At 51.1% G+C, this 115,343-nt stretch carries 109 protein-coding genes, 1 other RNA gene and 1 pseudogene (1 of these 111 running past the window's edge); 58 read left to right on the top strand and 53 right to left on the bottom strand.

What is annotated here, in order from left to right:
- The 5 genes in view from P2G88_RS09650 to P2G88_RS09630 are tightly spaced (at most 15 nt apart) and all read right to left on the bottom strand, a layout consistent with a single transcriptional unit that may run on beyond the window.
- A protein-coding gene (locus tag P2G88_RS09650; RefSeq protein ID WP_275795659.1) for an FAD-binding oxidoreductase crosses the window boundary here: on the bottom strand, positions 1-190 show its beginning. Its footprint begins 1,142 nt before the window's first position; 190 of the gene's 1,332 nt are visible here — the first part of the coding sequence; it begins with the start codon at positions 188-190; the stop codon falls past the left edge of the window.
- Entirely contained in the window at positions 190-762 is a 573-nt protein-coding gene (locus P2G88_RS09645) for a GNAT family N-acetyltransferase (RefSeq protein ID WP_275795658.1), read from the bottom strand. The genes P2G88_RS09650 and P2G88_RS09645 overlap by 1 nt, the downstream gene beginning before the upstream one ends.
- Entirely contained in the window at positions 755-1,150 is a 396-nt protein-coding gene (locus P2G88_RS09640) for a DUF2721 domain-containing protein (protein WP_275795657.1), read from the bottom strand. The genes P2G88_RS09645 and P2G88_RS09640 overlap by 8 nt, the downstream gene beginning before the upstream one ends.
- Positions 1,151-1,165: 15 nt before the next feature.
- Positions 1,166-1,591, bottom strand: a complete 426-nt coding sequence (locus P2G88_RS09635; protein WP_275795656.1) for a hypothetical protein — start codon at positions 1,589-1,591, stop codon at positions 1,166-1,168.
- A gap of 3 nt (positions 1,592-1,594) precedes the next feature.
- On the bottom strand, positions 1,595-1,975 hold the full coding sequence (locus P2G88_RS09630; protein ID WP_275795655.1) for a rhodanese-like domain-containing protein: 381 nt from the start codon (positions 1,973-1,975) through the stop codon (positions 1,595-1,597).
- Between the two features lie 183 nt (positions 1,976-2,158).
- Between P2G88_RS09630 and P2G88_RS09625 the strand changes: the two genes are divergently transcribed.
- Positions 2,159-2,710 (top strand): YkvA family protein, encoded by a 552-nt coding sequence (locus P2G88_RS09625; RefSeq protein WP_275795654.1) that lies wholly within the window; start codon positions 2,159-2,161, stop codon positions 2,708-2,710.
- 47 nt (positions 2,711-2,757) lie between these two features.
- On the opposite strand, the gene P2G88_RS09620 is transcribed toward P2G88_RS09625, so the two are convergent.
- Entirely contained in the window at positions 2,758-3,885 is a 1,128-nt protein-coding gene (locus tag P2G88_RS09620) for a hypothetical protein (protein ID WP_275795653.1), read from the bottom strand.
- A 534-nt stretch (positions 3,886-4,419) separates the two neighbouring features.
- Here P2G88_RS09620 and P2G88_RS09615 point away from each other — a divergent pair.
- Positions 4,420-7,239, top strand: a complete 2,820-nt coding sequence (locus P2G88_RS09615) for a hypothetical protein (RefSeq protein WP_275795652.1) — start codon at positions 4,420-4,422, stop codon at positions 7,237-7,239.
- Between the two features lie 57 nt (positions 7,240-7,296).
- Here P2G88_RS09615 and ahcY read toward each other — a convergent pair whose 3' ends face one another.
- From ahcY to P2G88_RS09585, 6 genes are all read right to left on the bottom strand, one after another.
- On the bottom strand, positions 7,297-8,688 hold the full coding sequence (ahcY, locus tag P2G88_RS09610) for an adenosylhomocysteinase (protein ID WP_275795651.1): 1,392 nt from the start codon (positions 8,686-8,688) through the stop codon (positions 7,297-7,299).
- A gap of 71 nt (positions 8,689-8,759) precedes the next feature.
- A complete protein-coding gene (locus P2G88_RS09605) occupies positions 8,760-9,584 on the bottom strand; it encodes a cobalamin-binding protein (protein ID WP_275795650.1) in 825 nt (274 codons plus the stop codon).
- The gene (locus P2G88_RS09600; protein WP_275795649.1) at positions 9,581-10,549 is read right to left on the bottom strand and encodes a cobalamin biosynthesis protein; all 969 of its coding nucleotides are present in this window, start codon (positions 10,547-10,549) and stop codon (positions 9,581-9,583) included. Before P2G88_RS09600 ends, P2G88_RS09605 begins: the two co-directional genes overlap by 4 nt.
- Entirely contained in the window at positions 10,546-11,244 is a 699-nt protein-coding gene (locus P2G88_RS09595; protein ID WP_275795648.1) for a 5'-methylthioadenosine/adenosylhomocysteine nucleosidase, read from the bottom strand. Before P2G88_RS09595 ends, P2G88_RS09600 begins: the two co-directional genes overlap by 4 nt.
- 86 nt (positions 11,245-11,330) lie before the next feature.
- Positions 11,331-11,903 carry a DUF2726 domain-containing protein gene (locus tag P2G88_RS09590; RefSeq protein ID WP_275795647.1) on the bottom strand — a complete coding sequence of 191 codons (573 nt, stop codon included), beginning with the start codon at positions 11,901-11,903 and terminating at the stop codon, positions 11,331-11,333.
- A gap of 99 nt (positions 11,904-12,002) precedes the next feature.
- Positions 12,003-12,344, bottom strand: coding sequence for a hypothetical protein (locus tag P2G88_RS09585; RefSeq protein WP_275795646.1), 342 nt, complete (start codon positions 12,342-12,344; stop codon positions 12,003-12,005).
- A 140-nt stretch (positions 12,345-12,484) separates the two neighbouring features.
- On the opposite strand from P2G88_RS09585, the gene P2G88_RS09580 reads away from it, so the two are divergent.
- Positions 12,485-12,943: a CBS domain-containing protein gene (locus tag P2G88_RS09580; RefSeq protein ID WP_275795645.1), complete on the top strand. Its 459-nt coding sequence runs from the start codon at positions 12,485-12,487 to the stop codon at positions 12,941-12,943.
- Between the two features lie 32 nt (positions 12,944-12,975).
- On the opposite strand, the gene P2G88_RS09575 is transcribed toward P2G88_RS09580, so the two are convergent.
- From P2G88_RS09575 to gltB, 3 genes are all read right to left on the bottom strand, one after another.
- Positions 12,976-14,754, bottom strand: coding sequence for an endonuclease (locus tag P2G88_RS09575; protein ID WP_275795644.1), 1,779 nt, complete (start codon positions 14,752-14,754; stop codon positions 12,976-12,978).
- Positions 14,755-14,970: 216 nt separating this feature from the next.
- On the bottom strand, positions 14,971-16,386 hold the full coding sequence (locus P2G88_RS09570) for an FAD-dependent oxidoreductase (protein WP_275795643.1): 1,416 nt from the start codon (positions 16,384-16,386) through the stop codon (positions 14,971-14,973).
- Positions 16,387-16,396: 10 nt separating this feature from the next.
- Positions 16,397-20,863, bottom strand: coding sequence for a glutamate synthase large subunit (gltB, locus tag P2G88_RS09565; protein ID WP_275795642.1), 4,467 nt, complete (start codon positions 20,861-20,863; stop codon positions 16,397-16,399).
- A gap of 569 nt (positions 20,864-21,432) precedes the next feature.
- On the opposite strand from gltB, the gene arcB reads away from it, so the two are divergent.
- From arcB to P2G88_RS09545, 4 genes are all read left to right on the top strand, one after another.
- Entirely contained in the window at positions 21,433-23,775 is a 2,343-nt protein-coding gene (gene arcB / locus P2G88_RS09560) for an aerobic respiration two-component sensor histidine kinase ArcB (RefSeq protein ID WP_275795641.1), read from the top strand.
- A gap of 307 nt (positions 23,776-24,082) precedes the next feature.
- Complete coding sequence (locus tag P2G88_RS09555; RefSeq protein WP_275795640.1) at positions 24,083-26,338, top strand: TonB-dependent receptor; 2,256 nt, start codon at positions 24,083-24,085, stop codon at positions 26,336-26,338.
- 121 nt (positions 26,339-26,459) lie between these two features.
- Positions 26,460-27,482 (top strand): LacI family DNA-binding transcriptional regulator, encoded by a 1,023-nt coding sequence (locus P2G88_RS09550; protein ID WP_275795639.1) that lies wholly within the window; start codon positions 26,460-26,462, stop codon positions 27,480-27,482.
- 216 nt (positions 27,483-27,698) lie between these two features.
- Positions 27,699-28,421, top strand: coding sequence for a transporter substrate-binding domain-containing protein (locus P2G88_RS09545; protein ID WP_275795638.1), 723 nt, complete (start codon positions 27,699-27,701; stop codon positions 28,419-28,421).
- A gap of 344 nt (positions 28,422-28,765) precedes the next feature.
- Here P2G88_RS09545 and pgmB read toward each other — a convergent pair whose 3' ends face one another.
- Together pgmB and P2G88_RS09535 are read right to left on the bottom strand one after the other, a co-directional pair.
- Entirely contained in the window at positions 28,766-29,461 is a 696-nt protein-coding gene (pgmB, locus tag P2G88_RS09540; protein ID WP_275795637.1) for a beta-phosphoglucomutase, read from the bottom strand.
- Positions 29,458-31,800 (bottom strand): glycosyl hydrolase family 65 protein, encoded by a 2,343-nt coding sequence (locus P2G88_RS09535; RefSeq protein ID WP_275795636.1) that lies wholly within the window; start codon positions 31,798-31,800, stop codon positions 29,458-29,460. Before P2G88_RS09535 ends, pgmB begins: the two co-directional genes overlap by 4 nt.
- Before the next feature lie 131 nt (positions 31,801-31,931).
- Between P2G88_RS09535 and P2G88_RS09530 the strand changes: the two genes are divergently transcribed.
- On the top strand, positions 31,932-33,167 hold the full coding sequence (locus P2G88_RS09530; protein ID WP_275795635.1) for an MFS transporter: 1,236 nt from the start codon (positions 31,932-31,934) through the stop codon (positions 33,165-33,167).
- 8 nt (positions 33,168-33,175) lie between these two features.
- Here the strand turns inward: P2G88_RS09530 and P2G88_RS09525 are convergent, their stop codons facing one another.
- From P2G88_RS09525 to P2G88_RS09510, 4 genes are all read right to left on the bottom strand, one after another.
- Entirely contained in the window at positions 33,176-35,164 is a 1,989-nt protein-coding gene (locus P2G88_RS09525) for a methyl-accepting chemotaxis protein (protein WP_275795634.1), read from the bottom strand.
- Between the two features lie 78 nt (positions 35,165-35,242).
- Positions 35,243-36,604, bottom strand: a complete 1,362-nt coding sequence (gene mgtE / locus P2G88_RS09520) for a magnesium transporter (RefSeq protein WP_275795633.1) — start codon at positions 36,602-36,604, stop codon at positions 35,243-35,245.
- A 146-nt stretch (positions 36,605-36,750) separates the two neighbouring features.
- A complete protein-coding gene (locus tag P2G88_RS09515; protein ID WP_275795632.1) occupies positions 36,751-37,620 on the bottom strand; it encodes an EamA family transporter in 870 nt (289 codons plus the stop codon).
- 105 nt (positions 37,621-37,725) lie between these two features.
- On the bottom strand, positions 37,726-38,268 hold the full coding sequence (locus P2G88_RS09510; RefSeq protein WP_275795631.1) for a hydrolase: 543 nt from the start codon (positions 38,266-38,268) through the stop codon (positions 37,726-37,728).
- 115 nt (positions 38,269-38,383) lie between these two features.
- On the opposite strand from P2G88_RS09510, the gene P2G88_RS09505 reads away from it, so the two are divergent.
- Positions 38,384-38,752 carry a PH domain-containing protein gene (locus P2G88_RS09505; RefSeq protein ID WP_275795630.1) on the top strand — a complete coding sequence of 123 codons (369 nt, stop codon included), beginning with the start codon at positions 38,384-38,386 and terminating at the stop codon, positions 38,750-38,752.
- Between the two features lie 53 nt (positions 38,753-38,805).
- Here P2G88_RS09505 and P2G88_RS09500 read toward each other — a convergent pair whose 3' ends face one another.
- Entirely contained in the window at positions 38,806-39,234 is a 429-nt protein-coding gene (locus P2G88_RS09500; RefSeq protein WP_275795629.1) for a PACE efflux transporter, read from the bottom strand.
- Between the two features lie 99 nt (positions 39,235-39,333).
- On the opposite strand from P2G88_RS09500, the gene P2G88_RS09495 reads away from it, so the two are divergent.
- On the top strand, positions 39,334-40,221 hold the full coding sequence (locus P2G88_RS09495) for a LysR family transcriptional regulator (RefSeq protein WP_275795628.1): 888 nt from the start codon (positions 39,334-39,336) through the stop codon (positions 40,219-40,221).
- A gap of 107 nt (positions 40,222-40,328) precedes the next feature.
- Positions 40,329-41,237: an AEC family transporter gene (locus tag P2G88_RS09490; protein ID WP_275795627.1), complete on the top strand. Its 909-nt coding sequence runs from the start codon at positions 40,329-40,331 to the stop codon at positions 41,235-41,237.
- Here P2G88_RS09490 and P2G88_RS09485 read toward each other — a convergent pair.
- Both P2G88_RS09485 and P2G88_RS09480 read right to left on the bottom strand, forming a co-directional pair.
- Complete coding sequence (locus tag P2G88_RS09485) at positions 41,223-41,897, bottom strand: permease prefix domain 2-containing transporter (RefSeq protein ID WP_275795626.1); 675 nt, start codon at positions 41,895-41,897, stop codon at positions 41,223-41,225. The two genes, P2G88_RS09490 and P2G88_RS09485, sit on opposite strands and share 15 nt — an antisense overlap.
- Complete coding sequence (locus P2G88_RS09480) at positions 41,890-42,225, bottom strand: helix-turn-helix transcriptional regulator (RefSeq protein WP_275795625.1); 336 nt, start codon at positions 42,223-42,225, stop codon at positions 41,890-41,892. Before P2G88_RS09480 ends, P2G88_RS09485 begins: the two co-directional genes overlap by 8 nt.
- Before the next feature lie 483 nt (positions 42,226-42,708).
- Here P2G88_RS09480 and P2G88_RS09475 point away from each other — a divergent pair, with 483 nt between their 5' ends.
- Positions 42,709-43,470 (top strand): DUF1194 domain-containing protein, encoded by a 762-nt coding sequence (locus tag P2G88_RS09475; RefSeq protein ID WP_275795624.1) that lies wholly within the window; start codon positions 42,709-42,711, stop codon positions 43,468-43,470.
- A 28-nt stretch (positions 43,471-43,498) separates the two neighbouring features.
- Here P2G88_RS09475 and P2G88_RS09470 read toward each other — a convergent pair whose 3' ends face one another.
- The 10 genes from P2G88_RS09470 to P2G88_RS09425 form a co-directional block, all read right to left on the bottom strand.
- Entirely contained in the window at positions 43,499-43,771 is a 273-nt protein-coding gene (locus tag P2G88_RS09470; protein ID WP_275795722.1) for an HPr family phosphocarrier protein, read from the bottom strand.
- Positions 43,771-44,616: an RNase adapter RapZ gene (gene rapZ, locus P2G88_RS09465; protein WP_275795623.1), complete on the bottom strand. Its 846-nt coding sequence runs from the start codon at positions 44,614-44,616 to the stop codon at positions 43,771-43,773. The genes P2G88_RS09470 and rapZ overlap by 1 nt, the downstream gene beginning before the upstream one ends.
- Positions 44,613-45,056: a PTS IIA-like nitrogen regulatory protein PtsN gene (gene ptsN / locus P2G88_RS09460; RefSeq protein ID WP_275795622.1), complete on the bottom strand. Its 444-nt coding sequence runs from the start codon at positions 45,054-45,056 to the stop codon at positions 44,613-44,615. The genes rapZ and ptsN overlap by 4 nt, the downstream gene beginning before the upstream one ends.
- Positions 45,057-45,073: 17 nt before the next feature.
- Complete coding sequence (gene hpf / locus P2G88_RS09455; RefSeq protein WP_275795621.1) at positions 45,074-45,361, bottom strand: ribosome hibernation promoting factor; 288 nt, start codon at positions 45,359-45,361, stop codon at positions 45,074-45,076.
- Between the two features lie 27 nt (positions 45,362-45,388).
- The gene (locus P2G88_RS09450) at positions 45,389-46,855 is read right to left on the bottom strand and encodes an RNA polymerase factor sigma-54 (RefSeq protein ID WP_275795620.1); all 1,467 of its coding nucleotides are present in this window, start codon (positions 46,853-46,855) and stop codon (positions 45,389-45,391) included.
- Positions 46,856-46,941: 86 nt separating this feature from the next.
- Complete coding sequence (gene lptB, locus P2G88_RS09445) at positions 46,942-47,667, bottom strand: LPS export ABC transporter ATP-binding protein (RefSeq protein WP_275795619.1); 726 nt, start codon at positions 47,665-47,667, stop codon at positions 46,942-46,944.
- Positions 47,668-47,672: 5 nt separating this feature from the next.
- Positions 47,673-48,221, bottom strand: a complete 549-nt coding sequence (gene lptA, locus P2G88_RS09440) for a lipopolysaccharide transport periplasmic protein LptA (RefSeq protein WP_275795618.1) — start codon at positions 48,219-48,221, stop codon at positions 47,673-47,675.
- Entirely contained in the window at positions 48,202-48,771 is a 570-nt protein-coding gene (lptC, locus tag P2G88_RS09435; RefSeq protein ID WP_275795617.1) for an LPS export ABC transporter periplasmic protein LptC, read from the bottom strand. Before lptC ends, lptA begins: the two co-directional genes overlap by 20 nt.
- Positions 48,768-49,322 (bottom strand): 3-deoxy-manno-octulosonate-8-phosphatase KdsC, encoded by a 555-nt coding sequence (gene kdsC / locus P2G88_RS09430; protein WP_275795616.1) that lies wholly within the window; start codon positions 49,320-49,322, stop codon positions 48,768-48,770. Before kdsC ends, lptC begins: the two co-directional genes overlap by 4 nt.
- Positions 49,323-49,338: 16 nt before the next feature.
- The gene (locus tag P2G88_RS09425; protein ID WP_275795615.1) at positions 49,339-50,292 is read right to left on the bottom strand and encodes a calcium/sodium antiporter; all 954 of its coding nucleotides are present in this window, start codon (positions 50,290-50,292) and stop codon (positions 49,339-49,341) included.
- Positions 50,293-50,609: 317 nt separating this feature from the next.
- Between P2G88_RS09425 and P2G88_RS09420 the strand changes: the two genes are divergently transcribed.
- Genes P2G88_RS09420 through murA form a run of 7 tightly spaced genes read left to right on the top strand, consistent with a single transcriptional unit; the run spans position 50,610 to position 55,197 of the window.
- Complete coding sequence (locus P2G88_RS09420; RefSeq protein ID WP_275795614.1) at positions 50,610-51,407, top strand: ATP-binding cassette domain-containing protein; 798 nt, start codon at positions 50,610-50,612, stop codon at positions 51,405-51,407.
- Positions 51,407-52,183, top strand: a complete 777-nt coding sequence (mlaE, locus tag P2G88_RS09415) for a lipid asymmetry maintenance ABC transporter permease subunit MlaE (protein WP_275795613.1) — start codon at positions 51,407-51,409, stop codon at positions 52,181-52,183. The genes P2G88_RS09420 and mlaE overlap by 1 nt, the downstream gene beginning before the upstream one ends.
- Before the next feature lie 13 nt (positions 52,184-52,196).
- Entirely contained in the window at positions 52,197-52,664 is a 468-nt protein-coding gene (gene mlaD / locus P2G88_RS09410) for an outer membrane lipid asymmetry maintenance protein MlaD (RefSeq protein WP_275795612.1), read from the top strand.
- A 31-nt stretch (positions 52,665-52,695) separates the two neighbouring features.
- Positions 52,696-53,361, top strand: coding sequence for an ABC transporter substrate-binding protein (locus P2G88_RS09405; protein WP_275795611.1), 666 nt, complete (start codon positions 52,696-52,698; stop codon positions 53,359-53,361).
- Positions 53,349-53,648, top strand: coding sequence for an STAS domain-containing protein (locus tag P2G88_RS09400; RefSeq protein WP_275795610.1), 300 nt, complete (start codon positions 53,349-53,351; stop codon positions 53,646-53,648). The genes P2G88_RS09405 and P2G88_RS09400 overlap by 13 nt, the downstream gene beginning before the upstream one ends.
- Positions 53,649-53,679: 31 nt before the next feature.
- Positions 53,680-53,937, top strand: a complete 258-nt coding sequence (locus P2G88_RS09395; RefSeq protein ID WP_275795609.1) for a BolA family protein — start codon at positions 53,680-53,682, stop codon at positions 53,935-53,937.
- A 3-nt stretch (positions 53,938-53,940) separates the two neighbouring features.
- Positions 53,941-55,197, top strand: a complete 1,257-nt coding sequence (murA, locus tag P2G88_RS09390; RefSeq protein WP_275795608.1) for a UDP-N-acetylglucosamine 1-carboxyvinyltransferase — start codon at positions 53,941-53,943, stop codon at positions 55,195-55,197.
- Positions 55,198-55,259: 62 nt separating this feature from the next.
- Here the strand turns inward: murA and P2G88_RS09385 are convergent, their stop codons facing one another.
- The 3 genes from P2G88_RS09385 to P2G88_RS09375 form a co-directional block, all read right to left on the bottom strand.
- On the bottom strand, positions 55,260-56,276 hold the full coding sequence (locus tag P2G88_RS09385) for a trypsin-like peptidase domain-containing protein (RefSeq protein ID WP_275795721.1): 1,017 nt from the start codon (positions 56,274-56,276) through the stop codon (positions 55,260-55,262).
- Between the two features lie 158 nt (positions 56,277-56,434).
- The gene (locus tag P2G88_RS09380) at positions 56,435-57,799 is read right to left on the bottom strand and encodes a DegQ family serine endoprotease (RefSeq protein ID WP_275795607.1); all 1,365 of its coding nucleotides are present in this window, start codon (positions 57,797-57,799) and stop codon (positions 56,435-56,437) included.
- Between the two features lie 134 nt (positions 57,800-57,933).
- Entirely contained in the window at positions 57,934-58,371 is a 438-nt protein-coding gene (locus P2G88_RS09375; RefSeq protein ID WP_275795606.1) for a hypothetical protein, read from the bottom strand.
- A 145-nt stretch (positions 58,372-58,516) separates the two neighbouring features.
- Here P2G88_RS09375 and zapE point away from each other — a divergent pair, with 145 nt between their 5' ends.
- From zapE to P2G88_RS09335, 8 genes are all read left to right on the top strand, one after another.
- The gene (zapE, locus tag P2G88_RS09370; RefSeq protein ID WP_275795605.1) at positions 58,517-59,629 is read left to right on the top strand and encodes a cell division protein ZapE; all 1,113 of its coding nucleotides are present in this window, start codon (positions 58,517-58,519) and stop codon (positions 59,627-59,629) included.
- Between the two features lie 251 nt (positions 59,630-59,880).
- Positions 59,881-60,309: a 50S ribosomal protein L13 gene (gene rplM / locus P2G88_RS09365; protein WP_275795604.1), complete on the top strand. Its 429-nt coding sequence runs from the start codon at positions 59,881-59,883 to the stop codon at positions 60,307-60,309.
- A 14-nt stretch (positions 60,310-60,323) separates the two neighbouring features.
- A complete protein-coding gene (gene rpsI / locus P2G88_RS09360; RefSeq protein WP_275795603.1) occupies positions 60,324-60,716 on the top strand; it encodes a 30S ribosomal protein S9 in 393 nt (130 codons plus the stop codon).
- 345 nt (positions 60,717-61,061) lie between these two features.
- Positions 61,062-61,655, top strand: coding sequence for a ubiquinol-cytochrome c reductase iron-sulfur subunit (gene petA / locus P2G88_RS09355; protein ID WP_275795602.1), 594 nt, complete (start codon positions 61,062-61,064; stop codon positions 61,653-61,655).
- Position 61,656: 1 nt separating this feature from the next.
- Positions 61,657-62,925, top strand: coding sequence for a cytochrome bc complex cytochrome b subunit (locus tag P2G88_RS09350; protein WP_275795601.1), 1,269 nt, complete (start codon positions 61,657-61,659; stop codon positions 62,923-62,925).
- Positions 62,922-63,659: a cytochrome c1 gene (locus tag P2G88_RS09345; RefSeq protein ID WP_275795600.1), complete on the top strand. Its 738-nt coding sequence runs from the start codon at positions 62,922-62,924 to the stop codon at positions 63,657-63,659. The genes P2G88_RS09350 and P2G88_RS09345 overlap by 4 nt, the downstream gene beginning before the upstream one ends.
- 112 nt (positions 63,660-63,771) lie before the next feature.
- A complete protein-coding gene (gene sspA, locus P2G88_RS09340) occupies positions 63,772-64,404 on the top strand; it encodes a stringent starvation protein SspA (protein ID WP_275795599.1) in 633 nt (210 codons plus the stop codon).
- 2 nt (positions 64,405-64,406) lie between these two features.
- On the top strand, positions 64,407-64,814 hold the full coding sequence (locus P2G88_RS09335; RefSeq protein WP_275795598.1) for a ClpXP protease specificity-enhancing factor: 408 nt from the start codon (positions 64,407-64,409) through the stop codon (positions 64,812-64,814).
- 43 nt (positions 64,815-64,857) lie between these two features.
- Here P2G88_RS09335 and P2G88_RS09330 read toward each other — a convergent pair whose 3' ends face one another.
- From P2G88_RS09330 to P2G88_RS09315, 4 genes are read right to left on the bottom strand one after another with little or no spacing between them, the layout of a single operon-like run.
- Complete coding sequence (locus P2G88_RS09330; protein WP_275795597.1) at positions 64,858-65,436, bottom strand: BON domain-containing protein; 579 nt, start codon at positions 65,434-65,436, stop codon at positions 64,858-64,860.
- Between the two features lie 3 nt (positions 65,437-65,439).
- Positions 65,440-66,033 (bottom strand): phosphoheptose isomerase, encoded by a 594-nt coding sequence (locus P2G88_RS09325; protein ID WP_275795596.1) that lies wholly within the window; start codon positions 66,031-66,033, stop codon positions 65,440-65,442.
- Positions 66,030-66,389 carry a YraN family protein gene (locus P2G88_RS09320; protein WP_275795595.1) on the bottom strand — a complete coding sequence of 120 codons (360 nt, stop codon included), beginning with the start codon at positions 66,387-66,389 and terminating at the stop codon, positions 66,030-66,032. The genes P2G88_RS09325 and P2G88_RS09320 overlap by 4 nt, the downstream gene beginning before the upstream one ends.
- Positions 66,376-68,175: a penicillin-binding protein activator gene (locus tag P2G88_RS09315; protein ID WP_275795594.1), complete on the bottom strand. Its 1,800-nt coding sequence runs from the start codon at positions 68,173-68,175 to the stop codon at positions 66,376-66,378. The genes P2G88_RS09320 and P2G88_RS09315 overlap by 14 nt, the downstream gene beginning before the upstream one ends.
- A 90-nt stretch (positions 68,176-68,265) precedes the next feature.
- Here P2G88_RS09315 and rsmI point away from each other — a divergent pair, with 90 nt between their 5' ends.
- Entirely contained in the window at positions 68,266-69,111 is an 846-nt protein-coding gene (gene rsmI / locus P2G88_RS09310; protein ID WP_275795593.1) for a 16S rRNA (cytidine(1402)-2'-O)-methyltransferase, read from the top strand.
- A 4-nt stretch (positions 69,112-69,115) separates the two neighbouring features.
- On the opposite strand, the gene P2G88_RS09305 is transcribed toward rsmI, so the two are convergent.
- Positions 69,116-70,573: a hypothetical protein gene (locus P2G88_RS09305; protein ID WP_275795592.1), complete on the bottom strand. Its 1,458-nt coding sequence runs from the start codon at positions 70,571-70,573 to the stop codon at positions 69,116-69,118.
- Between the two features lie 157 nt (positions 70,574-70,730).
- Between P2G88_RS09305 and rnpB the strand changes: the two genes are divergently transcribed.
- An RNA gene (gene rnpB / locus P2G88_RS09300) (RNase P RNA component class A) lies at positions 70,731-71,081 on the top strand.
- 156 nt (positions 71,082-71,237) lie between these two features.
- Entirely contained in the window at positions 71,238-71,630 is a 393-nt protein-coding gene (locus P2G88_RS09295) for a DUF3718 domain-containing protein (protein WP_275795591.1), read from the top strand.
- A 165-nt stretch (positions 71,631-71,795) separates the two neighbouring features.
- Here the strand turns inward: P2G88_RS09295 and P2G88_RS09290 are convergent, their stop codons facing one another.
- The 3 genes from P2G88_RS09290 to P2G88_RS09280 form a co-directional block, all read right to left on the bottom strand.
- On the bottom strand, positions 71,796-72,401 hold the full coding sequence (locus P2G88_RS09290; protein WP_275795590.1) for a protein-methionine-sulfoxide reductase heme-binding subunit MsrQ: 606 nt from the start codon (positions 72,399-72,401) through the stop codon (positions 71,796-71,798).
- Entirely contained in the window at positions 72,401-73,399 is a 999-nt protein-coding gene (msrP, locus tag P2G88_RS09285; protein WP_275795589.1) for a protein-methionine-sulfoxide reductase catalytic subunit MsrP, read from the bottom strand. Before msrP ends, P2G88_RS09290 begins: the two co-directional genes overlap by 1 nt.
- A gap of 68 nt (positions 73,400-73,467) precedes the next feature.
- The gene (locus tag P2G88_RS09280) at positions 73,468-74,511 is read right to left on the bottom strand and encodes a PLP-dependent cysteine synthase family protein (RefSeq protein WP_275795588.1); all 1,044 of its coding nucleotides are present in this window, start codon (positions 74,509-74,511) and stop codon (positions 73,468-73,470) included.
- A 312-nt stretch (positions 74,512-74,823) separates the two neighbouring features.
- Between P2G88_RS09280 and P2G88_RS09275 the strand changes: the two genes are divergently transcribed.
- The 20 genes from P2G88_RS09275 (at position 74,824) to mutT (ending at position 98,012) form a co-directional block, all read left to right on the top strand.
- Complete coding sequence (locus P2G88_RS09275) at positions 74,824-75,591, top strand: SapC family protein (RefSeq protein WP_275795587.1); 768 nt, start codon at positions 74,824-74,826, stop codon at positions 75,589-75,591.
- Between the two features lie 258 nt (positions 75,592-75,849).
- A complete protein-coding gene (mraZ, locus tag P2G88_RS09270) occupies positions 75,850-76,308 on the top strand; it encodes a division/cell wall cluster transcriptional repressor MraZ (protein ID WP_275795586.1) in 459 nt (152 codons plus the stop codon).
- Positions 76,308-77,243, top strand: a complete 936-nt coding sequence (gene rsmH / locus P2G88_RS09265) for a 16S rRNA (cytosine(1402)-N(4))-methyltransferase RsmH (RefSeq protein WP_275795585.1) — start codon at positions 76,308-76,310, stop codon at positions 77,241-77,243. The genes mraZ and rsmH overlap by 1 nt, the downstream gene beginning before the upstream one ends.
- Entirely contained in the window at positions 77,240-77,560 is a 321-nt protein-coding gene (gene ftsL, locus P2G88_RS09260; protein ID WP_275795584.1) for a cell division protein FtsL, read from the top strand. Before rsmH ends, ftsL begins: the two co-directional genes overlap by 4 nt.
- Complete coding sequence (locus P2G88_RS09255) at positions 77,557-79,314, top strand: penicillin-binding transpeptidase domain-containing protein (RefSeq protein ID WP_275795583.1); 1,758 nt, start codon at positions 77,557-77,559, stop codon at positions 79,312-79,314. The genes ftsL and P2G88_RS09255 overlap by 4 nt, the downstream gene beginning before the upstream one ends.
- Positions 79,304-80,818, top strand: coding sequence for a UDP-N-acetylmuramoyl-L-alanyl-D-glutamate--2,6-diaminopimelate ligase (gene murE, locus P2G88_RS09250; protein ID WP_275795582.1), 1,515 nt, complete (start codon positions 79,304-79,306; stop codon positions 80,816-80,818). The genes P2G88_RS09255 and murE overlap by 11 nt, the downstream gene beginning before the upstream one ends.
- A 12-nt stretch (positions 80,819-80,830) precedes the next feature.
- Entirely contained in the window at positions 80,831-82,225 is a 1,395-nt protein-coding gene (gene murF / locus P2G88_RS09245; protein ID WP_275795720.1) for a UDP-N-acetylmuramoyl-tripeptide--D-alanyl-D-alanine ligase, read from the top strand.
- The gene (gene mraY, locus P2G88_RS09240) at positions 82,219-83,301 is read left to right on the top strand and encodes a phospho-N-acetylmuramoyl-pentapeptide-transferase (protein WP_275795581.1); all 1,083 of its coding nucleotides are present in this window, start codon (positions 82,219-82,221) and stop codon (positions 83,299-83,301) included. Before murF ends, mraY begins: the two co-directional genes overlap by 7 nt.
- 1 nt (position 83,302) lies before the next feature.
- Complete coding sequence (gene murD, locus P2G88_RS09235) at positions 83,303-84,604, top strand: UDP-N-acetylmuramoyl-L-alanine--D-glutamate ligase (protein ID WP_345798880.1); 1,302 nt, start codon at positions 83,303-83,305, stop codon at positions 84,602-84,604.
- Positions 84,601-85,806 (top strand): cell division protein FtsW, encoded by a 1,206-nt coding sequence (gene ftsW, locus P2G88_RS09230; RefSeq protein WP_275795579.1) that lies wholly within the window; start codon positions 84,601-84,603, stop codon positions 85,804-85,806. The genes murD and ftsW overlap by 4 nt, the downstream gene beginning before the upstream one ends.
- The gene (murG, locus tag P2G88_RS09225; RefSeq protein WP_275795578.1) at positions 85,799-86,869 is read left to right on the top strand and encodes an undecaprenyldiphospho-muramoylpentapeptide beta-N-acetylglucosaminyltransferase; all 1,071 of its coding nucleotides are present in this window, start codon (positions 85,799-85,801) and stop codon (positions 86,867-86,869) included. The genes ftsW and murG overlap by 8 nt, the downstream gene beginning before the upstream one ends.
- On the top strand, positions 86,866-88,314 hold the full coding sequence (murC, locus tag P2G88_RS09220) for a UDP-N-acetylmuramate--L-alanine ligase (RefSeq protein ID WP_275795577.1): 1,449 nt from the start codon (positions 86,866-86,868) through the stop codon (positions 88,312-88,314). Before murG ends, murC begins: the two co-directional genes overlap by 4 nt.
- The gene (locus P2G88_RS09215) at positions 88,314-89,276 is read left to right on the top strand and encodes a D-alanine--D-alanine ligase (protein ID WP_275795576.1); all 963 of its coding nucleotides are present in this window, start codon (positions 88,314-88,316) and stop codon (positions 89,274-89,276) included. Before murC ends, P2G88_RS09215 begins: the two co-directional genes overlap by 1 nt.
- 5 nt (positions 89,277-89,281) lie before the next feature.
- Positions 89,282-90,031, top strand: a complete 750-nt coding sequence (locus P2G88_RS09210) for a cell division protein FtsQ/DivIB (RefSeq protein WP_275795575.1) — start codon at positions 89,282-89,284, stop codon at positions 90,029-90,031.
- 30 nt (positions 90,032-90,061) lie between these two features.
- Positions 90,062-91,297, top strand: coding sequence for a cell division protein FtsA (gene ftsA / locus P2G88_RS09205; protein ID WP_275795574.1), 1,236 nt, complete (start codon positions 90,062-90,064; stop codon positions 91,295-91,297).
- 68 nt (positions 91,298-91,365) lie between these two features.
- The gene (gene ftsZ / locus P2G88_RS09200) at positions 91,366-92,556 is read left to right on the top strand and encodes a cell division protein FtsZ (protein ID WP_275795573.1); all 1,191 of its coding nucleotides are present in this window, start codon (positions 91,366-91,368) and stop codon (positions 92,554-92,556) included.
- Between the two features lie 138 nt (positions 92,557-92,694).
- A complete protein-coding gene (lpxC, locus tag P2G88_RS09195) occupies positions 92,695-93,609 on the top strand; it encodes a UDP-3-O-acyl-N-acetylglucosamine deacetylase (RefSeq protein WP_275795572.1) in 915 nt (304 codons plus the stop codon).
- A gap of 172 nt (positions 93,610-93,781) precedes the next feature.
- Positions 93,782-94,696, top strand: a complete 915-nt coding sequence (locus P2G88_RS09190) for a M23 family metallopeptidase (protein ID WP_275795571.1) — start codon at positions 93,782-93,784, stop codon at positions 94,694-94,696.
- Between the two features lie 163 nt (positions 94,697-94,859).
- Positions 94,860-97,544: a preprotein translocase subunit SecA gene (gene secA / locus P2G88_RS09185; protein WP_275795570.1), complete on the top strand. Its 2,685-nt coding sequence runs from the start codon at positions 94,860-94,862 to the stop codon at positions 97,542-97,544.
- An 84-nt stretch (positions 97,545-97,628) separates the two neighbouring features.
- The gene (gene mutT, locus P2G88_RS09180; RefSeq protein ID WP_275795569.1) at positions 97,629-98,012 is read left to right on the top strand and encodes an 8-oxo-dGTP diphosphatase MutT; all 384 of its coding nucleotides are present in this window, start codon (positions 97,629-97,631) and stop codon (positions 98,010-98,012) included.
- Between the two features lie 141 nt (positions 98,013-98,153).
- Here mutT and yacG read toward each other — a convergent pair whose 3' ends face one another.
- From yacG to P2G88_RS09140, 8 genes are all read right to left on the bottom strand, one after another.
- A complete protein-coding gene (yacG, locus tag P2G88_RS09175) occupies positions 98,154-98,369 on the bottom strand; it encodes a DNA gyrase inhibitor YacG (RefSeq protein WP_275795568.1) in 216 nt (71 codons plus the stop codon).
- A 1-nt stretch (position 98,370) separates the two neighbouring features.
- Complete coding sequence (gene zapD / locus P2G88_RS09170; RefSeq protein WP_275795567.1) at positions 98,371-99,123, bottom strand: cell division protein ZapD; 753 nt, start codon at positions 99,121-99,123, stop codon at positions 98,371-98,373.
- A 198-nt stretch (positions 99,124-99,321) separates the two neighbouring features.
- The gene (gene coaE, locus P2G88_RS09165; protein WP_275795566.1) at positions 99,322-99,927 is read right to left on the bottom strand and encodes a dephospho-CoA kinase; all 606 of its coding nucleotides are present in this window, start codon (positions 99,925-99,927) and stop codon (positions 99,322-99,324) included.
- Positions 99,924-100,811 (bottom strand): A24 family peptidase, encoded by an 888-nt coding sequence (locus tag P2G88_RS09160; RefSeq protein WP_275795565.1) that lies wholly within the window; start codon positions 100,809-100,811, stop codon positions 99,924-99,926. The genes coaE and P2G88_RS09160 overlap by 4 nt, the downstream gene beginning before the upstream one ends.
- A gap of 59 nt (positions 100,812-100,870) precedes the next feature.
- A complete protein-coding gene (locus P2G88_RS09155; RefSeq protein ID WP_275795564.1) occupies positions 100,871-102,091 on the bottom strand; it encodes a type II secretion system F family protein in 1,221 nt (406 codons plus the stop codon).
- An 82-nt stretch (positions 102,092-102,173) separates the two neighbouring features.
- On the bottom strand, positions 102,174-102,602 hold the full coding sequence (locus P2G88_RS09150) for a pilin (protein WP_275795563.1): 429 nt from the start codon (positions 102,600-102,602) through the stop codon (positions 102,174-102,176).
- Positions 102,603-102,807: 205 nt separating this feature from the next.
- Complete coding sequence (gene nadC / locus P2G88_RS09145) at positions 102,808-103,653, bottom strand: carboxylating nicotinate-nucleotide diphosphorylase (RefSeq protein WP_275795562.1); 846 nt, start codon at positions 103,651-103,653, stop codon at positions 102,808-102,810.
- A gap of 7 nt (positions 103,654-103,660) precedes the next feature.
- Positions 103,661-104,170: a TIGR02281 family clan AA aspartic protease gene (locus P2G88_RS09140; protein ID WP_275795719.1), complete on the bottom strand. Its 510-nt coding sequence runs from the start codon at positions 104,168-104,170 to the stop codon at positions 103,661-103,663.
- Positions 104,171-104,283: 113 nt separating this feature from the next.
- On the opposite strand from P2G88_RS09140, the gene ampD reads away from it, so the two are divergent.
- The 8 genes and pseudogenes from ampD to P2G88_RS09100 form a co-directional block, all read left to right on the top strand.
- Positions 104,284-104,865 (top strand): 1,6-anhydro-N-acetylmuramyl-L-alanine amidase AmpD, encoded by a 582-nt coding sequence (gene ampD / locus P2G88_RS09135; protein ID WP_275795561.1) that lies wholly within the window; start codon positions 104,284-104,286, stop codon positions 104,863-104,865.
- Positions 104,866-104,876: 11 nt separating this feature from the next.
- Positions 104,877-105,701, top strand: a complete 825-nt coding sequence (ampE, locus tag P2G88_RS09130) for a beta-lactamase regulator AmpE (protein WP_275795560.1) — start codon at positions 104,877-104,879, stop codon at positions 105,699-105,701.
- 202 nt (positions 105,702-105,903) lie between these two features.
- Positions 105,904-106,659 (top strand): pyruvate dehydrogenase complex transcriptional repressor PdhR, encoded by a 756-nt coding sequence (gene pdhR, locus P2G88_RS09125; RefSeq protein WP_275795559.1) that lies wholly within the window; start codon positions 105,904-105,906, stop codon positions 106,657-106,659.
- A 94-nt stretch (positions 106,660-106,753) separates the two neighbouring features.
- On the top strand, positions 106,754-109,426 hold the full coding sequence (gene aceE, locus P2G88_RS09120; protein ID WP_275795558.1) for a pyruvate dehydrogenase (acetyl-transferring), homodimeric type: 2,673 nt from the start codon (positions 106,754-106,756) through the stop codon (positions 109,424-109,426).
- Between the two features lie 13 nt (positions 109,427-109,439).
- Positions 109,440-111,131, top strand: a complete 1,692-nt coding sequence (gene aceF / locus P2G88_RS09115; protein ID WP_275795557.1) for a pyruvate dehydrogenase complex dihydrolipoyllysine-residue acetyltransferase — start codon at positions 109,440-109,442, stop codon at positions 111,129-111,131.
- A 187-nt stretch (positions 111,132-111,318) separates the two neighbouring features.
- The gene (lpdA, locus tag P2G88_RS09110; protein ID WP_275795556.1) at positions 111,319-112,740 is read left to right on the top strand and encodes a dihydrolipoyl dehydrogenase; all 1,422 of its coding nucleotides are present in this window, start codon (positions 111,319-111,321) and stop codon (positions 112,738-112,740) included.
- Between the two features lie 118 nt (positions 112,741-112,858).
- Positions 112,859-115,036, top strand: coding sequence for a prolyl oligopeptidase family serine peptidase (locus tag P2G88_RS09105; RefSeq protein WP_275795555.1), 2,178 nt, complete (start codon positions 112,859-112,861; stop codon positions 115,034-115,036).
- Between the two features lie 103 nt (positions 115,037-115,139).
- Positions 115,140-115,343, top strand: a pseudogene (locus tag P2G88_RS09100) (IS5/IS1182 family transposase); the annotation flags it as partial.

The following is a 115,343-nucleotide window of genomic DNA, read 5'->3' as shown; positions in this document are numbered from 1 at the left end:
CAATACCTTGTTCACTAGCCAGGTGATAGGCGCAGGAAAGCCCGGTATAGCCGCCACCAATAATGGCTACCTCTACTTGTTGGTGGCCACTTGCTGGCGCATAGGCAACAGGCGATGTGGTGGCTGACCAATAGGAAGCGGGGTAGGGCTGGGCCTCGCCACAAGCTTTATCTACCAAGGGGTCGAACATCAGGCTTCCTTAAAACGCAGCAGCATTTCGGCCGCGACACAGTCACATTGGGTTCCACAAATGGGGCAAACATAGCCGTCGTTGTCACAGTTATCCTGCCACTTCCCGGGATGCTCTTTGACCAGCTTGCCGCCGCATTTTGAGAAATACAAAAATGCACTGTTGCCAGGACTGGCCAGCCAGATATGAGCAAGTCCGGCTTTGGCCCCTTGCTTTTGTGCTTCGCCAACGGAGAGCTTTAACATTTTCGAACCAATGCCGGCCGCGCGGTAATTCTCATCCACGGTATTGCATTTGAAATAGCACACCTGATCTTCGGATAACTGCCAAAGGTTAGGACTACACCATTTGTCGGGCTGCCAGTTACCTGCAGCCAGTGTCAGTCGAAAACCCACCAGACGCTCGCCATCCAGAGCAACCCAACTGGCGTTTATGCCGTTTTTTAAGCCGGCTTGATAGAAATTCTCCAGGCTCTGGCTGTCCATATAGTTGTCACCATGTACATGGTTAGCCAGTTGTAATAAACGTTCAAAATGTTCAGGAGACAAAGGTTGGTAAGCAATATCAGTCATTTTTCTTCTTATAGTGAATATTGAGGCTTTGTAAGTGTACATCCAGCGCTTCCACAGAAATGCGGATTTCCATTACAGACAGCCAAAGGGACCATAACAACAGCACCAGACTGGCACCGAAGATCCAGCCGCCAATGCTTTGGTAATCGAGATAAATGGCCAGCATAGACAGCACGCACAGGAAAAAACTGCCGGCCCCCGCTTCCTGCATGCGTTTGATAAGTTGAATGCGACGGCGCAAGTTAGCGATCTGTTTTTGAGTGCTATCCGATGGCTCTTCAAAGTTACGGATAATAGTGGCCAGGGTCACAAATCTGTTGGTGTAGGCCAGCAATAACAGAGAAATGGCCGGGAACAGCAATGCCGGTGTGGTCAGGGTGATTTCCATGGAGGTTTCGCCGTGCTAAGTGTGAGACAATTCTGCCACAGTGTTTAACATTGCTTGCTTGGCACTTTCAACATCAGCGTATGAGCGATCATAAATAGAGCCGACAAAACCACAGCTTTTGCGGACCTTTTCCAACTGCGAGAGTCCCACCGCAGAAGGCATACAATAGGCGTCGCCCACACAACCCAGTTTGAGACATTCCAAATACACCTGGCGCAAATTCTCTGCGGCTGCAGGAATGGATACATCATGCTCCATGCCATCGGCAATATAGGCCCATGGTTGCTTGTTATAGCTTTGAGCCAGGGACAATATGGCTTGTTTATAATGCTTGCTAAGCCCACCACCCAAGATGCCTTTAAAGGTGGCGATAATCAAAGGTCCCTCTTGGCTAAGCTCGAAACTGCCATATTTATCGGCTTTCTTCAGCGTGACGCTCATCGCCTATTGGCTACCTTTTTCAATGGGAAGGCCTGCTGATTCCCATCCTGGCATATCGCCTTTTAACAAGGAGACGTCAGTGAAGCCCTTCTCCAATAGTTGCGCCTGCACCATGCCTGAGCGTCGCCCTGTACGGCAATAAAGTACTATCTTCTTGTCTTTGTATTCGGACAGCCAGGGTAGATTGGCATCCACTTGATCATGGGGCATATGGAGGGCGCCAGGGACGTGACCTTGTGCATATTCTTCTTCACCACGCACATCGATAATCAGCAACTGATCGCGTTGTTCCATCACTTGCTGTTGAGTCATACCGCTGTGTTCATCAGCAGCTACGCAAAGTGGTGAGCCGATGAGCATCAGTACCAGAAACGAAATTCGCATACTTTCCCCCTGATTTTGGGGCAGTGTAAGGCTTGAATGGCACCGAGTAAATACGAGCGCACAGCTGTTAGCTTAGTAGTTCAAAGGATGCAGATAAAATTGTCTGATATCTGGCACTTATTCGGGCCTGGGGTTACCCTCAGTATAGTGAATTAGTGGATCGCTTATTTTTAGGAGGAAAAGATGTCACTGGATATCACTTTTACCCTGACTGACGCCGATTTGGAGCATTTCAGGGATCTTATGCGCGGCTCTATAGACAGAGCGCAGAATCTGAGTGAAGAACAAATTAAAAACAATTGCACTAAGGCAATCCAGGAACTCAAAGCCGACGAACTGCCGGCGTTTATCTCCCAGCGGGTAGATAAGTTGAGTCAGTTGATGCAGATGATTGACGATGCCGAATGGCAGCTGCCCGAGGAAGAGCGTAAGGAAGTATTGATTGCACTGGCCTATTTCTGCGAGCCCGCCGACTTGGTGCCGGACCATATTCCTGTACTTGGCTATATGGATGACGCCATCATGATCGAGTTGCTGGTAAAAGATCTGGCAGACAATTTCGATACCTATGGCGAATTTTGCACCTTTCGTGACACAGAGCGTCATCGTCGTGGCGCCGATGTACAGGTGTCTCATGAGGACTGGTTGTCGACGAAACGCCGTGAATTGCATCGCCGTTTGCGCGATAAACGCTCCTCAAGACAAGGGCGTCGCATCTTTAGCCGGGTGTTTTAGGTCTTCTAACACTTATGTTAAGGGATGCCTGTGCTCCCTTAATATGCCTAGTTCCTGAACAGACTGATTGTTGCCATCAATTCAGCTTGGGAGTGTATACGCATCTTGCGGTATATCGCCTTCATATGGGTTGCCAAAGTATTGTAGGTGACGGCCATTTCGGTGGTGAGATCAGTAAGCTTCTTCTTGCGGTTGATGGCCTGAATTACTCTAGTTTCCATGGCCGTTAAACCATATTCCTTTGCCACCATAGGCCAATTAATGGCATTTTGTTTACTGAGGGTTATCAGGCAACATGGCTGGCCCATGTCAACGAAATCTGAATGCCAGTTCAGAGGCGATATGGTGATCAACAGGGTTTCGCCATCAGGGCGCTCAAGCACAATGGATTCCTGAGGAAGATTAGTAAATGCCAATTGTGTGCAAGCTCTGATGCTTTGGTGCAACTTCAGATGATAAGCAGAAGGCGACATTGTCAGCAGATTGCTACTTATAAATATATCGCTGGAGGACTGCAATTCTCTTGTCGCCACATCGTTGGTCAGTATGGTACGCCCCAGTGTGTCACAGACGATCAGCCCTTTGTCCGTTTGATCCAGGATACTTTTACTGATGGCTGCGTAACGTTTGTGTAAGGTTAAGTCTTTATAAATCTTTAAAGCCCGGCTGAAATGTGGTGTCAGCAGTGACATCAAAGCGATCTCTGATTCATTGTAGTTGGGAGAATTCGGCCCCCGGTTGATGGCCAGCAACGATTCATATTCCATGTCCCGTATTAACAAGCTGGCTACGGAGTATCGTGTTTGAAAGCGCAAGTAAAAATCACGGTAGAAGTCGGTATTTTCAAACGCTTGCAAGTTGATGTTTGCTGTCAAGTCCATACAGTCCCCTTCCAGCATGTATCCTACCGTTTCCAGAAGAGGATCTTCATGAGCTCGCTTCTGGTATTCCAAGTAGGCCTCCTGCGGGAAATCCACCAGGGAGCGAAACTCCAAGACTTGAGGAGATGGTTCAGACAACTTATGCAGAAACAAACAAGCCTTGTTGGAATGGGTGTATTCAATGACCTTATCAAGCACCCTTAACCACTGTCCGTCCAGACCGGCTTGATAAATCTCACCAATCAGTTCGGATAATGCCTTTGCCGCCAGTAATGGCGTGGATGGAGACAACATTTGGTGGGGGTCACTATCTGTAGTTCGGTAAATGATTATACCAAGTCCATTAATGATCTGGTCAACTCAGAGCCCTTCTGGCCGCTCCCTGCGGGCGAGGCCAAAATGCCCCCTGGCGGTGTTAGGAGCCTTTGATTTAGCCCCACTAAACCTGCGGGCACCAGCCTTGCCATAGAACATTTTGACTCTCGCTGAGTGATCACATCATTAATGGAATTGGTATTCCTACGCTAATCAATGCTGAACAGTTGTCAATATCATCACCTATCCAGGTGGGGTGTTATTTTTTACAGGGAGCTGACTCAAGGCCGCGGCTATTGTGCCTTTAGCATGCTTTGAAAGCCTAGATTGCATCTTTGTATCTGCCCAATTCAGCTATTTTTTATCCCCTGTATAGGTGATATGGAAAACTTTCCAACGGTGAAAGGTGGTTTGAAGGTCTTTCTGTAAGCTATTGAATAATAAGGCATTTAAAGTTGGCGTGGGATTTGCCGGGCAGTCCGTTGCAGTTTAATCTTATATCGGAGCATTAGAATGAAAAAGAACAGGACGCACGCCTTAGCCCTGGCAATTAGTTGTGCTTTGGCTTTATCAGCCTGTGGAGGTGGTTCAAGTTCCACACCAACACCAACACCAACACCAACACCAACACCAACACCAACACCAACACCGACACCAACGCCAACACCCACACCAACCCCTCCCGCCATGGTTAGTTTACAGATTGAGGGGCAAGTTTTTGATGATGAAGTCAGTCAGGCGCTGGTTAGCGTGACCATCGGTGAGAAAACCTTTACAGCCGAAGCGGACAGTCAAGGCCACTACAATCTGGGAATTGAGTTCGAAGAGGGTAGTCTGCCTGTTAATCAGGTTCTGACACTGAAAGCGGCAGGGGTCAACGACCAGCAACATATTGCTTTGGCTTCCAGTATGGGATCTTTTGCCCAGTTGACTGCTCTGGCGGGGGCGGATGGTGTATTGGAACGGGGAGAAGCGGAAACCAATGTCACGCATGTATCAACTGCAAGCCATCTGTGGGTAAAGGCCTTGAACGGGGGACAGATCCCCTCGGCAGATGATGATTTGCAAACGTTGCGTTCACAAATAGCCCCAGACAGTCTGCTAAATACGGCTTCCGCCATTAAAGTCTTCGCCGATAATGAAGCATTTACGCCTCCAGAGGGCGTCACCACCTTAAGCCTTTTTGGCACCGGAGCCGACGATCCGCAACAAGCCCTCACCACGTACTTGCGACAGCAAGGGATTGCCGACGAACAGGGAGTGACGTCCACTGCCTATCAGCAGGCGCTTTTAGAAGCGCGTTTACAGACACTGTCTGAGGATGCACTAGCCCTGGATTTCTCTTTGTCTTTGTTAGAAAACAGAGCACATCTGTTCATGAGTTCCCATCACCCGGACTTTTTGCCCAATGCTGTGGAAACTGTCTATCTGCGCGCTGATGGGACGGGCGTGGTTGGCGACAATGCGTATGATTTTTCCGTCAAGGACACTGCAGTTACCTGGCAGCTAGAGGGTAAAAAGCTACGTATCGATTTTGGCGACGAACATGTTTCGCCAATCTATGCGATTGTGTCAGATGAATGGTTGGAATGGGTTGAAGAGAGATTCGGCCAAGCTCTGATGGCGCAACTAAAGGCGTGGCGTGACCAGCAACGTCTGCCAAATCAGCTGCTTATTGAGCAAAAACTGCAGGCATCTGAATCTTCGTTGCTTTCTGCAGGCCCTCTAGGTGGCGTAGTTGCCAGGGTCTCGGACTACAGCTACACATTGAAACTGGACGACGCATTAAAAGCCGAACTAGATCCAAGCATCAGCCTGACTGTGCAGTACAGGGAGTTTGCTGATGCGACGAATTGGATGCATACGGTTGAGCCGGCTGTTAGTGGATTGAACGGTGCGGCTGGCGATTGGGCCATGCCCGTACCAATGGAAACAGATACCTGGAAAGATTATGTGCACGATGTTTTACGCCTCAATACTGACGGCAGTGTTGGCTTTAGCCTCAATACTTCACTCAACAATGTCAGTTGGTCGAGCGATGGCTCCAGCATTTTGCTAACTGGTGTGGAAGAGGCAGGAACCAGTTATCGCTATACTCCCTTTGTAACGCGGGAAAATCAGTACCTTAGTCTGATTCAAATAGAAAAAAGCGGTCAGGTGATTTCTGCATTTACACGCCAAATCACTTATGTGTCTGCCGTGCCGGATTTTGCCACTGCCTTGGTAACGACCTTACCAAATTACTATCAGGCACATATTAATTCAAATATCTCGTCTTCTTGGAAGGGGAATCAACTCAAGGCGGAAAATGTTTTTGGGTATCAGTTTAATGCTGATGGCACGATGCAGCGTGTCTACCCCATCTATCCAGATAGTAATATGACATTGTATTTAGATACGGGTTGGCAATGGTCTGCACAGGGAGACACTGTACAGTTCTCACGAGCAACCTCAACCGGTGCTGAGCGACAGCGTCACTGGCGGGTGCTCAATCGTGATCAACAAGGCAAGCACATGGTTATCGAGTGGCAACTGGTTAAAGAGCCCAGCGGCAGTGAGTGGCTTGAGATTGCACCGCGTCTGAATATTTTGGCCAAGGGGGCGCTCAACCAATGGCCTGAGCTCTGGCAGGAACCGGGCAATGGTAACCAAGAGATTATTCCAGTGATGGCATCGGACCTCTATGGCATTGCCTTGTCTTTCTTCGACGCTACTGACGCACAGGAATTTATGCAAACTCTGCATTTTTCCGAAAATGGAAGTTTTCGTTCAAGCGACGGACAGTCTGGAGCCTGGTCAGTAAACGCAGAAGGTAGGTTAGTTTTGGTCTGGCAGGGCAAAACGGTTACCGTCAGTTTGTTGGGTGTAGACCCTGATACTGCGGCATTCAGCTTATCCTGGCTGGAAGGAAACCAGAATGCACAGCAGCTGTTGGCGTATGCCATCGACAGCGAAGAATACCAATTCAATGCCAGCGATTTGGTTGGTGAAACCTACTTCCTGGTCGGAGAGAACGGCTTTATGGCTGAGGCCTGCGAGCTGTGGGTGATTGAAGAGTTTGAGTTCCTTAACAACCAAGAATACCGATTAAATGATTGTGTTAGTCATGAGGACGAAATCGGCACCTATCAGGTAGACGGTCAAGGCAATCTGGTCATTCAATTTGGTCAAAATCAAACGGAATATATCAGTGTCGTTGGATTCAATGCTGCAAGAGGCGGTTGGTTATGGTGCTGGAGTGAGGCCCTTAATGCATGTGAATCTGGTGAGCTGGGCTATGCGTTTTACAGTATTGAGGATGCTCAGGCATTTATACAAAGCCGCCAGAACTAAGGCAAAGACAATAATGAAAATGGCACGAGTCTCGTGCCATTTTCTTATCCGTTGCTGTTAGTAACGATAGGCATCGGTCTTGAACGGGCCTTCCACCGGTACCTGGATATAGTCCGCCTGCTTGGGGGTCAACTGGGTGATCACGCCATTAAAGCCCTGTACCATGTAACGGGCCACCTCCTCATCCAGCGCTTTGGGCAATACTTCCACCCTTAGCATTGCCATGCGCGCGCCCTTGTCCTGATTGGCATAACCCTGACGGTACAGGTGAATTTGTGCCAGTACCTGGTTAGCGAAAGAACCGTCCATGACTCTGGAAGGATGACCGGTGGCGTTGCCTAAGTTGACTAAGCGGCCTTCAGAGAGCAGCAGCAAATGATCGGCAGGATCATCGCTGCGATAAATCTTATGCACTTGAGGCTTAATCGATTCCCAGCGCCAGTTTTTACGCATGAAGGCGGTATCGATTTCATTGTCGAAGTGGCCGATGTTGCAAACGACCGCGCCATTTTTAAGCGCTTTAAGCATATTGGCGTCACACACATCAATATTGCCGGTAGCAGTGACGACTAAGTCGGTATTGGCCAAAAGCGCCTGATTGATGTCGTCCAACTTGCCGGTATTGCGTCCCTCAAGGTAGGCAGACACCACTTCAAAGCCGTCCATGCAGGCCTGCATGGCGCAGATGGGGTCTACTTCGGTGACTTTGACGATCATACCTTCCTGACGCAGGGATTGGGCCGAGCCTTTGCCCACATCACCGTAACCAATAACCAGCGCTTTCTTGCCCGCCAGCAAGTGATCAGTGGCTCGTTTAATGGCGTCATTCAGACTGTGGCGGCAGCCGTATTTGTTGTCATTCTTGGATTTGGTGACCGAATCGTTAACGTTAATGGCGGGTACCTTCAAGGTGCCTTTTTTGAGCATAGATTCCAGACGATGCACACCGGTGGTGGTTTCCTCGGTAATGCCATGTACTCCTTCAAGTATCTGCGGATATTTGTCGTGCAGCATGGCAGTCAGGTCGCCACCATCATCCAATATCATATTGGCAGCCCAGGGCTTGCCGTCTTTCAGAATCGTTTGCTCCAGGCACCAGTCATATTCAGCTTCTGTTTCCCCTTTCCAGGCATACACTGGCACGCCCGCCGCCACTATTGCTGCGGCGGCATGATCTTGTGTGGAAAAGATATTGCAGGAAGACCAGCGTACTTCTGCGCCCAAGGCTACCAAGGTTTCTATCAGCACCCCGGTTTGGATAGTCATATGAATACAGCCAAGGATTTTGGCTCCGGCCAGTGGCTGCTCGGCGCGGTATTTCTCGCGAATAGCCATCAAAGCCGGCATTTCGCTCTCGGCTATGGTGAGCTCTTTGCGGCCCCAGTCGGCCAATGACAGATCGGCTACTTTAAAGTCGCCTTTTTTAATGGTGATATTGTCGTGATTCATCGCCTTTTCCTATACAGCAATTCTGTTCCCAGCATGGCGATGTTTTACGCAAGGATCAATGAATTCGTTCACTATTGCATCGATATAGTGGACGACCGATGGATCCCCTCGCAGAGCTGTTGCACCCCATCGGGCAGTCTCAGGCTGAAGCGATGCAGATTGTCAGGATTGACCTGGACAACGTCGGCTTCGCTGAGCGTCAAACTGGCAAGCCAAGGCTGCCACATCTGCTTTTGTTGGTTAAGGGGCTGCTTATTCGCAGCAATTAATGTCTGTGGTCGGCGCGCAATGACCGCTTCAAATGTGACTTCCGGGTAATCATTGGGGGCATCCGCAAAGATATTGTTGGCATTGCACAAGGACAACAAGTGGTTGGCCCAGGCACCGGGGCCAATGGACATCAGCGGCTTTGGCCACATGTAGTAGAACACTTTGCGAGATGGGACAGCGCGATAGTCTGCTGCAATGTCGTTCAATTGTTGTTTGAATGCGGTCGCCAGTTGCTGGGCTAATGCTTCTTTATCCAAAAGCTTGCCCAAGGCAATAACTTCATCGGCGATATCCAGAGGACGATTGGGATTGGAGTAAAAGATCTCAAATCCCAAAGAAGCCAGTCGCTGCAGATCCTGCGGCTTGTTGCCACCTTGCCAGGCCAGGATAAGATCCGGCTTGAGGCGCATAATGGCTTCAAAATTGACCCCTTGATAGTCGGCTACTTGCGGCAGGCTTTGCGCCTCTTGGGGATAATCGCTATGCGCACTCACCGCCAGCAACTGGTCACCGGCATCTAAGGAGTACACAAGTTCTGTCGTATGGGGAGCCAAACTTATCAGGCGAAGGGGATTGGCCCACAATAATCCAGGCAGTAAGCCAAAACACAACAGCAGCCCTCTCACCTGATATGTCCCATGGCAAAGTAAAAAGCATATCCCAGTAACAGCAGGGTTAGCATAATGGCTTGCGCTCTTAACAGGCTGTGACGGGCACGGGCGATATCCTCTACACGGGCCTCGCGAAGACCACCACATTTTGGCCAGCGGCGTTTAACGCCGTCGTATATGGCAGGACCCCCCAATTCAATGCCAAGGGCACCACCGGCATAGGCCAGCAACCGGGTCTGCTGACCGACACCTTTTGCCAGACGTTTTCTGGCGCGAATAGCACCAGTCAGATTTTCAGCTGCCATTAGTGTCAGTAAACCCAAGCGCACAGGCAACCATTGAAAAACACGACATAGCCAGCTAATCGGTGCGCCAAAATGCACAAAACGGCGCTGCTTAATGTTCCATACCTGGCTGAACTCATATAACAAACGGTAGGCCAGCGCGCCCACACCACCGAGGAGTAAGAACCAGAACAGGGGGGTACAGAATTGATACAGAAAGCGCTTTACTGCCGACTCCACCACCGCTTTGCTCAGCCCCATGCTGGTCAGTAGCTCTGTTTCTCTGAGCAGTAATGCACGAGACTTATCCCGCGCCAGGGCTTTTTTATTTACGGCCAGCGCCGATTGAACATGGCGCATGGCCTTGGGAACCGGTTGAAAACGTATGGCTATATACAGCAGCAATGCATCAAAAAATTGCGGATATTCGGCCAGCCCGATAAACAGGCCGATACAGACTAAAATCGGTGTCAGCAGCACTAAGGGGGCCAGGCTGCCGGATAAGCGCTGCTGATAAGGCGTATGATTCAGGCCAGGATGGACTTTGTCGGCCATGCGACTGGCCAGCAGCCGAAAGAAGCTTAAAGGATGATACTTATCCGGCCATACCCAGAGTTTTTCCACCAATACCACCAGTAACACTATCCACAGCGTATGCAGGATGGGATGGCTTAGCAGGGCCGGATAGTCGTTCATTTGGCAAGGGTTTTGATCATATCCATAACCAAGGTAGCGGAGTTTTTAGCCGCTTGCTCCAGATACTGCTGGAAGGACATGCTGGAGGTTTTACCGGCAATATCGGACAAGGAGCGGATCACCACGAATGGGGTATCCAGCATAAAGCAGGTTTGACCAATGGCAGCACCTTCCATTTCCACCGCTTTCATATCCGGTACCAGATCGCGCAGTCTGGCAGCGGCCACGTCACAACCAATAAATGAATCACCGGTACAGATCAGGCCCTTCTTGCAGTTAACGTGCAGCACGTCAATGGCCGCATGCTCGGCAGCGGCGATCAAGCGCTCATCACAGGGGAAACGGGAGGGCAGGCCAAAGACCTGGCCTAATTCATATCCAAAGTGGGTCACATCCACATCGTGATGCATCACATGGGAGGCGATAACCACATCACCAATATTCAAACTGGTATCAAAGCCACCGGCAGAGCCGGTATTGACCACGAAATCCGGTGCGAAACGGTCGATCAGGATGGTGGTAGCGACCGATGCCGCCACTTTGCCAATGCCACATTTGACCACCACCACTTCGACGCCATGCAGTTTGCCCTCAAAGAAATTGAGGTGAGCGTATTCGTAGGTTTTGACATCTTGCAGGGTGTTTTTTAGCAGCGCGACTTCCTGATCCATCGCACCGAGGATACCAATTTTCATGTGAATTAGAGACCGTATTGAAATTGGGCGACATTTTACTGACTCTGTCGCCCAATACCAAATCTACTTGCGGCTCTACATATCCATTAAGCGGTAACAGGACGATTCAAGCTGCTCTTGGCATCATCTTTCATGGTGCCTTGTACTAACGGTTTCTTCGGCTCTTTGTAACGTACCGGTGCCAGTTTGGCGTCAATACAATCACGGATGTCTTTGGCGCTGTATCCGGATTTGACCTTGATGCGCAGATGGGGAATACGTGCGGCATCCAGTGCACTGCTGACAAACCAGTCACGCTGGCTCTTGTAACCTTCTTTACCTTGCTGGTGGACCAAGTCGACCGCAACGACCGGGCTTAGATCCTGCTTATCACACAGGATAAAATCCAGATAGCGGCTATTGGCCTTAAGCATGGCACTGCGGCCAGTTTTCTTGTCTGTGCCTTGGCGAAGAGTGAGAATGTCGCTCAATCTTACCCGGCAAACAATGCGGTACTGGTCACCCACAGCCGACTCAATCAGATCGAGAAAACTACGCTCCACTGGCGTGAACAGGTTGCTGCGCTTTTTAAACGGAAAGGCCAGGTTGTCGCCGTTTAGTTTGATGGCGCCAATGGCCACGATGATAAGAATCATCAATAAGATAATGGTCAGTTCCATGCTTCACTCCACAATACGACAAAGTTTTGACCCTGGGGTCCGGTGCCTGGTAGAGCTGCAATTAAAATGCCAAAAATGTGGCTGTGGAGCGCAAGGGAGTTATTGTTTTACCAGCATATCTATTTGACTGCCTTCGCCGTCCGCGGAGATGATTAACAGCCAGTTGCCGGAGGCATGGCGAATCACTTGCCGGTCTTTTTCCGTTTGCACTGAAATATCCGTCAGTTGCTGATAGAAAGCCAGGGCTTGCTGAGGTGACTGGTTGGCGTGATAACTTAAACTGGCCGGTAACTTATCATCAAAAAGTTGGCAGTAGCTGGCATTTTCCATGACGGGTAATTGATGAAAGTCACTGGGACAGACAGAAGCGAATAGCGGGCTGGAAACGCCGAGCAGAACGCCGACTGCTATCATTTTACCAAGTGTTTTAAATGGCGCCACGTTAGGCCTCTTTGTTTTCTCTTAAGTGGGCAAAAACCCGATTGGGTGTGGTCTAACTATAGGGTTAGCTTTGTTGCAGAGCAATGCAGCCAGTCAATAACCGGGTATGCTATTGAAAGTTTGGGTATAAAAGGAGCGCTATGCGCATTCATCTTGAGCGATTTATGACCAAGCAACTGGTGACCATCAAGCCCGAGGCCACCCTTGCTGAGGTCAAAGCCATCTTCGCAAAAGCGAAGTTCCATCACTTGCTGGTGGTGGAAGCCGGCAAGTTAGTTGGCGTGGTCTCGGATCGGGACTTATTGAAAACCGTTAGTCCTTATATTGGAACCGCAGCCGAGCGGGCTATGGATACGGCGACCCTGACCAAAAAAGTGCATCAGATCATGTCTCGCAACTTATGGGTACTGGGGCCGAAGGACGATGTCTATGACGCGGTACAAATGTTCAGTCGTCAACGGATCTCCTGCATCCCAGTGGTCGATGCCGAGAGAAGACCGGTGGGTATTATTAGTTGGCGGGATATTATGCGTTTGCTGATCCAACTGAAGACAGCCCGTGAAAGCAAAGAAGTGCAATTGGATGTAAAAGGGACTTAGTGTTGTGGGGCGGCCATAGCCGCCCCCTATGACTACTTAAATGTCAGTGACCAGTTGTTCAACTGTCCCACATCCTGTTTGTAATGATCGGTGACCTTTAACTGCCAGATCCCACGGGCGGCACTGGTCAGATTGATCTGATAGGTTTTCACCAGATCCTGTGCGCCATCGCCGCCATTATAGTTTTGCAGCAAGGTACTGCTTCCATCGGGGGCATAAAGCGTCAGGCTGATATCGCCACGGTAGCTATGACTGATATTGACCGATACGTCCAGCGTACCCGCATTGCCATCCCGATCTACCTCAATGTTGCTGATCACACTGCTTTTGTCTGGAATAGACAGGGTTTGATTGTTCTCGAACACACTTTGCACAGGTGCGCTGCTGCCACCACCATTGCTGGCGAAGCTCTGACCATTGTTGATAGTCCCGGCGCTGTGACTTGCTGCTTGCCAGGTAAAATCAGCATATTGACTGCCACTTCCCACCAGTTGCAGTGAGTGGCCTACCGGTGTGGTGCCGGTCTCGCTGATTCCGATATCGATGGAGGTCATTCCCTGTGCCGCGCCATCGGTGGCGGTCATACTGCCTTCGTAGCTGATAAACTGCACCACCGCACCGCTGGCATTGACCAGTGCGAGACCATCCGGCGCACCGTTTTGCAGGCCGGCCATGGCAACGCTAAGGGTACCGAAGCCATTGCTTTGGTTAGTCAGGCTGCCGCTAAGGCTCACACTCATATACTGCGCACCATTGGTGCCGTTATAGGCCACCAGGCTCCAGCCGTTAAGATCCAATCCGGCGGTACCCGCCACTTCCACAAATTCATTGCTGTCGGTACCGTCATTGTCATAGTGGAATTCGTTGATCCAGGCCGAGGCTGCTGGGCCTGAGCCACCACCGCCTGAGCCGCCTCCTGAACCACCGCTACCATCCAGGCCGCTGCAATCCTCAGTAAAAACACAAGCCACATATTCAGGGTGGTCGACGAAGGGATTACGGTTGCCCTGGAAACCATAAATGGCATCGTTGTGACGGCGCTCAAAGTCATCCACTGGATCTTCCTGGTGCCATTGCAAGAGCACGGATCTGATCCCCATATAGGCCACCGATAAGTTGCTGCCTTGATTGGAGTTGGCAATCAGGGCTCTGTCATCGGTGAGGATCAGGTCAGGCTCAGCAGTACCGGTAACGCTATGAGTGCCGCCTTCATAGCGGACATCCAAATACATCAGTGCACGGGCTACATCACCACGCCGTCCTGACCAGGTTTGCCAACTGCCATCAGTGTTGCCACCGGCGGTGTAGTTGGCCTCACCGGCGCCACGACCATGGTTGCTGTCGGTGGGTTTCGCGTCACAGCCGCTGGTGCAGTTGTCGTAGGGCTTGTTGCTACGACTGGAGTTGTAACCACTGTCGGAGATAAACAGATGGTGACCGTCGGTATAGGGGTAATTGTCGCTGCCGTCGGTGGGAAAACCGTAGGATTTAGGCCAGCTGTGTTCGCGATTATAAAAAGAATTTCCGCCGCCCGCTTTGGGATAACTGGCGTTTTTGTAGATATCAATGACATTGGCGGCGTTAGCTGGATCCTGATCCGCTTGTTCCAATAAGTCCCAGGTGTCGGTAGCCGTTGAGGTATAGGGGAAGCGCTGGTGATCATCGATGATCTCATGCAGCGAGTCTCTTAGTACCTGACCGTTGGCGGTATTGATATTGTCGTAGTAGCCGGCTGGAACAGCGGCGATGGCAAGGGAGCCGGGCAGGCAGAGCGCCAGCATTAAAGCTCTGAGTCTTTTTGTTATTATCATCAGATTTCTCGTTATTTTTATGGTTATCGGTCGGCCCTACCTATCCCAAGGTAGTTGGCTTGACCCCAAGCACGACAAATCAGCTGTTTTCCTTACGGCACTGTGATTTTGGGGCAAAGAAATTTGGCACAAAAATATGACAGTTTTGTGACCAAGATGAAAAAACCGGCAAACAAGCCGGTTTTATTCAGGACAGAGAGTAAGCTCAGAGAAGCCTCAAACTCCCATATAATCCAATATGCCTTCGGCGGCTTTGCGGCCTTCAAAGATGGCGGTGACCACTAAATCCGAACCGCGCACCATATCGCCACCGGCGAAGATCTTGGGATTACTGGTCTGAAAGGCGTATTTACCGTTTTGCGGCGCCCGTACCCGGCCTTTTTCATCCAGGATCACCCCATGCTCCGCTAACCAGGCAGCCGGGCTTGGGGCAAAACCAAAGGCGATGATCACGGCATCGGCTTCCAGTACATGCTCGGAGCCTTCGACCGGTTGTGGGCTGCGTCGACCGGCGCTATCCGGCGCACCCAACTCGGTTCTGACCAACTTGACCCCACAGGCGCGCCCGGCTTCATCCAGGGCGATATCCAGGGGTTGCAGGTTGAATTGGAAATCGACACCTTCTTCGCGGGCATTTTGCACCTCACGGCGAGAGCCGGGCATATTTTCTTCATCGCGACGATAGGCGCAAATAACCGACGTGGCGCCTTGGCGGGTAGCAGTGCGTACACAGTCCATAGCGGTATCACCACCGCCTAGCACTACCACGCGCTTGCCCTGCATATCGATATAGGCGCTGCTTTCCTGCTCCAGGCCCATCAGTCGATTGGTGTTGGCAATCAGGTAGGGCAGCGCTTCATAGACGCCGGGGGCGCTTTCATTGTCAAAGCCGCCGCGCATGGATTTATAGGTACCCATGCCAAGAAAAACTGCATCGTACTCAGCAAGTAACTGCTCGAAGCTGATGTCTTTGCCCACGTCAGTGTTGAGTACAAATTCCACACCCATTTCAGTGAAAATTTCCCGGCGCAGTTTGACTACCTCTTTTTCCAGCTTAAAGGCGGGTATGCCAAAGGTCAGCAAGCCGCCAATTTCCGGGTAGCGGTCAAACACCACCGGGGTCACGCCATTGCGCACCAACACATCGGCGCAGGCCAGGCCCGCTGGTCCTGCGCCAACAATGGCTACGCGCTTGTTGGTGGGCACTACGCCGGACATATCCGGACGCCAGCCAAGCTTAAAGGCGGTATCGGTAATGTATTTTTCGATACTGCCGATGGTCACTGCCCCAAAGTCATCATTAAGGGTGCAAGCCCCCTCACAGAGTCTGTCCTGTGGACAGACCCGGCCGCAGACCTCCGGCAGGCTGTTGGTTTTATGGGACAGCTCTGCCGCTTCAAAAATCTTGCCTTCGTTGGCCAGTTTCAGCCATTGGGGGATGTAGTTATGAACCGGGCATTTCCATTCGCAATAAGGGTTACCACAGTCCAGGCAACGATCGGCCTGACCGGCTGCCTGACTGTCACTCATGGGATGATAGATTTCGGCAAACTCGCTTTTACGTAACATTGCCGGTTTCTTTGGCGGGTCGATACGCTCTACATCCACAAACTGGTATACATTCTTTGCCATACTGCTACTCCTATTGGGCCTGTACACGCAGCTCGTCGCTGGAGCGGCTGATATGACCAAGCAAGTTTTTCACATCGCTGGTCTTGGGTTTTACCAAGCGGAATTTAGGCAAATAATCGTTGAAGCGATTCAGAATTTTAAGTGAGTGCTCGCTTCCGGTTTCCTCATAGTGCTGGTCAATTAAGCCGCGCAAATGTTCGGCCAGAATGGGCTTGTCTTCGATGCCCATGACTTCTACCAGATCACCGTTGACCCGGCGGTGGAAGTCATCCAACTGGTCAAGCACGTAAGCGAAGCCACCGGTCATACCGGCGCCAAAGTTAACCCCGGTCTTGCCAAGCACGGCAACAATTCCGCCGGTCATGTATTCGCATGCATTGTCGCCAGTGCCTTCCACCACGGCGATTGCCCCGGAGTTACGCACGGCAAAGCGCTCACCAGCACGACCTGCAGCAAATAACTTGCCACCGGTGGCACCGTACAAACAGGTATTGCCCATAATGGCGCTTTGATGGCTCAGATAAGAGACATTGGCAGGCGGATAGATCACCAGTTTACCGCCGGCCATCCCTTTGCCCACATAGTCGTTGGCATCGCCTTCCAGACGCATCTCCAGGCCGCCGGCATTCCAAACCCCAAAGCTCTGGCCGGCAGTGCCCTTAAATTGGATCTTAATTGGATGGTCCATCATGCCCTGATTGCCGTGCAAAGTAGCAATATGGCCGGATAAGAGCGCGCCTACTGAACGGTCGGTATTGCGGATAGCATAGCGGAAATGACCACCCTGGCGTTTTTCGGCTGCGCCACCGGCATCGGCCAGCAGTCGTTGATTCAACAGGCCCTTATCCAAGGGGGCGTTGGTCACTTCAGAGCAGAACAGGCGCGTATGGGCACCGGCCTCGGATTTTGCCAATAAGGGGGACAAATCCAGGCGATTTTGCCGCGCGTTAATGCCGTCAATCACTTCCAGTAACTCGGTACGGCCAATCAGCTCATCCAGCTTACGTACGCCGAGGCTGGCCATGATTTCGCGCACTTCCTGGGCAATAAAGCGGAAGTAGTTCATTACCATCTCGGGCAAGCCAATAAAGTAGTTGTCGCGTAGATTTTTATCCTGGGTAGCCACGCCGGTGGCGCAGTTATTGAGATGGCAAATGCGCAGATATTTGCATCCCAATGCGACCATGGGGCCGGTGCCAAAACCAAAGCTTTCGGCGCCGAGGATAGCCGCTTTAATTACATCCAGGCCGGTTTTCAGTCCACCGTCTGTTTGTACCCGCACTTTGTGACGCAGACCGTTTTCCACCAAAGCCTGCTGGGTTTCAGCCAGACCAAGCTCCCAGGGGCTACCGGCGTATTTCACCGAGGTAAGGGGGCTGGCGCCGGTACCGCCGTCATAGCCGGAGATAGTAATCAAATCTGCATAGGCTTTGGCCACACCGGTGGCGATGGTGCCTACACCGGGCTCAGAGACCAGTTTCACCGAAATTAGCGCCTTGGGGTTGACCTGCTTAAGGTCAAAAATCAACTGGGCTAAATCCTCAATGGAATAAATATCATGATGAGGAGGCGGCGAAATCAGGGTCACGCCCGGCACTGAATAGCGCAGCTCGGCGATATAGCGGTTGACCTTATCGCCGGGCAGCTGACCGCCTTCGCCGGGCTTAGCGCCTTGGGCCACCTTAATCTGGATCACTTCGGCGTTCATCAGATAGTGAGGGGTAACTCCGAAACGTCCCGAGGCCACCTGCTTGATCTTAGAGTTTTTCTCGGTGCCAAAACGCTTGGGATCTTCACCGCCTTCACCGGAGTTAGACTGTCCGCCTAAGCGGTTCATGGCGATGGCCAAGGCTTCATGGGCTTCGGGGCTAAGTGCGCCAATACTCATGGCGGCGGTATCAAACCGCGGATATAGCGATTCGGCCGACTCTACCTCGTCAATGCTGATGGCCTCTGTATCGGGTTTGAGCTTAAGCAAATCGCGCAGATGGGCCACCGGTCTGTCGTTGACCAGGTTTGAGAAGACCTGGTAGTCCTCATATTTACCACTGACCACTGCCTTTTGCAGGCTTTGCACTACATCCGGGTTGTAGGCGTGATACTCACCGTCATGCACATATTTGAGCAGGCCACCGTGGCTGATGGATTTACGCTTAATCCAGGCCACCCGGTTAAGGTTAACCAGGTCCTGTTCGAAATCATCGAAATTAGCACCCTGGATACGGCTGGGCACCCCACGGAAACACATTTCCATCACTTGTTTGTGAATGCCCACTGCTTCAAAAAGCTTGGCGCAGCGGTAACTGGCCACCGTGCTGATGCCCATTTTGGACATGATCTTGAGCAGACCCTTGTTAATGCCTTTGCGATAATTCATTACCGCTTCCATGGGGCTGATATCGAGCTCACCTTTTTGCACCAACTGTTCGATGGTTTCATAGGCCAGGAAGGGGTAAACCGCGGTGGCACCTAAGCCAAGCAATACGGCGAAATGGTGAGGATCGCGCGCTGAGGCAGTTTCCACCACGATATTGGCGTCACAGCGCAGGGATTTTTCCACCAACCGACGTTGTACTGCTCCCACCGCCATCGGCGCGGGAATGGGCAGACGATCGGCTTTAATCTTGCGATCCGAGAGAATAATAAAGGTGGCTTTTTTCTGCTTCACCAGGTATTCGGCTTCGTTACAGATACGCTCGATAGCGGCCTTTAACCCTTCATCGGGGCGATAATTGAGGTCAACCACTTCGGAGTAATAATGTTCAGGATCGTATTCACGCAGCTGCTTGAGATCCGTGTACACCATCACCGGTGATTCGAATAATACCCGGTTGGCATAACCAGAGGTTTCCGAAAACACGTTTTGCTCACGGCCAATACAGGTGGCCAGTGACATCACATGGGCTTCGCGCAACGGATCGATAGGCGGGTTGGTAACCTGGGCAAACTGCTGGCGGAAATAATCATACAAAGTACGATGCTTGCCGGAGAGCACCGCCATCGGGGTGTCATCACCCATTGAGCCCACCGCTTCCTGGCCGTCTTTGGCCAGCACTTTCAGCACCTGCTGTATTTCCTCATAGCTGTAATTAAACTGCTTGTGGTAGGTAGCCATCATATTGTCATCAAAAAGCGGCACACCAATCAGGCTGGCATCGCATTTTTGAATGGGCAACAGACGTTTGATATGTTTATCCAACCATTCCTTGTAGGGATGGCGACCTTTGAGATCGTCATCGATTTCAGTGGAACGCCAGATTTTGCCGGTATAGGTATCCACCGCCAGCATTTCGCCGGGGCCCACACGGCCTTTTTCCAGCACATCCTCTTCCCGGTAGTCCCAAATCCCTACTTCGGAGGCGAGGGTAATCAGACCATCTTTGGTCAGCACATAACGGGCCGGGCGCAGGCCGTTGCGGTCCAGGTTACAGGCCACATGGCGGCCATTGGTCATGACGATGCCAGCCGGGCCATCCCAAGGCTCCATATGCATGGAGTTGAATTCGTAAAACGCCTTAAGTTCACCGTCCATGGTTTCGTTATTCTGATAAGCGGGCGGTACCAGAAGACGCATGGCGCGGAAGAGATCCATGCCGCCAGCCAGAAACAGTTCCAGCATATTATCCAAAGAGGAAGAATCTGAACCGTCGGTGTTAACGAAAGGGGCGGCATCATGCAGATCCGGTAGCAGGGGGGTACGGAATTTATAAGTACGTGCTGCTGCCCACTCGCGGTTACCGCGAATGGTGTTGATCTCGCCATTGTGAGCCAAAAAGCGGAATGGTTGTGCCAGTGGCCAACGCGGCAAGGTATTGGTGGAGAAACGCTGGTGGAAAACGCAGATAGCCGACTGCATACGTTCGTCTGCCAAATCCAGATAAAAATTGGGCAGATCTTTGGGCATCACCAGCCCTTTGTAGATAGTAACCAAGGTGGATAAGCAAGCTACATAGAAATCCGGATCCTGACTCAAGCGCTTTTCTGCACGGCGACGGGCCATAAACAGGCGTCGTTCCAAATCCTTTTTACGCCAGCCGGGGGGGGCGTTAACAAACACCTGCTCGATTTGCGGCAGGCCACTGCGGGCCAACTCACCCAGAAGCTCTGAATTGGTCGGCACCTCGCGCCAGCCTATCAGTTCCAGGGTTTCCCTTTGCAGCTCTTCATTGACCACTTGACGAGCGGCTTCTGCCAGTTCCCTGTCCTGGCTTAAGAAAATCATGCCGACGCCGTACTTCTTACCCAGCTTCCAGCCGTTTTCCTCAGCAATGGCACGGAAGAATGCATCGGGTTTTTGCATCAGCAGGCCACAGCCATCGCCGGTTTTTCCATCAGCGGCAATGCCGCCCCGATGTTCCATACGGTCAAGGGCATGGATGGCGGTTTTTACCAGCTGATGGCTGGCTTCGCCTTTGGTATGGGCGATCAGGCCAAAGCCACAGTTGTCCCGGGAATCATTCGGGTGATACAAGCTCATCTTGTTAGTTCTCCTTCAACCTGTTCAAACGGGCAGGGCGATGTTCTTTTCGCGGCGTCATGAGTTTGACTTCTGTGGTCAAATTATTGTTCTCATGTGCCAGCGTCGCTATTCCAAATCCACCTTTATTGAAATAGGACGACCCATAACGGGTTGTATCGGAGATATGGCTTTATTTGAATCGTTATGCACTACCTCGCGGGGTAATGAACATACCCATTATGGTGCAAGAAATCAATTGCCCGATTTGCTGATATTGGGGATAAAAATTGTGAATAATTGGTGCAGGTGGGATGTTTGTTTCTTGTATTGCGCGAATGTGGTCACTTGTTAGGAGGTGGAGACTATGTTTCGCCTGGCTTGTTTAAGGGTGATGCTCCCTTTTATCAACCTTGAGGAGGAAGCTGAACAGCTAAGGATGTGGTTGTATTTGTTAATAAATGAATAACTATCTATCCATTTGGCATAAGTTAGATTGCTCGCGGGCTGGATAAATTCTTTCGCTGCCAATACCAATTCATTGTGTCAGTTGTTAGCATTCGCCCACAGCGTTTTTGCAGATAGCGGTCATGTCTAATAACTTCCATATCGACTCCTGGGCGTTTCGTTTTGCCCAATATGTTTGGCGCTTTGGCACAATCAGAATCAGTATCTTTTTCGTCCTCCTGACCTTGGCTTTCACCCTGATAGGCTCTTATTTCGTGCGACTGCAGCTGACCGGTGAAGTGCAAATGGCTGACTTTATCACGGCCATTATTCTGACCATGCTAAGCGCACCTTGGGTGCTTTTCTTTTTTAGTGAGTTGGTGTCTCAGCTGGAAAAAAGCAGACGCAGCCTAAAAGAGGTAGTGAATCAGTTAGAAAGCCTACGTGAAGAAGATGTGCTGCTAAACCGGGAGTTGCAAAGCAATATCCGCCAACTGAACAGCGAAATGGAACAGCGTCGCGCCGCCCAGGAAGAGCGTGAAAAAGTGTTCACCGAACTGGAGCAGGAAATTAAGGAAAAAACCGAAAAGGAGCAACAGGCGCTGCGGCTTTCCACACTGCTGCGTTCTATTATCGATGCCAGTCCGGATCTGATTTACTATCGCAATGAAGCGGGGCAGTTCGCCGGATGTAATCGTGTTGCTGAGGAGATGACCGGCAAAACTGAGGCCGAGTTGATTGGCCTGACCCCCCATGAGGTATATGAAGAAGACTTGGCTAACCAGGTGGTGGCCAGTGATCATGAGATCCTGGAAAACAACGTTAGTATCACCGAAGAGTTATGGCTGCGTTTTGCCGATGGTCGAAAGCGCTACTTCGAAATGCGCAAAGTGCCTTTTTTCGATCAGGAGGGTCAACGCCTTGGGTTATTGGCTTTTGGCCGGGATATTACTGAGCGCAAGCAGTCACAAGTAGCATTGGAAAAAGCAGCACGTGATAAAACGGCCTTTGTTGCGACCATCAGTCATGAGTTAAGAACTCCGCTCAACGGCATTGTTGGACTTAGCCGTATGCTCAGGGATACCGAGCTGAATAAAGAACAATACGCTTGGGTCAGTACCATTTACGCCAGTGCCATCACCTTGGGCAATATCTTCAATGACATCATCGACCTGGATAAATTGGGGCGCGACCGATTGGAACTGGCCCTGAAAACGGTCAGCCTGCGCGATTTCTTTGATGAGTTGTCGAGCATTATCAAGCTGCTGGTAGCGGATAAAGGGCTGGCCTTTCAGACCAAGATTGACGGTTCACTGCCGGAATTTGTGGAGGCGGACGGAACGCGCCTGCGCCAGGTCTTGTGGAACCTACTGTTTAATGCGGTGAAATTCACCCAGCAGGGTTCGGTGAGTTTTACCCTTTCCGCCAGCGCACCTAAGCAGGGCATGTGCACTGTCATCTTTAAGGTGGCCGATACCGGTATTGGCATTCCGGAAGAGGAGCTGGATAAGATTTTTGCCATGTATTATCAGGTGCAGCATCCCGATCATCAGAGTGCCACCGGCACGGGTATTGGCTTGGCCATCTGCAAACAGATGGTGGATCTGATGGGCGGTAAAATCCATGTCAGCAGCGAAGTGGGCAAAGGTACCTGCTTTACTGTTGAGCTGCCGCTGGCGGTCAGCACACGTCCAGCACAATTGGCAGATATTGAGGTCAAAGGCCTGGATATTTTGCTGGTGGAAGATATTGAGCTCAACGTAATGGTCGCTAAGGCATTGCTGGAAAAGCTCGGTCAGAAAGTGGATGTGGCCATGACCGGCAACGAAGCTCTGCAGAAAGCCAGAAGCCGTCATTACGACCTGGTGCTGCTGGACATCCAATTGCCGGATATGAATGGCTTTGAAGTGGCCAGTCAATTGCACGAAGAAGACTTGGTGGCTGGCACGCCTATTGTTGCGCTAACCGCCAATGTGATTAAAACCCGACAGGAATACCTGGATCAGGGCATGGACGATGTAATTTCCAAACCCATTAAAAAGAGCAGGGTGATTGAGGTCTTTAACCAATTGTTCAGCGAGTGTGTGCATCAACCTCATGCGCCAGCGTTGGCCAATGGCAATGGCAACGAAGCGGTGTTGGATCTGGATATGCTGCAGATGCTGGTGGACACCATCGGGGCAGAGTTGCTCAGCACCAGCGTTAATGTATTTAAACAAAGCATTCCGCAGTATATGGAAATCCTGCTGACCAACTTAAGCGCCAAGGACAAGGATGAAGTCTGCAGTCAGGCCCACAAAATAAAAGGAGCCGCGGGTTCGGTAGGATTATCGCGAGTACAGAAGATTGCCAATCAAATACAACAAGGTGACCATCCGGCCTGGTGGCAGAATGTGTACGATTGGGTGGAAGAGTTACAGGAAGCCCTGAAGCTGGATACCCAAGCCCTGCATAACTGGTTGGCTGATCAGAGTATTGATGATTAAAGGCTTGCCAGGCAGGGAATGCAATCGTTATCAGTAAGTGTTTGCTGAAAGTAATAGCCTGTCCCCAGAGACAGGCTTTTTTATGCCCGGTGATGCCTGAAAAGTCAATTTTATGTGGCGGAATTGATTTCCTGAACGGCAAGACATCAAGTTTTTAACAAAAAACACACAAATAGTTCCGATCTTTATTGCAATCGATTGCAATGCGATCTATTTTTACCTCCAACATCTTTCCGGCTACCCAAATCCAATCGTCAAAACTGGGTTGCCCTTGATGCCTGCTAACTCAATTTTGGGGATGAGAAACATGAATACCAGACAATGCGCCTTGGCACTGGCCATCGCTTCCGCCTTGGGAAGTGCCCAGGCCCAGGAAGCCACAAGCAACAGCAGCGAAGACGCCAAAGATTATGAACAGATAGTGGTAACAGGAACGCCATCGGGTACCGCCATGCGCAAAGTAGACGCCAGCTTTGCTATCACTAACCTCTCTGCCGATGCCATCCGCAAGTTAGCGCCCAAAAGTACGGCCGACTTGTTCAAAGCAGTGCCCGGTGTCTGGGCCGAAAGCTCAGGTGGTGTCTCAGGCGCCAACGTCTTTGTGCGTGGCTTTCCCAGCACTGGCGATGCGCCCTTTTTGACCGTGCAGATGGAAGGTGCCCCCTTATTCCAGCCACCGACCTTATCCTTCCTGGAAAACTCTACCCTGTTTCGTATCGATGAAACCGTGGCCTTTATGGAAGCCCTGCGTGGCGGTACCAACCCTGTGGTCTCCAACGGTCAGCCAGGCCTGACCACCAACTTTATGCTTAAGGAAGGCTCTGAGGTTACCGAAGGACTGTTTAAATACAGCACCTCGGATTATGACCTGCAGCGTGTGGATGCTGTGGTCAGCGGCAAAATTGATGATGGTCTCTACTATATGGTAGGCGGCTATGTCTCCAGCTCCCCCGGTATTCGTGACGCCGGTTTTAATGCCGAAAAAGGCCATCAATTTACCGTAAATATCACCAAGGAACTGGATAACGGTAAGATGAATTTCTACACCAGGGTCACCGATGATCACGGCGTGTGGTATTTGCCTACGCCGCTGATTGACGGGGTGGATAACAGCTATACCCAGATTGGCACGATGAATCGTCAGGCCAGCATCCAATACGGTCCCGATGGCACCACTCAAGCTTATGATTTTGGTGACGGTCGTGGCTGGGACGGCTCAGTATCCGGTGGCAAAATTCAGCTGGATTTGGGCAATGACTGGGAGTTTGTCGACAGATTCAACTATACCAAGGGCGATGCCAACACCTTCGGCCTGGTGCCCAATGGCGAGCCGGTGGCCCTGTCCACGGTGGCTGATAATGGCAGCAGTGCAGTAGGCGCGGTATCGGGCAATGCATATTCCGGCAGCACCCAGGTACAGCAAATTGGCCGTTGGGTGGTGCTCAAGGAAATCGAGTCTTTTACCAATGACCTGGCTTTCAGCAAGCGTTTTGATGCGCTCAAGCTGACGGTTGGCCTGTATAACTCGCACTTCTCCGCCAACGACTGGTGGTCCCTTGGCAATCAGTCCTACCATGTGGTGGCGCCCGGCGGCGAGAATCTGACCGGTATCGATTGCAATGACAACCTGGACAGCTGCGGTTGGAACTACGATATCAACAGTACGGGCGATGGCCGTACCCAGGCGCTGTATACCGCCTTTGAATATAAGCCCATGGATAATCTGACTCTGGACTTGGGCTTGCGCCGGGAGAACCATGAGATTGAATATACGGTGGACGAAGGTCTGGACGGAGTGGTTACCAAGTCGGTGGATTACGACGAAGATACCACCTCCTGGACAGCGGGTGTCAACTATATGCTGACAGATAATTCCGGGGTGTTTTTCCGTATTAATGACGGTAACAAGATGCCCTATTTTGATGATTTCCGTGATAACTACGGTAACTTCAGCAACGGTGGCGACCTGATTTTCGAAGTGGACCAGTACGAATTGGGTTATAAGCTGGCAGGGGACAATTACAGCCTCTACGCCACCGGCTTTTTCAACGAGAGCGAAAGTTCCAACGTGACTCAACCCGGCGCACCTGCGGTGTTGTTTGTGACCGAGACCAAAGGTGTTGAGATTGATGCCAACTATACCTTTGATATGGGTCTGAATATCAACCTTAATGCCACGTTGCAGGATACCGAGATCACTAAGAGTGATAACCCCGATTGGCTGGGCAACGAAGTACAGCGCCAGCCGGGCTGGCAAATCAGGGTGACGCCCAGCTACGATGTGGAACTGGCCGGCGGCAACTTCCTGACCTTGTATGGCACGGTCTCGTCGGCGGATGATCGCTGGTCCGATAATGGCAATGCCGTGGTGTTGGAAGGCTATACCAAGGTAGATGTTGGCGCCTACTGGGAAGTGAGCGAGAACGTCAACTTGCGGGTATCGGTGGATAACCTCACCGATAAGGACGGCCTGACCGAGGGCGATCCCCGTAACCCCCTGGCGCCAAACGGGCGCTTTATCCTGCCTCGCTCAGTTAAACTGAGTGTCGGCTATACCTTCTAAGGCAAATGGGCCTCGCAGCTTGTGAGGCCCACCTGTCCAGGTACAGCATTTCTCTTCGCCATAAGCCAAGCATTTGATAGTCTTAGTGGTTTTGGGCCATTAGTCAGACCAGGTTGCCAGGATGAATCAAAAGCGCGTAAGAAGCATTGCCGATATCGCCGAACTATTGGGGGTATCCGAATCCACGGTTTCCAGGGCGCTAAACGACAATCCGCTGGTTAATCAAAAGACCCGTGAGAAAATTCAGGCTCTGGCCAAAGAGCATAATTTTAAGATTAACGCCAAGGCCAGGGCGCTACGCACCCAAAAAACCCGGGTAATAGCGGTGGTGGTACTGTTTAAAGAACGCACCGAGCGCGGTATTTCCGATCCTTTCCTGCTGGATATTCTCGGTGCCATTGCCGATGAACTGACCCTGCACGGTTACGATATGTTGCTATCCAATACCCGCACTGCCTCTGATGACTGGGGCAATTACTATTTTGATTCCAAGCGTGCAGACGGCCTGATTGTGATTGGCCAGGGGGAACATGATGCACGTATCGATAACCTGGCCAGGGAAGACTTTCCCTTTGTGGTTTGGGGGGCGGCACTGCCAGACAGCGATTATTGCACTGTCGGCAGCGACAATAAGATGGGCGCCTTTATGGCGGTTAATCACCTGATTAACCAGGGCTGTAAACGGATCGCCTTTTTCGGTGATATCAGCCACAGCGAAATGGAGCAGCGCTGGCAGGGGTATTGCCTGGCCTTGCAGCAGGCGAGGATTGCCCTGGATGAAAGCCTACGCTTTGATACAGACTTTACCAGCGAGGCGGGTTACCAAAGTGCCTGCCGTTTACTGGCACAATCATCTCTAACGGTCGACGGCCTGTTTGCGGTCAGCGATGTGATTGCCCTGGGGGCGATGAAAAAGCTGACTGAAGCGGGTATTGGCATTCCCGGGCAGGTTGCCGTAGTCGGCTTTGACGATGTGGCCATGTCCATGTTCTATCAGCCGTCGTTGACCACCATCCGCCAGCAAACCCTGGAAGGGGGAAGACTGCTGGTCAATAAATTATTGGACAAGCTGGCCGGCAAAGCGGTGCGCTCGCAATTGCTGGATGTGCAGTTGGTAGTGCGGGAGAGCAGTAAAAGAGAGTGATGCGTTAGGTGTGAAGAGCTGGCGCATTTCCGTCGGACCAGATTTCTGGCCAAGCAAGAGCCGAGCGCATCAGTCGGTCCTGACCAAGGTTTCAATTTCCAGTCTTTAGCTAACCAAAGCTAAGTGAGCATTTAATAATGCTGCCAACGCCGTATCCGTTATACTTGCTGCTAAATTCAAACAAAAAAATGGCACGCACTTTCTAAGATCTTAATGATGAAGTGGTTGTTAGCTGGACTCAGCTTTGTGACTGCGGCAGTGGCTGCCGAGTCTTATCATTTTGCCTCAATTAAGCTGCTTGCCGAGCAAGAGGTGGGCAGGATTGTGCTGCCTCAGCTTTATGCAAAGCTTGATATCCAGATCACTATTACTCCCCTGCCCGGCAAAAGGGCCGAACACAACGTGGTTAACGGGCAGTTGGACGGCGAAATCATGCGCATCTACTCCTACGGCGACGAAAACCCCAATATGGTCAGGGTGCCTACCGCCTATTACTTCCTGGAAACCATGCCTTTTGTATCGGCCAGCAGAAATCTGCGCATCGAGGACCAAGAACATTTGCAGCAATTTATTATTGGTAAGGTGAGAGGAGTTAAACATACCAATAATATGACTGCGGGCATGCCCAGGGTGCATGATTTCGACACTACCGAGGAAATGATGCGCCTGGTAGAGCAAGGCTTAATCGATGTGGCCCTGACCAGTCAGTTGAATGGGGTGGTGACTCTGACGGCGATGGACTCAAACCGCCTGATAGCGACAACGCCCCCATTAGACAAACAGGATTTGTATCACTATATCCATCAGCGTCATAAAACACTGGTGCCCCGCATCGACAAGGTGATTGCCCAAAGTATTGCCAATGGGGAGTTAGCCAAACTAATAAGCGAGGCAGAAAAGCAGGTGTTTGAGCGGGCTAAGGCTAAAAAGGCTCGCTAGGTTGATGCTTTGCTGTGAGTGCAGGAGTTTATTTAGCGCTTCACTTGAGGCTTCAGCGCTCTAACGAGGTCTGTCTATGAATGCGCAAAGAAATCATTGTCACTTAGCCCATTGTCATAGGGGACTATAGAAAAAGCGTTTTAGCAGTACGTCCTGTAGCTTGGTTCCAGCCGCATCATCCACGATGCGTCGTTCATCACATTGTTCGACCCATCCATGAGTCTCACCCTGCCGGGCTGTCAGGTCAGTTCAAATCCTTTCCTGAAGGATTTGTCGGCGTGACGTTACCAATTCATCTGGAATGAATTGGAACAGCTTTAGTTGGCTTGCTAAGCAGGTGAGCCTCAGGGAGGAGGCGAACAATTCACCCCTCGCTCGCTTCGCTCACCGTTCTTCACCCACAACACCTTATCCAATTCCATAGCGCTAATATGCGGATACACCCATTCAGCATCTTGTAGTACGCGTCCATCGCCGATACCCACGCTGTGCATACCGGCATCCAATATGCCTTGTAGTCCTGCCAAACTATCTTCCACGCCCACTGCCTCTTGGGGGTGGACACCCAGGGCTTTAGCCACGGTCAGGAAAATCTCGGGATGGGGTTTGCCTTTGGCAATCTTGGCTGCATCGGCCACATAGTCGAAGGCATCTTCAATGCCCAGACGCTCAATCACCATGGGCGCGTTTTTGCTGGAGGAGGCGAGACCGATGGCAATCTGCCTGGCCTTCAGGGTGGCAAACAGCTCTGTTACCCCATCAAATAAATCCATGGGGGTCATGGTTTCAATCAGTTGCTGGTAGTGGCGGTTTTTGTTGTCGGCCAGGCGCTGTCTCTCTGCTTCTGGCAGCCTGAGTCCACCCTTGGCCAGGATAAAGTCCAGTGAACCCATACGGTCCACGCCTTTTAACTGCTCGTTATCTTCGCGGCTAAAGGGGATGCCTAACTCACTGGCCAGGGCCGACCAGGCCTGATAATGGTATTCGGCGGTATCGGTGAGCACGCCGTCCAAATCGAAAATCATGGCCTTGATAATCATGCTTTATCTCCCTGATTGGCCAGGCACAAGGGCTGGTCTTTTTGCAGCAGTACTTTCTTGCCCTGGTGCTCTATTTCCAGGTTGTCACCCCTCAGTAACTGATAGCGGGTCTCCCTGGCGCTGATCTGTATATGCAGATGGCGGCCATGGCAATTGAGGTTAAAGCCAAAGCCCCGCCAATGGGCCGGCAGACTGGGGTTAAACACCAGCTTATCGGCGCGGATCCTAAGACCGGCAAAACCATTTACGATGCTCATCCAGGAGCCTGCCATGCAGGCGGTGTGGATGCCGTATTCGGTATTGCCGTGCAGGTTGTCGAGATCCATACGCACCGAATCCTTAAAGAACTCATAGGCCTTTTCATAGTCCCCGGTCTCGGCAAATTCGATGGCATGGATACAGGTGGACAGGGTCGAGTCATGGGTGGTCAGTGGCTCGTAATAGGCCAGGTTTCTGGCTTTTAGTTCCTGCGGGAAGGCATCGTCTAGCAGGAACATGGCCAGCACCACATCGGCTTGTTTCAATACCTGATGACGATAGATCACCAGCGGATGGAAATGCAGCAGCAGGGGATACTGATTGGCCGGGGTATTGGCAAAGTCCCAGGGCTTTTTCTCCAGGAAACTGTCATCCTGAGGGCTGATCCCCAGCTTTTCATCATAGGGCAGATACATCAGGTCGGCTGCTTTTTGCCATAGCGCGACTTCTTCTTCGGTTAGCGTCAACTGATGGCAAATTGATTTCCAACGTTCGCTGTCTTCGCGTTGAAAGCGATCGACCACTTCTACGGCAAAGTCCAGGTGAGCCTTGGCCATGGCATTGGTATAGAAGTTGTTATTGACGATGGCGGTATACTCATCGGGCCCGGTGACCCCGTCGATGCAAAAACGCCCGTCACATCTGGGGTTGAAATGGCCTAAATGCAGCCACAGGCGGGCGGTTTCAAACAGCATTTCGGCGCCCATCTCAAGAATAAACTGCCAGTCGCCGCTCGCCAGGTAGTAGCTCTTAATGGCATGGGCGATGGCAGCGTTGATATGGTATTGGGCGGTGCCGGCCGGGAAAAAGGCCGAACATTCATCACCGCCTATGGTACGCCAGGGATAAAGCGCACCGCTGGGATGGGACATTTCCCTTGCCCGCCTGCGCGCACCGTCCAGAGTATGATAGCGATATTCCAGGCAATGGCGGGCCAGCGCCGGATTGGTGGCGCTTAGGAAAGAGAGAATATAGATTTCGGTATCCCAAAAATAATGGCCGTCATAACCGTGGCCGGTCAGGCCTTTAGCGCCGATATTGCTTTTGCCATCCTTACCCACCGACATAAAAAGGTGCAGCAGGTTAAAGCGAATCCCCTGCTGCATGGCCGGATCGCCATCGATGACCACATCGCTGTTACGCCAATAGGCCTTTACCTGCTCGGTATGCTGAGCAAAGAGTTTGTCCCAACCAAGCTCACGGACTTCGGCCATCAGGCTCTGGTGGCTGGCCTTAAGTGTCGTGTCGTCCATTGTCCGGCTGTGGTTATAGAGCACATATTTTTCCACCACCAATGGCTTGTTCTGATTCAGGGCAAACTCGAACTGATGGCCAATCTGTAAATCATGATCCAGTTGGGTGGTGCGCAGCGGTGGTACGGAAAAATGGTGGTCGTAGCCAGAGCACAGCAGAAATGGACTGTCCTTGACCTGATGTTGCATGCGGGCATCGCTATGACCCAGTTCGCTACGTGTTAATTGCAAGCTATCGGCAATGCTGAGTTGGCCCACCCTGGGGTCGCTTTTATTGGCAGCAAAGCGATAGCCGGCATCCAGTATAGATTTGATGCTTATCTCACCGCTGAAATTCAAAGCGGTGATCTCCAGTCGCAGGCAAAGCAGATTAGGGTGGCTTAAGGAGGCCATACGTTGGTAGTTGACTTGCAGGCGCTTGCCCTGACTGCTCTGCCATACCAATTCACGTTGATAGCTGGCGCTTTGCATATCCAGACGGCGTTGACACTCAAGACTTTGCGCTTGGCTGACTTTTTCATTATCCACAAAAATCTGCAGCACTTTGCCATTGGGTACTTGCTGCATTTTTTGGTTATGGGTGGCATAGCCATAGGCCACTTCACCGTATTGGATCTCCTCGCTATGGTAGACGCCGTTGAGATAGGTGCCTTCACAGCTGAATTGCCCCTCTTCGGCACCTTCTTCAGCCGTGCCTCTGGTGCCGAGGTAACCGTTAGCCAAGGCAAATAGGGTTTCATCCAGCATGGATTGGTCCTGGTAGCCGCTGGCGGTCGATAAGGCCCATGGCTCAACAGTAAAGGCTGGATTTGGGGAGGGGTGTTTCATAGCTAATAAGCCTCCATTGGCAATTCTGGTCCTAAGCTTAGAGGCTTTGCAGAATTATTGCAATCGATTGCAATAATGTTAATATCTGGTAAATTTCAAGCTGTGCCGTAAGCCTTTTTGCAGAGGAAAGCATGATAACCAACAGGCTGAGAGTAAAACTGTCACTGATGCTGACCTATTTTGTGTTTGCCATACTGCTTAACAGCGTCGGAACGGTGATCCTGCAGGTAATCAACAGCTATGCCGTCAGCAAGGAAGCGGCCAGCGTGCTGGAAGGCTTTAAAGACCTGCCTATCGCCATAGTCTCTTTTGCCCTGGCCGCCTATTTACCGCGCTTTGGATATCGTCGGGCGATGATGACCGGTAGCTTGATGATCAGCGCTGTCTGCCTGCTAATGCCATTGTTTCCCGGTTTTTTGATGACCAAGATGTTGTTCCTGGTGGTGGGCAGTGCTTTTGGATTGGTCAAAGTATCCCTGTATTCCACCGTTGGCCTTATCACCGATGATAAGCAGCAGCATGCCTCGGTAATGAATACCATTGAGGGGATTTTTATGGTGGGGGTGCTAAGCGGGTATTGGCTGTTTAGCGCTTTTATTGACGGTGATAACCCCACTTCCACTGACTGGTTGAATGTTTATTGGTGGTTGGCATTGCTGGGACTGGCCAACTTTTTACTGCTACTGCTAACCCCCTTCAAAAACCCGATGCCTGAGAAGGAGCAGGGTAATATTCAGGCCTTTATGGATATGCTGCGTCTGGTGTTTCGCCCGTTAGTATTAGTCTTTATCCTCTCGGCCTTTTTGTATGTTTTGATAGAGCAGGGCATAGGTACCTGGTTACCGACCTTTAACAATGAAGTGCTGCACCTGCCTGCCGATATGAGTGTGCAGGCCACCAGTATCTTTGCTGCCTGTCTGGCCATCGGCCGCCTCGGCGCCGGAGTGCTGATGCAGCGGCTGAACTGGTATTTGCTGCTAAATATTTGCCTGCTGAGCATGGCGGCGCTGGTATTGGTGTCTATGCCTTTGGCCAACCTGGCGCAGGAAAATGCCCAGATGAGCTGGTCCAGTGCGCCGCTTGCAGCCTTTATTTTTCCGCTGATTGGCCTGTTTATGGCACCCATCTACCCAGCCATCAACTCCATTATGTTGTCATCCCTGCCCAAGGTGCAGCACTCTGCCATGACCGGACTGATAGTGATTTTCTCGGCCTTGGGCGGTACCACCGGCTCTATTATTACCGGTCTGGTGTTTGGCAGCTTTAACGGCCAGACAGCCTTCTACTTCTCGTTAGTGCCTATTGCCGCTATAAGCGTCACCTTGTTTTTCTTTCGACGAGCCACACTGACCGCCTCCTCGGCCTGATCCGCATGCTAGTTGTGACTTAGCTCATACAAACGTTGTGACAGCATGGACGAAGACTTGCTGAGTTTACTGAGCGCAGCGGCATCCCTGGAATTAAGCTCATTACTTTCGCGAATGCCTTCGGCCAGGCGGTGAATTTCATTGGCCACGCTGGCTTGCTCGCGAGCCGCCACCGCAATCTGCGAGGTACTGTCACTGATGCCTCCAAAGGCGTTGACGATCTCCTGAAAGCCGGCAATGACCTTGGCGGAGCGCTCTACCGATTGGTCGGACAGGGATTGGGAATTGATAATGATCTCCACCCCCTGTTTCGCCGACTGCTGCAACTGGCCTATCATGCCGGAGATTTCATCCGCTGAAGACTGCGAGCGTCCTGCTAAAGTTCTTACCTCATCAGCAACTACCGCGAAGCCGCGGCCCTGCTCGCCGGCCCGCGCTGCCTCAATGGCGGCATTTAAAGCCAGCAAATTGGTTTGCTCGGATATGCCTTTGATCACATCCAACACCGAGCCCATCTTCTGGGCGTCGTCGGACAAACGGTTAATGATATCCGCTGTTTGCTGGAGTACCTTGGCCAGGGCTTCATTGGCCTGGCTATTGGCCTCTACGTCTTTCAGTCTTCGTTGTACCAACTGCTCGGATTCTTCCACCGTTTGTGAGGTATTGCTGGTATTACCGGCCACTTCGGTGGCGCTGCCAGCCATTTGATTGATGGCCGCAGCAAGCAGGTTGTTTTCGCTGAGTTGTGTTTCGGCTCGCTGTTTTAAGGAGGTAGCCATGGTATCCAGTTCAGCCGCCCGACTTTTAGCCTCTTTGGCTTCTACAGCGATGTCTCTTAGCAAGCTGTTGAGGTGTTCCCCATATTGGTTAACGGCCTTTTTCAACAAACCGATCTCATCTTCTTTGTCGATTTTCAAAGTGGCTGAGGTGCCGCCCTGAATCAAACGGCGAATTTGCTCAGTGGTTTCATTGACCCAGGCCATCACCTTGCCGGAATAAAAAATCATGACCAGGCCAAACAACGCCAACAAAGGCAACAAGGTTAGGTACAGACTGAATTTCAGTTTATTCAAGGGGGCTTCAATCACGGAATTAGGCAGCAGCATCCCCATTTTCATGCCTTGCTCTGACATGGTGTGCAAGGTAAGCATGGCCGCTTCGCCTTTAACCACGCCTTCTGGCAGAGATACAACAGATTTGCCGCTGCGTAAGGCTTCCAGCAATGGACGCATACTGTCATCCTTGCTGGCCACGTCGGCCAGTGATTGCATGGCCAGCGAGTCTGAGCGAATGTCCGGGAAACTGATAATCTGGTCTCCCTGACCCAGCACAAAGCTGTAACCTTGCGAAGACTGGTTTTGCTCCTGCAACAAGCCTGATAAGCCGGCCAGGCGAAGATCGATGGTTGCCACTCCCCAGAAACGGCCGCCCCGATTGATAGGTACCGTGCAGGTTACCATCGCAATAGCAGTGCCCGATGAGCTATCTTCATAGGCTTCTGACCAGCCGCATTGACCGGCCTTGAGTTTGCGGCCAACGGTGTACCAACTTTCATTGTGATAGCCGCTACCGCTGGGATCGTTATAGTCGTCGGCTTGGATCAATTGCCCTGAGTTATCTCTGGCCCAGAACAATGAACTGCGCTCGGCCCCAGGCGTAAGCGCATTGGGCTCTGGCCAGATACCACCGCCGACAACGTCTTCGTTGCCAAAGTGGTTGATAATGAGAGGCAGTGCCTGCTCAAAGGCCTGCTTATCAAGCGGGAGGTTTTCAGCAAGCGAGGCCAGACTCTGGGTTAACACCGCCCCCACGGCAAGTTGTGTTTCCAACTCCTTGGCTCCCTTGCCCACATGCAGCAAGGCCCTGTCCTCAGTCTCTTTCTTGATTATGGGTAATGCCAGGGTTTGCATCACGATATAAATCAGAATAAAGGCCGCTACCAACATGGCCGCGCTTAAATACTGGGCCTTGGTTTTTATCAGAACAGTTTGACTCATAACCTCAAATCTCAGGCACTATAACAACGAAATTTAACTATAGAACAAGGATTTGAGTTCGCTGTCAGAAGTAAAGAGTCAGGGCATTAAAAGCAGGGTAGCAGTGCCAAGGAAGGCAAAGATCCCAACCACATCGGTGATGGTAGTGAGGATGACACTACCGGCGAGAGCGGGGTCAATCTTTAGTTTCTTCATAATAAGCGGCAGCGTCGCACCAGAGAGGCCAGCAGCAAACATATTGACCAACATGGCAAAAGCAATCACACCGCCAAGTAACAGGTCTTGCTTCCACAGAGCGACAACACCGGCAATCAGTACTGCCCATATCACGCCATTCAAGGCACCGATAGCCAACTCTTTGCTAATGAGCCATCGCCTGTTGCTGGCACTGACATGGCCAAGTGCCATACCACGAATGACCAAGGTCAGGGTCTGATTACCGGCTACGCCGCCCATGCTGGGTACGATGGTGTTGAGGATGGCGAGCACAGCTAACTGACTTAAGGTGGCTTCAAACATATCGGATACGGCGGCTGCCATTAGCGCAGTCAATAAGTTAACACCCAGCCAGATAGAGCGGCGTTGGGTACTTTTGACCACCGGGGCAAAGGTATCCTCTTCATCATCCAAACCTGCCATGCTCATCATGCTGTGTTCCGCTTCCTCGCGGATAATGTCTACCACGTCATCGATAGTGATACGGCCAAGCAAACGGTCATCGGCATCCACCACCGGCGCCGATACCCAGTTGTAGCGTTCAAACAGCTTAGCCAGTTCGCCTTCAGGCATATCCACCGGGATGGTCTCGGCGTCTTCATCCATCAGCTCTTCCACTGTCACGTCGGGGGTGGCGGTCAGCAGACGGGTCACCGGCACTATGCCAATCAGTTTGTCGTGGCGGTTTACCACATAAAAAGCATCAGTGCTCTCTGGCACGTCGCCTTTGAGGCGCAGATAACGCAGGATCACATCCACCGTCACCTCGGGGCGCAGGGTGATGGTATCGGTGTTCATAATAAAACCGGCGGTGCCTTCGCCGAAGGACAGGGCTCGTTCGGCACGCTGACGATCCTGGTCGTCCATGGAGCGCAGCACTTCCTGGAAGATGGTATCCGGCAAGCCGCGCAAGAGCTCGGCCAAGTCGTCGGTATCCATGTCTTCGAGGGCATCGGCGAGTTTTTCCGGCATCATCTGGCGGATAATGCCGTTACGCACATCCTCAGAAAGCTCTTCGAGTACATCGCCGTGGAATTCGGGGTCAATAAGTTGCCACAGTACCGCACGGCTCTTGGCCGGGGTGGATTCGAGCAGGAAAGCCACATCGGGCGCCGGCATATGGTGCAGCATCTTGCGCACATGCACATACATACCGCTACTCAGGGCATCATTGATGGCCTGTAGCTGTTGTTGTGAGGATTGTGTTTCGAATGCTTCTTCCATGGTCCCCAAATGCCATTGATGCAATGAATTGACGGTTAAGAAAGCCCGGCAACTTATTGATTTATTGCCAATAGTTTAGAGGAAGCGAAGGCCAAGGTCAGCAGGAATCTTGGTCTGAGCAGTTTCTCAGTATCTACCTGATCCTGTCACGCGGCGTTTGCATCGATTTTACGTTTGTTTAGCAACCATTGATTAAGTGGCAGCGCCAACAGAATGATGCCGCCGCCAACCGTGAGGCGAAGCAAATCGGCATCGCGGTTCCAGATTAGCAGGTTAACCAGGATGCCTGCGGGAATTAATAAATTATTCATAATCGCCAAACTGCCCACATCCACCTGAGTGGCCCCTTTATTCCAACCAAAATAACCCAGGCCTGAGGCGATAATCCCAAGATAAAGCAGAATGCCCCATTGCAGGTCGGTTGCAGGTAAGCTTTGAATATTACCAAAGAATAAAAAAGACAAACCGGAGACCAATGAGGCGCCAATAAAAAACCAACCAAAGATTTGATGTTGGGGAAAAGCAAGGGATGGGGCGACGCGTTTATAGAGAACCTGTCCCGTTGCAAAGCAGAGGTTGGCCCCTTGCACGATGAAAAAGCCCAGGACAAAGTCTTTATTCAATCCGTCATAGCGGATAGCGATGGCGCCCAAAGTGGCCACGGCGGCACTTAGCAGAAAATGGCCGCGCAGGCGCTTATCCAGTAGGTCGTTGACCAAGGTCACATAAAGCGGGGTCATCACGGTAAACAGCAGCACTTCGGGCACACTAAGGTAAAGAAAGCTGTGGTAGTAGAAACCGTACATCAAGCCCAGTTGAATCGCACCGATCAGCATCAACATTGTTGCCGTTTGCACTGACACTGCCCGTACTTTCAGAAACGGCATAAACACCAGCATGGCCAGCACAATCCGGCTTAACGCTGAGAACCAGGGATCAACCTGACCGGCCAGATAAACGCCGATCAGACTAAAAGAAAAGGCCCATAACAGGGTGACTGCGCTGAGAAATGCCAAAAGGTGTACCTTCAGATTTTTGGTCGCTAGGGTAGCGCATCAATAGTTGTCTGTAACCTGTAAGCGATGCGGCAATTCGTTACGACGTCCTATTTGATAAAGGGGCTATTTTATCAGTGCCAGAATGGATCGAAATTCAGCTACATCGCTATCGCCCATTATCTCGTACAGCGCCATTTCTACACTGGTCAGCTGCACGCCTTGGGTGACCAACTTGTTGACGGCCACTTCTTGGTCTGTCGACGAGCGCGATGAGATAGCATCGATTACCAATTCCGGCCGGTAACCGCGTTCAAGTAAACCCATGGTGGTCTGGTAAACGCAAATATGGGCTTCAATACCACACACCAGCCAATGGCGGCGTTGGCTACTTTCAATGGCATTGGCAAAATCGGCACAGCCAAAGCCGTTGAAACTGGTTTTAGCGATGGGATAGGTGCTCTTCAGCAGACATTCTTTCAGTTCACTAATAGTCTGGCCCAGTTTGTCCGGATTCTGCTCCAGCCATAGTATGGGCAATTGCAGTACCTGGGCGCCCTTAACCAACTTTATCAAATTGGCTTTTAGTCTATTTGGCTCATGAACGCGCTGTGCCAAACTTCCTTGAACATCAACAATAAGCAAGCCAGTATTGGATTTTGTTAGCATGCCAGTAGCCTTTTTGTCTTTTCATATACCGATGTAGCAATAATAATCCAGGAAGGCAGAACAGCTGTAATGCAGCTCGTTCCCTTGCGCCAAGCACTATCAACAGGAAGCCACAATGATTGATTTTGACAACAAACAAATCTTCAAACTTAAGCAAGACAAAGACTATGCAGAGAAAGTCAGCGAGCTTTTGATACCAGGCGAGGAAATTGTCGACGCCTTTAAGTCCATGCGCGATGGGGTGGTGTTCACCAGTAAGCGTATTATTGCCGTGAATGTGCAGGGACTGACTGGCAGTAAGAAGGATTTTACCTCGTTGCCCTACAAGAATATTGTGGCTTATTCGGTGGAAACCGCCGGTACCTTTGACCTCGATTCTGAGCTGGAAATCTATTTCTCTGCCTTAGGACGGGTTCGCTTCGAGTTTTCCGGTAGTGCCGAGATTATCGAGATTTCCCGGCATATCTCCAGTCATATCTTCTAGCCCTATCCTCAAAACAAACTGGCCGCATGCCGATGTGCGGCCAGTAGCATGGATTAGTAGGCCAAGTCTTTATTTCCAAGCTTACTCAATGCGTCAAACAGCCAGTAGTAGAACAGCGTGTAGATGAAGTAGACTGCAACCAGAGCCATATCCATCACCAACGCCTGCCAAAGGCTCAGGCTTAACCACCAAGCAATAATCGGGGTGGTAAACCAGATAACCCCAATTTCGATGCCCAGCGCATGTAGCAATCGGTAGGGACCCGGTAAGCTGTCGATTTTGCCCCGGCGCTGCACCAATGTGTCAAACCAGCTGTTAAACAGATAGCTCCACAGCATACAAATCAGCGCAATCACTAAGGTCATCGTGCCTAATTGCATTACGTTATGGCCACTGACCAGGCTCAATATCGGGGCAATCACCAACAATGATCCGGCTTGATAGCCCAGTACCTGATAGACCCGCCGACTGCTGAAATTCATAAGACAATGTCCAACTACATGAATGTTTAGGTGAGTAATGTTATCTGATATATCTATGGTATAAAGTTAGTATCTATCTAATTCGCATATGGAATGCTTGTGCAATCAGGTTTCTCTTTAGAGCAGCTCAAGACCTTTGTGCTGGTAGCTGAGGTTGGATCCTTTTCCCAGGCCGGACGAAAACTGGGTAAAGCACAATCGGCTGTTAGTCTGCAAATTCAAAATCTGGAACTGGATTTAAACATCCAGCTTTTCGATCGCAGTGGACGCTACCCTAAACTCACGCCCGAGGGCGAAGTAATGCTTGAAGAAGCGCGTTACATGTTGGCCCGCGCCCGCCATATGAACGATCTGGCTACTTCCTTGCAACGTCATCGCCTGACTGAATTGGTGATTGCCGCCGATGAGATGGCTCTGCAACCGGATTTTGACCCCATCCTCTGCCGTCTGGCCGGGGCTTTTCCACAGCTCAAAGTGACATTAAGGTACCCGGTGCTGGCGGATGTTGCTCATACCCTGCAAGCTGAGCAGGCTCATTTTGGCATCTCATTACATATGCCCAGGCAATATGGCGATTTAGAGGTGTTGCAGTATCAACCAACCCGCCTGATCTATGTAGCTGCCGCTGGTCATCCCCTGGCCCAGGAGGCGATGTTAACGGTGGATCAGTTGTCACGGCATCGGCAAATTCTGGTCAGCGCCCGCAATCAGCAAGGCTCAGACTGGCAAGCTGCCCCCTCATGTTGGTTTGTGGAAAATATCTGGGGGGCGGTAGAGCTTTGTAAAACCGGGGTGGGCTGGACCATCGTGCCGCAGTACGCCGCCAGAAATGCCATTGCCGAGGGTAAGCTCGTGCACTTACAGGCCACCCGGGGAAAATTCGAACGAATGGCGGCCACCGACCTATTGTGGCCGCGTCAGTATCGCCGGGATCCGGTTGTGAAATGGTTAGTGGCAGCTTTCACCCAATCGAAATCCGCGCGCTAATCATAAAGGTGTGTTCACCGCTTTGCGCCTTAGGTCGTATGGAGTCCAACGCCAATACAGGCTAAAGTCAGCTCTATCTGAATGCTGAGGGTAAGTGCCTGCCTGGTATGGAAAATTTTGTTCTTGTCCTGATTTATATCCTGATTGGCACCCAACTGCGGCGTTTGCCTCAGTTTCCCGCCAACACCGGTATGGTGTTGAATCAGTATGTGCTGATGGTGGCGCTACCTGCCTTGGTACTGCAAAAAATGCCGTTATTGCAGCTTTCTTCACAGTTGCTGGTTGCTGCTATTCTGCCGTGGATATTGTTGGCGGTTACCGCCGTGTTGGTATTAGTAGCAGCGAAGCTTTGGCACTGGGAACGCAGTACCATAGGGGCCCTGCTGGTGGTATTGCCTCTGGGCAATACAGCGTTTTTAGGCTACCCGATGATTGAGGCGCTGATGGGTGCTGATGCTCTGCCCATCGCCATCATCTATGATCAGGCGGGATCCTTTTTGGCCCTGGTGAGTTATGCCGCCGTGCTGGCAGCCTGGTATGGCAATGCCAGTGAAAAGCCCACGGTGCTGGGCATGGCCAAGCGTATTTTCTTTTTTCCTGCGTTTATGGCCATGTTGGTGGGGCTGGCATTAAAAGGCTGGGAATACCCAGGATTAATGAAAAACTTTTTGGATAGCCTGGCGGTCACCTTGGTACCTGTGGTGATGGTTGCAGTAGGGTTCCAGTTTCGCCTGCAACTGGATGCCAAAGAAAAAGCGCCTTTGGCTTTTGCATTGGTGGTTAAACTGATGCTACTGCCCGCTATTGCTTTTGTATTGCTGTGGCTCATCGCAGCGGAATCCAGAATACAGCAAGTTGCAGTGTTACAAGCGGCCATGCCGCCCATGGTATCTGCCGGTGCCCTGGCCATTGGCGCCGGTCTGGCGCCTCGGCTGGTGTCTACCTTAGTCGGGGTAGGTTTAATCCTCAGTTTTCTAAGTTTGCCTTTGTGGGCCTGGTGGTTAGGTGTTTGGTGATAAACCTGAGAGCTTAAACTGCAGTTTTTGCTGCGCCACATAACATAGGATCTTCATCGCAAAACCGTAATAGAGCGTCAGCAGGCAAACCGCCACGGCAGGGCCAAAGACGCTGGCAAACTCTTCGGCTCCTACATTGCTGCCAATGGCAATAGCGCCCATTAAGGTGGTAAACCCACCAAGCAGTAACGCACTGTTACCCATCACGGTAAACATTTGTTGCGCCCCCCGAAGTGCTGCTTCCGGAACTTGTGCTTCATCATTGAGCAGCAGTGAAAAGCCTAGCTTAAAGCTGTTAAACGATGTTGCCGCTATGGCAAACAGCACAGCCGGCGCCACGACTAACAAGATGGAGGGGACATCGAAATAGGCGGCCACTTCAATGCCTAGCATCATGCCCATCACGGACACCGCAACAAAAAACAATACGCTGAGTAACAACATGATTAATCCTCTTTTGGTTTTCTTTATAAATTGGAGAGTGGAACGCAGTGCCTGACTGATATACCAGGCTTGTGCCTGATGAGGGCTTTGCAGACAACGTTGCAGAAACTCTTCATCCAGGTCACCCAATAAATGCTCTCTTAATGTGGCCGGTGTAGCCCAGGAGAGCAGGTTACTTGCCCATTTTGGCGGCAGATGGCATGCACGATTATCCATGGATACTTTCCCGGATACTGAGCCCCTGCCATAAGTTAGTCAGTGCCTGCTTACTGCGTTTTAAGGCGTCTTGGCCTTGAGCTGTAACCTTGAAGTATTTTTTGGCGCGACCACCGCGCTCGGCGGTGGCCTCGCCTAAGCGACTTTGCAATAAGCCTTTTGCTTCCAACCGATCGAGGGTGGTGTAAAGAGCGCCAATACTCACATCCCGCTCGATACTGTCAGCCAGCAGCTGGCGAACAGTACTGCCATAGGCATTTTCGCCAAGGCGCAAAATCGCCAACAGCAACATCTGCTCAAATTCCCCTAAGAACTTTTCTTTGTCCATAAACTGCCCCTTAAAGTATGTACTGCAATGTAGAGTAAATTTGTGAGGTGATCAATATGTTTTACTTTGTAGATTAAAATCGTTGCAAGTTGCAATTAGATAGTTAATAAAATGCTGATTCGTGTTCCCAATCTCTGTGCAGATAATCAATCTTTCTGTTTTTCTGCCTTCTTCCACATTTGTTAAAAAACTTTAACTAACAATTGTGTAGGTGGATTATGTTGTAGTTGAAAGGTATTAATTAAAGAGATTTGCTTACCTTGTGATAATGAAGGTGAAAAAGTGCTGTTTTCACCAGCTAAAGTGTATGTAAGTCGACGATAAATGTGTTGAAAAATTTTACAATCATGCCAATTTTTTTCATTAATGATTTCTTTAACATTATGAAAAATAAGAAATATATGGCATGGCCTGGTTTTTGCTTTTGCGTGAACGCCCGATTTTTGTCGGCTTTGGAATAGAAGTTATAAAAAGGAAACTAAGATGTTAAAGAAGTTTGTTGCCAGCATGGTACTGGGTTTGTCTTTGCTCAGTAACGCTAACGCCGCCATTATTGAAACACCTGTAGATTTAGAGTTGCAGTTATTGACCGATGTATCAGGCAGTGTTGATGCTGATGAATATCTGTTGCAATTGAATGGTTATGTTAACGCGTTCCGTTCTAACACTATCATCGACGCCATCTTAAATGGCGCCATCGGTAGCATCGCTGTACAGTATGTTGAATGGTCTGGTTCATCACAACAACAAATCCAGGTTGACTGGACGCTTATCAACAATCAGGCCAGTGCATTTGCTTTTGCTGACTCACTAGCAGGTTTAACCAGAGCCTTTGGGGGAAGCACGGCTATTGGTTCGGCGCTTGAATTTGGTGCTGGCTTGTTTGCAAACAATGGCTTTAAGGGAACCCGCCGAGTGGTAGATGTGTCAGGTGATGGTCAGAATAATGCCGGGATAAGTGTTGCACTAGGTAAAGCCGCAGCATTCAATGCTGGAGTGAACACCATTAACGGTATTTCTATCGGTACTGCCGGTGGTCTAGGCGATTACTATAAGCAAACTGTTATTGGTGGCAGCAATGCTTTCCATATTCATGCTGATTCCTTCGCTGATTTCAATACTGGTATCCAGCAGAAGCTGCAAAGAGAAATTTCTGCTACTTCTGTATCAGAGCCGGGTAGTTTGCTGATCCTTGCTTTGGGTATGCTGGGTTTGGCTGCTAGCCGTCGCCGCCAGTTGCGTTAATTTATTCAGACGCCTCTATTCAGGGGCGTCATTCCGCTTCATTAAATTTCTGCTGAATCAACTGCTCAACCGCATTCATCGCGGCTTCGGCATCGGCGCCTTCACTGACCACTTTAACTTCTTTGCCCATACTGCTTTCCAGCATCATCAAGCCCAGTACGCTGGTGGCAGAGGCGGTTTTGTCGCCTTGGATAAGCGTCACTTGTGCATCAAATTGCACGGCCAGTTTAGCCAGCTGTGTGGCAGCCCTGGCATGCAAGCCCAGTTTATTTTGGATCAGCATGGTGCGCTCAAGCTTTATCACCTGGACAGCTCCCGGTGACGAATTTGCACGTCAGGGTGCACCGCCTTAAATGTCTTGGCCAAGTTTTCGGCCACATACACCGAGCGGTGCTGGCCGCCGGTGCAACCTATGGCCACGGTCACGTAACTACGGTTATTGCGTTCCAAATGTGGCAGCCAGGTAGAGATCAGGTTTTGAATTTGCCAGACAAACTTGGTGACTATAGCTTGCGAGCCTAAGAAAGACTCGACCTGTGCATCTAGTCCGGTCAGATGTTTAAGATCCGGCTCCCAATGGGGGTTGGGTAAAAACCTTGCATCAAAGACATAATCGGCATCCTTTGGGATACCGTGTTTAAAGCCGAAGGATTCAAATACCAATACCAAACGGGAGCTCTTTTTACCCAGAATCCGCTCGCGGATAAGTTCTGCCAATTGGTGAACGGACAGTTCGCCGGTATCCAGATAGAGGTCAGAACGTTCGGCAATGGGACCGAGTAAAACCGACTCGGCCTGAATGGCGTCCGACAACGATTTACTGTGCTTGGACAATGGGTGCAGGCGACGAGTCTCACTAAAGCGCTTAATCAGTACATCGTCACTGGCGTCCAAATATAAAATGGTCAGTGACCAGTTAGAGGGGAGATAGTCCAGGATCTCCACCAGTTCATTTGGGTCTTTGGGCAGATTGCGGACATCGATGCTCACCGCTACCTGGTCGTACTCATCCACCACCGTATGGGTCAGGGTCGGTAACAGATTGACTGGGATATTATCTACGCAGTAGTAACCTAAATCTTCCAAAGCCCGCAAGGCAATGGATTTACCTGAACCTGATCGTCCGCTGATGATAATGAGTTTCACACTATGGCCTCATACAGTTCCTGGTTGCTCCGGGCATGCCGAAGTCGCTTCAGAGTATCCTTGTCGCTGAGCTTCTTGGCAATGGTGGCAAGTGTTTGCAGATGCCCTTGGGCTTGTTCTTCCGGGACCAAAATGGCGAAGAATATATCCACCGGTTGATTGTCTATGGCGTCATAGGCCACCGGCTGATCACTGGTCATCAGAACCGCGATGACTTTATCCAGTCCTGCCAGGCGCCCATGTGGAATAGCGATACCGTTGCCGATACCGGTGCTACCCATTTTTTCACGGCACAACAGGCTGGTAAGCACAGCATCCAACTCCAGCCCCGGATGCTGTTGGCTGGCAATTTCGCTGATGGTTTCTAGGATTCGCTTTTTGCTGGAGCCCTGGGCTGCACAGAGCGTGCAGCCAGGGATAAGTATGTCTTTGATTTCCATTGAATGGGATTGTCCACTTAGTGACGCTTGAGTTTTTCCTTATGCTTGAGTACCTGTCGGTCAAGCTTATCGATAAGGGAGTCAATTGCTGCGTACATATCGGTATGTTCAGAGGTGGCAAAGACCTCGGTGCCGTTAAGATGGATGGTGGCTTCGGCTTTTTGGTTTAGCTTCTCCACGTTGAGAATAACATGCACATTGTTGATGTGGTCGAAGTGGCGTTCTAACTTGGAAAATTTGCTGCCAACATAGTCTCTGAGTGAATCGGTGATTTCAACGTGATGACCAGTGAGGTTGATTTGCATATTGCCTCTTCCTTTTGTCTTCGAGCCTTACAGCAGGCTCTTTCGTTGGTTTGACGGGGGAATCGACAGTGATTCCCGGTATTTTGCGATTGTCCGCCTGGCAACCATAATGCCCTGATCGGCCAACAACTGCGCAATCTTGCTATCGCTAAGTGGTTTGGCTGGCTTTTCTGCCGCTACCAGTTTCTTAATCAACGCCCTGATGGCTGTTGAGGAACACTCTCCGCCGCTCTCGGTAGCCACATGGCTGGAAAAGAAATACTTTAGCTCGTATATGCCTCTGGGGGTATGCATATATTTTTGCGTGGTGACTCTGGAGATCGTCGACTCATGCATATCCACCATTTCTGCGACATCGTTTAGCACCATTGGTTTCATGGCTTCCGGACCATATTCAAAAAAACCTTGCTGCTGCTGCACGATACAGTTGGCTACTTTCAACAAGGTTTCATTGCGACTTTCCAGGCTCTTGATAAACCACTTGGCTTCCTGCATGTGCGAGCGAATAAATTGACTGTCGCTTTGATTACGTGCGTTGCGGCTCATGGCGGCATATTGCTGATTGATGCTCAACTTCGGCAAGCTGTCTGGATTTAACTCTACCATCCAGCGGCCATTGCGCTTAGCTACCGAGACATCAGGGATAACATATTCCGACTCAGTCGTAGCAATGGCACTACCAGGCCTTGGATTAAGAGACTGCAGAAGACGCAGAGCCTCGCGTAACTCTTCTTCTTTGAGCTTAGCCTTGCGCATCAAGGTACGGTAGTCCTTGCTACCGAGCAGGTCGCTATGTTCGATGATTAAGGCTTTTGCCTCTTCCAGCCAAGGGGTACTGGGATCAAACTGACGCAACTGCACCAATAAGCATTCCTGCACAGTGCGTGAACCCACACCGACCGGGTCGAAAAACTGGATACGTTTAAGTACGCACTCTACTTCATCCAGTTCAACATTCTCATCATCCAGACTCTGCAGGATTTCTTCGGTACTGACCGTGAGATAACCTGCCTCATCGATGCTGTCGATAATCGCAATTGCGATGGCGGTATCGGTTTCACTGAAGGGGGTCAGGCGCATCTGCCACAGCAGATGATCCTGGATACTGTCACTGGTTTCTCCCTGATAGACCATATCATCATCAGAGCCGGATGAGGCCATCGAAGGGCTGGCGCTGTAGTATTCATCCCAGGTGGTATCTACCGGCAGCTCATCAGGGAGTTCGCGTTTTTCCATCGCTTCGCCTGATTCCATACGATCGCTTTGAGAGTACTCCTCGCCATCATTATCACTGCCGTCTGTGCTACTTTCCTGATTCTCATTGCTGGCGTAGTCAGTGCCGTCTTCGGCCTCCAGCAGCGGATTCGATTCCAGGGCTTCCTGAATTTCCTGTTGCAGGTCGAGCGTGGACAATTGCAGCAGGCGAATCGCCTGTTGCAACTGCGGAGTCATGGTGAGCTGTTGGCTGAACTTTAACTGTAACGCGGGCTTCATTTACTTCTTATGGATTCCAATGACCTTGTTGCTCTTGTATGGCCGCTTTGCTTGCGGCCCGCTTGGCGTCAGTATCGTTGCTCTAACTATAGCTTGAATTGTTCTCCGAGGTATACATCTCTGACGAGACGGTTTGCCAGTACCTGTTCTGCTGTGCCCTGAGCGATCAATTCGCCATGACTGACAATATAGGCTTTCTCACAGACGTCTAAGGTTTCCCGCACATTATGATCGGTAATCAGGACGCCAATACCACGATCGCGCAAATGGTGAATGATTTTTTTGATATCGCTCACGGAAATGGGATCTACCCCTGCAAAAGGCTCATCCAGCAGGATAAATCTCGGATTGGCTGCCAAGGCCCTGGCGATTTCCACCCGACGACGCTCACCGCCAGACAAGCTCATACCCAAACTGGTGCGAATATGGTTGATATTAAATTCGTCCAACAACGCATCTGCTTCTTCTTCTCGCTGCGTGGCGTTGAGTTCTTTTCGTGTTTCCAGAATGGCCATCAGGTTTTGATAGACCGTTAGCTTGCGAAAGATGGACGATTCTTGTGGCAGATAGCCGATTCCGCGTCGAGCACGCACATGCATGGGGGCCAAAGTTAACTCTTCATCGTCGATAAAGATCTGGCCTTTATCCAGTGGCACTAGACCGACAATCATATAAAAACTGGTGGTTTTGCCTGCCCCATTGGGGCCCAGCAAGCCAACAATTTGCCCAGTGGAAACTTCAAGGCTGACATCAGTCACCACCTGACGGGCCTTATATGACTTGGCCAAATGGCTGGCTTTCAAGGTCGGCATAGGGCTTAGGGTTCCTTCGGCTGATCTTTTTCGGGCGCAGGCTCTTGTTGAGCACCCTTACTGGTATCTGGTTGGAAAATGGTAGTTACCCGGCCTGTATTATCATCGCTACCTTGGGCAATCAGCTGTTCTTTTTCCATGTTGAAGACAATGGACTCTCCGCTTACCGAACTGCTGTTTTGGTGCAACTCTGCATGTCCTGCCAAGGCCAGGGTGCGACTGTTAACCTGGTATTCGATGCTGTCGGCCACCGCCTTAATACGGCTGCCATCTTCCAGGGTTTGTTCATAGGTAGCAGGTTTTCCCCTGGCAATAAACACTTCCCGGCCCTCTCCCTGATCGGCCCGCAACTCCACTTCGTCTGCCTGAATATAAAGGCTGCCCTGGCTGATGTGCACATCTTCTTTGAAGACAGAGGTCTTATTTTTACCGTCCACGAATTGATACTTCGCGTCCACCTTAATAGGTTGCTTGAAGTCCTGCGTTACCGCGACGACCTGACTTGAGGTGATGACTGTTGCCAAAACCAGGGCGCTAGAAAATGTTTTTGCCATAAATCGTCTGTACATGATCACGTAATTCGAATTGCTTTGTATTGAGATCGGCCCAAAAGCCGTTGCTGTTAATCTTGTATTCCTGACCGCTGATCACCACTGGTTCGTCAGACGTCATGATCTTGGTATTTAAATCAATTTCAATAAAGTCGGTCACAATGGTCTGGATAAAGCCTTCTGGATTAAGGCTGCGGATTTTCACATTGGTTTCCAACTGAATGCGATTATCTTCGTAAAGGGTGGCCTCGTCGGCCATCACTTCCCAAGGTGGTTCATCAGGATCTACGAAGATACGGTACTGGGGCTGCTCAAACAAGGTAAAGCCAAGTAAGTCGTAGTGTTCCATCCTTTTGGCTTGGATACTGTGGGCCAGAGCACCTTGTTCATTGTACAGGCTGGTTTGCATATTGGTGGCCTGGTAGTTTGGTTGCCAGGCTTCTTCGCCCTGCTTGGTGGTTGGTGTTTGTTCAGATGGCAGCCACCAATGGCTGTTAAGCGCCAAAATCAGCACGAAAAGTAGCGCGATGCTGAGCGTTAGGCGATTGATCATACGCTGCTGCTCTGGATGCCACTTAACAGGCCGTTGGCCTGCAAAATCAGATCGCAAATTTCACGCACCGCCCCAAAACCGCCTTGGCAGCGGGTGACATAGTCTGCTTTCTCTTGCATAAAAGGATGTCCGTCGGGAATGCAGACCTTAACACCGGCCAATTCGTAAAGGCCAAGATCGGGCATATCATCGCCCATGGCAACAGCTTCTTCACTGGTGATGCTAAGCTCTTGCAATAATCGATGCATGGCTTCTTTTTTATGCTCGGTGCCCTGGATTATATGGGCTATACCCAGCGCGCTCATACGCTGTTGGACGATGTTAGACTGGCGACCAGTGATCACGGCCACCTGGATACCATTTTTCAGCAGCGCTTTAACGCCGTAGCCATCACGGGTGTGAAACGCCTTATATTCTTCGCCGTCATTACCCAAATAAATTCTGCCGTCAGAGAAAATGCCATCCACATCGCACACCAGCAGCTTGGCAGTGGCTAGCTTCTCGAATACAGACTGTGGAACCGGACCATACATGGTCTGAATTGAATTCATCATCTTCTCATTATTCTCAGGGGAACAAGCTTATCTGATAAGCGGCGAAACTCATCAGTAAGATACCACCATGCCAGCGCTCTATACGTCGTCGCCCGCGAATCGCACTACCAAAAAACAGTAGTAACGAAGTCAGCGCCAGCATAATCAGCAAGTCACGTCTGACACCCGCATCAATACTATCTGGCGCGATTATGCCAGGCATAGCCAGAACCGCCAGTATATTAAAGATATTTGAGCCAAGAATATTGCCCAGCGCCAGGTCTTGTTCCTTTCTAATCACCCCTGCCACACAGGCGGCTAATTCTGGCAGGCTGGTACCAATGGCAATAATGGTCAGGCCAATGACCAAATCACTGACACCGAAATAAGCGGCGATAAAAACGGCGGAGGCAACCATATAGTGGGCGCTCAAGGGTAAAAGGAAAAGACCAAGTAGCAACCAAAATATGGCATGAAGAGGCTTCAACCTCTCGGGCACTTCCTCTTGGAGTTCGCGTGAAAGAGGGTCTTTACCGCTTGTTCGCAGGGATAGGCGAATCAACAGGCCGATGGTGATAAAAAACAGTACCAGTAGAACCACGCCCTCGCTGCGAGTGAGCTGCAGATCCCACAGTAGCCAGGTTGCCAACACCGAAACCATCAGCACCAATGGCATTTCCCGGCGCAGGGTCGAAGAAGACACCTTCAGGGGCTTGAGTAAAGTAGTAATTCCCAGCACTAAGGCAATATTGGCAATGTTAGAGCCGATGGCATTGCCCACCGCAGTGTCTGGTCTGCCAGACATGGCGGCCGAAGCGGCGACCATGATTTCAGGTGCTGAGGAGCCCATCGCCACGATGGTCAGCCCTATTATCATTGGGGACACGCCAACAATACGGGCGAGAGCGGAGGCGCCGAGGATAAATCGGTTGGCACTCCAACTCAGCACCACTAATCCGCTGAAAAAAATGAAGGCTTGGGTGAGCATTGATAGTGATGAATTATATTTTTGCTGTTGATTGTCGCAGAAAGTTAGGCTGATGCCCATGTCAGCGCGGACTTGGCTTGAAAAAGTAAACAGCTCCGTTTACCATGTGCCCGTATTCTAACGGGGATAAAAGCGCTAAAATTGACTGCCAGTTCCGAAGATATTTCGTATTGGCACAGAAGGTGTCAATTAGTTCGAGTTTATTGAACACAACTTATTACTTTTTGGCTTTGTCCCTTCACCTTGAAAACCCGTAAAATAGCCCAAATCTCGGGAGCCCACATTGTGCAGTCGACGCTCGGAAACAGGAACTGGTGATGCAAGACTTGGTCAGGATTGAAAATATGTCGTTCTCAAGAGGAGAGCGGCCGATTTATCACAACATCTCCTTAAGTATTCCTCAGGGCAAGACTACAGCCATTATGGGACCCAGTGGTATTGGGAAGACGACGTTACTTAAGCTGATTGGCGGGCAACTGCGCCCGCAGGAAGGCGACATACTTTATAAAAATGAGTCAATTCCCAAAATGAAGCGCGGGCGCTTATTCGAAGTACGCCAGCAGATGAGTATGCTATTTCAAAGTGGCGCCCTGTTCACCGATATGACCGTCTTTGAAAATGTGGCTTTTCCACTTCGAGAGCATACCAAATTATCTGAATCCCTAATCCGGGCTGTGGTGTTGATGAAATTGCAATCCGTGGGATTACGCGGTGCGGCACAAATGATGCCCAGTGAGTTGTCAGGGGGCATGGCCAGACGGGCAGCGCTGGCCAGGGCTATTGCGCTGGATCCCGAATTGATTATGTATGATGAGCCATTTGCCGGTCAGGACCCCATCTCCATGGGCGTGATCGTAAAGCTTATCAAAGAGCTAAATGACGCGATGAACCTCACCAGCGTAGTTGTGACCCATGATGTCGCTGAGGTGATGAGTATTGCCGACTACGTTTATATCCTGGCAGATAAAAGAGTGATTGGAGAAGGAACACCCGAACAGATCCGAGACCATGATTCTGAATTGGTGCAGCAGTTTTTATGTGGTCAGGCTGACGGACCGGTGCCCTTTCATTATCCAGCCAAGAGTCTGGAACAAGATTTTCTGGGGAGCCGTTAATGGAGTGGTTTGCAGGTATCGGCCGGCACAGCCTGGGCAAATTGGCAGCTATTGGCCGCGCCTTGTTTGTCTTGACTGGAGCGTTAGTGGCAAAGCCTTCACTCAAGCATGTGCCGCTGACAATTAAGCAAATCTATGTAGTTGGCGTGCAGTCGCTCGCCATCATCATTGTTTCCGGCGCGTTTATTGGCATGGTGTTGGCCCTGCAGGCTTATACGGTATTAGTGGACTACGGGGCGGAAGAAAGTTTAGGGCCGATGGTGGCCTTGTCCCTGTTGCGGGAATTGGGGCCTGTGGTGACAGCATTGCTGTTTGCCGGCCGGGCTGGTTCTGCATTAACGGCAGAAATCGGATTAATGAAGGCCACAGAACAGTTGACCAGCCTGGAAATGATGGCGGTTGACCCATTGCGGCGCATTATCGCCCCGAGGTTATGGGCCGGGATCATCTCCATGCCCTTATTGGCTCTGATTTTCAGTGCCATAGGAATCCTTGGCGGCCAAGCCGTTGGTGTGGACTGGCTAGGTGTGGATGCCGGCAGCTACTGGTCTGTAATGCAGGCGGCAGTGGATTTTGATGATGATGTAATGAACGGCGTTATCAAAAGTGTGGTCTTCGCTTTTGTGGTGACCTGGATAGCCGTTTTCAAAGGTTATGACTCAATACCAACGTCTGAGGGGATTAGCCAGGCCACCACGCAGACAGTGGTATATGCCTCTTTAGCCGTTTTGGGACTAGATTTCATATTAACTGCGTTGATGTTTGGTACGCACTGATAGGGGTTGGATGATGAATTCGAGGAAGGTGGAGATTCTGGTGGGCTTATTTGTGGTCCTGGCGTTAGCGTCGTTAGCCATGCTGGCCATGAAAGTAGCTAACCAGGGGATCTCCGGTAATGGAGAGACCTATGAGCTGAAGGCCAAATTCGACAATATCGGTGGCCTCAAAGTCCGCTCCCCAGTCAAAGTTGGCGGTGTGGTGGTAGGTCGGGTGGGCGCCATCGATTTGGACGCAAAAGACTTCACCCCGGTAGTGACACTGGTGATTTCTGAAAATTACAAAGGATTCCCAGAGACCAGTTCGGTATCTATTTTGACTTCAGGTTTATTGGGAGAGCAGTACTTAGGTTTGCAACCAGGCTTTTCCTTTGAGGGTATAGATACGCTTAAAGCCGGTGATTTTATTGAAGACACCAAGTCAGCATTGGTGCTAGAGGACCTAATCGGCCAGTTCCTGTTTAGCCGGAACAACGATTAAGCGAAAAGGTAAGATTTTTAAGTGAGGTTATATGAACAAGGCTAAGTTATTAGGGTGGGTAGCGGCGCTTGGTTTGATGTTTTCGGCCACAGGGCTTAAAGCCGAAGAAGTGGATCCTTATGTGCTGCTTTCTGATGTGGCGACAAAAACTTTTGATCGCATTAAGACCAGCAAGTCAGATATAGAGGCCAATCCGGAGATTCTGCGTCAGATTGTAGAGCAGGAGCTGTTACCCTATGTGGATTACAAATTTGCGGCACTGAAAGTGCTGGGCAAGCATTTCAAATCTGTGCCACGAGATAAAATCCCTGAATTTATTCAGGTTTTTCGTGGCTATTTGATTACAACTTATGCAGTGGCCATGGGCCAATATGATAATCAGACAGTGGTATTTGAGCCTGCCCGCGATGTGGATGAGGATAAGGTGGTGACGGTCAGGGCCTTGGTCAAGGAAGAAGGGCGCCCCGATATCAAAATTGCATTCAAAGTACGTAAAAGTAGCAATACCGACGAATGGAAAGCCTACGACATGGTGGCAGAGGGCATCAGCCTGTTGTCCAGTAAACAAAGTGAGTTGGAAGCCATTATCCGCCAGGATGGAATCGATGCGGTGATTGCACTGCTCAAAGAGAAAAATGACAAGCCCATCGTATTGAAGAAAAATGGTCAAGCAGAGGAAAGCGCGTGGGTGAATTAAGCTTGCGTGAACAGGGTGATGCCGGTCAGTTTATCCTCTCTGGTAAACTGACTCGCAACACTGTGATGAGCTTGGTGGGAGAGCTTGCTGGCCTGTGGCAGCATAAAGCTCCTTGCCTTGATCTGGCGGAGCTGACCGCCACCGATACGGCCGGACTGGCATGGTTGGTCTCGGTGGTTGCAGATGCAAAGCAACGCCAGGTTGAGCTGAAATTGGAAAACCCTCCGCAATCTCTGTTAAAACTGGCAAAAATTAGCGACGTAGAGAGCCTTTTGCCTCTACAATAACCGGTTCTTGCCAGAGCCACTTATTAAGTCTATGCAAACCAGCGAAATCGAAACTCTCCTGCGTCAGTCTTTGGAACTTACCGAGCTTTATGTGAAAGGCGAAGGTTCCCATTTTCAAGTGATCGCGGTAGGCGACCTGTTTGAAGGGGCTTCCCGCGTGAAGAAACAACAGCTTATCTATGCTCCATTGTCAGAGAAAATTGCCGACGGCAGTATCCATGCGCTGACGATAAAAGCTTTTACACCACAGCAGTGGCAGCGCGAACGCAAATTGATCATGCCGGAGTAATTTATGGGCAAGTTATTAATTCGGGGCAATGGTCCCCTTAAAGGTACTGTTAATATTTCTGGCGCAAAAAACGCTGCTCTGCCTCTGCTGATGGCTAGCTTGCTGACGGAAGATGTCAGCAAGTTCCATAACGTACCGGCGCTGCGTGACGTCAAGACCACATTGGCACTGTTGGAGCAATTGGGTGCCAAAGTCGAGTTTGAAGAAGATCGCGTGCGCATTGATGCAAGTAGTATCACCAATTTGGTCGCGCCCTATGAGTTAGTTAAAACCATGCGCGCCTCTATTCTGGTGTTAGGACCTTTGCTGGCGAAATTTGGCGAAGCACAAGTGTCGTTGCCGGGAGGCTGTGCCATCGGTGCTCGCCCTGTTAACTTGCATCTTACCGGCCTTGAACAGATGGGTGCTCAAATTGAGGTAGATGCCGGCTATATCACCGCCAAGGTTGATGGACGCCTAAAAGGCGCCAATATCTTTATGGATATCGTCAGTGTCGGTGCCACCGAAAACCTGATGATGGCAGCTGTGCTGGCCGACGGACAAACTACCTTGGAAAACGCCGCTCGTGAGCCGGAAATTGTCGATTTGGCCAATTGCCTTAACGGCATGGGGGCCAAGGTTTCAGGAGCTGGTACCGATAAAATCGTAATCCAGGGGGTAGAAAGGCTAAGTGGTTGTGATCACCGGGTGCTGCCCGACCGCATTGAAACAGGGACTTTCCTGGTGGCGGCGGCTATGACGCGTGGAAAAATCCGCTGTGAAAATGCCGCTCCAGAAACCCTGGATGCCGTTCTTAGTAAACTAAAAGAAGCCGGAGCCATGATCAGTCATGGCGATGACTGGATTGAACTGGATATGACCAGTACCAGCTTAAAAAGCGTGAACATCCGTACTGCTCCTCACCCAGGTTTCCCTACGGATATGCAGGCGCAATTTGTAGCACTGAACTGTGTGGCGGAAGGCACTGGTGTGGTTACCGAAACTATTTTCGAGAACCGCTTTATGCACGTACCAGAGTTACAGCGTATGGGCGCCAAAATTGAATTGGAAGCCAACAGTGCGGTATGCCTCGGAAATTCAGCCCTGAAGGGGGCGCAGGTGATGGCGACTGATCTACGCGCTTCGGCTAGCTTGGTGATTGCCGGACTGGTTGCCAAAGGTGAAACCCTGGTGGACAGAATTTACCATCTGGATCGTGGCTATGAGCAAATAGAGGTCAAACTCGGCGCCCTTGGCGCAGATATTAAACGTGTCGACTAGTTTTTCTTCTGCGGCGTGGGGAGCATAATTTTCCTCACGCCTCACGCCTCACGCCTCACGCCTCAACCATTAGCTAATTCAGTAATAGTCACCGCGACTTCAATGACCTGCTCTTCCCGCAGCAACTCAAAGTGCAAGGTAGAGCCAGGACGGGATTCCGCCACCAAATCCAGCGTTTTATAGGCACTTTCGATGGTTTGCCCATCAATTTTCAAAAGTACGTCATTGACCATGATGCCCGCTTTAGCAGCTGGGCCTAAAGGATCCACCGCGGTCACCCGAATCCCGGGTCTGTCCACATATTCATTTCCACTGATCCCCAGGTAGCCCCGAATTACGCGTCCATGGGCGATAATGTCATCCATTACCCTTTTGGCCAGGGTGTAGGGTACGGCGAAAAAGATCCCGGCCACATCCTTTAAGCGGCGCTGGCTGTCCAATGTTTTGAAATTGGCATTATTGATACCAATCAAGGTGCCATTGCTATCCACCAAGGCGCCCCCGGAGTTGCCCTCATTCAGCACTGCATCCATTTGAATAAAGTCGGCATAACTGGCCTGGCTCATATAATTGCTCAGGCCGGAACGTCCAGTGGCACTGACAATACCCTGAGTTATGGTTTGTCCAAGGTTATAAGGGTTGCCAATAGCCAATACCAAATCACCCACTTGGGTCAGCATATCTTGTTGCTGAGGGATAACCGGAAGATTGGGCGCATTAACCTTCAGCACTGCTAAATCCGTATACAGATCCTGGCCGACTAATTGTGCCTCCAATACCCGTCCATCCTGCAGAATGACATTGATGCGCTCGGCATTCTGGATCACATGATAACAAGTCAGAATATGGCCCGAGTTGGTCATGATCACACCAGAGCCAAGGCTGGTGCGTTCAACGGGTTGGCGACGGTAAAGTAGTGGGCGGGTATCGTAACTGGTGCTGTATATGTTCACCACGGCCGGTCCGGCAATCTTGATAGCATCGCTGAAACTCATCGGTGCAGGCCGAAGGCTATTTTCGCTAAACATGGTGAGAGAAAAACCGGCGTTACGACGTAAATCTGGAACCAACACCAACATAATTGCAGCGATGATAATGCCAAGAAGTACGGATTTGATAAAAAAGGCTGTCCAGCTGCTGTGGTTCACATTGAAAATCAGTCTCTTAAGATTAAAAAGAGAATAACATCGATAGGCTATTAATGACAGCGGACCGGCCGGTCCGCTGTCGCAGATAGTTAGCGAATCACCAGATACAAGCTGGTATTGCCACGCTTGATATTCAAGGCAATAACGCCCTGGTTATCACGCAGAATGTCGCTGAGCTCACCAACATTTTTGATCGGCTGACGGTTAACGCCAACAATCACATCGCCGTCTTGCAACCCCAGCCGGGCCGCTGGAGAGCGCGGGATGACCTCGCTGACCACAACGCCCTGTGTGCCTTGCTGGTTAGGTCCATCGGACAACGTGGCTCCTTCTAGGAAAGGATGGATTTGCTGTGCAGTCAGGTTTTCAGAGCGGTAGTCATCCAGCACCACATCAATCTTCTGGCGCTTGCCATCGCGAATGATGTCCAGTTTCACCTTAGTACCAGCGCCCATGGTGCCAATCTTAGCCCGAAGCTCTGTAAAACTGCGGATTTCCTTGCCATCGATGGACACAATAATATCACCAGGTAGGATCCCACCTTTTTCGGCGGCGGAACCTGCATTGACTTCGCGCACGAAGGCGCCCTGACTGATATCCAATTCCATGGCTTTGGCAAGCTCAGCATCCAGGTCGCCACCGAGAATACCCAGCAGACCGCGGCGGATTTCACCAAACTCAATGAGTTGGTCTGTAAGGTGCTTCATCATGTTTACTGGGATTGCAAAACCAATGCCCACATTGCCGCCATTGGGACCGTAGATGGCCGTATTGATCCCCACCAGTTCACCTCTCAGGTTAACCAGGGCGCCGCCGGAGTTACCGCGGTTGATAGCGGCATCGGTTTGGATAAAGTCTTCATAGCCACCATTACCGACAATATTCAGGTCGCTACGGCCTAAGGCACTGACGATACCGGAAGTAACGGTTTGGGTGAGACCGAAGGGATTACCAATGGCAACGACAAAATCGCCAACCCGCAACTTGTCTGAGTCGGCCAGTTTAACGGCGCTCAGGTTCTCGGCTTTGATTTGCAGCAGGGCGATATCGCTCTGCTCATCAGAGCCGATTTTCTTGGCTTCTAATTCGCGCCCATCAGTCAGCTTTACAGTGATTTCATCAGCCTGGTCGACAACGTGGTTATTGGTGACCACATAGCCTTGCTTGGCATCGATAATGACGCCCGAGCCCAATCCTCTGAAGGGTCTTTCCTGCAATTGTTCCTGCGGCGCATTGGGCCCGAAGAAAAAGCGGAACATTTCAGGTACGCGCTGCCTGGATACCTGCGTACCGGCAACGGAAATGCTAACGACCGCAGGCGTGACTTCTTCGAGCATGGGAGCCAAAGAAGGCACTTCTTTATCGTCATTGAAGAAGGGAAGGGCTGCATGGGCACTACTCAGTGCACCAACGAGCGCCACAATGGTGAGAACTTTTCCCAACATTCTGTTCATTGCAACATTTTCTCCTGTTTAATATTGAAGCATCTTGGCCGTTGGCCGGTATGGCATCAGGAGGTACGGCTCACGCCGCACTTCCATTCAAAGTAATCAGAAGACCTGGCAAAAAGGGCAAAGTTCACCCTTCTTTATTTGCTTTGATTCGATTGCCGCTTTTTTGAGCCGGTGAACAGTCCGGTGCCACTATTGGCATAATCTCTGGGCTGATATTCTGTGCTGGCAGCTTCCCGTTGCGGCTTAGGAGCCTGACTGCGCAGATAGGCGGTGGTTTGGTCACCGAAGAAATTCAACTTCGGCTTGTCAGTATCGCTATCCTGAGGCTCCATCATATGTTCATAATGATCGAGTTGAGTCTTTAAGGTTTCACACATTTCTTCCATGCTGCTCAAGGTTTGACGGCATTCCTGAACATGCATATTGGCGCGCTCAAACAAAAATTGCTTAAGGCTGTTTTGCTCTTGTTTGCTGGACTCTGCCTGAAGTTGAGTGCTGAATTGATGCCTGGCAAAGAAATAGCCGAGTAATGCACCGCTAACCAACAACAAAAAACCTACTATCCAATCCATAACGACTCCTGTTTGGCTGTGCCTGGCACATGCGCCTGCTAAATGAGAGATAGCCCGACTTGAACATTCGGGTCTTTACTTAATAATACCCGCTACGCAAACTATGCGGCCAATAAATTTTGATTCAATAGCGCAAGGACCCAAAGTGACAGTCTCGCAACCCCTCACGCCATGGCAAAAGTACCAGCAGGACTTGCTAAGGGACGACTTTGTGCACGACAAAGCACAAGAAAATGCGGTGAAGCATTTACAGCGCTTATACGAGGACTTATTGGTAGTTACCGAGGTAAAGGGCGTCAAGGGCCGTCTGAAAAAGCTATTTGGCGCGAGTAAACCGGATCCGGTCAAAGGCTTGTACTTTTGGGGCGGTGTAGGGCGAGGGAAGACCTACCTGGTGGATACGTTTTTTGACTGCCTGCCCTTTGAACACAAAATGCGCATCCACTTCCACCGCTTTATGCATCGCGTGCATGAGGAGCTAAAAACCCTTGCCGGCCAATCTGATCCCCTGAAAATTGTCGCCAAGCGTTTTAGCAAAGAAGCCAAAGTTATCTGTTTCGATGAGTTTTTTGTTTCTGACATTACCGATGCCATGATCCTCGGCACCCTGATGCAAGAGCTCTTTGGCCTGGGCATTGTGCTGGTGGCCACCTCCAATATCATCCCTGATGAGCTTTATCGGAATGGATTACAGCGCGCCAGATTTCTGCCGGCGATTGACCTGATTAAGCGCAATACCGAAATTGTCAACGTGGACAGTGGTGTGGATTATCGGCTGCGAACCCTGGAACAGGCAGAAATCTACCATTATCCCCTAGATGAGCAGGCGCTGACCAACTTACATACTTATTTCTCACAACTGGCGCCGGAAGAAGGGACATGCAACCAAGCCATCGAAGTGGAAGGGCGCATGATTAAGACCCTTCGCGATGCCGATGGCGTGGTCATGTTCGATTTTAAAGCCCTTTGTGATGGCCCCAGAAGCCAAACAGACTATATGGAGATCAGCCGCTGCTACCATTCAGTATTGCTGGCAAATGTTCAGCAAATGGGACAGCAAACCGATGATATTGCCCGGCGATTTATCGCCATGGTGGATGAGTTTTACGAGCGCAATGTGAAATTGATTATTGCCGCCGAAGTACCATTGGAGGCGCTGTATACTGAAGGACGATTGAGCTTTGAGTTTAAACGCTGCCTGAGTCGCCTGAAGGAAATGCAATCCCACGATTATCTGGCTACGGAGCATTTGCCGTAGTGAAGTGACAAGTGAGATGTCGGGCGCGAAGACAATCATCAATCACTCCGCATTTGCGTAAAAATTACCCTCGCCTTTTATGGACAGTCCTGTATAATGCGCGCCCTGCCCAGTTACACAGCCGTTTTGGGAAAACGGAACAACCAGGGGGCTCGAAGGGGCCGATAACTTGGTTTACTGATGTCGTTCGGGTCAGATTGGCTTCGATTCCGGCATTATTAGTAACTAACAGATTTTTTGGGTAATCGAGAATGAAAACTTTTGTTGCAAAGCCAGAGACGGTAAAACGCGACTGGTTCGTGGTTGACGCCACAGACAAGACTTTGGGTCGCCTGGCGACTGAAATTGCTCGCCGCCTGCGCGGTAAGCATAAGCCTGAGTACACACCTCACGTTGATACCGGTGACTACATCGTTGTTATCAACGCTGAAAAAGTAGTAGTGACCGGCAATAAGCGTCAGGATAAGAAATACTACGACTACTCAGGTTATGTTGGCGGTTTGAAGGAAACTACCTTCGACAAACTGCAAGCGCACAAGCCTGAAGACATCATCGAACGTGCGGTCAAGGGTATGCTGCCTAAAGGTCCTCTGGGCCGTGAGATGTTCCGCAAGATGAAAGTCTATGCCGGTTCTGAGCACAAGCATGCTGCTCAGCAGCCACAGGTTCTGGATATTTAAGGGGAGCATGAGACATGGCAGATAATCAATACTACGGTACTGGCCGTCGCAAGAGCTCTACCGCTCGTGTATTCCTGCGTCCAGGCACAGGTAACATCACTGTAAACCAGCGTACTCTGGAGCAATTCTTTGGTCGTGAAACCGCTCGCATGGTGGTTCGTCAGCCTCTGGAATTGTTGGAAATGACTGAAAAGTTTGACCTGTACATCACCGTTACCGGTGGTGGTATCAGCGGTCAGGCTGGCGCCATCCGTCACGGTATTACCCGTGCGCTGATGGAGTACGACGAAGCGCTGCGTCCTGCCCTGCGTAAGGCCGGCTTCGTGACTCGTGACGCCCGTGAAGTTGAACGTAAAAAGGTCGGTTTGCACAAAGCGCGCAGACGTCCTCAGTTCTCCAAGCGTTAATTTTTACGCAACGTGTTTCCAAAACCCGGCTTCTGCCGGGTTTTGTTTTTTTAGCATCCCGATCAACTAATCCCTTGTTTTAACCTAGTTTTAACCATCATTTCCTTGTGTTTTGAAGGGGTTTTCTTTTATCATTTTCGATTAAAACCAAACCCCCGCGTTTCCCGTTAAATTCACATGAACGCACAAGATGAATGGCCGGGAAATGTACAGGGCGCTTCCACTAGGTGTTTTAAGGTGTTGCGTTCGGCAAACTTGCATTAAGCAAGTTGTGCCAAACATCGCTCCTGATAAAGAGTTCCTAGTGGAAGCGTCCTGGTTCCAACCTTTTTTGGAGAGACGTGGATGAGCAATGCGCCAGTAGACAACAATCGGCGCCGTTTCCTGACGATTGCCACCTCAGTGGTGGGCGCCGTCGGGGTGGCAGGTGCCGCTGTGCCATTTATCGCTTCCTGGAATCCCAGTGCCCGGGCTAAAGCCGCAGGTGCTGACGTGGAAGTGGATATCAGCAAGGTAGAGCCAGGTCAGCTTTTACGCGTCGAGTGGCGCAGTAAGCCGGTATGGATCGTGCGCCGCACGCCTGAGATCCTTGAGGCGTTGGGTAAACACGAGGATCAACTGCGTGACCCTGGCTCAGAAGAGCCACAGCAACCAGAGTTTGCCAAGAATCGCTACCGTTCCATGAAGGAAGAATATTTGGTGGCCGTGGGCATCTGTACTCATCTGGGCTGTTCGCCACAGCACATCAAAGACGGTGCTTTTGAAGAACAGGTGGAAGGTGTACGCGACGGCTTCTATTGTCCTTGTCATGGCTCAAAGTTTGATATGGCCGGCCGGGTCTTCCAGGGCGTTCCAGCGCCGTTGAACCTGGTGATCCCGCCTTATCAATACCTTGATGACAACTTAATCTTGATTGGCTCAGAAGCGGGGGCGGCATAACATGTGGCAGAACCTTCTCGACTGGATTGAATATCGAATCCCGATGATGCGGGTGGCGAAAATGCACGCCATCGAATACCCCGCACCTAAAAATATGAACTTCTGGTACGTGTTTGGCTTTTTAGCCACTATCGTACTGGTAAACCAAATCGTTACCGGCATTTGGCTGACCATGAGTTTCGAGCCTTCTGCTGAGCGTGCTTTCGCTTCCGTTGAGTACATTATGCGTGAAGTGGAATACGGCTATATTCTGCGATATATGCATTCCACCGGTGCCTCAGCCTTCTTTATCGTGGTTTATCTGCATATGTTCCGTGGCATGATTTACGGTTCATACCAGAAACCCCGAGAGCTTATTTGGCTGTTCGGTATGTTTATCTACCTGGCACTAATGGCCGAAGCCTTTATGGGCTACGTACTGCCTTGGGGACAGATGTCTTATTGGGGGGCACAGGTTATCGTGTCACTGTTTGGTGCGATTCCGGTCATCGGTGAAGATTTGGTGATTTGGATCCAGGGCGACTATGTCATCTCTGGCGCTACACTGAACCGCTTCTTTGCCTTGCACGTTATTGCTCTGCCTTTGGTGCTGGTCATCTTGGTATTCCTGCATATTGTGGCCCTGCACGAAGTGGGTTCCAACAACCCTGACGGTGTGGAAGTAAAACGCAAGAAAGGCTCTTTGAAAGAAGAAGAAAAGACCAAGTTCAAGATGCATGAGTACTACACCAACAAGTACGATATTGTTGACGATGTAGTGCCTTTCTTCCCGCATATCGTATTAAAAGATCTGGTGGCTTTTGCAGTATTCTTGCTGGGCTTCTGCTACATACTGTTCTTTAAACCTGAGATGGGTGGCTACTTCTTAGAAGCTCCTAATTTCGAGATTGCCAACCCACTGAAAACCCCTGAGCATATTTTCCCCGTGTGGTACTTCACGCCTTTCTACGCCATCCTGAAGGCTATACCTGACAAGCTATTCGGTGTTATCGCTATGTTCCTGGCGATTATCATGCTGGCGCTGCTGCCTTGGGTAGACCGTGGTAAGGTGCGTTCCTGGCGCTATCGTTGCGGCCTGCACAAGGTTAATCTGCTGGTGTTTGCTGCGGTGTTTGTATTCCTGGGTTATCTGGGTGGGACTCCGCAAGCTGGTTGGAAAGTGCTGGCCTCACAGATCGCTACCATCATGTATTTTGCCTTCTTTGTACTGCTTTGGATGTATAGCAAAAACGAGAACACCAAGCCCCTGCCAGAGAGGATCACGAAATGAAGAGACTAGTCGTACTGCTTGGGCTGTTACTTCCCTCGCTGGCAATGGCAGCCGGTGGCTCTAACGTTCATTTGGATCATGCTGCTATCGACCGTACAGATAAGGCTTCCTTGCAGCGTGGTGCGGCGCTGTATATGAACTATTGCATGGGTTGTCACCAGACTCAGTATCAACGTTATCAACGTACTTTCGAAGATCTGGGTATTCCACTGGAACTGGGGCAGGAAAATCTGCAGTTTTCTGGTGAGAAAGTCGGCGAATATATGCGTAATGCCATGCCAACTGCTTCGGCAGCTAAGTGGTTTGGCGCTGCACCACCAGATTTGACCTTGGTAGCCCGTGTACGTGGTGCTGACTGGATCTATACCTACTTGCGCTCTTTCTACGTTGATGACAGTCGTCCTTTTGGCGTAAACAACAAGGTATTCCCTGAAGTAGGTATGCCTCACGTACTGCAGGAACTGCAAGGTGTGCCTCGTGAAACCCATGAAGAGCGCATGATTGATGGCGAAATGCAGCAGGTGTATGCCGGTATCCAATCCGATGGCAGCGGTATGCTAAGCCCTGAGGAATACGACCAGGCGGTACTGGATTTGGTCAACTATCTGGTGTACCTGGGTGAGCCGTCCAGATTGGAAGCTGAAAGCATTGGCCGTTGGGCTATCATATTCGTACTGGTGCTTTTCGTCTTCGTCTATCTGTTGAAGAAAGAATATTGGCGAGATGTGCACTAATTAAGCACAGAATCAGGTATAATCCCCACCAAGGGTTTTCCCTGATGGGTCCCAGAAGGGCAGTTTAAACACTGCCCTTTTTTTCCGTTTTAAGGGTTTTGGAGGAGTGTTAATGGTCTTAGCCGCGAATAAACGTTCAATTATGACGTTGTTCTCAGATACCTTGGATATGTATAGCCACCAGGTACGTATTGTCCTGGCCGAAAAAGGCGTGGGTGTAGAAATTTGCTTTGTGGATCAAGGCAACCTGCCCGAAGATCTGATTGACCTCAACCCCTACGGCACCTTGCCCACCTTGGTGGATCGCGAACTGGTACTGTACCGTTCGCAAATCATCATGGAATATCTGGATGAGCGTTTCCCACATCCACCATTAATGCCGGTATACCCTGTATCACGTGGCCAGAGCCGTCTGATGATGCACCGTATCGAAAATGACTGGTATAGCTTGGCAGAGCAGATTCTGCGTGGTGAAGGCGATGTTGAGCAGGCCCGTCGTGACTTGCGCGAAGCCATTCTGTCGCTGGCGCCGCTGTTCGCTGACAATCCTTTCTTTATGAGCGAAGAGTTCAGCCTGATTGATTGCTACCTGGCCCCATTGTTGTGGCGTTTGCCCGCTTTTGGCATTGAGTTGTCCGGTGCTGGCAGCAAAGATGTGAAAGCCTACATGAACCGTATTTTCGATCGCAGTTCATTCAAGGCCTCCCTGACCGATCAAGAACGGGAAATTCATAACCCGCTGTGAAGATGACCTCTAACAAGCCCTATCTGCTCAGAGCCTTCTATGAGTGGCTCCTGGACAACCAATTGACCCCTCATATTGTGGTGGATGCCACCGTTGAGGGGACGCTGGTACCCCAGGAACATGTTCGTGATGGTCAGATTGTGCTGAATATTGCTCCTCATGCTTGCGGCAAACTGCAATTGGGAAATCTGGATTTGACCTTGGATGCCCGTTTTGGCGGTACACCCAAGCACTTAGAGATCCCGATGCAGGCCGTTATGGCCATCTATGCCCGGGAAAATGGTGCCGGCACTATCTTTACGCCTGAAGACGAGCCTGAAGATACTCCACCAGAAACACCATCACCGGGAACCCGGCCAGCGGAGCCCCGGCCCCCTAAAGGCAAACCTAGCCTCAAGGTAGTCAAATAAAAAAGGCGCTCAACGCGCCTTTTTCTTGTGCTCAGTGAGATGCTCAGAGTATTTCAAAAGCTTTCACGACCCTGGCTACACCACCGACATTACGCACGATATCCACGGCAATATCTGACTCTTGTTCGGTAACTAACCCCATCAAGAATACCTCTGCATCCTCCACAATAACCTCGATATGCAGGCCATCAACTCTCTTGTTGGTCAATAAATTCGTTTTTACCTTGGTTGCCAACCACACATCATGGGTGCGTGTGGAGGTCTTGGTGGGTTCGCCGATACGAATTTGATTGTGCAGTTTATTTACATTGGGAATGCTTTCGGCAATTTGTTGCGCTTCCCGTTTCATGCTTTCACTTGGAGTTTGTCCCACCAACAATGCGACGCCATTAAACACATGCACATTAATGTGTGCGAATTCCTTGATCCCCTCATGCTCAGCCAGTTTTGCCGAAATCTTGGATTCCAGTGTGGTATCGTCCAATTGTGTCCCCACAGTACGTCTGTCGTGGGCGGCGCTGGCAGCAGTCACACCAGCCCCTACCACAGCAACGGCACAACCTTGCAACAAAGACAGCGCCAACAAAGATGACAACAGCAGTTTAGCCGGAAGCCTTTTCATTAATTATTCTCCTGAGTGGTCGGGAAACAAGCAGTCATCAATACCTTCGCACAAGCTGTGGATGGTGAGTAGATGAACTTCCTGAATTCGTGGTGTTTTATTCGATGGCACCCTTATTTCTACATCATTCGGGCCTAGTAGTCCGGCCATTTCGCCGCCGTCTTTGCCGGTCAGGGCAATAATGGTCATATCACGACTCAGGGCCGCTTCCATGGCCAGAATCACATTGCGGGAATTGCCACTGGTGGAGATGGCTAGCAAGATATCTCCGGCTTGACCCAATGCGCGAACCTGCTTGGAAAATATTTCCTCATAGCTGAAATCATTCGCCACAGAGGTAATGGTGGCACTATCACAGGTAAGGGACAGCGCGGGAAGGCTGGGCCTGTCCCTATCGTAGCGATTGAGCAATTGTGAGGCAAAATGCTGGGCATCGCCGGCCGAGCCACCGTTACCGCAGCAGAGTATTTTATTCCCGGCGATTAGGGTTTGCACCATCATATAAGTCGCTCGCTCAATAGCGTCGGGCAGGACCTCAATGGCAGCGATCTTGGTTTGAATGCTTTCGGTAAAATTGGCTCTTATTTTCTCTATCATATATGGCTAATCCACTGGATTTCCTGTCCCTGTATTGCCACTAGATCTATCCTGTGTGCGATATGGGCGGGATTGAGGTCATGTTGTTGCAGGAAGTGCAGTACTGCTGATTCCAGTTTCCTGCGTTTATGGCGGTCAAGAAACTCGCTGGCATGACCATACTTATTTGATTTACGGTATTTTACCTCGATAAACACCCATTCTTCACCATCGCGCATTACCAGGTCAATTTCACCAGTGCGACAGCGGTAGTTTTGGGTGACCAAAGTTAACCCTTTTTGTTGCAGAAATCGGCACGCCTGATCTTCGGCTTCCTTGCCTATCCAAGAGGACAGTTTCTGCTTAATCCATTGCAAGCCGGATAACCTTTTCCTGACTTACTTTACCCATGGGCAATTCACGATGGATCTGGCCAAAGCTGTCCATCTTCAGGCGTCCGGTTAAACCCTGTTTTTGCATTCCTTCGATGGCAGCCAATCTTGGCAATAGGGGGATCAAGCCATAAGCGTCATAGCCCATGGCAAAGAGCCGGGATTGACCGTCATTACGGTTTGGCCACAGCGACTGCGATTGCGCTTTCAACGGTGAGTCGTCGCCAGGCAGCATCCAGGGCATATCTAAAAAGGTCAGATTGCGCAGATCGCGCAGGCTATTGGCACCTAACTCCTGGCTATAACTACGCGACGTGGCAAATACCGGCACCATCGAAGCAAAGGGGCTGATACTGGACTCGATGATTGGATTTAACAGTTCTGTTTGTCCTGGGGTGGCAAAAATTACAATTGCGTCCACATCCCGACGATTACGGGCAAAGTTATGTACCTCTTCCTTAACCAATCGCTCCACTTGTTCAATACGTTGTTTGCTGTGTTGTACATCAAGTAGGTTTTCCATGGCGGTTCGCATGGATTTGTTGTCACTGAAGCTGACTGACTTTGGCTCTTGCTTCACCAACTCACGCCAATGCTGACTGAAGCTTTGCGCCATGCGCTGAAAGAGCTGTCTGTCTGAACTGACCACCACCGGGCGCACATAACCTTTTTGGGCCAGGAAAGTAGCTAACTGTTCCGCTTCATCCTCTGGTGCCAATGAGTAGAAATAGCGGTTATTCAATGCCTTGGGCTCATCCAGTCGGTTAAGCACCAGCATGGGTTTGTCCGCCGGCAGCGTTTCCAGAAGAGGTTCTATGTTTTCTTTGAGCAATGGGCCCAACACAAAGTCAAATTCATTGGCAATACGTTGATTATCCTCTTCGGTGATTTGATTAGAATCGAAAAAGTTAAGTTTGACGTTCTTCTGGATATCATCTTGGTTGTTATCGAAGTAAGCGGCCAAAATACCCTCGCGAAGAGCCTCCCCCTGACTGGCAAGGCGCCCGCTCATAGGCAGTATGACGGCAATGCTTTGCGGTATGGTGACGGTGGTGGACGCCAACTGTTGGACGCTCTGCGGCAACGGCAGTCGAGGGTGCCTTTTCTTCCAGTCGTCTAAGGCAGTTTGCAATCGCTGTCCTTGCAACTGTCTGCTGATAGCAGCCAACTGTAACCAAGGATTCAAATAGGTAGTACCATTGGCTGGCAAAGACAAAGCCCTATCATCAACTTTCTGCAACAGTGTCCATATCTTGCTAAAAAGTTCAGCCTCTTTGGCCGGATTGAGGCTGGCCAGCTCTGCATAATCTCTTGCGGCAACCAGAGGTTGATAGCTAAATTCGGCCAGCTGCGCTGATACAGCCAGGCGTCTTGCCATATATTGCACGCCTAATCTGACCTTAGCCAGACTTTCACTGGCAAGTTCGGCTTGTTCCAAGATTAACAGGCATTCAGCCTGAAGCAGGTGAGCGCGATCTTTGGCATCAGCATCGGTCAGGGAGGGCAATAGCACCGAAAGCACCTTCAGACTGTTTTCACAGCGGTTTTCGGCCTGCCAGGCTTCGGCTGCACGAAGCAGCAACGAAGGTTGCTTCTCTGGATTGGCTTGCTTCGCCATGGTCAGCCACTGTTGGGCACTGTAATCCTGCTTGACTACCGGCTGCGGCTCGGTAACCACGGGCTTGCTGGGAGGTGTGTGCACCACGGGAGGCGCGCTTGTACAAGCGCTCAAAAGCAGCACCAGCAGCGGCAAGGGACGTTTTCTGTTCAACAGCATGGCCTGCCTTAAAAGTTTCCAGCCTTAAATGAGGTGATTAGTTTAAAATGGCCGACAAGCTAACACAATCAAAGGCATGGATAAGTGGTGGATTCAGCAACCCTCTATATCGTCGCAACGCCCATCGGCAACCTGGGCGATATGACCCACAGAGCGATAAAAGTGCTGCAAGAGGTAGCCATTATCGCCGCAGAAGATACCCGCCACAGTCAAAGACTGCTGCAGCACTATCAAATTAATACACCACTGTTGTCTTTGCATGACCACAATGAAAAACAGCGAGCGGAACGCTTGGTGGAGAAGCTGCAAAACGGCCAATCCATTGCCCTTATCAGCGATGCCGGCACACCTCTTATCAGCGATCCCGGTTATACCTTGGTGAGTCGTTGCCGGGAAGCGGGCATCAAAGTCGTGCCTATTCCCGGACCTTGTGCAGCGGTGGCGGCTTTGTGTGCGGCAGGATTGCCCACCGATAGGTTCCGTTTTGAAGGTTTTTTACCGGTGAAAGAGATGGCCAGACGTGCCAGCCTGGCAAGTTTGCAGGGGGAAACCGCTACGGTGGTGTTTTATGAAGCGCCCAGGCGTATTCGTGAAACCCTCTCTTGGCTGCTCGAAGAGTTGGGAGAGGCGCGGGCGGTGGTATTGGCTAAAGAGCTGACCAAGACCTTCGAAACCTTTGTTGCCGGCGGTGCGCGAGAGGTGCTTGCATGGTTGGATGCCGATGAGGTGCACCAAAAAGGCGAGTTTGTGCTGATGGTTGGACCGGCGCCAGTGACACCAACTGAGATCCCACAGGAGGCCTTGTTATTGCTCAAGCGTCTGGCTGAGGAACTACCATTGAAGAAGGCGGCAGCGATTACCGCAGAGCAATTTGGTCTGAAAAAGAACGCTCTTTACCAAATCGGACTGACCTTCAACGCAGAGACTTGAGCGCCTAGTTGGAGGTCCTGCCCGCTTTGTTCCACAGGTTTTGGTGTTTGGCATAGGAGAAGAAGGTGTAGGGATGCCAACACTTGGGGATCAAGTCCAGCTCCTTGCGTTCTTCGAAATTAGACACCAATTTACTCAGGATATCGAGCAGGCGTTCTTTACTCATTTTTTCCAACTTTGCTCGGGCCTGTGGGAAGTAAAGGTTGTTTTCCATGCTGATGGTCAGATCCTGGCCAAACTCACTAAAGGTAAGATTCTTGGTGGCGCTGCGGCATAAAGGAAGATGCGGATTCTCCGGATACAGGCCATTGACGATGGCATACTCGTATCTGTCCAAATCCCGTTTATCAGAATCTTTGGGAATAAAGGTGACACCAAAGCCCTGGGGAAAATGCCCGACAATCTTAATAAAACTGGTGACGGCCGTACCGTTCAATGCCCCTTTTTCAGCGCCTTTTTCTAAGACCATGGTGGCTTTTGGCAAGGTGTCATAGTAAGGACCCGATTTGGTCGATAACACCACAGAGGCATAAATCTGCGGGATCTTTAGCAGGTTGCCGATAGATTGCTGAGGATCGAAAGAGGACTTAATCAGGGTCAGAATAAATTTTAACTTCTCCTTTTCTTTTAAATTAAAGGCGGCGCGCTCTTCTTTTGAGTTCCCTACATAGGCATCACAGCCAATACCGTCACGCAGATAATCCACCGTTTGTTCGTAGCTGATTTTTAAGAGGTTGATCCTGTCATCCTTTTCCAGAGTTCTGAATTCGTTAAGGTTGCCTTCCTTGCCCTTAAGAATCAGCTGCGCATCTTGATGATACTGACCAATGTCTTGCATTAAGGAGGTCATCAGCAAGGGAATTTTTACGTAGCGACGAAACTCGCAACGAGCCGCATCATCCGCATTCTGCGGATAGGCAACACGCTCTTCCGCTAATTTCTGCACAAAGGGATTGGCTATCTCATTGCCTTGCAGCATTTGCTCAAGCAACAACAGGCATAGCACCGCCTTATAGAGATGTTTGCTTTTCTGATTGAGGAAGGCCACTTTGGGATTATCGGTGGGGGTGATCAGCAAGATACTACCCAGTACTCTGGAAAAGTTTCGCCTTGCCTCTTCCTGATTACTACCTTCGACCAAACTTAAAATTTCATCGCAGATTTCCAATAATTTATGATGTCGCTGAATACGTTGCTCATCCCATTCTTTATTCAATGCCTTTAACTGATCTTTGGCTTCTTTGAGCTTTTCCTCGACGCGAGGCTTAGAGGCGTTGGCCTCCAGTTCGGCAATCTGGTTACTGAGCTTGTCTGATTTGTCCTTAAACGCAGGTTGCTGCTGGAAATACAGCATGGCCTGCTCATAGGCAGAGTCCTTTATAGGGGAAACGTCGTGGATTTTCTTGATCAGAACGCGCAGGTTCTTCACATAATTACTTTCCCCGACCGTGGCTTTATTCATACTCTTGCTGCTCCCCGTACCTTAGGTATTCAAACATATGCCCTGCCAATATTAGGCGTTATCGGCAGGAAGTTAAATCTTCCTGCCGGTAAGCAACGCAGATGGTTAATATTCAGCGTACTGGTCTTTAACCGGGCAAAAGAGTAGAATCCGCGCCGGAGTTGGCCAGGCAATCGCCGCCCGCTTTTAGCGGGGGGAGGAAAGTCCGGGCTCCATAGGGCAGGGTGCCAGGTAACGCCTGGGCGGCGCAAGCCGACGACAAGTGCAGCAGAGAGTAGACCGCCAACCCCGGCTTGCCGGGCGGTAAGGGTGAAAGGGTGCGGTAAGAGCGCACCGCGCAACTGGTAACAGATTGTGGCAAGGTAAACTCCACCCGGAGCAAGACCAAATAGGGTTCCTTGGCGTGGCCCGCGTCGGAACCGGGTAGGTTGCTTGAGCCTGTGAGTGATTACAGGCCTAGATGAATGATTGCCCTCGACAGAACCCGGCTTATCGGCCAACTCCACTCATCTCTTTGAAAAATAGACGCTTTACGTCTTTCTTGTCTTTAGGTATGTAGCTCTATACATAGGTACGCAAGGCGCACTGTTTGCCACTCTCGTCCTGGGCTATCTTTATCTCGTCAAGACCCGTTGCTAAACCCATCGATAGAGAGGCGAGTGCCATGAAAAAGTTTGCTTGTTTGTCTGTAGCCTTATTTGGTGTGTCTGTGAGCCCTATGGTGCAAGCGGACATTAATGAAGATCTGCAGAATATCTGCACCATCGTCAAAAACGACGACAAGAGTGAATTGCGCAAAAAGCTGAAGAAGGTACAAGACGATTACAATATGCGTCTTGGAGATATCTACAGTGGTATCAGCTGCGGTGGCAGTAGTTTGATTCGTTATGCCATGGAAAATGGTGCGGTCGAAGCCGGTACCTTTATGATCAAAAAGATGAGCAAGTCAGAACTGACCACAGCCGAGCAAGATGGTCAGGTATTGCAAGAATGGGCTCAAAGCAAAGGTTATATGGATGGTCCTATTGGCCAGGAATTGCTAGCTCGTATCAACTGATCTTCAGGCGTCAAAGAATTTAAGTGCAGGCCTGACCATACAGATCTGCCCCCCTGTTTGGGCGACATTTGTCCGAAGGTCTTGACGCCTCTTAATTCGGACGAATGTTTTTGCCCAAATTACGTGAAAGCCCCGCAGCAGCGGGGCTTTTTCTTTTTAGCCTAATTAAAATAACCAGCGACGAATCTTATCCCTTCTCAGCCATAGCGCCAGCATCAATAAACCCAGATAGAGCATCGGTTTAGCGGTCAAGGTTTTTACAGACCACATATAGTGCAGGCCAATCAGGGCGGCGGTCAGATATACGCCATTATGTACCTTCTGCCAGGCTTTACCCATTTTCCGCTGTATGGTCTGAGTGGATGTTAATGTCATGGTCAGCAAAATCAACCAGGCGGCAAAGCCCACAGTGATATAGGGTCTTTCGATAATTTCCGATAGCAGCATGCTCCACTCTAGTTGCAGCTCAAACAAGATATAACTGCCAAGATGCAAAACGGCGAAGAAGAAGGCATAGAGTCCGAGCAAGCGCCTGAAGCGGATAAACTGCGCTTGTCGTAGAGCTTTAGCCAGAGGACTCATGGCCAGTGACAGCAGCAACATATTCAGTGTGCTGATGCCGGTAAAATGCAGTATCTCCTCTACCGGATCGCCACCAAGGTTATCCAGCGTAGCCTGGTAATAAAACCAAAGTGCCGTACCCAGACAGGAAATATGAATAAGCGCCTTAAGGAGGGTGATTTGTAAGGAACTAAAACTCACCCGTCGCATCAGTAATGGTGCCTTAAATTCATGCCTTTATATAGTGGGGCGACTTCCTCATAGCCGTTAAAAAGTTGTGTATCAATACGGTTTGATGCGAACAATCCACCCTTATCGATACGCCGCTCTCTGGCCTGACTCCACCTTGGGTGATCCACCATGGGATTAACGTTGGCGTAAAAACCGTATTCCTGAGGCGCCAAACGGTTCCAGGTGGTGCGCGGTTGCTTTTCCTGCAGGCGGATACGGACAATAGACTTGATGCTCTTAAAGCCATATTTCCAGGGCACTACCAGGCGAATGGGTGCGCCATTTTGCGGCGGAAGTGTTTTTCCGTATAGACCTACGCTCAGCAGGGTCAGCGAATGGGCAGCTTCATCGATTCGGAGCCCTTCCTCGTAAGGGTAATCAATGCCGCCACCAATAAAACGATTACGCTGTCCGGGCATTTGCTGTGGGTCATAAAGGGTTTCAAAAGCAACGTATTTGGCATTAGAAAGTGGCTTCGCCTGTTCCAACAAAGCGGATAACGGGAAGCCAATCCAAGGAATAACCATAGACCAGGCCTCTACACAGCGTAAGCGATAGATGCGCTCTTCCAGCGGGAAAAGTTTGAATAGATCTTCAAAACTTAAGGTCAAAGGGGCTTCTACTTCGCCTTCAATGCGCAATGTCCAGGGATCTACTTTAAAAGCCTGTGCATTGTCTTTGGGATCGCTTTTATCGGTGCCAAATTCATAAAAGTTGTTATGGCTGGTGACTTTGTTTTCCGGGGTCAGAATTTGCTTATCCGGGACTGCGTTTTGGTAGTTCAGGGGCCTGGTCTCAAAAGCTTGGGTGTCGTCTTCAGCAAAGAGGTTAATGGCTGACGCCTTGCTCTGCATCAACAGCGCACCGGCACCGATAAAGCCCATTTGTTTTAACAGCCGGCGCCTGTCGCGATAAATAGCCTCATCGGTAACCTGCGACTCTTTGTAGTCATGGCGGCCAGATTTTTTAATCAACAAAATGCCTTCTCCTGTCTTTTCTTTTGTATAGAGCTAAGACAGGGAAAAGGCTCATTTGGTTACAGTCTTTATGTCAGTAATTGAATGAGGCTCTGCTGATGCGGTGCGACGTCACCGATATTATCCATGACCCAGGTGTCGTTGTAATAGGTATCGAGGTAACGCTCGCCGCTGTCACACAGCAAGGTCACAATCGAGCCCTTTTCCCCTTTCTCGCGCATCTGCGCGGCTTTTTGCAACGCCCCCCACATATTAGTACCGGTGGAGGGACCCACTTTGCGGCCTAATTGCGCTTCCAGCCACAGCATGGTGGCGATACTGGCACCATCTGGCACTTGCAGCATTTCATCTACGACGGAAGGAACAAAGGAAGGCTCCACTCTTGGCCGGCCAATCCCTTCGATACGGCTGCCACAGGAGGTAAGAGCGGCATTGCCGCTTTGGTAAAAGGGATAAAACACCGAGTTATCTGGGTCGACGACCAGCAGTTTAGTATCAAAACAGCGGTAACGAATGTAGCGGCCAATGGTGGCGCTTGTGCCACCAGTACCAGCGCTCATAATAATCCAGGCGGGGATCGGGTAGCGTTCAAACTGCATTTGCTCGAATATACTGCAGGCGATATTGTTGTTACCACGCCAATCGGTTGCCCGCTCGGCATAGGTAAACTGATCCATATAATGGCCATTCAATTCTCTGGCCAGTCGTTCTGATTCGGCATAGATCTGATCGCTCTGCTCAACAAAATGACAGCGGCCACCATAGAAGGTGATTTGCTGGATCTTGCGGGCCGCCGTGCGTTTAGGCATCACCGCAATAAAAGGTAAGCCTAATAAGCGGGCAAAATAGGCTTCGGATACGGCCGTGCTGCCGGAAGAGGACTCAATAATGCTGGTTCCTTGCTGGATCCAACCGTTAGTAAGGCCATATAAGTACAATGAACGGGCCAAGCGGTGCTTCAGGCTACCTGTGGGGTGAGTGCTCTCATCTTTAAGATAAAAATCAATATCATCAAATCCAGCGAAATTGAGCTTAATCAGGTGGGTATCAGAAGAGCGCTGAAAATCTGCCTGAATACTCTCTATGGCTTGATGTACCCATTGTCTGCCCATGATTAAAGTTCCCTGTATTTACGTTGCCATGAAACTAACGAGAGCAGCCGAGAAAAGCAAGTCTGGCCTGGGTTGTCACCACAATCACTTTTTTTAACAAAGCAAATCAAGCCGCAAATCAGGCGCTTACTTTGAATCGGCAGCAGGAATTTTGGTCCGCGGGTGACATTTAGATTGAAATCGTGGAAACTGGCCCCCACCTAAGCAATAGGCAACAGGTGGGCAGCGGTGCATTGTGCAAAAAAGCCTGTTCAACCATGTCGGCAGGGAAATCGTCCCCGCCCAATATTTTAGAATAAAGAGAAGTAGACAATGGCGAAAAACTACGTGTTGTTGGACAAAGAAGTCCACAAAGATATCAAGATTAAACAAGATGCCAAACTGGCCCATGCCAAGCAATCCCATTTGATCGGGGTGTCTGTGCGCGAATTCGCGCGGGCCTCAAGCGCTATTCCACTGGTCCTGATCAAGGACCAAGGTTCTGACCGCTTTTACATAACCGGTCTGTATGGCCTGGTTGAAGGCAGCAACTACTTTGTAAAAGAGGATGGCTGGAAAAGCCACTTCGCACCTATGAATCTGCAGCGCTATCCCTTCGACATCCGCCCCAATGGTAATCAGCTTTCTATCTTTATTGATGAGAACAGTGAACTGGTTAATAAGGAAGAAGGGGTGGCCCTGTTCAACGAAGACGGTACCCCTTCTCAAGGTCTAGAAAACCTGCAGAAAATGTTGGGCGATCTGGTTAACAGCGAGAATATGACCCGTGAGTTCATCAAACAGATCATCGATTTGGGCCTGATCGAAGAAATTCGCCTGGGTATCCGTTTCGCCGATGGTGAGCAGCGCAGCCTGACTGGTCTGCACAGCATCAACGAAGAGAAGCTACTGAAGCTAAGCGACGAAGAAGTCGTTAAGCTGCACCGTAGCGGTTTCTTGGGTGCCATCTATGCCATGCTCGGTTCCATGGGGCAGCTCAACCGTTTGGTACAAATGTCACAAGACACTGACAAGCCGGTTGAAGCCATTCAGATCCTGCCAAGACAGTCTGCTCCTCAGCCAGAAGCGGCAAACGCTTAAGCAATGTTGCGGACCCGGATTCTCCGGGTTCGCTCTCTCCATTTCCTCACCTTTCCCTGCCAATATTTATTCTTAAAAGCGGTTTTTCCACTTTCTCCCACCTTATCAATAACTTCGGTCAAAGCCTTAATTTTTCTGGTGTTCACGCCCAGTGTTTCGTCTTGATAGTGCTTGACACTGCATGTGGGTGGTACCTAAACTGACGATTGTGGGTAAAAGTGGCAAAAAGTGGAAAAATAAGAGCAAAAAGGTAGGGGAATGTTCCGCGGCGCTAATGCAATCAATCTGGACAACAAAGGACGAGTAACGATTCCAACCCGTTACCGCCAAGCTTTGCTGGATGATTGTCAGGGACAGCTGGTGTGTACCATTGATATCCAGCAACCTTGTTTGCTGCTTTACCCACTTTCCGAATGGGAAGAAATCGAACTTAAACTCAGTCGTCTCTCCAGCATGAACCCTCATGAGCGTCGCTTACAGCGGCTGTTGTTGGGTTATGCATTGGAAGGGGCGATGGACAATAACGGCCGGTTCCTGTTGAGTGGCCCACTGCGCCAGCACGCCAAGCTCGATAAACAGATCATGTTAGTGGGGCAGTTGAACAAGTTTGAACTCTGGGATGCTGATATTTGGCAGCAGCAGATTCATCAGGATATCGATACGGAGCAGCAGGGTGGCTTCGAACTAACCGAGAGATTGCAGGACTTTTCACTATAATGTCCACCGACTTTGTTCATCAGTCGGTGTTGTTGCAAGAGTCGATTGAGGCCCTGGCAATCCAACCCGACGGCATCTATCTCGACGCGACTTTCGGTCGTGGCGGGCATTCGCGTGCCGTTTTAGCCAAGCTTTCATCCGCCGGTCGTCTGATTGCCTTTGACCGTGATCCTGTCGCCATCGAAGCCGCGTCGGCCTTAGCCGGCGATCCCCGCTTCCAGATTTTCCATTGTCCTTTTTCTGAAATGCAGCATCAGGCCGAACGACTTGGTCTGGTAGGTTGCATCGACGGCGTATTGATGGATCTCGGTGTATCCTCCCCGCAACTGGATGATGCCGAGCGTGGCTTTAGCTTTATGCGGGACGGCCCGCTGGATATGCGCATGGACACCAGCAGCGGTATCAGTGCTGCGCAGTGGCTGGCACAAGCCGACGCTGAAGTGATTGCAAGGGTACTGCGTGAATACGGTGAAGAGCGCTTTGCCTGGCGTATTGCGCAAGCCATCGTCAACAGCCGTGACGAGCAGCCGTTGACCCGCACTCTGCAACTGGCAAAACTCATTGATGCTGCCGTGCCTTTTAAAGATAAGCACAAGCATCCGGCCACCCGCAGTTTCCAAGCCATTCGTATTCATATCAATGGTGAACTGGATGAAATCACCTCGGCCATGCAGCAGGCGCTTACCTTGCTAAAGCCGGGCGGACGCCTTGCCATTATCAGTTTCCATTCTTTGGAGGATCGTCTGGTAAAACGCTTTATGCGTGAGCAGAGCAAAGGCAAACAAGTGCCGGCTGGTTTGCCAGTACGAGAAGAAGAGCTGCAAGCCAGTAAGGCGATGCGCCTGATCGGTAAAGCCATTATGCCCTCAGAGGCGGAGCTTTCGGTTAATAACCGGGCCCGAAGCTCAGTATTAAGGGTGGCCGAAAAGCTATGAAAGACGGCCAGACCCAATTCAATCTCGTTGTCCTGCTGTGGACAGACCTGACTCGCCACCTTGGGCGGGTTTTGTTGTATTTAATGGTGCTGACCAGCGCGGGCGCCGTGATCTTAAGTGCTCACCATAATCGTCAGCTGACCATAGTGCATGAACAACTGATGCAGGAACGTGATCAGTTGGATGTGGAATGGCGTCACCTGGTGCTTGAACAAAGTGCCCTGACCGAACATAACCGTCTGGAAAGCATGGTGCAAAAGCAGCTCAGCATGCGCCGTCCCTTGCCTCAGGATGAAGTGGTGGTACAGATAAAATGAACCACAGCACTTATCGTACCGCACATCACGCCAAAAAAAATGCCAAGCCAAGACTGGTAGAGTGGCGTTTTGTATTAGTTGCCACAGTGGTGGTATCCGTCTTTGCGGTATTGGTAATGCGTGCAGCTTTTATTCAGGTGATCGAGCCCGACTCCCTGATTCAGCAAGGTGATAATCGTACCAAGCGTACCCGCTATACCCAGGTGAGCCGCGGCATTATCACTGACCGCAATGGTGAGGAGTTAGCGGTAAGTGTGCCGGTTCGCGCCATCTATGCCGACCCTAAGATTGTGCATGAGAATGGTGGTTTTGATGATATGCGGCGCTGGAAAGCGCTTGCCGATGTGCTGGGACAAGATTTGAATACCCTGCGTGAGCGCTTGTCCAATCCTGCCCGCCGCTTTGTTTACATCCAGCGTCAGGTTTCACCGGCCATGGCCAGCTATGTTGACCAGCTGGATTTACCGGGTATCTACCTGCGCAATGAATCACGCCGCTATTATCCTGCCGGTGAAGTCTCCGCACAGCTTATCGGCTTTACTGATGTGGATGATAAGGGCATCGAAGGCATAGAACGGCTTTACAACGATTGGCTGACCGGTACGCCCGGCTCACGCAAGATTCGCAGTGATGCCAAGGGACGTCAGGTAGAGATCCTCGATGAGACACAAGGTGAATCGGGCAAAAACCTGCAGTTAACCATCGACCAACGGATCCAGGCGCTGGCCTACCGCGAATTGAAACAAGCGGTCGGTGTGTATAAGGCGGCCTCAGGCTCGGCTGTGGTGGTGGATATTCACAGCGGTGAGATCTTGGCCATGGTCAATAGCCCTTCTTACAACCCCAATAACCGCGCCGATGCCGCGCCGCACAAAATGCGCAATCGGGCCATCACCGATACCTTTGAGCCTGGCTCCACGGCCAAACCGCTGGCAGTGGTTTCTGCCTTGGAATTTGGCTCAGCCAAGCTCGGTGATGTGATTGACACTTCTCCTGGCTGGATGCGAGTGGGGGGCAGTATGGTCCAAGATTCCAAAAACTACGGTCCCTTGGATCTAACCGGTATTATTCGCAAGTCCAGCAATATGGGGACTTCTAAGCTGGCCTTGTCGGTACCCAAAGAGCATTTTATCGACCTTTACTACCAAATGGGGCTGGTCGGCGATACCGGCACCAATTTGGTCGGTGAGAGTGGCGGTATCTTTCATGAAAGACGCCGTTGGTCTGATTTCGAGATGGCTACCCTGTCCTTTGGTTATGGTTTGTCGGTGACCACAATTCAGTTGGCCAGGATGTACAGCATCCTTGGCACCTACGGTTTAAAACGCCCATTAACCATCGTCCACCAGGAAAATCCGCTTCCGGCAGAGCGGGTGTTGAGTGAAAGTAATGCCAAGGCTGTTGTGGAGATGCTTGAGCATGTGACGCTGGAAGGCGGCACCGCCACCAAAGCCAGGGTTCCCGGCTACCGCGTGGCCGGTAAAACCGGTACCAGCCGCAAGGCGGTAGCCGGTGGCTACGGCGAAGAATACGTGAATATTTTTGCCGGTCTGGCACCGGTATCCGACCCGCGCCTGGTAGTGGTCATCCTGATCAATGAGCCCGGCGGCGATCTTTATTATGCCGGTGATACGGCGGCGCCGGTATTTTCGAAAGTCATGGCCGGTGCACTGCAAATGATGAACATACCACCGGATGCCAAGACCGTATCTTCTTTGGCCGCGGTTCAGGGAGGGAAAGGCAATGAAAGCTAAACCCGCTTTGCCTAACCTGCGCCGCCTGCTGATGCCCTTTGGTATCGAAGCGCCCGCCATCGAGATGGAAGATATGGTGTTGGATAGCCGCGAAGTGGCCATTCACAAACTCTTTGTGGCCGTAACCGGACATCGACTGGATGGCCGTGATTTCATTCCTCAAGCCATAAGCCTTGGCGCTAAAGCCATCCTGGCAGAAACAGAAGATGAAAAGCAGCATGGTCAGATGGAAATGCGTGAGCAGTCCATGATCATCCAGTTTTATCGTCTGCAGGAGCAGCTGTCTGCGCTGGCGGCCGAGTTTTATGGCCATCCCGCCGATGCCATGCAGGTGATTGGTGTGACCGGTACCAACGGTAAAACCTCCACGGTGCAGCTCTGTGCGCAACTGGCGACGCTAAGCGGTACCCCGGCTGGCACTATCGGCACTTTAGGGGCTGGTATGCTGGATGCGCTGCAAGACGTGGGCAATACCACGCCTGACGCCATCAGCATGCACCGTTTGCTTAATCAAATGCACAGCCAGGGGGCGGGGGTAGTGGCCCTTGAAGCATCCTCCCATGCCTTGGTGCAGCATCGTATCAAAGCACTGAAAATGGATGCGGCCATCTTCACCAATCTGACCCGAGACCACCTTGATTACCACGGCGATATGAATCGTTATGCGGCAGCTAAACGCTTGCTGCTCAAGCAGCCCGGGCTGAAACACGTGGTGCTCAATCAGGAAGACAGTGAAAGCCGCAATTGGCTGAGTCTGTGCGGCAGTGCGCAAACCCCGGTGTTTTTCGGCTTAGAGCAGCCTAAATATGCACAGCATCGCTTTGTGATTGCCAAGGACGTGGAGTACTTGCCTCAAGGCACCCGCTTCCGGTTGGACAGCAGTTGGGGACAGGCCACCATTCAAACCCGTTTGTTAGGGCCATTTAATGTGCTCAATCTACTGGGCGCCCTGGCAGCGCATTTGAGTTTAGGGCGACCACTTTCCATCCTGGCCGAACAAGTTGCAAAGCTTAATCCGGTACCCGGTCGCCTGGATGTGTTTAAGACAGAAGGCATGGCCGCTCTGGTGGTGGATTATGCCCATACCCCGGATGCCCTGGAGCAGGCGCTAAAGGCGATTAAGGCCCATGCCCGAGGGCAGGTCTGGTGTGTATTTGGTTGCGGTGGTGACCGCGATAAAGGCAAGCGGCCATTGATGGGGCAGGTAGCCCAGGCCTTTGCCGACAGAGTTATTTTGACCAATGACAACAGCCGCTCTGAAGACCCTGCGGCCATTGCCAGGGACATTCTTGAGGGGTGCAGTGAGCCCCAAAGCGTGCAAGTGGAACTAGACAGGAAAAAGGCCATCAAGCTTGCCGTCGAACAGGCCCTGCCAGGGGACCTGATTTTGCTGGCGGGAAAAGGCCATGAAACTTACCAGCTTATTGGTGATCAGAAGCTGGACTATGACGAACGAGAGTTTGCCGCGTCGCTGGTGGCGCAATTTAAGCAAACCGCACATTGAGAGGATATGAGCGTGATTTCGGTAGATCTTAATTGGATAGCCACAAAGCTGAAGGCCAGTTTGCAAGGTGAGAACCGGCCTGTTGGTGGCGTGAGCACCGACACCCGTACCATCAAGCCCGGCGATCTGTTCGTTGCACTAAGCGGGCCCAATTTTGATGGCCACGCCTTTGCACAGGTTGCCAAAGAGAAGGGCGCTTGCGCCATGTTGGTATCTCAGCCGGTGGAAATTGGCTTGCCGACCATTTTAGTGGACGATACCAAGTTGGCTTTGGGGCAACTGGCCGCAGCCGTGCGCGATGAAGTACCGGTCAAAACCGTCGCCATTACCGGTAGCAGCGGTAAGACCACGGTCAAAGAGATGGTCGCCTCCATCCTCTCACGCAAAGGTAAGGTCCTGGCAACCCAGGGCAACTTTAACAATGACATCGGCGTGCCGCTAACGCTGCTGCGCCTTGAAGCAGATCACGACTACGCCGTGATCGAACTTGGCGCTAACCATTTAGGCGAAATTGCCTATACCACCAGTCTGACTAAACCCGATGCCGCCACCATCGTGAACGCCGCCGCCGCCCATTTGGAAGGATTCGGCAGCCTGTTTGGGGTAGCCAGGGCCAAAAGTGAGATCTTTAAGGGCCTGCCCGCCGGTGGCTTGGCAGTGCTAAATGGTGATAGTCAGTTTCTGCAGTTCTGGCAGGGAAAACTGCACGATCTGCGCATTCAAACCTTCTCTGAAAAGCAAGGGGATTTTCGTGCCTCAGATGTGATCCTGGGTTTGGATGGCTGCGCCGAATTCGAGATGCATACGCCCCTAGGCAGCATCCATCTGTCTTTGGCGGTACCCGGCATGCACAACGTGGCCAATGCCTTGTGCGCCGCAGCGCTAGCCATGGAAGTCGGGGCAAGCCTTGAGGACGTCAAAATGGGCTTACAGCAGATGGCCCAGGTAAAAGGGCGTTTGAATATCAAGCAACTGACCAATCAAATCAAAGTCATTGATGATAGTTACAACGCCAACGTGGCATCTACGCAGGCCGCTATCGATCTACTGGCCAGTTTTAGTGGCAGAAGAGTATTGGTGCTGGGCGACATGGCGGAGTTGGGGGAAAAGGCCCGCTTCTACCATGAGGAGATCGGCCAGTACGCCAAGACTCGCGGGATAGACAATTTGGTCAGCCTCGGTGTCCTCAGTCAACAGGCCAGCGACCAATTTGAAGAGGCCGGAAGGCATTTTGGCGATGTGCAGAGTGTCATCGCCCATCTCGAGAGCCTTCTGCTGCAGGAGCAAAGGGATATCACCATTTTGGTGAAGGGCTCACGCAGCGCCAGAATGGAACGGGTGGTGAGCGCCATTGAGGCATCGCCGTTGGGAAAGCTTGAACGCTACCGGGAGCGTATTGCATGTTAATTTGGCTAGCCGATTGGCTGAGACAGTTTGAACCCGGTTTCAACCTGTTCTCCTACCTGACCATGAGAGCAATTCTCAGCATCCTTACCGCGTTGCTGATTTCGGTATTGCTGGGACCCAAGATGATCCGCTGGCTTAAGGAAATGCAGATCGGACAGACGGTGCGGTCCGACGGTCCGCAGTCGCATCTGTCCAAGTCTGGAACCCCGACTATGGGTGGAGTCCTGATCCTGACTGCCATTATCAGTAGCACCCTGCTGTGGGCTGACTTAACCAACAGGTATGTGCTGGTCACTCTGTTTGTGATTATCACCTACGGCATCATCGGCTTTGTGGATGACTATCGCAAAGTCATCCGTAAGGATTCAAAGGGCCTGATTGCGCGCTGGAAGTATTTTTGGTTATCAGTAGTAGCCATTGTGGTGGCGTTTTACCTTTACAGCAGCAGTCAGCAAGCTGCGGAAACGGCCCTTATCGTACCCTTCTTCAAAGAAGTGATGCCACAGCTTGGCTTGATGTACCTTGTGCTGACCTATTTCGTGTTAGTGGGTACCAGCAATGCGGTGAACCTGACTGATGGTTTGGACGGGCTGGCTATTGTGCCCACCATCCTGGTGGCGGGCGCTTTTGCGATTTTTGCTTATGTCACCGGCAACGTGAATTTTTCTGCCTACTTAAATATTCCCTATATCCCTTTAACCAGTGAATTGGTGATTGTGTGTGCCGCCATTGTCGGTGCCGGGTTAGGTTTCCTCTGGTTTAACACCTATCCGGCCATGGTCTTTATGGGCGATGTGGGTTCGTTGGCACTCGGTGGCGCTTTGGGCATTTTGGCCGTGTTGGTGCGCCAGGAGTTGGTGCTGTTGATCATGGGCGGTGTGTTTGTGATGGAAGCCTTGTCGGTGATTTTGCAGGTGGGCTCTTACAAACTGCGCGGACAACGTATTTTCCGCATGGCACCAATACACCATCACTATGAATTGTCCGGTTGGCCCGAGCCAAGGGTGATTGTCCGTTTCTGGATCATCTCCTTGATTTTGGTGCTGGTTGGCTTAGCCACCTTGAAGATCCGTTAATATGCAAAACCAGGCGCTTCAAAATAAACAGGTAGCAGTAATGGGACTCGGTCTTTCCGGCCAGTCCTGCCTGCGTTTCCTGTTGGCCAGAGGCGCTAAGGTGATTGCCATGGACAGCCGTACGCAACTCAGTGCTCAAGTACCCGAGGGCGTGAGCGTGATGCTGGGAGACTTCGATGCTAATGTGTTGAAGTCGGTGGATCTGATCCTGTTAAGTCCCGGTCTACCATTGTCCCACCCTGCCATTGGTGAAGCGCAGGCGGCCGGCGTTGAGGTGATTGGCGATATCGAGCTTTTCGCCCGCTTCAACCAAAAGCCGCTGCTGGGTATTACCGGCTCAAACGGCAAGAGCACCGTCACTACCTTAACCACTGCTATGTTGCAGTCTGCGGGTCTGAAGGCGGTGATGGGCGGCAATATCGGTACCCCTGCACTGGATTTGCTTGAATCGGACTATGATGTGGCGGTGCTGGAACTCTCCAGCTTTCAACTGGAAACCACGCATAATTTGCCACTGGAAGGCGCCACAGTGTTGAATTTAAGCGCCGACCATATGGACAGATACGACAGCCTGGAAGCCTACCGTCAGGCTAAATTGCGTATTTATCAGCATGCCAAGACGCGCATCGCTAATCGTGATGATGAGCTGACCCAGGATGGCAGCGAAACGCAGACCTTCGGCTTGTCTGCTTGTGAAAAGGGATTCGGTTTTGATGCTCCAAGCGGTCGGTTGACTCTGGATGGCAAACCGCTACTGGACTTTGCCCAATGTAAGTTAATGGGGCGTCATAACCTGTTGAATATTCAGGCATCCTTGGCGTTGGCCATGTGCGTGACCGACAATCTGTCGGCGCTGGTGGAAACTGCCTACCACTTTACCGGCCTAGCCCACCGCTGCGAGCTGGTGCGCGAACACAAGGGCGTACGCTGGATCAACGACTCCAAAGGCACCAACATTGGCGCTACCCTGGCCGCCATAGAAGGTCTGCGTGCGCAGGTCAAAGGTAAGCTTATCCTGATTGCAGGTGGTGATGGTAAGGGTGCTGACTTTGACCAGTTGTTACCTGGGCTTGTCCAAGTGGATGAACTGGTCTGTCTGGGCCGTGACGGCAGCAAAATTGCCGCGCTTAAATCCGCTAGCCATATGGTGGATAACATGCAGGCTGCAGTCGACAAGTGTGCGGCCCTGGCCAAGCCAGGTGATCTGGTTTTGCTTTCACCAGCCTGTGCCAGTTTGGATATGTTCGACAACTACCAGCACCGTGGTCAGGTGTTTGCCGCTGCCGTGGAGGGGTTGTTATGAACCAGACCCTGTTCGGTAACAGCTTGCAGCGCCTTTTCCAGTTGCGTCATGATGTGCGCGGTATGCGCCCCTATGATCTGGGGCTGATTATGATTGCCCTTAGCCTTTTGTCCATGGGGCTGGTGGTGGTGACCTCAGCGTCCATGCCGGTGGCCGCCAGGTTGTTCGACAATCCATTCCACTTTGCCATCCGCCATGTGATTTACATTGTCCTGGCCCTGACCGCTGCGCTTATCACTTTGCAAGTGCCCATGCGTTGGTGGCGCATGACCAATGCCTATCTATTGCTACTGGCGCTGGTACTGTTGGTAGCGGTACTGCTGGTGGGCAGAAATGTAAATGGCAGTACCCGCTGGTTGGCCCTGGGCCCAATCACTATTCAGGCCGCAGAGCCGGCCAAGCTGTTTTTCTTTGTCTACCTGGCCGGTTATCTGGTACGTCGCTATGAAGAAGTCACGGAAAACCTAAAAGGCTTTATTAAACCGCTGGCGGTGCTTTTCGTGCTGGCTTTCTTGTTGTTGATGCAGCCCGACCTTGGCACTGTGGTGGTAATGTTTGCCACCACCATCGGCTTGCTGTTCTTAGCCGGTGCCAAGTTGTGGCAGTTCTTTGGGTTACTGATCAGCGGTTTATCGGCGGTAGTGGCCTTGATCATGTTTGAGGAATACCGCATTAAACGTATCACTGCGTTCCTCGACCCCTGGGCCGATCCCTTCGGTAGTGGCTACCAGTTGACCCAATCGCTGATGGCCTACGGCCGTGGCGATATTCTCGGTCAGGGCCTGGGCAACAGCTTGCAGAAGTTGGAATACCTGCCCGAAGCCCATACCGATTTTATCATGGCGATCCTGGCCGAAGAGCTGGGCTTTGCCGGCGTCTGCGCCTTGCTTAGCTTGTTGTTGATGATGGTATTAAAGGCGCTGCGCCTGGGTAATCTGGCGCTTCGTCAGGGCCGACCTTTCGAAGGCTATCTGGCCTACGCCATCGGTATCTGGTTCAGTTTTCAGACCGCGGTAAACGTAGGCGCCAGTGCGGGTATTCTGCCAACTAAGGGATTGACATTGCCGTTGGTCAGCTATGGTGGTTCCAGCCTGATTTTGATGGCCATCGCGGTGGCCTTATTGATTCGTACCGACTTTGAACTGCGCATGGACGGCGTGCAGGCCATCAGCGACAGGTCAAAGGAGGCGCGCCATGAGTAAGCGCCTTTTGGTCATGGCCGGCGGCACCGGCGGTCATGTATTCCCGGGGTTGGCCGTAGCCGACTATTTGCACGAGCAAGGCTGGCAAATCCATTGGCTGGGAACCGCCGAGAAGATGGAAGCCAAAGTGGTTCCCAACGCTGGCTATACCATTGATTTTCTGAGTGTTAGCGGGGTGCGTGGCAATGGCTTGATGCGTTTGCTGAAGGCGCCTTTGATGATCATCATGGCAATCTGGCAAGCCAGAAGGGTACTCAAGCGTTTCAAACCGGATGTGGTGCTGGGCATGGGCGGTTTTGCCTCGGGGCCCGGTGGCCTGGCTGCCTGGCTTAGCGGCATTCCGTTGGTAGTGCATGAGCAAAATGCCGTACCCGGTATGACTAACAAAATGCTGAGTCCATTGGCCAAGCATGTCTTAAGCGGTTTCCCCGGTGCTTTTGCCATAGAAAATGATAAATATCGCGTTGTCGGAAATCCCTTGCGTAACCAGTTTAAGCAGGTAGAGAAAACGTCCCATCAGGCTATTCGTGTGTTAGTGGTGGGCGGAAGCCTTGGCGCCAAGGCCCTCAATGACCATTTACCCAAGCTGTTTGCACAATTCAGTGGATTGGAAATTCGTCATCAGGCCGGTGCCGGTAAAGCCGCCGCTGTGCAAACCGCTTATCAGCAAGAAGTGGGCGCCAAGCATCAATGGCAGGTACAGGAATTTATTGAGGATATGGGGCAGGCCTATGCCTGGGCAGACCTGGTGATTTGCCGTGCAGGCGCCCTTACTGTGGCCGAAGTGGCCGCCTCAGGCACTGCCGCGGTATTTGTGCCCCTTCCTCAGGCAGTAGACGATCATCAAACCAAAAATGCGCTGGTCCTGGTAAATGCTGGCGCCGCGTTGCTGGCGCCACAGGCGAGCCTGAGCAGCGACACTTTTACAAAGGCTATTAAGCAGTTGCTTGATTCCCCTACAAAGCTGAAGCAGATGGGCGAGGCGGCAAAGGGCGCCGCCAAGCCCGAGGCGACAGCAGACGTGGCGGAATGTTGCCGGCAACTGGCGGAGACAAGACAATGAGTAAGCCCACATTATATTCGGTACCGGAAATGCGCCGTATCAAGCGCATCCACTTTATCGGCATTGGCGGTGCCGGTATGGGCGGTATCGCAGAAGTATTGCTGAATGAGGGATATCTAATCTCTGGTTCGGATATGCAAGCCAGCGCCATGACCGAAAGATTAAAAGGCCTCGGCGCACAGATCTTCTTCGAGCATAAAGAAGAAAATATTGCTTCAGCCAATGTGGTTGTGGTGTCCAGCGCCATCGACCCCAGAAACCCTGAGGTTAAAGCGGCCCGTGAACAGCGTATCCCTGTGATCCGCCGTGCCGAGATGCTGGCCGAGCTGATGCGTTTTCGTCATGGTATTGCGGTGGCCGGTACCCATGGTAAAACCACCACCACCAGCTTGCTGGCTACCCTGTTTGCCCATGGCGACAAGGACCCCACTTTTGTGATTGGCGGCCTGCTGAATAGCGCCGGTACCAATGCCCGCTTGGGTAGCAGCCGTTATCTGATTGCCGAAGCCGATGAAAGTGACGCCTCCTTCCTGCATTTACAGCCCATGGTATCGGTGGTCACTAATATCGAAGCAGATCATATGGATACCTACGGCGGTGACTTCCAGAAGATGGAAGAAACCTATTTGGAGTTTTTGCACAATCTGCCTTTCTATGGTTTGGCGGTGGTTTGTGGTGATGATCCGGTGCTACGTGAACTGCTGCCACGTATTGGCCGCCAGTATCTGACCTACGGCTTTAGTGAAGAAATGGACGTGCGCGCTACCGACCTGGTCCATGGCTTTAACCACAGTAGCTTCGTGGTGCATCGCAAAGACCACGCGCCCCTCAAGGTAAAGCTCGGCATGCCAGGTCGTCACAACATTCTTAATGCCTTGGCAGCCATTGCGGTAGCCACCGAAGAAGGCATTGGTGATAAGGCTATCGTTGAGGCCTTGGATTCCTTTGCCGGTATTGGTCGTCGCTTTGAATTTTTGGGGCAGTTTGAAACCGGCCAGGGTCAGGTCATTTTGGTGGATGACTATGGTCATCATCCCACCGAAGTGGAAGCTACCATCGCCACCGCCAGAAGCAACTGGCCGGATAAGCGTTTGGTCATGGCTTATCAGCCACACCGCTATTCCCGTACCCGTGATTTGTATGAAGATTTCGTACGCGTGCTGTCACAGGTAGATGTGTTGTTACTACTGGAAGTCTATTCCGCCGGTGAGCCCTCCATCGAAGGGGTGGATAGTAAGGCGTTGTGCCGCTCTATCCGTCAGCGCGGGCAGATTGAACCTGTGTACGTGGCCAGTCCCGCCGAATTGCCGCAAGTGCTGGCGGAGCAGTTGGCCGATGGCGATCTGCTGTTGACCCAAGGCGCAGGTAATATCGGTAAGCTAGCCAGGGATCTACAAAAGATACAGTTAAATTGCGAGAAGATGCGCAGCGGAGAACAAAGCTGATGTCGAATAGTCAGGCTTTAACAGATTTTGGCAAAGTGGCTGTCATGTTTGGCGGTCACTCAGCAGAGCGTGAGGTGTCTTTAAAGTCCGGCAATGCGGTGCTCAATGCTTTATTGCAAAGCGGTGTGCAAGCCCTGGCCTTCGATCCTGCCAAACAGCCTTTGACAGACCTCATCAAGGAAAGCTTTGATCGGGTCCTGATCATGTTGCATGGCCGTGGTGGCGAAGATGGCAGTATGCAGGGTGCTTTGCAGCAATTGGGGTTGCCCTATACGGGCAGTGGGGTATTGGGCTCGGCCCTGGCCATGGACAAGGTTCGCTCCAAGCGTATTTGGCAAGCCCTAGGGCTGCCCACTGCAGAGTATCAAGTAGTTGATAAACAGCACTTTAATGCAGGATCTTGCACCGCTATAATGGCCGCTCTGGGAGAGGCAGTTATGGTCAAGCCGGCCCGAGAAGGGTCCAGTATCGGCATGGCCAAAGTCACTACAGCGCAGGAGCTGTCGGCCGCCATCGAGCAGGCGTTTCAATATGACAATGAAGTCCTGCTGGAGCGCTTTATCACCGGTCAGGAATTTACTGTCAGCTTGCTGCGCGGCCGGGTCTTACCCTCCATCCGCATGCGCACCCCCCGTACCTTCTATGACTACGAGGCCAAGTATCAGTCCTCTACCACTGAATATCATTGTCCCAGTGGCCTGGATGCTGAACAGGAAAGAGCGTTGGGCGAACTGGCTGCCAGGGCTTTTTCAGCAGTCGATGGCAGCGGTTGGGGCCGTGTGGACTTTATGCGGGACAATGCCGGACGCTTTTATTTGCTGGAAGCCAACACGGTGCCAGGCATGACTGAGAAAAGTCTGGTGCCCATGGCAGCCAGACAGGCAGGGCTGAGTTTTAGCGAATTGGCACTGGAAATATTGGCGACTTCTTTGGCATCAGATAGCCAAGGCCGGGGAGTCTGAACAAGATGATGCAAGCCAGTCTTCCAGCACCCGCCAAGCGGCCACAATTGTGGGCCGGGTTTGGCTTTTTCGTGCTGGTGCTGGTGCTGCTGGGGATGGGGCTGTCCAGTATCAACGCCTGGCTGACAGATGAACAAAGTTTGCCGGTAAGACAGATCACCGTGGCAGGGGACTTCCACTATTTGGATCCGGTCGATGTGGAAAACGCAGTGCGTGCAAACCAGCCCGGCAGCTTTTTTGAACTGGATGTGCAAAAAGCGCTGGCAGATATCGAGGCATTGCCTTGGGTATATCGCGCTTCCATACGCAAGGAATGGCCAAATGGTCTGCATGTGTATGTGGTTGAGCAGTCGGTGGTAGCCCGCTGGAACGATGAAATGCTGCTGAATGCGCAAGGTGGGGCATTCACCGCCGACTTGCCGCTGGGACTGAATGATGTGCCGCATTTATTCGGGCCCCAAGGCAGTGAGAGTGCAGCCCTACAGGGATATAAGGCGATGCAGGCCTTGTTGCAGCAACGTCAGGTGAGAATTGCCGAATTGGTGCTCAGTGAGCGCTTTGCATGGCATCTGCGCCTGGACAATGGTCTGCAGCTGAAGCTGGGACGAAGTGAATTTATCGACCGTCTGCAGCGTTTTGTGGATATGTATCCGCTGTTGCAATCCAGTGAACGTCAGCCTGCTTATGTGGACTTGCGTTATGACACTGGCTTGGCAGTGGGCTGGCAAGAAGAACAACAAGAAAGAAAGAGTTAGAAGTATCAATCATGGTAGTGAGAACAATACATGGCCGCGCCTAAAATGACCGATCGTAATCTTATCGTCGGGTTGGACATCGGCACCAGTTTGGTGAAAGCCGTGGTCGGCGAAATTCTGGATAACGGTGGCATCAGTATTGTCGGTGTCGGTACCCATGTTTCCCGTGGCATGGACAAGGGGGGGGTTAACGACCTGAATCTGGTAGTGCAGTCGGTGCAATCAGCCATCAATGAGATGGAGCTGATGGCAGACTGCCGGGTGTCTTCGGTCTTTATGTCCATTTCCGGGCGTCATGTGCAGTGCCAGAACGAAAGCGGCATGGTACCTATCAATAACAAAGAAGTGACACAGGAAGACGTGGACAACGTGATCCATGCAGCCCGCTCGGTGCCAATTGCTGCCGAACGTCGTCTGCTGCATGTTATGCCACAGGAATTTACTATCGATGTGCAGGAAGGCATCAAAAACCCGGTAGGTATGTCCGGGGTGCGCATGGAGGCTGAAGCCCACATCATCACCTGTGCCGATGATATGGCCAAAAACCTGGTCAAATGTATTGAGCGCTGCGGTTTACACGCCGACCAGCTGATCTTCTCGGCCCTGGCCTCCAGCTATGCGGTGCTGACCGAAGATGAAAAAGAACTGGGTGTGTGTGTGGTGGATATCGGCGGCGGGACTATCGATATCGTCATCTACACCGACGGTGCCATTCGCCACACTGCGGTGATCCCGGTGGCAGGCAATCAGATCACCAGTGATATCGCCAAGATTTTCCGCACACCTATCAGCCATGCCGAAGAAATCAAAATCAATTATGCCTGTGCTCTTAAAGACATGGTCAGTATGGAAGAGAATATCGAGGTGCCCAGTGTCGGCGGCCGTCCTTCCCGCGCCATGTCTCGCCACACCCTGGCTGAGGTGGTAGAGCCCCGTTATCAGGAGCTGTTCGAATTGGTGCATGACCAAATTCGGGCCAGCGGATTAGAAGAGCAAATTGCAGCAGGCATCGTATTGACCGGCGGTACCGCCAAGATGGAAGGGGCGGTCGAATTTGCCGAAGAATTGTTCCAGATGCCGGTGCGCATTGGCCAGCCTTTAAATGTAAAAGGGCTGTCTGAATATGTGGAAGACGCCACCTTCGCAACGGTAGTGGGGCTGCTGCAGTATGGAAAGGATCATTACCGTGCCAGGCAACTGGCCAAAGCTAAGGCCAGTGAAGGGCTTTGGCACAGGATCCAGAGTTGGTTTAAGGGTGAGTTTTAAATCGTTTTTAAGGAAATGCGGATCCAGCCTGCGCCAGGGCCGGATCAGTAAATAACCGGAGAGAGAGTATGTTTGAATTAATGGATAGTCACAGCGAAGAAGCTGTTATTAAAGTTATCGGTGTGGGCGGTGGCGGCGGTAATGCTGTCGACCACATGGTGTCTCATAATATTGAGGGTGTGGAGTTTATTGCGGTCAACACCGACGCTCAGGTGCTGCGTAATTCCAAAGCCAATATTACCTTGCAGATTGGTTCGGGTGTGACCAAGGGACTGGGCGCAGGTGCCAATCCTATGGTCGGTCGTCAGGCGGCTGAGGAAGACGCTGAGACCATCCGCCAGGCCCTTGAAGGTGCTGATATGGTCTTTATCACGGCCGGTATGGGCGGTGGTACCGGTACTGGTGCTGCGCCTGAAGTGGCTCGCGTAGCCAAAGAAATGGGTATTCTGACCGTAGCCGTGGTCACCAAACCCTTCCCCTTCGAAGGACGCAAGCGTATCGAATACGCAGAGCAGGGCATTGACGAGTTGTCTCGTTATGTGGACTCGCTGATCACCATCCCTAACGAAAAACTGCTGAAGGTCATGGGCCGTGGTACGCCATTGCTGAAGGCCTTCAGTGCAGCAAACGACGTTTTGCGTGGTGCGGTGCAGGGTATTGCTGAGTTGATTACCCGTCCGGGCCTTATCAACGTTGACTTTGCCGACGTGCGTACGGTGATGTCTGAAATGGGTATGGCGATGATGGGTAGCGGTTCAGCCAGTGGTGAAGACCGTGCCGAAGAAGCCGCCGAAGCTGCCATTGCCTGTCCGCTTCTGGAAGACATCGACCTGTCCGGTGCCCGCGGTATTCTGGTGAATATCACTGCTGGTCCTGACTTTGCTATCGATGAGTTTGAGACAGTGGGTAATGCGGTTAAAGCCTTCGCATCCGAAAACGCTACCGTGGTGGTGGGTACCGTTATCGATATGGATATGCAAGATGAATTGCGTGTAACCGTAGTGGCCACTGGTATCGGCGCCGAGCGTAAGCCGCAAATTTCTGTGGTCAGCAACAGCCGCGTCAGCAGCCGTGCATCCATGGATAGCAGCGACTTTTCCCTGAGACAGACCAGCAATGAGCGCGTCTCCAACCTGAGCGACAGCCGTACCGAGTCGCGTCAGGCTGATAGCCGTCAAGCGGCTATGGATGACAAGTCGGACAGCAATGATCTGGAATATTTGGATATTCCGGCGTTTTTGCGTAAGCAGGCTGACTAATAGTCGGGCTTAATGAAGTAGAGGTCAGGCATAAATCCTAACTGGATCAGGTGCTTGAAGGACTTTTTGACAAAGTCAAAGGTTGCCACTACAATGCGAGCCCTTTTGTGTATTGTTCGAAAATTGAGCTAAGGCGAAATGATCAAGCAGCGTACCCTTAAACAGATGGTGCAGGTAACAGGAATAGGTCTGCACAAGGGAGATAAGGTCAATATGACTCTCCGGCCGGCGCCCGTAAACACAGGTATTGTGTTTCGCCGCATTGACCTTGTACCCCATGTGGACATCCCTTCCCGTGCCAATGCCGTGGGGGACACCATGCTGTGCACCTGCCTGTCCAATGAGGACGGGGTGAGCATTTCTACTGTCGAACACCTGGCGTCGGCCCTTGCGGGCATGGGTATTGACAACATCATTGTGGAAGTCGATTCCAATGAGTTGCCCATTATGGACGGCAGTGCCAGTCCCTTTATCTTCTTGTTGCAGTCTGCTGGTATCGAAGAGCAGCGTGCTGCCAAGAAGTTTATCCGTGTGACCAAACCGGTGCGCGTGGAAGAAGGTGACAAGTGGGCAGAACTGCGTCCTTACGACGGTTTCAGGGTCGACTTTCGCATCGATTTCAATCACCCGGTAATCAGCCAAACCCGGCAGCACCTGGTGATGGACTTTGATACCAGCTCTTATATTGACGAAGTCAGCCGAGCCAGAACCTTCGGATTCATGCGCGATTTAGAATACATGCACGCCCACAATCTGGCGCTGGGTGGTAGCATGGAAAACGCCGTGGCCCTGGATGAGTACCGGGTACTCAACCACGAAGGCCTGCGCTATGAAGACGAATTCCTCAAGCATAAGATCCTGGATGCCATAGGTGACTTGTATCTGGGTGGTTTCAGCATCATCGGTGAGCTTTGCGCTTATAAAACAGGTCATGGCCTGAACAACAAGTTGTTGCGGGCGCTGCTTGAGCAAACCTCATGCTGGGAATTTGTTTCCTATGAATCGGCCGACAAAATGCCGGTTAGCCTGGGTTCGCCAATTCTGGCCGGATAAGCCATACTTCACGAAAATGCCGCTTTACGCGGCATTTTTTTTGTCTGCTAGTTCATTTTTTTGACGTATTCTCCTTGGCACGTATTATGCCTTGTCATATGTAATTGTGACTTTTTTTTAACAACTGTTCGGTTTAGAATCGGGCAGCTTTTCAACCGGTGTAAGAGGACAGATGAGTTTCGAGCTGATCCTGAAAACAACGAAAAAAGAAGTGCGTCTCCCAATGGGCAGGCGTCAGTTAGTTATTGCCAGTGTCTTGGCGATGGCGGCTTGTGCTGTGGGTTGGCGCGTCACGCCCAGTATTGAAGATGCACAGAACCGTGTTGCTTACACCCAAACCGGCTTAATTAAGCAGCGCGAAGCGGTGGAGCAACTAAAGCAAACTACCCAACAACAGTTGACCGGTATGATGCTCAAGTTAGGAGAAATGCAGGGCCAACTTCATCGGCTAAATGCCTTGGGTGAACAGTTAGCCCAGGAAGCTAACCTCAGCAGCGACGAATTTAATTTCAACGAATTGCCGGCGGTGGGCGGACCTGCCCAGGAATTGGTCGATTTTGAGCTGGATAGCAGTTTGGATGTGCTGGCCAGTATGGATCTGATGCTGTCAGAGCTAGACAGTAAATCTAAACAGCTTCAGGCCCTTGAAAGTATCCTCATGAGTAACCATATAGAGTCTGAAAGTTACCTGGCAGGGCGTCCTGTCGATGGAGGCTGGTTATCCTCTTATTATGGTGTGCGTAAAGATCCGTTTTCCGGTATGCCCGCCATGCACAAGGGCCTGGATTTTGCCGGCAAGGAAGGGGATGATGTGGTCGCCACTGGCGCCGGGCTGGTGACTTGGGCTGGCGAGCGCTACGGGTACGGTAACCTGATAGAAATTGAACACGGCAATGGTTTAGTGACCCGCTATGGTCACAACAAAGACATTGAAGTGAAAGTCGGCGACGTGGTTACCAAGGGGCAAGTGATTGCCGTAATGGGCCAGACCGGTCGCGCCACCGGTGCCCATGTCCATTATGAAGTATTGAAGAATGGCCGACAGATTGACCCCCTGCCTTTCGTTTATCGCAAGTCAACGGGCTGACATTTAGCGCATTCGGACTTATCGGCATTTTGGGCAATCGGCGTTTAGCCGATTGTTTTTTTGTTTATCCGGCACAGGCCGAGCCGGACCATAGCCGTGCCCAGTCGCCATAGGCGGGCATAAAAATTAGAACCTGATACTGAGATTTGGAAGTCGTATATCCATGTTTGCAAGCATATTGACAAAGCTGTTCGGCAGCAGCAACGAACGCACCTTGAAAAAATTGGGCAAGATTGTCGAGCAGATTAATGCCCTTGAAGCTGAATACGAAAAGTTAAGCGACGAACAGCTCAAGCAAAAGACCGCTGAATTTAAACAGCGCTTGGCCGATGGTCAAAGCACTGACGACATTCTCCCCGAAGCCTTTGCCACGGTAAGAGAGGCCAGTAAGCGAGTCTTCAAGATGCGCCATTTCGATGTGCAGTTGATTGGTGGTATGGTCCTAAACAGCGGCCAAATCGCCGAGATGCGTACTGGTGAAGGTAAAACCCTGACCGCAACCTTGCCTGCCTATCTCAATGCTATCAGCGGTAAAGGCGTGCATGTGGTCACGGTCAACGATTACCTGGCCCGCCGAGACGCCGATTGGAACCGCCCTCTGTTTGAATTCCTGGGTCTGACCGTAGGTTGCAACGTGCCCGGTATGAGCCATGAGCAAAAGCAGGCCGCCTACAGCGCCGATATTACCTACGGTACCAACAACGAATTTGGCTTTGACTACCTGCGTGACAACATGGCCTTCAGGCCCACCGATCGCGTGCAGCGTCCACTGCACTATGCGGTAGTGGATGAAGTGGACTCGATCCTCATCGATGAGGCTCGTACTCCGCTGATTATCTCCGGACAGGCCGAAGACAGTTCAGAAATGTATCGTCGTATTAACGAGATCATCCCTCAGTTAGTCGAGCAGGAAAAGGAAGACGAAGAAGGTCAGGAAGGTGACGGTGACTTTACTATTGACCTCAAGGGCAAGCAGATTCACCTGACTGAGCGCGGTCTTGTACGCATTGAAGAGATCATGCAGGAAAAAGGCCTGCTGCCTGAGGGCGACTCTTTGTATGCTGCCGGTAATATCTCCCTGATGCACCATATCAATGCCGCCCTGCGAGCCCATAAGTTGTTTGCCCGTGATGTGGATTACATTGTTAAAGACGGTGAAATTGTCATTGTTGACGAGCATACCGGCCGTACCATGGAAGGCCGTCGCTGGTCAGAAGGTCTGCACCAGGCGGTAGAAGCCAAAGAAGGGGTGAAGATCCAGCACGAAAACCAGACATTGGCATCCATCACCTTCCAGAACTACTTCCGTTTGTATGAGAAGCTGGCCGGTATGACCGGTACCGCCGATACAGAAGCCTTCGAATTCCAGCATATTTACGGCTTAACCACGGTGGTTATCCCGACCAACAGGCCGATGATCCGCGATGACAGAGCGGATCTGATTTACCTCACCGCCGAAGAAAAATACGAAGCCATCGTGGCCGATATCAAGGAAAATGTGGCCAAGGGCCGTCCAGTGCTGGTCGGTACCATCTCTATCGAAAACTCTGAACTGCTGTCCAGAGTACTGAAGAAAGAGAAGATCCAACATAAAGTCTTAAACGCTAAATTCCACGCCCAGGAAGCGGATATTATTGCCCAGGCAGGTCGTCCCGGTGCGGTGACTATTGCCACCAACATGGCCGGTCGTGGTACCGATATCGTGTTGGGGGGTAACTGGCAGGCAGAGCTGGCCGCCATTAACGATCCTAAGCCGGGGACAGTGGAGCGCATTAAGAGCGAGTGGCAGGAGCGTCATGATGCGGTAATCAATTCCGGTGGTCTGCATATCATTGGTACCGAGCGTCACGAATCCCGCCGTATCGACAACCAGTTACGTGGTCGTGCGGGCCGTCAGGGTGATCCTGGCTCTTCCCGCTTCTACCTGTCCTTGGAAGACAGTCTGATGCGTATCTTCGCCTCAGAGCGCATGGCCAACATGATGAAGCGCCTGGGTATGGAGCGCGGTGAAGCCATCGAGCACCCTTGGGTAACCAAAGCCATCGAAAATGCCCAGCGTAAGGTGGAAGCGCGCAACTTCGATATACGTAAGCAATTGCTGGAATTTGATGATGTGGCCAACGACCAGCGTAAGGTGATATACGAGCAGCGTAATACGCTACTGGACGAGGGCGATATCAGCGAAACCATCAAGGCCATTCGCGAGGATGTGGTGGAGTCTACTATCAGCCAATATATTCCGCCGCAGTCGGTAGAAGAGCAGTGGGATGTACCTGGCCTTGAAGAGCGAATCAAAGCTGACTTCCTGATCGATATGCCGATTCAAAAGTGGCTGGATGAAGACGACAAGCTGTTCGAAGAGAAGCTGCGCGAGAGGATCCTCAATCAAATTGAAGAGGCCTACAAAGCCAAGGAGCAGATGGTGGGTGAGCCGGTGCTGCGCCAGTTCGAGAAAGCCATTATGCTGCAAAGCCTGGACAGCCACTGGAAAGAGCATTTGGCGGCTATGGATCATCTGCGTCAGGGCATTCACTTGCGTGGTTATGCGCAGAAAAACCCCAAGCAGGAATATAAGCGCGAATCTTTCGAGCTGTTTGGTCAGATGCTGGAGCAGCTGAAAACCGAAGTGGTCAGTGTGCTCAGCAAAGTACAGGTACGTGCCGAATCCGACGTTGAAGCGGTAGAAGAGCAGCGCCGTCAGGAAGAAGCCAGGACCCGTATGGTGGAGCAGCACCAATCGATGAATGAGCCTGCTCCGGGTGAGCATCAGCCTAAGATTGGTCGCAACGATCCTTGTCCTTGTGGCTCTGGCAAGAAATACAAACAGTGCCACGGTAAACTAACCTGATAGCGAGTCTGAAAGGTTAACCGACGCATTGATAAAACCGGGTGTGGCCAAAAGCTTACCCGGTTTTGTTTTTAGGAGAGAAAAATGAAAGTGGTACATGTGGCAGTAGGGATTATCCAGCGCGCCGATCAGATTTTTATTACCCGCAGGCCGGACAATCTCCACCAGGGTGGTAAATGGGAGTTTCCCGGCGGCAAGGTGGAAGCTGGCGAAACGGTGCAGGAAGCGCTGACACGCGAACTGCATGAAGAAGTAGCTATCGATGTTACCAACAGCCGTCCCTTTATGCTGATTGAGCATGACTATGGCGATAAAAAGGTAAAATTGGATATCCATCTGGTGATGTCCTTCACCGGCGAACCCCATGGCAAAGAAGGACAGGAAAGCCGCTGGGTGGCGATTGAGGATTTATCCGGGTATGAGTTCCCCGAAGCCAATAAAGCCATTGTGGCACAGTTGCTGGGGTGATTGGGGACTCTTTTTTTTCACCACAGAGACACAGAGAGCACGGAGAGGGAATAAAGCATAAGCAGAGGCATCCATGTCGATGCTCCAAATAACCCAAAAACCTCTGTGCTCTCCGTGTCTCTGTGGTTTAATCAGATTTTACTACTTAAAAAAATCCTGAGACTGTTTACTAAGCAGGGCTTCGATATCTTCAATGTCCATACTCAGTTCCGGGGCTGGTGCGCCGGGCACCTTATGCTCTTCGGCGGCCCATTCGCCCAGGTCGATAAGTTGGCAGCGCTTGCTGCAGAAGGGGCGGTAAGGGCTTTTTTCACCCCATTCCACGTCTTTTTGGCAGGTGGGACATTTGACTTTCATATCAGCAGCAGGCCAGCTTAAAACTCACTAATGACTCCATTGCCACTTGTCCTGCTTCTTCGGGATTAAACAGCATAAAGCGGATGGCATAGCGGTATTTGTTGCCGCTTAGGGTGGGGTAGTAGCCTTTGTCGGTGGCGCAATAAATGCGGATAAGTTCATTTTTATCATCGGCCACGCCCTGGAAAAAGCCCTTTTCGGCGTTAATTTCTTCGAAGCGCCCGCGTTCACGTAAATACGCCAGAGTCACCTCAATGGCGTTACGCATCAGTGCAAATTCACCTAACCAGCGCGATAATGCTTGATGCTTAAAGGAGTGCTCCTGACGCAGCCAATAATGCAGATTAGGTAGATCGAAGCTGCAAGTGCCGCCGGGAATAAAAAAGCGCTGGCGGATAGACATCAAAAATTTGTCTTCTTTAAGGGCCAGGCCGAATTTCTTGGCATTTTTCAGTTCGTCTTTGAGATTTTGCAGCTTGGACTGGGCTACCTGTAAGGCTTCCAAATCGATATTGGGGTGCTGGGACCAAAGCGCCAGATGGCGTTCGTGAAGTTCGATGTCCTTAACCAGATCATTACGGACATCTACGCGTTCTGCTAAATCCAGCAAGGTAAACAAGGACTCGATAAAGCGCACATACTGCCAATCCTGGTCGGCGTTGGAGACTTCATGCAGCTGTTTGAATAATTGCTCAAGGCGAAGGTAGGTTCTTACCTTCTCATTGAGCGGAAATTCATAGACAGCCTGACTCATCTTCATACCCCGTTAACTTCTATTTTGTGCTTGCCCTTACTCCTGCAACCTTGGCCAAAATAGGCGCCCGATTGGCGATAAGCAAATTACTCGAACTACAACGTAAAAATAGGTTTATTTCAACCTTTTATAACAAGAATTTAATCTTTCGAGTGAGGAGGTTATGAGGTGCAGGCCATATTGATGTCTTCAGTTGGGCTACCTGGTCGCTGCCAACTGCAAATAAGCCTGATGTAACTGCGCTACTTGTGCAGGCAACGCTTCTGGACCCGCGCTATTGTCGATAATCTCATCGGCTACCGCCAAACGCTGACGCCGACTGGCCTGGCTGGCCATAATATTACGAATTAGCTGCTCGTTACTGCCATCACGCATACTGGCGCGTAGAAGCTGTTCATCTTCGTCCAAATCCACCACTAATACCCTGTCTACCAGTGTAGTCAGGCCGTTCTCTACCAGTAAGGGAATGGCCAGGATGCAATAAGGTGAAGTCGCTTTTTTGGCTCTTTCCAACAGCGTTTGCCGAATCACAGGATGCAGCAGGCTGTTCAGCCAGGCTTTATCCTCAGGGTGATTAAACACTTGTTCTCTTAGCGCCTGGCGATTAAGCGCACCCTTGTTATCCAAGATACCAGTGCCAAATTTTTCGCTGATTTGCTGTAGGGCAGGGGTGCCGGGAGCCACCACTTCGCGGGCAATGATATCGGCATCGATCACCTCAATGCCATGCTTTTCAAAAAGTGCGGATACCGTGCTTTTACCGCTGCCAATACCGCCGGTCAGACCGATCACTAATTGGCTCATCCGAGGATCAGGCTCCAGTACAGATCAGCAATCTCATGGCCGTACAGAAGAGTTAGCCAGCCAGCCACTGCCAGATAGGGACCAAAGGGAATGGCCATACTCTGGGAATCGCTGCTTTGTTTTTTGCGCAGCAGCATCATGCTAATTCCAAACACGGCACCTACGCAGGAAGACAGCAGGATAATCATCGGTAAATACTGCCAACCGACCCAAGCGCCAAGAGCGGCCAATAGCTTAAAATCTCCATAGCCCATGCCTTCCTTACCGGTTAACAGCTTAAATGCCCAATACACGGACCACAGGCTTAAATAACCGGCAGCAGCACCAATAATGGCATCGGTGGGGCTGACATGGGTGACGCCAAGGCTGGCCAAAAGGCCTAGCCATAGCAAAGGTAAGGTAAGCTGGTCCGGCAATAACATGCGATCCAGATCGATAAAAATCATTGCCACCAGCATCCAGCTTAATATCAATACCGCCAGGGCCATGGGGGTAAAACCATAGTGCCAGGCTACGAAACCACTGACCAAGCCGGTAAACAGCTCTACCAGTGGATAGCGAACAGGGATCCGAGTGGCGCATTGGCTACATTTACCTTTCAGAGCCAGCCAACTGATTAGCGGAATATTTTCCCAGGCCCTGATTTGATGACCACATTTAGGACAGCTGGAGTTGGGGGTAACCAAATTGTAGGTGGGCGTATCTGGCTGGGTTTGCTCAGGGTGGAAGTAGTTTTGATATTCCTGCTTCCAACTGGTTTCCATCATAATGGGCAGACGGTGTATCACCACATTTAAAAAGCTGCCGATAATCAGCCCCAGCAACAAGGCGGTAAAGCTCCACGCCAGCGGGGAGCTTTCCAATAAGATAAAGATTTCAGGCATGTTAGAGAGTTTTTATTTTTAACTATGGCTTATGTTACGCGATCGGCCGTTGAAGTCACCTAGCCAACTACCATACCCATCTGGAATATGGGTAAGTACATAGCCACAATCAGACCGCCAATTACGACCCCTAATACCGCCATGATCATGGGTTCCAACAGGCTGGTCAGGCCATCCACCATATCATCCACTTCACGCTCATAGATGGTGGCAATTTTGCCAAGCATTTCATCTACCGAACCGGATTCTTCACCGATAGCAATCATTTGCGTGACCATGTCGGGAAATACCGCAGTGGCGCGCATAGCGCTATGCATTTGAATGCCGCCTGCCACTTCTTTTCGAATGTACAAGATAGCATCACGAAACAGTGCATTACCGGCTGCGCCGGCGGCAGATTCCAAGGCACCAATCAACGGCACACCGGCGGCAAAGGTGGTGGACAGGGTGCGGGTAAAGCGGGCAATAGACGCTTTTTTCAAAATTTCCCCAATCACCGGGATCTTTAGAATTTTTTTATCCAAATTATCCCGCAGTTGCGGTGATTTCTTATAGGTTTTCATAAACAAGGTGGCGCCCACAAACATGGCCGCCAGAATATAGAGTCCGAAATCTTGCACAAATTTCGATATGGCCAGCACAAATTGGGTGAAGGCGGGAAGTTCTGCACCAAAACTGGAAAAAATTTCTTCAAATTGTGGGACCACAAATACCAATAAGATTGTGGTGACAACAAAGGCCACCACAATTACCGCCACTGGGTAGAACATGGCCTTCTTAATTTTTGACTTAAGGGCTTCGGCTTTTTCTTTGTAGGTGGCAATACGGTCGTAAATGGTTTCCAAGGCACCTGACTGTTCCCCGGTTTCCACCAAATCACAGTAAAGATCTTCGAAATGGTCAGGATGTTTTCTCAGGGCAGTAGACAGTGGATTACCGGCTTTCACTTCATTGCCCACATCAGTCAACAGCTTGCGCATGCTGGCTTTGGAGTGGCCCTGGGCAATCATATCAATGGTCTGGATCAGGGTAACGCCAGCGGCTAGCATGGTAGCGATTTGGCGAGACAATACACAAATATCGGCCGCATTGATTTTTTCGGCGCCCTTACCAAATAACGGCTTACTGAACTTTTTAACTTTGGTGGCAGAGACTCCCTGGCGACGCAACATATTGCGGGCTTCGCTGATGGAGGCCGCGGTGATTTGGCCTTTAATTGCATCACCTTTTTTATTCTTACCCTGCCAGGTAAAGGTATCCATTGATTTTGGTTTAGCCATTTCACACCACCAAGAGGTTAATTGCGGGCGATTCAGACAAAAAAGCCCAGTGAAGACTGGGCTTTTTCAGACATTTAGCTAATTAGCACAGGGAAGCGGCTTGGCAACCACCTGATACTGCCCAAGTTACAGCGCCATTGGCAACAGTACCTGTCAGTACATAGGTTTCGGCTGCAGTTACACCAGCTTTAACACCAGCAGTTGGGGTTACAGTGATAGTGTAGGGACCACCCGCTGCGCCACCCAGGGCAACTGTGCCTACCAAAGGACCAGCTGTCCAACCAGCTTGTACAGGAATAGTAGAACAGTCGGCAGGAACGCCAGTCTGAGCACACACTTCAATTGCCGTCTTGGCTGGAGTGGCTGCAGATACTACTTCGCTGTATGCGGATTTAGCGGTATAGGTCTGATAAGCAGGCAGCGCAATCGCGGCTAGGATACCGATAATGGCCACCACAATCATCAATTCAATCAGGGTAAAACCCTTGTTGTTGGTCATCTGTGTCTTCATGGTTTCATCTCCACTGCATTCTTTGAATGCGTTTAAGGTTACTGGCAAGAGAAGCAGACCTTGGCAGTTGACTGCGGTTGGCTGTTTGCTCAATCCGAGTTCAGTATAGATCCCTGCGCGCTTTGAACAAGTATCTGTTTCCATACATGAGTGTCAGTCCAATGCCTTTTGCCATTTTAATTGTAATCTACCCAGCTTCAGATACTTACCAAGTCTTGATGATACGCATGGAAAGATCCACTGCGCGCACATGCTTAGTCAGCGCACCACTGGAGATGTAATCCACGTCGGTCGCGGCAAGCGCAGGTAGCGCTTCTACAGTGACATTGCCTGAGACTTCCAGTTTACAGCGTCCCTGATTGATGGAAACCGCATTACGTATATCTTCTAATCCAAAGTTATCCAGCATAATGATATCGCTGCCGGCGGTAAGCGCCTGGTTGAGTTCATCCAGGCTTTCTACTTCCACTTCCACAGGTTTGCCGGGGTGCTGCTGACGCGCAGCAGCCACCGCATTGGCAATGCTGCCGCAGGCCAGAATATGGTTCTCTTTGATAAGGAAGGCATCAAACAATCCCACGCGATGGTTTTTACCGCCGCCACAGGTGACCGCATATTTTTGCGCTGCGCGAAGGCCCGGCAGGGTTTTACGGGTATCCAGAATGCGAGTTTTTGTACCCTTTAGGGCCATAACATAGGTGGCGGTGACCGTTGCCGTACCACTTAAGCTTTGTAAAAAATTAAGGGCGGCACGCTCGCCGGTGAGAATGTCCCTGGCCGGACCTTGCAATTCAAACAGGGTACTATCGGCCTTGACCGCTTCACCGTCCTTCACCTGCCAAGTCACTTGGACACGATTACCCAGTTGTCTGAACACCTCATCAACCCACGCCGCGCCCGCGACCACGCAATCTTCGCGGCAAATTACTCTGGCTTGGGCTTGTTGTGTTGCTGGGATAAGGGCGGCGGTAATATCGCCACTATGATAACCAAGATCTTCATCCAGCGCGGCGGCAACATTGCGCTGAATTTCCTGCTGTAGCTGTAACATGGTGTTCCTAAAAGCTGTCTGAAGAACCGAGGTGGTAACGCAAGGTTAGCCAGTCCCCTCGTTGAGTGAATTCTAATTGTTTGAGGGCACTCATGCCCAACAGAATTTCATCGCCACCCATACCTGGGTTGAGGTTGGCGCTGATATTGTTTAGCAGAATATCACCCAACTGAAGCTCGCCGACGGTGGTACTGCTCACATTCACTGTACCATTGGCGGTTAATACCCGTTGAGAATGGCCTGCACTGAGCCCCAGCTTATGGCCTAAGTGGGCCGGGATGGAGACTTGTGTGGCGCCGGTATCCAGCAAAAAGGTCACCGGCACACCATTGATAAAACCGCCGCTGACATAGTGTCCCTGGCGGTTACGTTTGAGTTTGACTTCCGTCGCCGTATCCTGGCGATAGGACAGCGGCTCGGCATTGGGGTTGAACTGCTTGTTCAACTCGTCATCGAACCAAAGGGTTAATAAGCCAAGGGCAGCCACCCAGGCTAGCACCATCATCCATTTACCCATTTTACTGGTGTCTGTAGACAAACTTTTTCCTTATAAACTTGGTATCAGCGCGACTTGCTCCGCCAAAACTGGCCAACCATAATAGCCTCAGAATGCAATTGAGAAAATAAACCATGTTTGATGCCCAAGGGATCTATACCGCAGCCAGGCAACGGCCTTCTCCCCATTTTAATGACAGACCTGTGGACGAATCTCCGAGTTTACTGGTAGTACACAATATTTCTCTCCCCCCCGGTCAGTTCGGTGGTGCCGATATAGATGCGCTATTTATGGGATCGTTGGATTGCACCCGTCACCCTTTTTACCGGGAACTTGACGGTCTTCGGGTCTCAAGTCATTTTGTAATTTACCGAAACGGGGAAATTGTCCAATACGTGCCTGTTAGCAAAAGGGCCTGGCATGCGGGGCAATCTACCTTTCAGGGCAGAGGGGATTGTAATAATTACTCCATTGGTATCGAACTGGAGGGCACGGATGAGCTTCCCTACAGCGCAGACCAGTACCGCAGCCTGCTGACAATAACCCAGGCTATCATGCACACTTACCCTAAGATCACCCTTTCCCGGATAGTGGGGCATTGTGATATCGCTCCATGCCGTAAAACTGATCCCGGCGTTGCCTTCGACTGGGGTTGGTACAGAGGGCAACTACGAGGGCAGGCATTGCAGTGCCAGCCACTGCCAACACAAACCTAAAAGGATCTGCAATGACATTGATCAGCTTGTTACTGGTACTGGCGCTGGAAAGAGTGGTAAATAAAACCCGCTGGTGGCAGAAGGACACTTATCAAAACCAGTATTTTGGTTTTCTAAAGGAACGCAGATTATTAGCTGCAGATACCGCCGTTGTGAATATGCTGGGCTTGGTGCTGGCGCCCGCCGCTTTACTGTATCTACTGCTATGGCAGATGGATGCGCCTTTTCTTGAACTGATTATCAACACCGCGATTTTGATGGTCTGTGTCGGTTGTGCCGATGTAAGAAGCAAATATAAAGGTTATCTGGAAGCCTCCAGTCGCGGTGATGAGGAAGCCGCGTTTCTCTATGCCCAGCAGTTGGGTTATGACCCGGAGAGTGACGGCAGTTTTGGGCGCTTTCTGGTTTGGGTTAATTATCGTCACTATGGTGCGTTAATGTTGTGGTTCTTGGTATTGGGCGGTGCCGGTGCGGTGTTCTACCAACTTTCTGTGGGATTGTTGCAGCGTCTCAAGGAATCACAGTCTGACCAGGCAGGTGATTGGTATAAACTCGTGGAAATCCTTGATTGGTTGCCGGCCCGCATCACTGCTCTTGGTCTGCTGTTGGTGGGGCATTTCTCGAGAGCCTTGCCAGTCTGGATGTCACTTTCCGCAGACGGTGACGTCTCCGCCCGTCAGCTTATTACCCAAGTCGCCAAATCAGCGGAACATGTTGAAGCCGACACGCCGGTGTGCACAGAAGAGGCCTGCACCATGGTGATAATGGCCAAGCGTAATATGATGCTGTTGTTAGCTGCAATTGCGGTTTTCACTTTGTCTGGTTGGGTAGGCTAATTCATTCATAGTCACCGGCGACGCCTGGCGCCGGTTCCTTAGCAAACTGTTAAATTGGTCATACCAGTTCCCTTTTGGCTTCTCCAAGCCGCTATCGCCATATCTTCCCCTCTTGTTTGCTTAAATAGTCATCAGTTGTGATGATTTACCCAAAGTAATTTTTGTTCTATGCTTATAGGTAAATTGGTAAGACCATTTTTATATGCAAAGGATCCAGGCTAAAAAACTGTCGGATGTGATTGTGGAGCAAATAGAGTCCATGATCCTCGATGGCAAGCTGATTGCTGGCCAACGGCTGCCCGCAGAGCGGGACTTGGCGGAGCAGTTTGATGTGTCTCGCCCTTCCTTACGTGAGGCTATTCAAAAGCTTGAAGCCAAGGGTTTGGTTAATCGTAAGCAAGGCGGTGGTACCTTCGTACAGACGCGTTTGGCATTGGTAGAAAATGCACCATTGCTGGAGTTGATTGCCGCAAAGCCTGAGTCGCAGTTTGATCTGCTGGAATTTCGTCATGCCCTGGAGGGGATGGCGGCATATTACGCGGCCTTGCGCGGAACGCCACAGCAGGTCGAGGCCATCCAGGCGGCATTTGTGGAAGTGAAAGCCGTACAGCAACAACAGGATATTGCGGCAGAGGCAAAGGCGCTTGCGGGCTTTTATCTGGAGATGATCCAGGCTTCTCAGAACATGGTATTGCTGCATATCTTTCGCGGATTGCAGCCTTTATTGCAGGACAATATCAGGCGTAACCTCGAAGTGCTGTCCAGTCAGCCGCAGTTGAGCGAACAAATTAATCGCCAACGGTTGCGGATCTTGGATGCCATCGTCGCAGGCGATCCTGAGCAGGCCAGGCGGGCCAGCAATGAGCATCTGGCCTTTATCGAAGAGACGCTGCTCAATATCAACAGGCAAGACTCGCGTACCCAGCGTTCGTTGCGTCGTATCGAGATGCCTGACTAAGCAAAATTGTAGAAAAAACCGACGGATAGCAGTCATTTTGCACTATCTTTATCCGTTATCGAAGATTGAACAACACAGACTAAAGGAAAGCGCTATGGCAGATTTGAACAGGCCTGACGTGGATCCACAGGAAACACTGGAATGGCTCGATGCACTGGAGGCAGTGCTGGAAAATGAAGGGGCGGAGCGCGCCCATTTCCTGCTGGAGTCCTTGATTGAAAAAGCCCGCCGTAGCGGCGCTTACCTTCCTTATACGGCGACTACTGCTTACGTCAATACTATTCCCGCCGGTCAGGAGCCACCTCTGCCTGGCGATCAAAGTATGGAAGCCCGTATTCGCAGCGCTATTCGCTGGAACGCGATGATGATGGTCGTACGTGCTTCCAAGAAAGATTTGGAACTCGGCGGTCACATCTCCAGCTTTGCCTCTTCGGCCATGCTTTATGATGTGGGCTTTAACCACTTCTTCCGTGCTCCGAATGATCAGGACGGTGGCGATTACCTTTTCGTTCAGGGCCACGTAGCCCCCGGCATTTATTCCCGTGCCTATATCGAAGGTCGCTTAAGCGAAGAACAGTTGGATATGTTCCGTCAGGAAGTGGACGGCAGCGGACTGTCTTCTTATCCGCATCCCAAGTTGATGCCCGACTTCTGGCAGTTCCCCACCGTATCCATGGGCCTGGGACCGATTCAGGCCATTTATCTGGCTCGCTTCCTTAAATATCTGACCGATCGTGGCATCAAGGATTGCTCTGAGCAGCGCGTATGGTGTTTCCTCGGTGACGGTGAATGTGATGAACCGGAAAGCTTGGGCGCCATTGGCCTTGCCGCGCGCGAAGGCCTGGATAACCTGACCTTTGTGATCAACTGTAACTTACAGCGTCTGGATGGTCCTGTTCGCGGTAACGGCAAGATTATTCAGGAACTGGAAGGCACCTTCCGTGGTGCCGGTTGGGAAGTGATTAAGGTTATCTGGGGCCGCTACTGGGATCCGCTATTGGCCCGCGACACCAGCGGAAAGCTGATCGATCTGATGAATGAAACCGTTGACGGTGAGTATCAGAACTATAAGGCTAAAGGCGGCGCTTTTACCCGCGAGAAGTTCTTTGGCAAATACCCAGAGCTCAAAGCCATGGTCGCCAATATGTCCGATGACGATATCTGGCGTCTGAACCGTGGTGGTCACGATCCAGTTAAGGTGTACGCGGCTTATAAACGTGCCACCGACACCAAAGGCCGCCCACAGGTGATCCTGGCCAAGACCGTAAAAGGCTATGGCATGGGCGCTGCCGGTGAAGGTAAAAACATTGCTCACCAGGTGAAGAAGATGGACATGGATGCGATCAAGCACTTCCGTGATCGCTTCAATATGCCGATCAGCGACGACAAGCTGAACGACTTACCTTATTTCCGGTTCCCCGATGACAGCGCCGAGATGAAATATCTGCGCGAGCGTCGTGAAGCCCTTAAGGGCTTTATGCCCAAGCGCTTGCCTAAGAGCACCGAGAGCCTGCAGGCGCCCTCACTGAAGGCCTTCGATGCCATCACCAAAGGTTCAGGTGAGCGCGAAATCTCCACTACCATGGCCTTTGTGCGGGTGCTGACCGCCATGCTTAAGGACAAGGATATTGGTGCGCGCGTTGTGCCGATTATCCCCGATGAAGCCCGCACATTTGGTATGGAAGGTTTGTTCCGTCAGGTCGGTATTTACTCCAGCCAGGGACAGAAGTACGAGCCGCAGGATGCCGATCAGGTGGCTTATTATCGTGAAGATAAGAAGGGCCAGGTACTGCAGGAAGGCATTAATGAACTCGGCGCCATGGCTTCATGGCTGGCGGCCGGTACCTCCTATTCCACCAACGACCTGCCGATGATCCCGGTGTATATCTACTACTCCATGTTCGGCTTCCAGCGTGTCGGTGATTTGGCCTGGGCTGCCGGTGACAGCCAGTGCCGAGGTTTCCTGGTCGGTGGTACGGCAGGACGTACCACGCTAAACGGTGAAGGTTTGCAGCATCAGGATGGTCACAGCCATATTCAGGCGGGTCTTATCCCCAACTGTGTGACTTACGATCCAACCTACGGTTACGAAGTGGCGGTCATCGTGCAAGACGGTCTGCGCCGCATGTACGAAGAACAGGAAAACGTCTTCTATTACCTGACCGTGATGAACGAAAACTATGTTCAGCCGGAAATGCCCAAAGATGTGGAAGAGGGCATTATCAAAGGGATCTATAAGCTGGATACGCACAAGGCCGGTAAAGCCAAGCACAGCGTTAAGCTCTTGGGCAGCGGTACCATATTGTTGCAGGTGCGCGAAGCGGCAGAAATTTTGCGTGACCAGTTCGGTATCGGCTCTGAGGTGTACAGTGTGACCTCCTTTAACGAACTGGGTCGGGATGGTTTGGATTGCGACCGCTACAACATGCTGCATCCCACCGCCAATGAGAAGATACCCTATGTGACCAAGGTTCTCTCTGGTGGCGTAGACGGTCCCACTATTGCCGCGACCGATTATGTGAAGGCCTATGCCGACCAGATCCGTGCGTTTGTGCCGGGTCAATACAAGGTGCTGGGTACTGACGGTTTCGGTCGTTCAGACAGTCGCGCCAACCTGCGTCGCCACTTCGAGGTAGATGCCGCTTATATCGTGCTGGCTTCATTGTCAGAGTTGGCTAAGAGCGGTGCTATCGATAAGAAAGTCGTAGTCGATGCCATGAAGAAGCTGGGCATTGACCCAGACAAGATCAACCCGCTGTACGCCTAAGGAGATTATCGGCATGTCACAACTAAAAGATGTACTGGTACCTGATGTCGGCGGCGAAGAAGTCGAAATTATTGAGATCTGTGTGGCCGTGGGCGACAAGGTGGAAGCCGAGGAGTCGCTGATCACCGTCGAAAGCGACAAGGCAAGCATGGATATACCTGCACCCTTTGCTGGTGTGGTCAAAGAAATTCTGGTGCAGGTCGGTGATAAGATTGGTCAGGACAAGCTGATCATGAAGCTGGAATCTGCTGAGGTTGCTGAGGAAGACGCTAAATCAGAAGACAAGGTCTCTAAGTCAGAGGAAAAGGCCGAGAAGCCAGCGCCCAAGGAAGAAAAACCGGCAAAAGAAGAGACATCCAAGACTGAGACGAAAGCCGCGGAAGTCGGCAAGGTACAGGAAGTACAGGTCCCCGATATCGGCGACGCTGCCGATGTGGATGTGATTGAGGTGTTGGTTAAGGTGGGCGACAAGGTGGAGGCCGAGACCGGTCTGATCACTCTGGAAACTGACAAGGCCACTATGGATGTGCCCGCACCTTTTGCCGGTGTGGTCAAAGAACTGAAGGTAAAAACTGGCGATAAAGTCAGCCAGGGTAGCTTGATTGCCTTGATTGAGACTTTAGGTGCAGAAGGTGGCACACAGGCTGAGGCCACACCAGCCAAAGAAGCACATGAAGAAAAGACAGAAGCTCCCCAGGCCAACGCAGCAACGGCCAGCGCGCCCAAGGCGCCACCCGTTCCGCATCATCCTTCGGCGGGGGAGCTGCCCCGTACTGGTAAGATCCATGCGTCGCCATCTGTGCGTCGTTTGGCTCGCGAATTTGGTGTGGATCTGGCCCAGGTGAAAGGCAGTGGTCCAAAGAATCGGGTGCTTAAAGAAGATGTGCAGTCTTATGTGAAGTACGAACTGTCACGACCCAAGATGACCGCTGGAAGTTCGGTCGCCTCGGGCTCCGGCGGCTTACAGGTATTAGCACCACCGAAGGTGGACTTTGCCAAGTTCGGTGAAGTGGAAGAAGTGCCGCTGACCCGTATTCAGAAGATTTCCGGCCCCAACCTTCACCGCAACTGGGTTACTATCCCCCATGTGACGCAGTTTGAAGAAGCCGATATCACCGAGGTGGAAAACTTCCGCAAAGAACAAAACGCCATTGCCGAGAAGAAAAAGCTGGGCGTTAAGATCACCCCGCTGGTGTTTATCATGAAGGCGGTTGCCGATGCCCTTAAGGCTCATCCGGTATTCAACTCTTCTTTGTCTGAATCCGGTGAAAGCCTGATCCAGAAGAAGTATTACCATATCGGTATTGCCGTAGACACCCCCGGAGGCCTGGTGGTGCCTGTGGTGCGTGATGTGGACAAAAAAGGCATCTATGAGCTTTCTGAAGAACTGGCTGAAATCAGTAAGAAAGCGCGTGAAGGTAAGCTTAAAGCCGCCGATATGCAGGGTAGTTGCTTTACTATTTCCAGCCTTGGTGGCATCGGGGGTACGGCCTTTACGCCTATCGTCAATGCGCCCGATGTGGCTATTCTTGGCGTATCACGCAGCGATATTAAACCCAAGTGGAACGGCAAAGAGTTTGAGCCGCGCCTGATGTTGCCCTTGTCGCTGTCCTACGATCACCGGGTGATCGACGGTGCGGTAGCAGCACGCTTTGCGGTGCATTTAAGCAGCGTACTGGGCGATATCCGCCAGATGCTGCTGTAGGAATGTGAACCACAGAGACACAGAGATCACAAAGATTATGCTCTCTGTGCCCTCCGTGTCTCCGTGGTGAATAAATTGAATTTAAGGGGCACTACTTTGCTAATCATTGTTTGGCTAGGTAAAATCCCCGCGGTCTGTCTGAATAAAACAACTTAAACCTGATTACCCAAAGAGATTGAGGTCACTGATGAGCGAAATTAAAACACAACTGGTGGTGCTGGGCGCCGGTCCGGGTGGTTACTCTGCAGCCTTTCGCGCTGCCGATCTGGGCATTGAAACCGTTATCGTCGATGCCAGGGACACCCTGGGCGGCGTATGCTTGAATGTGGGATGTATTCCTTCCAAGGCCCTGTTGCACGTAGCCAAGGTGATTGATGACGCTCGTGAAATGGCCCATCACGGTGTGAGCTTCGGTGAGCCTCAGATCGATCTGGATAAGGTGCGTTCTTGGAAAGACAGCGTGGTCAGCCAACTGACCAAAGGTCTGGCCGGTATGTCCAAGATGCGAAAAGTCCAGCACGTGCAAGGCTACGGTAAATTTACCGGCAGCAACACGTTGGAAGTTGATGGCAAAGATGGCAAGACCACCATCAAGTTCGACAACGCCATCATCGCTGCGGGTTCTGAGCCAGTATCATTGCCCTTTATTCCGAAGAATGATGACCGTGTGATCGATTCAACCGGTGCCTTGGAGATGAAAGACATTCCCAAGAAGATGCTGGTGCTGGGTGGCGGTATCATCGGCCTGGAAATGGGCACGGTATACAAGGCTCTGGGCAGCGAAATCGATGTGGTGGAATTCCTTGATCAGCTGGTGCCTGCCGCTGACAAGGACATCATCAAGGTTTACCAGAAGTACGTGAAAGACAAGTTCAACGTGATGCTGGAAACCAAAGTCACCAACGTAGAAGCCAAGGAAGACGGCCTGTATGTGAGCTTCGAAGGTAAGCAAGCCCCGTCTGAGGCGGTACGTTACGACAAAGTTCTGGTAGCGGTAGGGCGTCGTCCTAATGGCGGTCTGCTGGATGCCGATAAGGCTGGCGTGAAGGTCGATGAGCGCGGTTTTATCAACGTTGATAAGCAGATGAAGACCAACGTTAACCACATTTATGCCATCGGCGATCTGGTTGGTCAGCCTATGCTGGCCCACAAAGCCGTGCATGAAGGTCATGTGGCTGCCGAAGTCATTGCCGGTAAGAAGCACTTCTTCGATCCGCGCTGCATTCCTTCCGTGGCCTACACCGATCCGGAAATCGCCTGGGTCGGTCTGACCGAGAAAGAAGCCAAAGAAAAGGGCATCAGCGTTGAAACTGCCACCTTCCCCTGGGCCGCTTCTGGTCGTGCTATCGCTTCTGGTCGCACTGAAGGTATGACCAAGATGATCTTTGAAAAGGACAGCGGTCGTGTGGTGGGTGGTGCCATCGTGGGTATTAACGCCGGTGAGATGTTGGGTGAAATTGGTCTGGCCATCGAAATGGGCGCCGATGCTGAAGATGTGGCATTGACTATCCATGCGCACCCGACCTTGAATGAGTCTATCGGTCTGGCCTCTGAGATTTTCGAAGGTAGCATTACCGATCTGCCAAACCCAAAAGCCAAGAAGAAATAATAGGGCGGCAATACTGACGCTTTATGATGTGTTAAGGCCGCTTATGCGGCCTTTTCTTTTAAAAGCGCCGATGTAAGATGTTTTTTGACCAGATTACAAATAATAACAGGGACATCAGATGAAAGTGTTAACCACGGCAATACTGGCCACCTTGGTGGTGGCTGGTTGCTCCAAAGCTCCCCAAGAGCAAACCGACGATAACAACAGTGTGAACAAAACCAGTATGAGCTTACCAACCGCCAAATTGGAATATGTTGAAACCCGCAGAGGCGAAGTGGTAGATACCTACTTTGACCAGCAAGTGCCGGATCCCTACCGCTGGCTTGAAGATGACAGAAGCGAGGAAACCGCAGCTTGGGTGAAAGCCCAGAACGAAGTGACCTTCGGTTATCTGGAGCAAATCCCCTACCGCAAGCAAATTGAGGAACGTCTGACCCAGCTGTGGAACTATGAGCGGGTAAGCGCCCCCTTTAAAGAGGGAAAGTACACCTATTTCTTTAAAAACGACGGTTTGCAAAATCAGTCCGTGCTGTATCGCCTTGATGCCGAGGGTAATGAGCAGGTTTTCTTGGACCCGAATAAATTCAGTGAAGACGGTACCACTTCCTTGTCGGACATCAGCTTCTCACGGGATGGCAGTATGCTGGCTTATGCTATCTCTGAAGGTGGCAGCGACTGGCGTAAAGTCATTGTTATTGATGTGGAAACCAAGCAGGAGTTGGAACCTGCCTTGGTCGACATTAAATTCAGTGGTATCGAATGGCTCGGCAATCAAGGGTTCTATTACTCCAGTTATGATAAGCCAGAGGGCAGTGAGCTGTCCGCCAAAACCGACCAACATAAACTTTACTATCACCAGCTAGGCCAGCCGCAGAGCCAGGATGTATTAGTATTTGGTGGCAGCGAAGAGCAAAAACATCGTTATGTTTTTGGTCAGGTAAGTGATGATGATCGCTATCTGGTGATTGAGGCGGCGGTATCCACTTCCGGCAATAAGCTTTTTGTCAAAGATCTGAGCAAGGCCGATGCCCCCTTGGTCACGGTGCTGGACAACACCAATTCCGATACCAATCTGGTGGACTCGGTTGGCGATGCTTTGTTGCTGGTAACCAACCTCAATGCACCCAACAAGAAAGTCGTGCGCATGACTTTGAATAATCCTGGCCCGGATAATTGGCAGGATGTGATCCCGCATACTGACAATGTGCTGAGTATCAGCACTGGTGCAGGCTATTTGTTCGCCGAGTATATGGTGGATGCCTTATCTAAAGTTTACCAGTATGACTATCAGGGCAAACTGGTTCGCGAAATTACGCTGCCTGACCTGGGGAATGCCGGTGGCTTCGAAGCTAAGAAAGAAGACCAAACGGTCTACTACAGCTTCAGTAACTATCTGATGCCCAGCACCATTTATGCACTCAATCCCAACAACGGCGAGTCCACTTTGCATACCAAACCACAAGTGGCCTTTGATGCCGAGGGATATACATCAGAACAGGTGTTCTTTGAGTCCAAAGATGGTACTCGCGTACCCATGATGCTGACCTACAAGAAAGGTCTGAAGCTGGATGGCAGTAATCCTACGCAACTTTATGGTTACGGTGGTTTTAATATCAGCATTACCCCCAACTTCTCACCTGCTCTGGCGGGTTGGATGGAACTAGGCGGCGTGCTGGCCATGGTCAATCTGCGCGGTGGCGGGGAATACGGTAAGGCCTGGCATAAAGCCGGCACGCAGATGAACAAGCAAAATGTGTTTGATGACTTTATTGCTGCAGCCGAATATCTGATTGATAAGGGTTATACCAGCAATAAACGTTTGATGATCCGTGGCGGCTCCAATGGTGGCTTGCTGGTGGGGGCGGTGATGACCCAACGTCCTGACTTGATGCAGGTTGCGATCCCGCAAGTTGGCGTGCTCGATATGTTGCGTTATCACACCTTTACCGCCGGTGCCGGTTGGGCCTATGACTACGGTACCGTCGAAGACAGCCCTGAAATGTTTGCATACTTAAAGGGTTATTCGCCGGTACATAACGTTGAAGCGGGGACGGATTATCCGGCGACGCTGGTGACCACAGGTGACCATGATGATCGCGTGGTCCCTGCTCACTCCTTTAAGTTTGCTGCCGAGTTACAGGCCAAGCAAGCTGGTGACAGACCGACGCTGATCCGTATCGAAACCAAGGCCGGTCATGGTGCAGGTACGCCCACGGACAAGATTATCGAGCTGTATGCCGATATCTATGCCTTTAGCTTGTATAACATGGGCATCGAGTCCCTTAACGCACAGTAATAATGAAAAGGGCGCCTTAAGCGCCCTTCAGACTGTTGAAAAAGGCCTGGACGCAGATCCAGGCCTTTGATCTAATGAGCATAGTGAACAACATGGATTCACCATGCTTAGAGACAAAACCCCACAACAATATGAACTAGAAATGGTCGCCATTGACCAGCTCGTACCGCAGGACCACTTGGTACGCCTGATTGACCTAGCCATTGATTTTGAATTTATCCGCGACAAGGTAGCGCATTTGTATTGCCAAGATAACGGGCGTCCGGCGGTTGACCCGGTGCGTCTGTTCAAAATCCTGTTTCTCGGC

Source organism: Aliiglaciecola sp. CAU 1673, assembly GCF_029223185.1.
Lineage (GTDB): Bacteria > Pseudomonadota > Gammaproteobacteria > Enterobacterales > Alteromonadaceae > Bowmanella.
Note: the sequence above shows the minus strand (reverse complement) of the source record. Positions and strands in the feature narration are given on the sequence as shown.

Bases quoted from the DNA above. Each gene is read 5' to 3' on its own strand.
- P2G88_RS09275 (WP_275795587.1), top strand. From the start codon at position 74,824: ATGGCGAAAAACTACGTGTTGTTGGACAAAGAAGTCCACAAAGATATC.
- P2G88_RS09575 (WP_275795644.1), bottom strand. From the start codon at position 14,754: ATGATAATAACAAAAAGACTCAGAGCTTTAATGCTGGCGCTCTGCCTG.
- P2G88_RS09385 (WP_275795721.1), bottom strand. From the start codon at position 56,276: ATGTTGGTGTTGGTTCCAGATTTACGTCGTAACGCCGGTTTTTCTCTC.
- zapD (WP_275795567.1), bottom strand. From the start codon at position 99,123: ATGAGTCAGGCTGTCTATGAATTTCCGCTCAATGAGAAGGTAAGAACC.
- nadC (WP_275795562.1), bottom strand. From the start codon at position 103,653: ATGTTACAGCTACAGCAGGAAATTCAGCGCAATGTTGCCGCCGCGCTG.
- P2G88_RS09480 (WP_275795625.1), bottom strand. From the start codon at position 42,225: ATGGACAAAGAAAAGTTCTTAGGGGAATTTGAGCAGATGTTGCTGTTG.
- P2G88_RS09350 (WP_275795601.1), top strand. From the start codon at position 61,657: ATGTGGCAGAACCTTCTCGACTGGATTGAATATCGAATCCCGATGATG.
- mgtE (WP_275795633.1), bottom strand. From the start codon at position 36,604: ATGGAAGAAGCATTCGAAACACAATCCTCACAACAACAGCTACAGGCC.
- hpf (WP_275795621.1), bottom strand. From the start codon at position 45,361: ATGCAAATCAACCTCACTGGTCATCACGTTGAAATCACCGATTCACTC.
- P2G88_RS09290 (WP_275795590.1), bottom strand. From the start codon at position 72,401: ATGCGACGGGTGAGTTTTAGTTCCTTACAAATCACCCTCCTTAAGGCG.
- ahcY (WP_275795651.1), bottom strand. From the start codon at position 8,688: ATGAATCACGACAATATCACCATTAAAAAAGGCGACTTTAAAGTAGCC.
- P2G88_RS09550 (WP_275795639.1), top strand. From the start codon at position 26,460: ATGAATCAAAAGCGCGTAAGAAGCATTGCCGATATCGCCGAACTATTG.
- petA (WP_275795602.1), top strand. From the start codon at position 61,062: ATGAGCAATGCGCCAGTAGACAACAATCGGCGCCGTTTCCTGACGATT.
- pdhR (WP_275795559.1), top strand. From the start codon at position 105,904: ATGCAAAGGATCCAGGCTAAAAAACTGTCGGATGTGATTGTGGAGCAA.
- lptA (WP_275795618.1), bottom strand. From the start codon at position 48,221: ATGGCAAAAACATTTTCTAGCGCCCTGGTTTTGGCAACAGTCATCACC.
- P2G88_RS09155 (WP_275795564.1), bottom strand. From the start codon at position 102,091: ATGGCTAAACCAAAATCAATGGATACCTTTACCTGGCAGGGTAAGAAT.
- P2G88_RS09295 (WP_275795591.1), top strand. From the start codon at position 71,238: ATGAAAAAGTTTGCTTGTTTGTCTGTAGCCTTATTTGGTGTGTCTGTG.
- P2G88_RS09620 (WP_275795653.1), bottom strand. From the start codon at position 3,885: ATGTTGTCTCCATCCACGCCATTACTGGCGGCAAAGGCATTATCCGAA.
- P2G88_RS09640 (WP_275795657.1), bottom strand. From the start codon at position 1,150: ATGGAAATCACCCTGACCACACCGGCATTGCTGTTCCCGGCCATTTCT.
- lptC (WP_275795617.1), bottom strand. From the start codon at position 48,771: ATGATCAATCGCCTAACGCTCAGCATCGCGCTACTTTTCGTGCTGATT.
- yacG (WP_275795568.1), bottom strand. From the start codon at position 98,369: ATGAAAGTCAAATGTCCCACCTGCCAAAAAGACGTGGAATGGGGTGAA.
- murE (WP_275795582.1), top strand. From the start codon at position 79,304: ATGAAAGCTAAACCCGCTTTGCCTAACCTGCGCCGCCTGCTGATGCCC.
- ftsW (WP_275795579.1), top strand. From the start codon at position 84,601: ATGAACCAGACCCTGTTCGGTAACAGCTTGCAGCGCCTTTTCCAGTTG.
- P2G88_RS09380 (WP_275795607.1), bottom strand. From the start codon at position 57,799: ATGAACAGAATGTTGGGAAAAGTTCTCACCATTGTGGCGCTCGTTGGT.
- P2G88_RS09305 (WP_275795592.1), bottom strand. From the start codon at position 70,573: ATGAATAAAGCCACGGTCGGGGAAAGTAATTATGTGAAGAACCTGCGC.
- P2G88_RS09545 (WP_275795638.1), top strand. From the start codon at position 27,699: ATGAAGTGGTTGTTAGCTGGACTCAGCTTTGTGACTGCGGCAGTGGCT.
- mlaE (WP_275795613.1), top strand. From the start codon at position 51,407: ATGGAGTGGTTTGCAGGTATCGGCCGGCACAGCCTGGGCAAATTGGCA.
- kdsC (WP_275795616.1), bottom strand. From the start codon at position 49,322: ATGAATTCAATTCAGACCATGTATGGTCCGGTTCCACAGTCTGTATTC.
- aceF (WP_275795557.1), top strand. From the start codon at position 109,440: ATGTCACAACTAAAAGATGTACTGGTACCTGATGTCGGCGGCGAAGAA.
- P2G88_RS09625 (WP_275795654.1), top strand. From the start codon at position 2,159: ATGTCACTGGATATCACTTTTACCCTGACTGACGCCGATTTGGAGCAT.
- sspA (WP_275795599.1), top strand. From the start codon at position 63,772: ATGGTCTTAGCCGCGAATAAACGTTCAATTATGACGTTGTTCTCAGAT.
- murD (WP_345798880.1), top strand. From the start codon at position 83,303: ATGCAAAACCAGGCGCTTCAAAATAAACAGGTAGCAGTAATGGGACTC.
- gltB (WP_275795642.1), bottom strand. From the start codon at position 20,863: ATGAGCTTGTATCACCCGAATGATTCCCGGGACAACTGTGGCTTTGGC.
- P2G88_RS09160 (WP_275795565.1), bottom strand. From the start codon at position 100,811: ATGCCTGAAATCTTTATCTTATTGGAAAGCTCCCCGCTGGCGTGGAGC.
- P2G88_RS09105 (WP_275795555.1), top strand. From the start codon at position 112,859: ATGAAAGTGTTAACCACGGCAATACTGGCCACCTTGGTGGTGGCTGGT.
- P2G88_RS09580 (WP_275795645.1), top strand. From the start codon at position 12,485: ATGCGCATTCATCTTGAGCGATTTATGACCAAGCAACTGGTGACCATC.
- P2G88_RS09425 (WP_275795615.1), bottom strand. From the start codon at position 50,292: ATGCTCACCCAAGCCTTCATTTTTTTCAGCGGATTAGTGGTGCTGAGT.
- secA (WP_275795570.1), top strand. From the start codon at position 94,860: ATGTTTGCAAGCATATTGACAAAGCTGTTCGGCAGCAGCAACGAACGC.
- lpxC (WP_275795572.1), top strand. From the start codon at position 92,695: ATGATCAAGCAGCGTACCCTTAAACAGATGGTGCAGGTAACAGGAATA.
- ampD (WP_275795561.1), top strand. From the start codon at position 104,284: ATGTTTGATGCCCAAGGGATCTATACCGCAGCCAGGCAACGGCCTTCT.
- P2G88_RS09485 (WP_275795626.1), bottom strand. From the start codon at position 41,897: ATGGATAATCGTGCATGCCATCTGCCGCCAAAATGGGCAAGTAACCTG.
- P2G88_RS09490 (WP_275795627.1), top strand. From the start codon at position 40,329: ATGGAAAATTTTGTTCTTGTCCTGATTTATATCCTGATTGGCACCCAA.
- P2G88_RS09475 (WP_275795624.1), top strand. From the start codon at position 42,709: ATGTTAAAGAAGTTTGTTGCCAGCATGGTACTGGGTTTGTCTTTGCTC.
- P2G88_RS09500 (WP_275795629.1), bottom strand. From the start codon at position 39,234: ATGAATTTCAGCAGTCGGCGGGTCTATCAGGTACTGGGCTATCAAGCC.
- P2G88_RS09335 (WP_275795598.1), top strand. From the start codon at position 64,407: ATGACCTCTAACAAGCCCTATCTGCTCAGAGCCTTCTATGAGTGGCTC.
- P2G88_RS09635 (WP_275795656.1), bottom strand. From the start codon at position 1,591: ATGAGCGTCACGCTGAAGAAAGCCGATAAATATGGCAGTTTCGAGCTT.
- P2G88_RS09615 (WP_275795652.1), top strand. From the start codon at position 4,420: ATGAAAAAGAACAGGACGCACGCCTTAGCCCTGGCAATTAGTTGTGCT.
- P2G88_RS09375 (WP_275795606.1), bottom strand. From the start codon at position 58,371: ATGGATTGGATAGTAGGTTTTTTGTTGTTGGTTAGCGGTGCATTACTC.
- P2G88_RS09330 (WP_275795597.1), bottom strand. From the start codon at position 65,436: ATGAAAAGGCTTCCGGCTAAACTGCTGTTGTCATCTTTGTTGGCGCTG.
- coaE (WP_275795566.1), bottom strand. From the start codon at position 99,927: ATGAGCCAATTAGTGATCGGTCTGACCGGCGGTATTGGCAGCGGTAAA.
- P2G88_RS09645 (WP_275795658.1), bottom strand. From the start codon at position 762: ATGACTGATATTGCTTACCAACCTTTGTCTCCTGAACATTTTGAACGT.
- lpdA (WP_275795556.1), top strand. From the start codon at position 111,319: ATGAGCGAAATTAAAACACAACTGGTGGTGCTGGGCGCCGGTCCGGGT.
- P2G88_RS09150 (WP_275795563.1), bottom strand. From the start codon at position 102,602: ATGAAGACACAGATGACCAACAACAAGGGTTTTACCCTGATTGAATTG.
- murC (WP_275795577.1), top strand. From the start codon at position 86,866: ATGAGTAAGCCCACATTATATTCGGTACCGGAAATGCGCCGTATCAAG.
- P2G88_RS09595 (WP_275795648.1), bottom strand. From the start codon at position 11,244: ATGAAAATTGGTATCCTCGGTGCGATGGATCAGGAAGTCGCGCTGCTA.
- mraZ (WP_275795586.1), top strand. From the start codon at position 75,850: ATGTTCCGCGGCGCTAATGCAATCAATCTGGACAACAAAGGACGAGTA.
- P2G88_RS09505 (WP_275795630.1), top strand. From the start codon at position 38,384: ATGATTGATTTTGACAACAAACAAATCTTCAAACTTAAGCAAGACAAA.
- mutT (WP_275795569.1), top strand. From the start codon at position 97,629: ATGAAAGTGGTACATGTGGCAGTAGGGATTATCCAGCGCGCCGATCAG.
- rplM (WP_275795604.1), top strand. From the start codon at position 59,881: ATGAAAACTTTTGTTGCAAAGCCAGAGACGGTAAAACGCGACTGGTTC.
- ftsZ (WP_275795573.1), top strand. From the start codon at position 91,366: ATGTTTGAATTAATGGATAGTCACAGCGAAGAAGCTGTTATTAAAGTT.
- P2G88_RS09210 (WP_275795575.1), top strand. From the start codon at position 89,282: ATGATGCAAGCCAGTCTTCCAGCACCCGCCAAGCGGCCACAATTGTGG.
- mlaD (WP_275795612.1), top strand. From the start codon at position 52,197: ATGAATTCGAGGAAGGTGGAGATTCTGGTGGGCTTATTTGTGGTCCTG.
- aceE (WP_275795558.1), top strand. From the start codon at position 106,754: ATGGCAGATTTGAACAGGCCTGACGTGGATCCACAGGAAACACTGGAA.
- P2G88_RS09280 (WP_275795588.1), bottom strand. From the start codon at position 74,511: ATGGGCAGACAATGGGTACATCAAGCCATAGAGAGTATTCAGGCAGAT.
- rpsI (WP_275795603.1), top strand. From the start codon at position 60,324: ATGGCAGATAATCAATACTACGGTACTGGCCGTCGCAAGAGCTCTACC.
- P2G88_RS09325 (WP_275795596.1), bottom strand. From the start codon at position 66,033: ATGATAGAGAAAATAAGAGCCAATTTTACCGAAAGCATTCAAACCAAG.
- rsmH (WP_275795585.1), top strand. From the start codon at position 76,308: ATGTCCACCGACTTTGTTCATCAGTCGGTGTTGTTGCAAGAGTCGATT.
- murA (WP_275795608.1), top strand. From the start codon at position 53,941: ATGGGCAAGTTATTAATTCGGGGCAATGGTCCCCTTAAAGGTACTGTT.
- murG (WP_275795578.1), top strand. From the start codon at position 85,799: ATGAGTAAGCGCCTTTTGGTCATGGCCGGCGGCACCGGCGGTCATGTA.
- P2G88_RS09535 (WP_275795636.1), bottom strand. From the start codon at position 31,800: ATGAAACACCCCTCCCCAAATCCAGCCTTTACTGTTGAGCCATGGGCC.
- P2G88_RS09345 (WP_275795600.1), top strand. From the start codon at position 62,922: ATGAAGAGACTAGTCGTACTGCTTGGGCTGTTACTTCCCTCGCTGGCA.
- P2G88_RS09630 (WP_275795655.1), bottom strand. From the start codon at position 1,975: ATGCGAATTTCGTTTCTGGTACTGATGCTCATCGGCTCACCACTTTGC.
- ftsA (WP_275795574.1), top strand. From the start codon at position 90,062: ATGGCCGCGCCTAAAATGACCGATCGTAATCTTATCGTCGGGTTGGAC.
- P2G88_RS09215 (WP_275795576.1), top strand. From the start codon at position 88,314: ATGTCGAATAGTCAGGCTTTAACAGATTTTGGCAAAGTGGCTGTCATG.
- ptsN (WP_275795622.1), bottom strand. From the start codon at position 45,056: ATGGAAATCAAAGACATACTTATCCCTGGCTGCACGCTCTGTGCAGCC.
- P2G88_RS09140 (WP_275795719.1), bottom strand. From the start codon at position 104,170: ATGGGTAAATGGATGATGGTGCTAGCCTGGGTGGCTGCCCTTGGCTTA.
- P2G88_RS09405 (WP_275795611.1), top strand. From the start codon at position 52,696: ATGAACAAGGCTAAGTTATTAGGGTGGGTAGCGGCGCTTGGTTTGATG.
- arcB (WP_275795641.1), top strand. From the start codon at position 21,433: ATGTCTAATAACTTCCATATCGACTCCTGGGCGTTTCGTTTTGCCCAA.
- P2G88_RS09530 (WP_275795635.1), top strand. From the start codon at position 31,932: ATGATAACCAACAGGCTGAGAGTAAAACTGTCACTGATGCTGACCTAT.
- P2G88_RS09190 (WP_275795571.1), top strand. From the start codon at position 93,782: ATGAGTTTCGAGCTGATCCTGAAAACAACGAAAAAAGAAGTGCGTCTC.
- ampE (WP_275795560.1), top strand. From the start codon at position 104,877: ATGACATTGATCAGCTTGTTACTGGTACTGGCGCTGGAAAGAGTGGTA.
- P2G88_RS09525 (WP_275795634.1), bottom strand. From the start codon at position 35,164: ATGAGTCAAACTGTTCTGATAAAAACCAAGGCCCAGTATTTAAGCGCG.
- P2G88_RS09570 (WP_275795643.1), bottom strand. From the start codon at position 16,386: ATGGCAAAGAATGTATACCAGTTTGTGGATGTAGAGCGTATCGACCCG.
- P2G88_RS09590 (WP_275795647.1), bottom strand. From the start codon at position 11,903: ATGGAACTGACCATTATCTTATTGATGATTCTTATCATCGTGGCCATT.
- P2G88_RS09450 (WP_275795620.1), bottom strand. From the start codon at position 46,855: ATGAAGCCCGCGTTACAGTTAAAGTTCAGCCAACAGCTCACCATGACT.
- lptB (WP_275795619.1), bottom strand. From the start codon at position 47,667: ATGCCGACCTTGAAAGCCAGCCATTTGGCCAAGTCATATAAGGCCCGT.
- P2G88_RS09255 (WP_275795583.1), top strand. From the start codon at position 77,557: ATGAACCACAGCACTTATCGTACCGCACATCACGCCAAAAAAAATGCC.
- P2G88_RS09395 (WP_275795609.1), top strand. From the start codon at position 53,680: ATGCAAACCAGCGAAATCGAAACTCTCCTGCGTCAGTCTTTGGAACTT.
- P2G88_RS09555 (WP_275795640.1), top strand. From the start codon at position 24,083: ATGAATACCAGACAATGCGCCTTGGCACTGGCCATCGCTTCCGCCTTG.
- P2G88_RS09600 (WP_275795649.1), bottom strand. From the start codon at position 10,549: ATGAACGACTATCCGGCCCTGCTAAGCCATCCCATCCTGCATACGCTG.
- mraY (WP_275795581.1), top strand. From the start codon at position 82,219: ATGTTAATTTGGCTAGCCGATTGGCTGAGACAGTTTGAACCCGGTTTC.
- P2G88_RS09420 (WP_275795614.1), top strand. From the start codon at position 50,610: ATGCAAGACTTGGTCAGGATTGAAAATATGTCGTTCTCAAGAGGAGAG.
- P2G88_RS09510 (WP_275795631.1), bottom strand. From the start codon at position 38,268: ATGCTAACAAAATCCAATACTGGCTTGCTTATTGTTGATGTTCAAGGA.
- pgmB (WP_275795637.1), bottom strand. From the start codon at position 29,461: ATGATTATCAAGGCCATGATTTTCGATTTGGACGGCGTGCTCACCGAT.
- ftsL (WP_275795584.1), top strand. From the start codon at position 77,240: ATGAAAGACGGCCAGACCCAATTCAATCTCGTTGTCCTGCTGTGGACA.